The organism is Lactiplantibacillus sp. ME-2, assembly GCF_022549155.1.
GTDB classification, from domain to species: domain Bacteria; phylum Bacillota; class Bacilli; order Lactobacillales; family Lactobacillaceae; genus Lactiplantibacillus; species Lactiplantibacillus plantarum.
Window position 1 is genome coordinate 1 of sequence record NZ_JAKZEQ010000010.1, and the last position, 90,767, is coordinate 90,767.

Annotated in this window: 85 protein-coding genes and 12 tRNA genes; 16 read left to right on the top strand and 81 right to left on the bottom strand. The window is 45.9% G+C overall.

Annotated features, from left to right (window positions below):
• Window positions 1–826, top strand: an 826-nt coding sequence (locus MMY95_RS05205) for an IS30 family transposase (RefSeq protein ID WP_241277530.1), incomplete at its 5' end; no start/stop codon positions are given.
• A gap of 54 nt (window positions 827–880) precedes the next feature.
• On the opposite strand, the gene rpsO is transcribed toward MMY95_RS05205, so the two are convergent.
• The gene (rpsO, locus tag MMY95_RS05210; RefSeq protein WP_003639022.1) at window positions 881–1,150 is read right to left on the bottom strand and encodes a 30S ribosomal protein S15; all 270 of its coding nucleotides are present in this window, start codon (window positions 1,148–1,150) and stop codon (window positions 881–883) included.
• A gap of 227 nt (window positions 1,151–1,377) precedes the next feature.
• Between rpsO and rpsT the strand changes: the two genes are divergently transcribed.
• A complete protein-coding gene (gene rpsT, locus MMY95_RS05215; protein WP_003645660.1) occupies window positions 1,378–1,632 on the top strand; it encodes a 30S ribosomal protein S20 in 255 nt (84 codons plus the stop codon).
• A 176-nt stretch (window positions 1,633–1,808) separates the two neighbouring features.
• Here rpsT and holA read toward each other — a convergent pair whose 3' ends face one another.
• From holA to pdhA, 20 genes are all read right to left on the bottom strand, one after another.
• Window positions 1,809–2,870: a DNA polymerase III subunit delta gene (gene holA, locus MMY95_RS05220; RefSeq protein WP_011101660.1), complete on the bottom strand. Its 1,062-nt coding sequence runs from the start codon at window positions 2,868–2,870 to the stop codon at window positions 1,809–1,811.
• A complete protein-coding gene (locus MMY95_RS05225; RefSeq protein WP_104795796.1) occupies window positions 2,821–5,112 on the bottom strand; it encodes a DNA internalization-related competence protein ComEC/Rec2 in 2,292 nt (763 codons plus the stop codon). Before MMY95_RS05225 ends, holA begins: the two co-directional genes overlap by 50 nt.
• On the bottom strand, window positions 5,113–5,601 hold the full coding sequence (locus MMY95_RS05230; protein WP_003640806.1) for a ComE operon protein 2: 489 nt from the start codon (window positions 5,599–5,601) through the stop codon (window positions 5,113–5,115).
• A 51-nt stretch (window positions 5,602–5,652) separates the two neighbouring features.
• Window positions 5,653–6,378: a helix-hairpin-helix domain-containing protein gene (locus tag MMY95_RS05235; RefSeq protein ID WP_241277531.1), complete on the bottom strand. Its 726-nt coding sequence runs from the start codon at window positions 6,376–6,378 to the stop codon at window positions 5,653–5,655.
• A 102-nt stretch (window positions 6,379–6,480) separates the two neighbouring features.
• A complete protein-coding gene (locus MMY95_RS05240) occupies window positions 6,481–7,527 on the bottom strand; it encodes a SepM family pheromone-processing serine protease (RefSeq protein WP_003640808.1) in 1,047 nt (348 codons plus the stop codon).
• A complete protein-coding gene (gene coaD, locus MMY95_RS05245) occupies window positions 7,520–8,011 on the bottom strand; it encodes a pantetheine-phosphate adenylyltransferase (protein WP_003644584.1) in 492 nt (163 codons plus the stop codon). Before coaD ends, MMY95_RS05240 begins: the two co-directional genes overlap by 8 nt.
• A 3-nt stretch (window positions 8,012–8,014) precedes the next feature.
• Complete coding sequence (gene rsmD, locus MMY95_RS05250; RefSeq protein ID WP_003645666.1) at window positions 8,015–8,578, bottom strand: 16S rRNA (guanine(966)-N(2))-methyltransferase RsmD; 564 nt, start codon at window positions 8,576–8,578, stop codon at window positions 8,015–8,017.
• Window positions 8,579–8,593: 15 nt separating this feature from the next.
• The gene (locus MMY95_RS05255) at window positions 8,594–8,896 is read right to left on the bottom strand and encodes a YlbG family protein (RefSeq protein WP_003640811.1); all 303 of its coding nucleotides are present in this window, start codon (window positions 8,894–8,896) and stop codon (window positions 8,594–8,596) included.
• A 160-nt stretch (window positions 8,897–9,056) separates the two neighbouring features.
• Window positions 9,057–12,488 carry a pyruvate carboxylase gene (locus MMY95_RS05260; RefSeq protein ID WP_241277532.1) on the bottom strand — a complete coding sequence of 1,144 codons (3,432 nt, stop codon included), beginning with the start codon at window positions 12,486–12,488 and terminating at the stop codon, window positions 9,057–9,059.
• A 30-nt stretch (window positions 12,489–12,518) separates the two neighbouring features.
• Window positions 12,519–13,685, bottom strand: a complete 1,167-nt coding sequence (locus tag MMY95_RS05265; RefSeq protein WP_003645668.1) for an FtsW/RodA/SpoVE family cell cycle protein — start codon at window positions 13,683–13,685, stop codon at window positions 12,519–12,521.
• 461 nt (window positions 13,686–14,146) lie between these two features.
• Window positions 14,147–15,736, bottom strand: coding sequence for a TIGR03766 family XrtG-associated glycosyltransferase (locus tag MMY95_RS05270; RefSeq protein WP_202861050.1), 1,590 nt, complete (start codon window positions 15,734–15,736; stop codon window positions 14,147–14,149).
• A 101-nt stretch (window positions 15,737–15,837) separates the two neighbouring features.
• Window positions 15,838–15,999, bottom strand: coding sequence for a hypothetical protein (locus MMY95_RS05275; protein WP_222872292.1), 162 nt, complete (start codon window positions 15,997–15,999; stop codon window positions 15,838–15,840).
• Window positions 16,000–16,135: 136 nt separating this feature from the next.
• Entirely contained in the window at window positions 16,136–17,974 is a 1,839-nt protein-coding gene (gene typA, locus MMY95_RS05280) for a translational GTPase TypA (protein ID WP_003644590.1), read from the bottom strand.
• Between the two features lie 189 nt (window positions 17,975–18,163).
• On the bottom strand, window positions 18,164–18,937 hold the full coding sequence (locus MMY95_RS05285) for an inositol monophosphatase family protein (RefSeq protein ID WP_053267811.1): 774 nt from the start codon (window positions 18,935–18,937) through the stop codon (window positions 18,164–18,166).
• 10 nt (window positions 18,938–18,947) lie between these two features.
• On the bottom strand, window positions 18,948–19,241 hold the full coding sequence (locus tag MMY95_RS05290; RefSeq protein WP_011101669.1) for a UPF0223 family protein: 294 nt from the start codon (window positions 19,239–19,241) through the stop codon (window positions 18,948–18,950).
• Entirely contained in the window at window positions 19,228–20,160 is a 933-nt protein-coding gene (locus MMY95_RS05295) for a lactate dehydrogenase (protein WP_011101670.1), read from the bottom strand. The genes MMY95_RS05290 and MMY95_RS05295 overlap by 14 nt, the downstream gene beginning before the upstream one ends.
• 402 nt (window positions 20,161–20,562) lie before the next feature.
• A complete protein-coding gene (gene lpdA / locus MMY95_RS05300; protein WP_053267810.1) occupies window positions 20,563–21,975 on the bottom strand; it encodes a dihydrolipoyl dehydrogenase in 1,413 nt (470 codons plus the stop codon).
• 7 nt (window positions 21,976–21,982) lie between these two features.
• Entirely contained in the window at window positions 21,983–23,299 is a 1,317-nt protein-coding gene (locus MMY95_RS05305; RefSeq protein ID WP_003644592.1) for a 2-oxo acid dehydrogenase subunit E2, read from the bottom strand.
• A gap of 57 nt (window positions 23,300–23,356) precedes the next feature.
• Window positions 23,357–24,334, bottom strand: a complete 978-nt coding sequence (locus MMY95_RS05310; protein ID WP_003645921.1) for an alpha-ketoacid dehydrogenase subunit beta — start codon at window positions 24,332–24,334, stop codon at window positions 23,357–23,359.
• 1 nt (window position 24,335) lies between these two features.
• Window positions 24,336–25,448 (bottom strand): pyruvate dehydrogenase (acetyl-transferring) E1 component subunit alpha, encoded by a 1,113-nt coding sequence (gene pdhA, locus MMY95_RS05315; RefSeq protein WP_003644593.1) that lies wholly within the window; start codon window positions 25,446–25,448, stop codon window positions 24,336–24,338.
• A gap of 284 nt (window positions 25,449–25,732) precedes the next feature.
• Between pdhA and def the strand changes: the two genes are divergently transcribed.
• Window positions 25,733–26,293 (top strand): peptide deformylase, encoded by a 561-nt coding sequence (gene def / locus MMY95_RS05320; RefSeq protein WP_063723661.1) that lies wholly within the window; start codon window positions 25,733–25,735, stop codon window positions 26,291–26,293.
• Between the two features lie 29 nt (window positions 26,294–26,322).
• Here the strand turns inward: def and MMY95_RS05325 are convergent, their stop codons facing one another.
• Entirely contained in the window at window positions 26,323–26,829 is a 507-nt protein-coding gene (locus MMY95_RS05325) for a hypothetical protein (RefSeq protein ID WP_003640826.1), read from the bottom strand.
• A gap of 282 nt (window positions 26,830–27,111) precedes the next feature.
• Between MMY95_RS05325 and MMY95_RS05330 the strand changes: the two genes are divergently transcribed.
• The 3 genes from MMY95_RS05330 (at window position 27,112) to MMY95_RS05340 (ending at window position 30,025) form a co-directional block, all read left to right on the top strand.
• Entirely contained in the window at window positions 27,112–27,330 is a 219-nt protein-coding gene (locus MMY95_RS05330; protein ID WP_003640827.1) for a DNA-directed RNA polymerase subunit epsilon, read from the top strand.
• A complete protein-coding gene (locus MMY95_RS05335) occupies window positions 27,327–29,003 on the top strand; it encodes a ribonuclease J (RefSeq protein WP_003640828.1) in 1,677 nt (558 codons plus the stop codon). Before MMY95_RS05330 ends, MMY95_RS05335 begins: the two co-directional genes overlap by 4 nt.
• Window positions 29,004–29,065: 62 nt before the next feature.
• Complete coding sequence (locus MMY95_RS05340) at window positions 29,066–30,025, top strand: diacylglycerol kinase family protein (protein WP_013355677.1); 960 nt, start codon at window positions 29,066–29,068, stop codon at window positions 30,023–30,025.
• A 221-nt stretch (window positions 30,026–30,246) separates the two neighbouring features.
• Here MMY95_RS05340 and MMY95_RS05345 read toward each other — a convergent pair whose 3' ends face one another.
• From MMY95_RS05345 to MMY95_RS05510, 34 genes are all read right to left on the bottom strand, one after another.
• Window positions 30,247–30,450, bottom strand: coding sequence for a hypothetical protein (locus tag MMY95_RS05345; protein ID WP_003645925.1), 204 nt, complete (start codon window positions 30,448–30,450; stop codon window positions 30,247–30,249).
• Window positions 30,451–30,623: 173 nt separating this feature from the next.
• A complete protein-coding gene (locus MMY95_RS05350) occupies window positions 30,624–32,114 on the bottom strand; it encodes a C40 family peptidase (protein WP_241277533.1) in 1,491 nt (496 codons plus the stop codon).
• Between the two features lie 359 nt (window positions 32,115–32,473).
• A complete protein-coding gene (locus tag MMY95_RS05355) occupies window positions 32,474–33,439 on the bottom strand; it encodes a ribose-phosphate diphosphokinase (protein ID WP_003645927.1) in 966 nt (321 codons plus the stop codon).
• Between the two features lie 154 nt (window positions 33,440–33,593).
• The gene (locus tag MMY95_RS05360; protein ID WP_027821187.1) at window positions 33,594–36,143 is read right to left on the bottom strand and encodes an ATP-dependent RecD-like DNA helicase; all 2,550 of its coding nucleotides are present in this window, start codon (window positions 36,141–36,143) and stop codon (window positions 33,594–33,596) included.
• 15 nt (window positions 36,144–36,158) lie between these two features.
• Window positions 36,159–36,833 carry a tetratricopeptide repeat protein gene (locus MMY95_RS05365; protein WP_003640835.1) on the bottom strand — a complete coding sequence of 225 codons (675 nt, stop codon included), beginning with the start codon at window positions 36,831–36,833 and terminating at the stop codon, window positions 36,159–36,161.
• A 20-nt stretch (window positions 36,834–36,853) separates the two neighbouring features.
• Complete coding sequence (locus MMY95_RS05370) at window positions 36,854–37,519, bottom strand: histidine phosphatase family protein (RefSeq protein WP_003640836.1); 666 nt, start codon at window positions 37,517–37,519, stop codon at window positions 36,854–36,856.
• A gap of 523 nt (window positions 37,520–38,042) precedes the next feature.
• Window positions 38,043–39,491, bottom strand: a complete 1,449-nt coding sequence (locus MMY95_RS05375; protein ID WP_202861051.1) for a WxL domain-containing protein — start codon at window positions 39,489–39,491, stop codon at window positions 38,043–38,045.
• A 6-nt stretch (window positions 39,492–39,497) separates the two neighbouring features.
• Window positions 39,498–40,532: a DUF916 and DUF3324 domain-containing protein gene (locus MMY95_RS05380; RefSeq protein WP_003640838.1), complete on the bottom strand. Its 1,035-nt coding sequence runs from the start codon at window positions 40,530–40,532 to the stop codon at window positions 39,498–39,500.
• Window positions 40,533–40,590: 58 nt separating this feature from the next.
• On the bottom strand, window positions 40,591–41,322 hold the full coding sequence (locus MMY95_RS05385) for a WxL domain-containing protein (protein ID WP_003644599.1): 732 nt from the start codon (window positions 41,320–41,322) through the stop codon (window positions 40,591–40,593).
• Between the two features lie 281 nt (window positions 41,323–41,603).
• Window positions 41,604–42,266, bottom strand: coding sequence for a TrkA family potassium uptake protein (locus MMY95_RS05390; protein ID WP_003644600.1), 663 nt, complete (start codon window positions 42,264–42,266; stop codon window positions 41,604–41,606).
• A 9-nt stretch (window positions 42,267–42,275) separates the two neighbouring features.
• Window positions 42,276–43,634, bottom strand: a complete 1,359-nt coding sequence (locus tag MMY95_RS05395; protein ID WP_003644601.1) for a potassium transporter TrkG — start codon at window positions 43,632–43,634, stop codon at window positions 42,276–42,278.
• 189 nt (window positions 43,635–43,823) lie between these two features.
• On the bottom strand, window positions 43,824–44,969 hold the full coding sequence (gene mnmA, locus MMY95_RS05400; protein ID WP_015640584.1) for a tRNA 2-thiouridine(34) synthase MnmA: 1,146 nt from the start codon (window positions 44,967–44,969) through the stop codon (window positions 43,824–43,826).
• 95 nt (window positions 44,970–45,064) lie between these two features.
• Complete coding sequence (locus tag MMY95_RS05405) at window positions 45,065–45,406, bottom strand: DUF1831 domain-containing protein (protein ID WP_003640843.1); 342 nt, start codon at window positions 45,404–45,406, stop codon at window positions 45,065–45,067.
• A 2-nt stretch (window positions 45,407–45,408) separates the two neighbouring features.
• The gene (locus tag MMY95_RS05410; RefSeq protein WP_104795802.1) at window positions 45,409–46,569 is read right to left on the bottom strand and encodes a cysteine desulfurase family protein; all 1,161 of its coding nucleotides are present in this window, start codon (window positions 46,567–46,569) and stop codon (window positions 45,409–45,411) included.
• A gap of 58 nt (window positions 46,570–46,627) precedes the next feature.
• Window positions 46,628–47,320, bottom strand: coding sequence for a 5'-methylthioadenosine/adenosylhomocysteine nucleosidase (locus tag MMY95_RS05415; protein ID WP_003640845.1), 693 nt, complete (start codon window positions 47,318–47,320; stop codon window positions 46,628–46,630).
• A 20-nt stretch (window positions 47,321–47,340) separates the two neighbouring features.
• Window positions 47,341–47,592, bottom strand: coding sequence for a hypothetical protein (locus tag MMY95_RS05420; RefSeq protein WP_003640846.1), 252 nt, complete (start codon window positions 47,590–47,592; stop codon window positions 47,341–47,343).
• Window positions 47,592–48,146 (bottom strand): NUDIX hydrolase, encoded by a 555-nt coding sequence (locus MMY95_RS05425; RefSeq protein ID WP_015825703.1) that lies wholly within the window; start codon window positions 48,144–48,146, stop codon window positions 47,592–47,594. Before MMY95_RS05425 ends, MMY95_RS05420 begins: the two co-directional genes overlap by 1 nt.
• A gap of 194 nt (window positions 48,147–48,340) precedes the next feature.
• Window positions 48,341–49,339, bottom strand: coding sequence for a diaminopimelate epimerase (gene dapF, locus MMY95_RS05430; RefSeq protein WP_053267806.1), 999 nt, complete (start codon window positions 49,337–49,339; stop codon window positions 48,341–48,343).
• Window positions 49,340–49,673: 334 nt separating this feature from the next.
• A complete protein-coding gene (gene ileS / locus MMY95_RS05435) occupies window positions 49,674–52,472 on the bottom strand; it encodes an isoleucine--tRNA ligase (RefSeq protein WP_003644608.1) in 2,799 nt (932 codons plus the stop codon).
• Between the two features lie 313 nt (window positions 52,473–52,785).
• On the bottom strand, window positions 52,786–53,484 hold the full coding sequence (locus MMY95_RS05440) for a DivIVA domain-containing protein (protein ID WP_003640850.1): 699 nt from the start codon (window positions 53,482–53,484) through the stop codon (window positions 52,786–52,788).
• A 17-nt stretch (window positions 53,485–53,501) separates the two neighbouring features.
• Entirely contained in the window at window positions 53,502–54,287 is a 786-nt protein-coding gene (locus MMY95_RS05445; protein WP_003640851.1) for an RNA-binding protein, read from the bottom strand.
• A gap of 23 nt (window positions 54,288–54,310) precedes the next feature.
• Window positions 54,311–54,565: a YggT family protein gene (locus tag MMY95_RS05450; protein WP_003645935.1), complete on the bottom strand. Its 255-nt coding sequence runs from the start codon at window positions 54,563–54,565 to the stop codon at window positions 54,311–54,313.
• An 18-nt stretch (window positions 54,566–54,583) separates the two neighbouring features.
• A complete protein-coding gene (sepF, locus tag MMY95_RS05455; RefSeq protein WP_003640853.1) occupies window positions 54,584–55,006 on the bottom strand; it encodes a cell division protein SepF in 423 nt (140 codons plus the stop codon).
• A 23-nt stretch (window positions 55,007–55,029) separates the two neighbouring features.
• Window positions 55,030–56,313: a cell division protein FtsZ gene (ftsZ, locus tag MMY95_RS05460; protein WP_003640854.1), complete on the bottom strand. Its 1,284-nt coding sequence runs from the start codon at window positions 56,311–56,313 to the stop codon at window positions 55,030–55,032.
• Between the two features lie 29 nt (window positions 56,314–56,342).
• Window positions 56,343–57,689 carry a cell division protein FtsA gene (gene ftsA, locus MMY95_RS05465; protein ID WP_003640855.1) on the bottom strand — a complete coding sequence of 449 codons (1,347 nt, stop codon included), beginning with the start codon at window positions 57,687–57,689 and terminating at the stop codon, window positions 56,343–56,345.
• Between the two features lie 116 nt (window positions 57,690–57,805).
• Window positions 57,806–58,681 carry a cell division protein FtsQ/DivIB gene (locus MMY95_RS05470; RefSeq protein ID WP_003640856.1) on the bottom strand — a complete coding sequence of 292 codons (876 nt, stop codon included), beginning with the start codon at window positions 58,679–58,681 and terminating at the stop codon, window positions 57,806–57,808.
• Between the two features lie 30 nt (window positions 58,682–58,711).
• Window positions 58,712–59,803: an undecaprenyldiphospho-muramoylpentapeptide beta-N-acetylglucosaminyltransferase gene (murG, locus tag MMY95_RS05475; RefSeq protein WP_241277534.1), complete on the bottom strand. Its 1,092-nt coding sequence runs from the start codon at window positions 59,801–59,803 to the stop codon at window positions 58,712–58,714.
• Window positions 59,803–61,182: a UDP-N-acetylmuramoyl-L-alanine--D-glutamate ligase gene (gene murD / locus MMY95_RS05480; RefSeq protein WP_053267805.1), complete on the bottom strand. Its 1,380-nt coding sequence runs from the start codon at window positions 61,180–61,182 to the stop codon at window positions 59,803–59,805. The genes murG and murD overlap by 1 nt, the downstream gene beginning before the upstream one ends.
• A 280-nt stretch (window positions 61,183–61,462) precedes the next feature.
• Window positions 61,463–62,428, bottom strand: coding sequence for a phospho-N-acetylmuramoyl-pentapeptide-transferase (gene mraY / locus MMY95_RS05485; RefSeq protein ID WP_003640859.1), 966 nt, complete (start codon window positions 62,426–62,428; stop codon window positions 61,463–61,465).
• Window positions 62,429–62,456: 28 nt separating this feature from the next.
• Entirely contained in the window at window positions 62,457–64,598 is a 2,142-nt protein-coding gene (locus MMY95_RS05490) for a penicillin-binding transpeptidase domain-containing protein (RefSeq protein ID WP_003640860.1), read from the bottom strand.
• Window positions 64,595–64,981 carry a cell division protein FtsL gene (gene ftsL / locus MMY95_RS05495; RefSeq protein ID WP_053267803.1) on the bottom strand — a complete coding sequence of 129 codons (387 nt, stop codon included), beginning with the start codon at window positions 64,979–64,981 and terminating at the stop codon, window positions 64,595–64,597. The genes MMY95_RS05490 and ftsL overlap by 4 nt, the downstream gene beginning before the upstream one ends.
• Before the next feature lie 30 nt (window positions 64,982–65,011).
• Window positions 65,012–65,971 carry a 16S rRNA (cytosine(1402)-N(4))-methyltransferase RsmH gene (gene rsmH / locus MMY95_RS05500; RefSeq protein ID WP_104795805.1) on the bottom strand — a complete coding sequence of 320 codons (960 nt, stop codon included), beginning with the start codon at window positions 65,969–65,971 and terminating at the stop codon, window positions 65,012–65,014.
• A gap of 33 nt (window positions 65,972–66,004) precedes the next feature.
• The gene (gene mraZ, locus MMY95_RS05505) at window positions 66,005–66,430 is read right to left on the bottom strand and encodes a division/cell wall cluster transcriptional repressor MraZ (protein WP_003644614.1); all 426 of its coding nucleotides are present in this window, start codon (window positions 66,428–66,430) and stop codon (window positions 66,005–66,007) included.
• 169 nt (window positions 66,431–66,599) lie between these two features.
• Window positions 66,600–66,968 (bottom strand): DUF3397 domain-containing protein, encoded by a 369-nt coding sequence (locus tag MMY95_RS05510; RefSeq protein ID WP_003640864.1) that lies wholly within the window; start codon window positions 66,966–66,968, stop codon window positions 66,600–66,602.
• Window positions 66,969–67,083: 115 nt separating this feature from the next.
• Between MMY95_RS05510 and MMY95_RS05515 the strand changes: the two genes are divergently transcribed.
• Both MMY95_RS05515 and MMY95_RS05520 read left to right on the top strand, forming a co-directional pair.
• A complete protein-coding gene (locus MMY95_RS05515; protein ID WP_003640865.1) occupies window positions 67,084–68,043 on the top strand; it encodes a magnesium transporter CorA family protein in 960 nt (319 codons plus the stop codon).
• A 75-nt stretch (window positions 68,044–68,118) separates the two neighbouring features.
• Window positions 68,119–68,238, top strand: a complete 120-nt coding sequence (locus MMY95_RS05520; protein WP_003645940.1) for a DUF4044 domain-containing protein — start codon at window positions 68,119–68,121, stop codon at window positions 68,236–68,238.
• Between the two features lie 309 nt (window positions 68,239–68,547).
• Here MMY95_RS05520 and MMY95_RS05525 read toward each other — a convergent pair whose 3' ends face one another.
• Complete coding sequence (locus tag MMY95_RS05525; RefSeq protein ID WP_003645941.1) at window positions 68,548–70,935, bottom strand: DNA translocase FtsK; 2,388 nt, start codon at window positions 70,933–70,935, stop codon at window positions 68,548–68,550.
• A 112-nt stretch (window positions 70,936–71,047) separates the two neighbouring features.
• Window positions 71,048–71,560 (bottom strand): tRNA (cytidine(34)-2'-O)-methyltransferase, encoded by a 513-nt coding sequence (locus tag MMY95_RS05530; protein WP_003644616.1) that lies wholly within the window; start codon window positions 71,558–71,560, stop codon window positions 71,048–71,050.
• A gap of 291 nt (window positions 71,561–71,851) precedes the next feature.
• Between MMY95_RS05530 and MMY95_RS05535 the strand changes: the two genes are divergently transcribed.
• From MMY95_RS05535 to MMY95_RS05545, 3 genes are all read left to right on the top strand, one after another.
• Window positions 71,852–72,499, top strand: coding sequence for an NAD(P)H-binding protein (locus MMY95_RS05535; protein ID WP_202861052.1), 648 nt, complete (start codon window positions 71,852–71,854; stop codon window positions 72,497–72,499).
• Window positions 72,500–72,833: 334 nt separating this feature from the next.
• Window positions 72,834–74,183: a branched-chain amino acid transport system II carrier protein gene (brnQ, locus tag MMY95_RS05540; protein WP_011101684.1), complete on the top strand. Its 1,350-nt coding sequence runs from the start codon at window positions 72,834–72,836 to the stop codon at window positions 74,181–74,183.
• 122 nt (window positions 74,184–74,305) lie between these two features.
• Complete coding sequence (locus MMY95_RS05545; protein WP_015640592.1) at window positions 74,306–74,551, top strand: hypothetical protein; 246 nt, start codon at window positions 74,306–74,308, stop codon at window positions 74,549–74,551.
• On the opposite strand, the gene MMY95_RS05550 is transcribed toward MMY95_RS05545, so the two are convergent.
• The gene (locus tag MMY95_RS05550; RefSeq protein WP_053267802.1) at window positions 74,531–75,385 is read right to left on the bottom strand and encodes a methyltransferase domain-containing protein; all 855 of its coding nucleotides are present in this window, start codon (window positions 75,383–75,385) and stop codon (window positions 74,531–74,533) included. The two genes, MMY95_RS05545 and MMY95_RS05550, sit on opposite strands and share 21 nt — an antisense overlap.
• A gap of 266 nt (window positions 75,386–75,651) precedes the next feature.
• Between MMY95_RS05550 and rpsN the strand changes: the two genes are divergently transcribed.
• Entirely contained in the window at window positions 75,652–75,921 is a 270-nt protein-coding gene (gene rpsN, locus MMY95_RS05555) for a 30S ribosomal protein S14 (RefSeq protein ID WP_003640872.1), read from the top strand.
• Window positions 75,922–76,082: 161 nt separating this feature from the next.
• Here rpsN and MMY95_RS05560 read toward each other — a convergent pair whose 3' ends face one another.
• Both MMY95_RS05560 and MMY95_RS05565 read right to left on the bottom strand, forming a co-directional pair.
• Window positions 76,083–77,237 (bottom strand): AI-2E family transporter, encoded by a 1,155-nt coding sequence (locus MMY95_RS05560; protein ID WP_003640873.1) that lies wholly within the window; start codon window positions 77,235–77,237, stop codon window positions 76,083–76,085.
• Window positions 77,238–77,251: 14 nt separating this feature from the next.
• The gene (locus MMY95_RS05565) at window positions 77,252–77,611 is read right to left on the bottom strand and encodes a PTS glucitol/sorbitol transporter subunit IIA (RefSeq protein WP_003645946.1); all 360 of its coding nucleotides are present in this window, start codon (window positions 77,609–77,611) and stop codon (window positions 77,252–77,254) included.
• A 131-nt stretch (window positions 77,612–77,742) separates the two neighbouring features.
• Between MMY95_RS05565 and MMY95_RS05570 the strand changes: the two genes are divergently transcribed.
• Window positions 77,743–78,762 (top strand): lactonase family protein, encoded by a 1,020-nt coding sequence (locus MMY95_RS05570; RefSeq protein WP_011101686.1) that lies wholly within the window; start codon window positions 77,743–77,745, stop codon window positions 78,760–78,762.
• 15 nt (window positions 78,763–78,777) lie between these two features.
• Complete coding sequence (locus tag MMY95_RS05575) at window positions 78,778–79,416, top strand: copper homeostasis protein CutC (protein ID WP_003644620.1); 639 nt, start codon at window positions 78,778–78,780, stop codon at window positions 79,414–79,416.
• Between the two features lie 253 nt (window positions 79,417–79,669).
• On the opposite strand, the gene MMY95_RS05580 is transcribed toward MMY95_RS05575, so the two are convergent.
• The 3 genes from MMY95_RS05580 to MMY95_RS05590 are packed head-to-tail and all read right to left on the bottom strand — an operon-like array spanning window position 79,670 to window position 82,031.
• Complete coding sequence (locus MMY95_RS05580) at window positions 79,670–80,572, bottom strand: RluA family pseudouridine synthase (RefSeq protein WP_027821199.1); 903 nt, start codon at window positions 80,570–80,572, stop codon at window positions 79,670–79,672.
• Window positions 80,569–81,372 carry an NAD kinase gene (locus MMY95_RS05585; protein ID WP_053267801.1) on the bottom strand — a complete coding sequence of 268 codons (804 nt, stop codon included), beginning with the start codon at window positions 81,370–81,372 and terminating at the stop codon, window positions 80,569–80,571. Before MMY95_RS05585 ends, MMY95_RS05580 begins: the two co-directional genes overlap by 4 nt.
• Window positions 81,369–82,031 (bottom strand): GTP pyrophosphokinase family protein, encoded by a 663-nt coding sequence (locus tag MMY95_RS05590; RefSeq protein ID WP_003640879.1) that lies wholly within the window; start codon window positions 82,029–82,031, stop codon window positions 81,369–81,371. Before MMY95_RS05590 ends, MMY95_RS05585 begins: the two co-directional genes overlap by 4 nt.
• 292 nt (window positions 82,032–82,323) lie before the next feature.
• Here MMY95_RS05590 and MMY95_RS05595 point away from each other — a divergent pair, with 292 nt between their 5' ends.
• Entirely contained in the window at window positions 82,324–82,959 is a 636-nt protein-coding gene (locus MMY95_RS05595) for a DsbA family protein (protein WP_003640880.1), read from the top strand.
• Between the two features lie 223 nt (window positions 82,960–83,182).
• On the opposite strand, the gene pepF is transcribed toward MMY95_RS05595, so the two are convergent.
• From pepF to MMY95_RS05620, 5 genes are all read right to left on the bottom strand, one after another.
• A complete protein-coding gene (gene pepF, locus MMY95_RS05600) occupies window positions 83,183–84,994 on the bottom strand; it encodes an oligoendopeptidase F (RefSeq protein ID WP_104795809.1) in 1,812 nt (603 codons plus the stop codon).
• A 77-nt stretch (window positions 84,995–85,071) separates the two neighbouring features.
• Window positions 85,072–86,157 (bottom strand): competence protein CoiA family protein, encoded by a 1,086-nt coding sequence (locus tag MMY95_RS05605; protein ID WP_053266972.1) that lies wholly within the window; start codon window positions 86,155–86,157, stop codon window positions 85,072–85,074.
• A gap of 184 nt (window positions 86,158–86,341) precedes the next feature.
• Window positions 86,342–87,073 (bottom strand): adaptor protein MecA, encoded by a 732-nt coding sequence (locus tag MMY95_RS05610; protein ID WP_003640883.1) that lies wholly within the window; start codon window positions 87,071–87,073, stop codon window positions 86,342–86,344.
• Window positions 87,074–87,208: 135 nt separating this feature from the next.
• Window positions 87,209–87,607, bottom strand: a complete 399-nt coding sequence (gene spxA, locus MMY95_RS05615; RefSeq protein WP_011101690.1) for a transcriptional regulator SpxA — start codon at window positions 87,605–87,607, stop codon at window positions 87,209–87,211.
• A gap of 286 nt (window positions 87,608–87,893) precedes the next feature.
• A complete protein-coding gene (locus MMY95_RS05620) occupies window positions 87,894–88,637 on the bottom strand; it encodes an MBL fold metallo-hydrolase (RefSeq protein WP_003644623.1) in 744 nt (247 codons plus the stop codon).
• A gap of 140 nt (window positions 88,638–88,777) precedes the next feature.
• Here MMY95_RS05620 and MMY95_RS05625 point away from each other — a divergent pair, with 140 nt between their 5' ends.
• A complete protein-coding gene (locus MMY95_RS05625; protein WP_003640886.1) occupies window positions 88,778–89,278 on the top strand; it encodes a hypothetical protein in 501 nt (166 codons plus the stop codon).
• 344 nt (window positions 89,279–89,622) lie between these two features.
• Here the strand turns inward: MMY95_RS05625 and MMY95_RS05630 are convergent.
• The 12 genes from MMY95_RS05630 to MMY95_RS05685 form a co-directional block, all read right to left on the bottom strand.
• Window positions 89,623–89,697 (bottom strand) — tRNA-Asp (locus MMY95_RS05630).
• A 2-nt stretch (window positions 89,698–89,699) separates the two neighbouring features.
• Window positions 89,700–89,773: transfer RNA gene (locus MMY95_RS05635), tRNA-Met, on the bottom strand.
• A 9-nt stretch (window positions 89,774–89,782) separates the two neighbouring features.
• A tRNA-Glu gene (locus tag MMY95_RS05640) sits at window positions 89,783–89,855 on the bottom strand.
• A 19-nt stretch (window positions 89,856–89,874) separates the two neighbouring features.
• Window positions 89,875–89,962, bottom strand: a tRNA-Ser gene (locus MMY95_RS05645).
• A gap of 4 nt (window positions 89,963–89,966) precedes the next feature.
• Window positions 89,967–90,041: transfer RNA gene (locus MMY95_RS05650), tRNA-Ile, on the bottom strand.
• Between the two features lie 6 nt (window positions 90,042–90,047).
• Window positions 90,048–90,118, bottom strand: a tRNA-Gly gene (locus MMY95_RS05655).
• A 12-nt stretch (window positions 90,119–90,130) separates the two neighbouring features.
• Window positions 90,131–90,203 (bottom strand) — tRNA-Phe (locus tag MMY95_RS05660).
• Between the two features lie 29 nt (window positions 90,204–90,232).
• Window positions 90,233–90,307 (bottom strand) — tRNA-Asp (locus MMY95_RS05665).
• Between the two features lie 3 nt (window positions 90,308–90,310).
• Window positions 90,311–90,384: transfer RNA gene (locus MMY95_RS05670), tRNA-Met, on the bottom strand.
• A 6-nt stretch (window positions 90,385–90,390) separates the two neighbouring features.
• Window positions 90,391–90,480: transfer RNA gene (locus MMY95_RS05675), tRNA-Ser, on the bottom strand.
• Window positions 90,481–90,519: 39 nt separating this feature from the next.
• Window positions 90,520–90,593, bottom strand: a tRNA-Ile gene (locus MMY95_RS05680).
• Window positions 90,594–90,608: 15 nt separating this feature from the next.
• Window positions 90,609–90,682, bottom strand: a tRNA-Met gene (locus MMY95_RS05685).
• Window positions 90,683–90,767 lie beyond the last annotated feature (85 nt).

Consider the following 90,767-nt stretch of genomic DNA (forward strand, 5'->3'; position numbering starts at 1 on the left):
AGATAATGACTATCATCAAAAGTGGCAGAATTGTCACAAGAAGCGGCTATTAGACAGCCATCCACAATTACGCCGTCAAATTGTTCATTGCATCTTAGATCTGCACTGGTCACCAGAGCAGATTACCGCTCGCTTTAATAAGGAACATCAATGGTGTGTTAGCTACAACACAATTTACCGTCATATCTATCAACACAATTTAGGTGAGAAGTACTCCTCACGTGGTGATACCGGTATTCAGCGCCATCTCAGACATAAACATCGGACTCGGCATTCAAAGAATACTAGACGACATCGAGAAGTACAGACCGACTATATCTCGATCCATGAGCGCCCTGGTTTTATCAACCAGCGTCAACGTATAGGTGACTGGGAAATTGATACTGTGATTGGTCGAACGGGTCACTCCATCCTTTTAACGGTTGTCGATCGGCTTAGTCGGCTTACGCTTATCAAAAAGGTTGTGCAAAAGGACTCGCAGGAGATAAATAAAGGCTTAGTTGAACTGTTAGGGGCCATTCCTAAAGAATTTGTTCATTCTATTACACCAGATCATGGGACCGAATTTCTTCATCTTGATGAAATCAGCGAAAGGTTAGGTGTTACTGTCTATTGGCCCGATCCATATTCGCCTGAACAGCGTGGAACAAATGAGAATACAAATGGATTAATCCGGGAATATTTTCCCAAGCGAACAGATATTGATAATTATACAGAACAGGACGTTGAACACTGCCAAAAGCAGTTAAATCAACGTCCTCGCAAAGTGTTAAACTATGAAACCCCATATGAAGTATTTTTTGACAAACCGTTGCACTTAGTTTGACAATTCGCCACACAAAAAAAGAACCACCCGCAGGCAGTTCTCGTAATCTCAATATTAACGACGAAGACCAAGACTTTGGATTAAGTCACGGTAACGGTTAACGTCTTCTTTACGAAGGTAAGCTAACAAGTTACGACGGTGACCAATTTTCTTCATCAACCCACGTTGTGAATGAAAATCCTTCTTGTGAACTCGTAAATGTTCGTTTAATTCGTTGATGTCTTCCGTTAAAACTGCAACTTGGACTTCAACAGAACCAGTATCGCCTTCGTGACGAGCATACTTGTTAATAAGCTCCGTCTTCTTTTCGCGTGAAATTGCCATGTGTTTCAACCACCTTTCCAATAATTGCCCTAAACTGAGTAAATCGTTGGTGGTGCACGAAAAACTAAGTAAAGGGTTGCTGAACACTTGATATAGTCTAGCAAACTAAGGAGTAAAAAGCAAGTTTCAATACATATCAAGATAAATTACTTTACACATAACGGTTGCATTCAAGCCGGGGCTTATGTATAATAGCATTTGTTGAAAAAATGATGGAGGTGAATCTGATGCCAATTATCAAATCCGCTATTGAACGCGTGAAAACAAACAATAAAGCAAACGTCCGTAACACCGCCCAAATGAGTGCGATGCGGACTGCTGTTAAAAAATTTGAAGCTGCTAAAACTGCTGGTGCCGACAACGTCGACGATTTATACTTAGCAGCAACTAGCGCCGTTGACAAGGCTGCTTCTAAAGGTCTTATCAAGCGCAACAAAGCTGCCCGTGACAAGTCACGGATGGCTGCACGTTACGCTAAATAAGCTAATTTTACGCCCGAGCATTGCGACGGCGTTTTTTTATCGCCTTTAATGACTCAAAAGATGGTCGACCGAATTCTGAGAATTCCGGTCGACCATCTTTTTTTGGGCTCCATATCTAAGCACTATTACTTTTGCCTTCGTGAATAGTCGTTCTCGCTTGTCCAACAAGCCAATGCCTAACGGGACAGCCGCGTTCCGACCGCTGACTGTCGCTCATTAACAAATTGAACCATAAATAACTCAAAGAGCAACTCCGGGTCGCGTTGTGTCGTTTTCATTTGTACTTCTGTTTGGAGCAGTCCTAAGTACGCCGCCCGTAACGCAGCTTGATCAAAATGGCGGACCGTTTGCATGGCTAGTTTGACCCGATATGGGTGCACTTTAAGCGTGCTAGCTAGGCTGCCCTGACTATAGCCTGCACGCGCCATAATTTTGACCTGTAGCAACAATCGGAATTGTCCTAATAAGATTGCATTGATCTTTAGTGGGGCTTCCTGAGCTGCCACCAGTTCATGGTAAAGTTCGACCGCTGACTGCGTCTGATAACGAAGTACATCGTTGACTAAATCAAAAACATTTTGCGTCAGTGATTTAGTCACCAAAGCCTGAACTGCCGCTAAATCAATTCGTTGGGATTGGGCTGCGTAAATCATCAACTTCGGTAATTGTCCCATAATCAGTCCCAACTGCCCGTCAGTTCGATTAACCAGTTCCTGTAGTGCGTCCGCATCAATGCGAATCTGTTTCTCATCTAACGCCGCTTGCACATAGCGTTGCGTTTCAGCCTCCGAGACTTGGTTGACTTCAACCGTCGTCGCCTGTTTTTTTAACGTTTTAACGAGCTTTTTACGCGCATCTAATTTCTCATAGGGTGCCATAAACACCAGAATCGTACTTGGTTCCGGTTGTTCAAAATAGTGCTGTAGTGAGGCCAGATCATGGTCAACCTTGGTCTTCTTATTTTCACCCGTCAAAAAGTACGGGTGATTAATAAAGACTAATCGCCGTTCACCAAAAAACGGTGCCGACATTGCATCATCTAAAGCCACAGCTACTGGCGTCGTTTCCATATCATAACTGCCGACGTTCATCGTTTGTTCTTCACTGGGAATTTGCTGCGTAAAAGCCTGTTTGAGCTGATCGGCCAAATAGTCGACCGTTCCCAAGATAACATAGATCGATGCCAAGTCACCGTTGCGAATCGATTTTAACGCCTGTTGTGCGTTGATGGCGATCACCTTCCTTTAAAAATGTTTGCCAACGTCCCTGGCGATGATTAACGAAACGATAGGTTATCATCCCCTGCAAAGCCGTTGAATAAGTGACAATATGCTGTTCAGCTAGAGTTATTAGTGTTTCTTGATTCGGATGCCCATAGCGATTGTGCCGACCCACCGATAAAATACCGTGGTGCACACCTAATTGGCGCAAAGCTAACGGATCCGAGGCTGTTTTACTGCCATGATGCCCTAGCTTTAAAACGTCCACGCGTAATTGTGGATATCGGGCAACGATTGCACGCTCCCCCGCTCGGTCAAGATCACCCGTAAACATGAAACGTTGCTGACCAAAAACCCCCGTTAGCACCAACGAATCTTCATTTTCAGCCCGTCCCGGTTTAAACGGATGCACCGCAACCAATCCATCTGCAAACGTATGGCCGGCCAATGCTTCAACCACTTTAGGCCGCTTTCTGGCGGGCACTAGCAGCTTTTGAAACTTGGCTAGGCGCGCCATTCCGGCAGGTACCACCACTTGATTGACCGGCATCAAGCGTAATAGTTCACCCAAATCACCAATATGGTCAACATCCTTGTGTGATAAATAAACTGTATCCAAGTGAGTGATCCCTAGCCGGTGCAAATAATTGACCGTAATCGTTTCCGCACGCGATCGCGGTTGTACCTGCTCTGCCTGCCAACGTGGCCGGGAAAAGTGTAGTTGCCCCCCAGTATCGATCAAACTCACTTGGCGGTTAAATGGTTGGCGAATCAAGATCGAATCGCCCTGACCGACATCGATAAATTGAACGGCACCGTGAAGTGGAAAACGTAGACTAAGACTAAAACAAGCATATGCCAGTAACAGTCGCCAGTAATACCGACGCCGCGGTGTCCGTAACAACCACAAACTCAATAGACTGAGCGTCCATGCCCACAGTGTACTCGGTTGACCGATAATGAGTAGGCCTGGCCAATGGCTGACCCACTCAAGCCAATTCTGAAAATTAACCAACACCCATTCACACACGCTGGTGACATTGGTAGAACCAAAGCCAATGCTCGCCCCCACGACCGTCACCGGTAATAATACCCAACTAAAAATAGGCGCAACCACCAAATTGACTGCTAAGGACCACAGATGCCACTGCGCCGTAGCTACAAGCAAAACCGGTAAACTGATAACCTGAATCCAAATTGCTAATCGCCACGGCGGCAAACCAGGCATTAAGATCAGCAGCAAGGCTAGTCCATAACTGAGCTGACCACCTAATTGGCTCAATACCAAAGGATTATGGGCAATCCCCATTATCAGGGCAAGGCTCCAACCACCCAACGCCCCACTTGACTGATGTGTTAGCAACTGCCAAATAATTGGTAAAGCCGCGGTTACAACTGCCCGCCGCAAGCTATCGGCACCGCCGCCCAAGACAAGGTATGCTGGCAAGAGCCCTAATAACCAAATATCGATTGCTTGCTGACTTAGATGCAGTCGTAACAAGACCCATTGCAAGAATTTAACTAATAAAATAACATGCATACCCGACAAACTGAACAAATGCAATAGTCCCAGCTGTTGAACGGCCCCCATTGTCGTCTGAAAATTTGTGGGGCGTATCCCAACCAGTAGACTCGTCGCATAACGACTAAGCGTTGGTGGCAATCTTTGACAGGCTAGAAAGAATTGCTGACGCCATTGGTGTAATCGATCAAGTAGCCCCAGCCAACCACGCCGCGACGCAATTTCTATTCGTTGAACCGCTGTGACCGTTACTTGGCGGGCGATGCCTTGACTGCGATAATACCTAGGCGCATTAAACTGCCCCGGGTTGGTAGGAGGTGCGATGGCGGCGACTTCCCCCTGAACGTGCCAGATCGTCCGGTGAGTAAACTGGGTCAGATACTGTTTTTCAGTGGCACTTTTCAGCTGTCCTCTAACAAGTACTTTGCCCATTGGACTAGTGGCAATCAGCTGATACTGACCACCGCGCACCGTAATCGCATCGGGTTGGACAGCCAAATGGCTTGTGACCACCTGACTGGGCCGCTGAACAATGGAGGCGAAACGGTGGTTTTGCCAGTTCAGCCAGATTGCCAAAGATAAAACACAGCCAATCGTCACCATCAAACACTGTCGATCTCGTAATCGGATGACTCGCAATAACCAAATTAATAATAATCCGGCTGCCAGCCATTGTTGGTCAACTAACCAACTACTAAGTAAGCCGCACGCAATGGCAGCAAAAAATAGTGCACGCAATTAGTCACGATCTAACAAGATTTGATCAAGATTCAGCTTATCCAAATCTGATTGGTCGAACTGAACTTGTTGTAAAGCCACGTGTTTTCGTTCAATTAAGGACATGGCATACGCATCGTTATGATAATTACGTAAATAATGAATTTTTTGAATTCCAGCTTGTAATAACATTTTCGTGCATTGTAAACATGGAAAGTCAGTGACATAGATTTCAGCACCATCCGTAGCTGCACCGAATTTCGCACACTGCAAAATCGCATTCATTTCCGCGTGAATAGTGCGAACACAGTGCCCATCAACAAGGTAACACCCCTCATCGATACAATGAACATCGCCGGATACTGAACCATTGTAACCACCCGCAATAATGCGTTTGTCGCGAACAATCGTGGCACCAACCGAAAGCCGCTCACACGTGCTTCGACTCGCCAATAAGACCGCCTGCATCATAAAATACTGATCCCATGGAATTCGTTGATCTTTCATCATTTTATGCCTCACTTTCAATGACAGTAGTATACCAAAATGTGCGCTTTGAAACTAGACGGTGAGCTGGTCTTTGTATTTGGCCACAGTCTTTTCTCCAAAGCCACTGACGTTTTTCAAATCATCAATTGTTTTAAAATTACCATGTTGCTGGCGATAATCAATGATTTTTTCAGCTTTCTTCTGCCTGATTCCGCTCAACGTTTGCAACGCGGCCACATCAGCCGTGTTGAGATTGACCTTATCCGTTGCCGCATGATCACTAGTTGGTGTTCCGCCAGTAGGCCCCGTTGACTGGACGACTGGTGGCGCAACAGCCGGGGCCTGTTCGCCCTTAGCTGGCACGTAGATCACTTGCTGATCGGTTACTTTGGCAGCCAAGTTGATCTGCCGAGCATCTGCCTGTGGCTGCATGCCTTGTGCCAGTTGGATGACATCCGCGACCCGCATACTAGCAGTAACCTGATACAACCCTGGTTTATTAACCGCACCCTTAATATCGACATACCCGGGTGAACTAGCACCTGTTGGTCGGGCTGGGCTCGGTGTAGCGTTCGACGGTTGGGTACTCGTTGCGGGCTGGTCAGCATTGGCAGACGTTCGACTCGCGCCTCCCATTGATGTGGAATTGAACGAATGTGCCAACAAATTATCCGTACCGGCGGGTTCAGGCTGCTTAAGTTGACTCAGTGCCCATCCCGTTATCAAAATAATGATCACGGCAGTAACACCACCAACAATCCGCCAGTGCATTTTGAGCAGCTTAATACAATCTATCATTTGTTTTCACCCCTTCAGCGAATAGTTACGCAAAAGGAGCGGCTGCCCATGAAAAAAGTTTGGGTTTTACCCCAAACTTTGCTAACTTGCATTTCAATTTTACTATTGGTGTGTCTGCAAATAATGAACGGCCTGTTTAAATGAGGTCACTGGAACAACTTTCATATTAGGCGCGTACTTTTTCGCGGTCGCTTTAGCAAGTTGATAGTTAGTTTGACCCTTTTCTTCAACCGCCAAAAGCGCTTTGGTTGGTTTCACATACGGTGCAAAGAAAATTGTCGCCCCTGCCCGCTTAGCAGCAATCACTTTCTTGTCGATACCACCAATTTCACCAACTTGTCCATTTTGATCGATGGTGCCGGTCCCCGCAATCTTCCGTCCGTGTCGCAAATTCTGATTAGTCAATTGCTGATAGATTTGCAAGCTAAACATCAATCCGGCCGAGGGACCCCCGATTTGTCCGGGATCAACCTTAACCGGAATAGTCGTCGTCACTTTAATATTATCAGTTAGGCCGATACCAATCCCGGCGCGGTGCGTGCTCAACTTGATTAGGGGCGCACTTGCTTGCTTCAAGTGGCCCTTTCGCCGATACGTGATCGTCACTCGATGTCCGACGCCCTGCTTACCAATATAATGCTGATACGCACTGGCTGTATTAAAATGGTGGCCATCGACTTTCGTAATCGTATCGCCAACTTTTAACTGGTTTCTAAATTTCGAATTAGACTGAACCGTTAAAACGTAGATACCCTGATAAACCTTGCGGTATTGCTGATGCGCAGCCGAATACGCCGTCGCGATAGCTTCGTTGATTGCACTTCGCATATAAAACTTCTGAACCCGATTATAAGTCGCGTCATCCTGACCGCCAGTCATATCCTGAGCACTGACCACGTCATAGTGCGGATTCAATTGTGCGTAAAGCCACATCAGCGGCGTCGCCCGAGCTTCTGCGACCGAGGTCAACATAAACTTACCCCGGTGATGATCCGGATGCCGCTTGACGGTCACAAAAGTCTTCAAATTGTTTGCACTTCCGGGTCCTTCAATATAGTACGGTAAAGGAATTAGAAATAGTGCAAGTACCACCAGTATCACGACCAGCAAGCCCCAGTAACGTTTTAACAACTCCCGGCCCTTAGTCATGCTGATCAGTTCCTAACCGCTGATGGAGTTTTTGCGCCACCGCGGTCGGGACGTACTTGGAAACGTCCGCTCCCATCTTGGCAACTTCCTTAATTAAGCTGGAAGAAAAGTAAGCGTACGGGGGCCGTGCAATCAAGCAAATCGTTTCGATTGTCTCGTCTAATGACTTGTTCATCCAAGCGATATCACGTTCATATCCGAAGTCCTGTTCATTCCGCAAACCTCGTACCAAAACTGTCGCATGGACACTCGCCATAAAGTCAACGGTCAAACCAGTTGCGGCCTGAACTTCAACGTTGGGTAAATCCGTCAGCTCATCACTGATCATCGCGACTTTTTCCGTCATCGTAAATAACGGTTGCTTACTCGTATTGACCATGACGGCCACAATCAACCGGTCAACTAATCGACTGGCACGTTGAATCATATCCAAGTGGCCCCGTGTGATTGGGTCGAAACTCCCCGGAAAAACTGCTGTCACCATAACTTACCCGACCTCCGTTACTTTTTGGTAAATGGTAATGACCGTAATACCGTAATCTTGTTGTCTGATCAACTCAAATCCGGGTAAGACCGTTGGCAAGTTCGCATTCGTATCCGTCTCACAAATGATCCGGCAACCCGGATTCAGCAATCCTAGTGCATCACAATGCTGAATATCCTTCACAATCTGTTGCTTGGCATAGGGTGGGTCTAAAAACACCCAATCAAAGTGTTCATCTTGGGATGCTAATCGGTCCAAAATACGCTCAGCATCGCCTTTGATAACTTCAAATCGTTCGGGGGCTTTTGTAACGGCAATGTTATCCTTGATCGTCTTGATGGCTTGATACTGCCGATCAATCAAGACGGCCCGAGCCACTCCGCGTGATACAGCTTCGATACTCAAGCCACCGCTCCCAGCAAATAAGTCTAGGGACTGCCCACCATCGAAATAGGGGCCAATAATATTAAAAACAGCTTCTTTAACCTTGTCCGTCGTCGGCCGAGTTTGCATGCCTGGCACGGCTTTGAGCCGCCGACCACCAAAGTCTCCTGCTACAATTCGCATTTCATCTTCACCAACTTAATCCTCATCATCGTCATCAGGCGCACCAGTCGTGGTTGGCTTAAAAAAGCCTTGATCCACACGTTCGCCAAAGTTCATTGCAACGTCCGGGCGGTATGACGGTTCAACCCTGCGGACAAAATTTAATTTTTTGATTTTCGTGGTCGCGGCCGGAATTTGACTTTCATCCATGTACAAGACCACATAATGCTCTTTACGCGATTGGTATTGAATTAATCCAAAACGTTTCAATTGACGCACCTGCTTCATCGAATGCATATAAACGATGAGCGACCGGCGCGGTTTAACTGTAAAATCCATCGAACCTCACCTCTTCTACTAGCGTTGCTGTTTAAATGTTAGGCTAGATTCAGCATTTCGTCAACTAAGTTCTTAACTACGCAGTGGTTTTTATTGGCGAAGCGCTGAAGCTAAAAAACACTAGTAACCTAAGCCACTAGTGTTTTTGCTTGAAATATCCTTATTGTGGTGCAATCTCGAGCAGCAAGTCATCCGTCTGAATGACGTCACCCGCATTAACATAAATATGTTCGATGACCCCATCTTCCGGTGCCTGAATGGTTGTCTCCATCTTCATTGCTTCCGTCACAAGTAATGGCTCACCCTTCTTAACCGTTTGGCCCTTCTTAACTAACAGTTTCAGAACTGAACCACTCATCGTTGCGCCAACTTCATCTTCATTAGTTGGTTCCGCCTTGCGCGTGCTGGTTGCCGATTGGTGAATGGCATTGTCCTTGACCATAATCTCTTGATTTTGACCATTGATACTAAAGTAAAGTGTCCGGACACCATCGACATCGGGATCACTAATCTGATTAAGCTTGACGATCATCGTCTTACCTTTGGCTAACTCAATATTGACCGTCTCACCGAGCCGCATGCCTTGGAAAAAGGTCGGTGTGTCTAACAGTGATACGTGCCCGTAGCGCTTATGGCTAGCGTCGTAATCCATGAATACTTTCGGATACAGGATGTAGCTGAGCACTTCCTGATGGCTCGCTTCATGGCCAAGCTTAGCCGATAGCTCTGCTTTGACCGCAGCAAAGTCAGCTGGTTTGGCTAAACTACCGGGCCGCACAGTCAACGCTGGCTGGCCTTTCAAGACGATCTGCTGGAGCTTCTTTGGAAAGCCTCCGACTGGTTGACCAAGATTGCCAGCAAAGAAGTTGATGACCGATGCTGGGAAATCGAGCTTGGTACCCTGATTATAAACATCGCCCGGTGTCAAGTGATTTTCCATCATGAACAGGGCCATGTCACCAACAACTTTAGAGCTGGGCGTAACTTTGATAATATCACCAAACATATCATTGACCGTCGCATACATCGTCTTAACTTCTTCCCAACGATCCCCGAGACCAACAGCCTTAGCTTGTTGCTGCAAGTTAGAATATTGTCCACCCGGCATCTGCGTCTGATAAATATCTGTCTGTGGTCCGGTCATACCGTTCGAGAAGTCTTGGTAGTATGGCCGTACGCCTTGCCAATACCGATCGATGGCTTCAACGTTGTTAATATCAACATCAGGTTGACGATCATTGTGGGCTAATGCGTAATACAACGAACTCATTGATGGTTGGCTGGTCGTGCCTGATAGCGCACTCGCAGCAACATCGACCACGTCAACACCAGCTTCCACTGCTCGGGCATAGGTAAAGATTCCATTACCAGTCGTATCATGCGTATGCAGATGAACTGGCACGGACAGCGCGTCTTTCAACGTCGATACTAATTCATAGGCGGCCTCTGGCTTTAACACACCCGCCATATCCTTGATGGCAATAATATCGGCACCAGTTGATTGTAGATCCAAGGCCAGCTGACGGTAATAATCAAGATTGTATTTTTGCCGATCAGGGTCCATAATGTCGCCCGTATAACAAATCGTGGCTTCCGCAATCTTCCCGGTTTCCTTGACGGCCTGAATACTCTTTTCCATTTGAGGAATCCAATTCAAACTGTCAAAAATGCGGAAAACATCAATGCCACTCTTAGCTGCTTCTAAGATAAATTCGCGAATCACATTATCTGGATAGTTCTGGTAACCCACCGCATTGGAACCACGGAACAACATTTGGAAGAGTGTCCGGGGCATTGCCTGCCGAAGTTCTTTCAGCCGATTCCAGGGATTTTCATTTAGAAAACGATAGGCCACATCGAACGTCGCACCACCCCACATCTCATAGGAGAATAACTGTGGCAACGCTTTTTGTGAAGCCGCGGCAACGGCTAACATATCCTTCGTCCGCATCCGCGTTGCAAATAAACTCTGATGCGCATCCCGCATGGTCGTATCTGTTAATAACACTTGCTTCTGGGCTAACAACCACTGTTGTAATCCCTGGACACCTTGTTGATCCAACACGTCTTTTGCCGTGACGATGTCGGGTGCGATCGGTTGAAAATCATCCTTAAACTCAACGTCCAGATAGTACTTCTTCGAATGTTGGGCAACGTCAGCGAAACCATTGACCGTCACATTTCCAATATACTTCAACATCTTATCTTCACGTTGCGTATCGTCAGGGAATTTGAAGAGCGTTGGGGTCTGATCAATAAACCGGGTCCCCGCTTCACCTGCTTGGAACGTTGGGTTGTCAATCACATTCAGCATAAACGGAATGTTCGTCTTCACGCCGCGAATATCGAATTCAACTAGGACGCGTCGCATTTTATGAACGGCCGCTCTGAAGTTCCGCGCCGCAACACAAGCCTTTACAAGCAGTGAATCAAAATAAGGCGTTACGATTGCGCCGGAATAGGTATTACCAGCATCCAAACGAACCCCATTACCACCTGGTGACCGGTACGTCTCGATGCGACCAGTATCTGGCATAAAATCATTTGCGGGATCTTCCGTCGTAATTCGACACTGAATTGCCGCACCCTTATATGTCAATGCGTCTTGATGTGGTAACCGTAAATCCTCGAATAGGTCACCACCCATCGCAATTTTGAGCTGAGCATGGACAATATCGATTTCGGTAATCATTTCTGTCACCGTATGTTCAACTTGAACCCGCGGATTAACTTCCATGAAGTAGAATTGGTCCCCTTCAACCAAGAATTCAACCGTTGCGGCGTTTAAATAGTGTACACTCTTCATCAAGTCGACTGCGGCGTTACAGATCTTTTGACGCAACTCGATTGGCAGGGCCACGGCCGGTGCAAATTCAATCACCTTTTGATTACGGCGCTGAACAGAACAGTCACGTTCAAATAAATGCATGACATTGCCGTGAGCATCCGCTAAAATCTGGACTTCAATGTGTTTGGGATTCGCGATGAATTTTTCCAAGTAAATCTCGTCATCGCCAAAGGATTGCATGGCCTCTGAACGGGCACGGTCAAAAGCTTCTTGTAATTCAGAAGCTTCGTGAACGATGCGCATTCCCCGACCGCCACCACCCATGGCAGCTTTGATCATAATTGGATAACCGTATTGCTGAGTAAATTGTAACGCCTCGTTCAGGCTAGTAACCGGGTGCAAGGTACTCGGAATCGTCTGCACGCCGGCATCGCGAGCCACACGTTTGGCCGTAATCTTATCACCAAACATCTCGAGGTGCTCTGGCTTAGGACCAACGAAGGTCATGCCTTCTTCAGCAATCCGCCGAGCAAAAGTAGCATTTTCAGATAAAAAGCCGTAACCTGGGTGAATCGCATCCACATGATTTTCTTTAGCAATGCGAATAATATCTTCAATATCCAGGTAAGCCGCAATCGGCGCCTTACCCTCACCTACTAAGTACGCTTCATCAGCTTTAAAACGGTGAACTGAAAACTCATCTTCTTTGGCGTAAATCGCAACAGTCTGAAGGCCTAATTCGTGGCAAGCACGAATGACCCGGGTCGCAATTTCACCACGGTTAGCAATTAATACTTTCTTCACCAAAATCCCTCATTTCCAAATAAAATCGTCTTAGCCTGCCTGTCGAACTGTATTAAGGCGCGCCATTTTTTCAAGTGCACTAATGTTTAATACCAATCCTAGTGAAAGCGTCAATACCATCATGCTAGAACCACCATAACTCATGAATGGGAAGGTCACCCCAGTAATCGGAATCAGACCAACGATCCCACCCACATTAATAAATGCTTGAATGGTCATGTAGGCTGCGACACCGTAACAGACCAACGCGTTGAACGTATTAGTCGCACGAACCCCGATATAGATCGTGCGCATCACGATGACAAGTAGTAAGCCCATTACGATTAAAATGCCAATTAGTCCGAGTTCTTCGGCAGTGATTGACATAATAAAATCAGTGTTCGGTTCGGGTAAATAACCACGTTTTTGCAAACTATTCCCAATCCCAACGCCTGTCAAACCACCGTTTGAGATGGCATAGTAAGAGTTGACTAACTGCGTCCCCGCTCCTGAAGCCGTTTTAAACGGATTCAGGAAACCGAGAAACCGCCGTAACTGATAAGAATTTGCAAAAGCACTTTGGGGCATGCGACTCACTAAAGGCACTAAAATCCATTCAAAGGCAGCGACCGCCCCAGCAAAGACACCAACACCTACAAAGTATGAAATGCCACTCGCAAACAAAATAACCGCCGCGATGGCTAAATTAATCGTGGCCCCACCAAGGTCGGGTTGCACAAAAATCAGTAAAATCATCGCGAACAACATCACAAACTGAGCACCCAATTCACGGATTCGAGCCACTCCAAAATGTGCCTCCCGTTGAGAAATAATTGATGCCAAGTAAATGATCAGGTAAAACTTGCAAAATTCAGCTGGTTGGATCGAGACTGGTCCCAAAATGATCCAGCCAGCCGCCCCATTAATTGATTGACCAACCAATCGGAGGAGAACCAGAACAAATAACATCGCAAACCCTAACATACCAAGTAACTTGGTTTGCTTAAAATAGTCGATCTTCAAATTCATACAAACCAAGGTGATCACTAAGCCTAAGACGACCCAGATCAGTTGTTTAACTAAATAACCGGTGGGTGTCGAACCGTTTTGTGCGGCTACGTATGAACTCGATGAATAGACCATGACAACGCCGATCCCGCTGAGAATCAAATACGGGATAAACAGCACATAGTCCATATAGTGTAACTTTTTCCACATGAGCTTAAATCCCACCCTAATTAATATCTCAATTCGGATTATCCCCCACAATAACGCGAACTGTTTGCTTGCAACAATTATAGCATAAGTCGATTTTAACACAGCATTTTCACATATTAATTTGTTGTTTTTTAATCAAGTTTGGATTACTGATTTACAAACTAGTGCGTTTAGCCTCATTAGTAACCGACTGGTAACGCCTCCAAATCAGTGTATTTCCCTTAATAAACGTACCTAGACGATTTGAACAACCCGCGCCGTTCCGGCACTTGACGTCGGAATGAATTTATCGCGCATTGCCACCCATAACGCGATAAGCGCCCCCGCAAGAGCCAACAATCGACAACGTGAACGATAAAATAGCCGTGGTAAGCCCTATTTAGGACCCACCACAGCTATTTTGGATTGCTAACCGCTCGTTAACGATCGATTTCGTGTCACGCACTGGGACGATTGCACGCTCACTCGGCCTCATCTGCCGCAATCGCGGCTCGCAACTTACGCTGATACCAATCCCTAACACGCTGGATATTCGCAACTGCCCGTTCAAATGAGAATGCGCCCAGTAATAGCAGGCACGGTAAGTACTGAATTAAGTACCGACTCCGACCACCTTCGAACAAGAGGAGGAAGATAAACCCACCAATCATCGCCAACCGGAGCAATTGAATCAATTGCCAGCGCAGGCCAAAGCCCAACGCGATAATCACGAGTAGCACTAACCACCACAGTTGCGCCACAAACCGAAAATCTGCAATATGGCGACCGTATAAATAAATAAAGTTTTTTAACCAATTACTAAAGCCCTGGTTGCTTGGTTTTTGATTTTCGCGAAAGAAATTGCCTTCCTTCAACCAGCCAAAGGTCCCGTCAGCAGTATTATTGCGTTGCTTTTTTACCAAGAATTCAAGGTAACCCCACGGTCCCAGTTTCTTGAGCTGACGCTTCAGCATCTTGATTGAGTAAGCCGTTTTTTGTGCCTTGGTGGGCAAAACGGCCATCTGTATCGCCTGCTTTTCACTATACCCGCCGGAGCCGTAAACGCCCATGGCCATAAAATGAATCGCCGGAATCGACCTTGATTTATCGATTTTGATATACGTCTGGTTCTGGATGGCCTGATTCGTATAATGATAAGTGAGGCCGGCACTTTCGAGCATCAAGATTGCCATGGCGACCGTCACAAAAATCATCGTCGTTTGTGAACCCTGCCGCGACCGCAAACGTGCTAAAAAGCTGATGATGGCAATGGCGATTACCGGAATAATGGATGACGGTTTCATGAAGTACGTTAATGTCACACTCACGCCAAACCCGACGGCGGCGGCCACACGCAGTAACGGCGGTCGCTTCGTTTGACTCATCACAAAATAGCACAGCATGAAAAATGAAACCAGCGGCAGTCCCCAAGCATCCGTATACGGCATAATAATACTTGGAAAAACCGCTAACCAACCGGCGTGCAGATACATAGCGATTCCTAACGCCGAGCGTCGTACCACAAATACGCTCATTAAATTGAAAGCTGCTGAAAGATCGACAAAAAACAGCGTCACGTAATCAAAAAATTGCCATGAAGTTTGACCAGTCACTTCCGATAGCCAGTGCATAAAAAGCATGATTGGCATGTTGTTTTGATTAAGACTGTAATACGCCGTCACGCCCACCTCCTGGACGTGTTTCGCACTGGTAGCCGCATAGTGGAGCATCCCAGCGTCAAAACCACTGACGGGATGGACAAATGTCACGAATACGAGCTGACCAATAAAAACGAGTGCTAACAAGACACCAGCCGTCCGGAGCTGATTTGTGATTAGTAGTCGATATAGCACCCGATGAACGCGCGGATACGCATAGTTCATAATCAACACGGCGACAATCACAATAATCAACCCCGTCGTCAATAAGGTCGTACTCGTCCCAAACGTCGCGTTATCCCCTAAAATAATATTCGGCGACATTACTGCAAATAACAACATTGGTGCAAATAGTAACCACCAAACGCTCGTAATCATCTTCTGACTAAATTGATAAAAATAACGTCTCATCATTAATCTACTTCGTTTGAATTCTTGCACCTGAACTAAACAATCAAGATATTCCGCCAACTTCGCGTGATATCTTATAGTCAGCCAACACGTGCCGCTTCAACTCATTTTCCTTTCCGGCGTCGATAGTGATTGTGAATTGTACGCCTATCATCACGTAAGACGGCCAACAATCGTTGCCATTCTTCGGTGAACCCCCGCATTTTCCAAGTTGCCTGGGTCGTCATCGCATTGATAACACCAATCAATCGAATCCAAGCTGTCAAAAACATATAAAGTGGCAGCGTTAATATTAGCCACCATAAATGCTTGTAGAAATGGCGTTCTTCAGGATACGGCTTTAATAAAATACCAGTACCAAAAAAGCACGCCCTATTAAGGACGTGCTTCCAAGCAATCAACTTACTTGTTCATTTTACGCTTTTTAGCTTCTTTTTCACGGGAGTTCGTGTTCAAAATGCGTTTCCGCAAGCGAACATGATCTGGCGTAATTTCACAGAATTCATCACTATTCAAGAATTCAAGCGATTCTTCCAATGTCAAATGCGTTGGTGTCTTGATTGTCGCCGTCAAATCCTTGTTAGAAGAACGCACGTTGGTCATGTTCTTACCCTTAGTAATGTTAACTGAAATGTCATTTTCGCGGCTATTTTGGCCCACGATCATGCCTTCATATACTTCGGTACCTGGATCAACAAAAATCGTTCCCCGGTCTTCGATTCCCATTGTGGCGTATGTCGTGGTCTTACCCTGGTTGATTGAAACCAAAGCACCGTTACGACGGCCTGGGTTCCAGTTAGGAATAACTGGGAGGTATTCAGAGAAAGTATGGTTCATGATTCCGTAACCACGTGTCAATGAAAGGAATTCAGTTGAATAACCGATCAAGCCTCGTGAAGGTGCTAAGAAAGTCAACCGGGTTTGGTTATTACCAGTACTTTCCATGTTCTTCATTTCAGCCTTACGCTTTGATAAGGTATCAATAATTGAACCAGTATATTCGTCTGGCGTATCGATTTGAACAGATTCAAATGGTTCGCAACGCTTACCATCAATTTCGCGATAGATAACTTCTGGACGAGATGCTTGTAGTTCATAACCTTCACGCCGTAACGTTTCGATTAAGATTGACAAATGCAATTCCCCACGACCAGAAACGACCCATGAACCAGGTTCGTCAGTATCATCAACCCGAAGTGAAACATCGGTTTCAAGTTCAGCCTTCAACCGCATTTCAAGTTGACGGGCAGTTACGAACTTACCTTCCTTACCCGCAAATGGTGAGGAGTTCGTACCGAAAGTCATTTGTAAAGTTGGTTCGTCAATCCGTAAGATTGGCAAAGCTTCAGGATTAGCTGAATCAGCAACCGTTTCACCAACGTTGATATCTTCCATCCCAGAAACAGCAACTAAGTCACCGGCGTGGGCTTCATTGATTTCCAAACGTTGAAGACCAAAGAACCCAAACAACTTAGTTACGCGGAAATTTTTCTTACTACCATCGAGTTTCATGACAGAAACACTGTCACCAACCTTGATCGTACCACGGAAGACCCGACCGATACCAACCCGACCAACATAATCGTTGTAGTCTAATAAGGCCACTTGGAATTGTAAAGGTTCGTCAGAGTTGTCAATTGGTGATGGGATCGTCTTGATGATCGTATCGAAGATTGGTTGCATCGTATGTTCCTGCTTAGCAGGATCTGATTCATAACTAGAAGTCCCATTTAAAGCTGAAACATAGACCACTGGGAAGTCTAATTGTGATTCGTCAGCACCTAATTCGATGAAGAGGTCTAACACTTCGTCAACGACCTCTTCAGGACGTGCACCGGGGCGGTCGATTTTGTTAATAACAACGATTGGTGTTAGGTGTTGTTCCAAAGCTTTTTTCAAAACAAACCGAGTTTGAGGCATCGTTCCTTCAAACGCATCAACAACGAGTAATACCCCGTCAACCATGCGCATGATTCGTTCAACTTCACCACCGAAGTCAGCATGTCCTGGTGTATCTAGAATGTTAATTTGTTTGTCGCCGTAACGTACGGCCGTGTTTTTCGAAAGGATCGTGATACCGCGTTCCTTTTCAATGGCATTAGTGTCCATCGCCCGATCGTCAATCTGGACATGTTCGTCAAGGGTATCCGATTGTTTAAGCATTTCGTTAACCAACGTCGTTTTACCGTGGTCAACGTGGGCAATAATGGCAATGTTGCGGATATCATCTCTAAATTTCAAAATTGATCTTCCTTTCATCCTTCAAAATTCTGACTATCTTCGACAGCAGAAATCTTACATATATTAATACAATCCGCCGTTACTATCAAGTCATAGCTTCAACTTGAAGCCTTCATAACGACGTTTTCAGCGGCTTTCATCCATTGACATAAAAAAACTGTGACATATGGGTCACAGTCCCACTACTTACTAGACGATTGCCAAAATTGAGCGTTGTGCGCGCTTTGTCGCTATCAGTACAGCACCCGATGATAACATATTAACCGGGTTGCCGTCAACTCTAGACACAACCAAGCCAAGGCTTTCCGCGAGAACGCGACCAGCCGCAAAATCCCATGGTCGCAAGTATGACAGGTAGCCGACTAGTTCGCCCGCTAAGACCTGGCTAATTTGAATACCAGCACTACCCATAATCCGTGGTCCCAGTGATTTGGCAATAATCGTCTGCATATTGAAGCGGTCTTGAATTAGTAACGGCGCACTCGCACCAAACAGCCCCGCATTCAGATCAACATCCGCGGGTGCAGCCAGCAATTCACCGTTAAGCGTGACGCCGACTTCAGGACCACCAGCATATAATTTATTCGCCATGACATCAAAGATATATCCCAGTGTTGGTTTACCGTCAACATACAAGCCCACCATCATCGCAAAATGATTACGCTGATGCACAAAATTCATGGTACCGTCGATTGGGTCAACGATCCAGACGTGACCATTCATATCAGTAACTTGGTCGCCGGTTCCTTCCTCAGCTAAAATCTTCGCAACTGGATCCAAGGCTCGAATCTGACGCACCAAAAAATCTTCATTGCTATGATCCACGTTAGTGACCAAATCACGCCGACTCGTCTTCTCCGCAACCGTCAAGTGGGTGCCCATCTTCGCCAACACTTGCGCTCTCGCAGTTTGCATCACGACTTGCATTTTCTGATTTAACTGTTTCACCACATTCGTTTGCACGTTAAGTCACCTAGTCTCGGTATTGAAATCGCTGCTTGTTAGTTTCCTGAGCTGCGCGCATTGTTTGATAAATCCGATAACCTGAAGCAGCCTCATAATCACGAGCCAGTCGTTTTTCTTCCGACTTAGCCGGAACGACCGTCTTAAAATCACGATAGGCTGCCAACAAGTCTGCTGTAGCGATTGTTCCTTCATTAGCGGCCTCGATGGCTTGATAAAAGGTCGTAACTTTAATGATCTCGGCCGTGGTCCACGTCTCATCCAGTGGATATTGGTAATTATCATTGTGTTTAGGCATCTTCATCCAACTCCCCCGCCGTGACCCGGTCAAGTTCCTCTTGAACCTGGCTCGCAATCTCAGCGTATTCTTTCTGCTCTTCATCAGATAGCACCATATCCGCCATTCGTTTGATTCCGTTAGCACTAATCAGTACCGGTGATGATAATCCAACCAGCTGGTCGTCATCGACTGGTGTTTGGATATTTGTGACGGTACCGATAAACGGTGTCTGGGCGTAAAACGCATTGAGCACTTGTACTAATGCTAACACACTCAAGGTCTGATTAGTAACAATCGTGGGGTCGTCGATCTGCTCCGTCGCTGCACTCATTTCGTCCATCCCAAAACTAATATCCTGGTTAGCCAAATAAGTCATCACGGGCGCCGGCCCAATATATGAACGACTCCATGAGATCAGGTGTGTCGCCGCAGTTCCCACTACGAATGCGCGGACATCCGCCGGGCCGACACTTAATTGCTGACGTAGTAGTTGCTCCAATAAACGACTCTGCGGCAAAGTACCCAATCCGACCACTTTAGAATGATCAATGCCACTGAAACGCGCAGCTAAGACACTTAAAACCGCATCATTGCTACCAGCCAAAATAATTTTTCCGTTAAAACCAGCGCCCATCGCATCATTCACAAACGCGCGAAATAGCGGCAAAGTCGCCTTTAAATCACCACTGGCATCACGGTCGCTTGCCAATGGCACTAAATTTCCAATAATCAAGCTATCTGCTTGCGAATAATCCGGCTTAGCTTGCGCCACTAGTGTAAACTGACGACAAGTTAAACTCGCTGTTACCAGTGCTTGGTAGCGCGGCGCTTCTTCAGCACCCGTTGCGACCACTAATTTCACTGGCAAATCTTTGGCAATTGCGACTAATATTAATTGTTGTACGAACTCGAATAATCCCCGAATAATTACTGTATTAATCATTTCAATCCCTCCAACCTTCGATAATAATTGTACCTGAGCTGTCAATGAATTCAAGTAAATGTTAATAAAAAGCTTACTCTTTTGTAACATTTTTGCGTAACCAATTGGTCCACTTCCCCCCGAAGCAAACACATTTTGATATGTTATTAATATAGACCACTACATGCTAAAAAGTTAGCAATTTGAATAACAACATCCGCATCAGGTTCAAAGGCGTCACTTACGGATCAGCTGAGTAATGATTAACAAGACTGACCTTCATTGCGCCTGACAGCGCGTTAAGTTACGTTTTTACGTGACTATCTTGACTGGTACTTCGGTAATCCATACTGGCTGCAACATCCTATGTAAAATAAAAGTTTGAGACTCACGCCTCAAACTTTTATTAAGCCATCATCCGCTTTAGATGTGCGTTGGGTAACCCATCGCTTCATCCGCCGCTTCTTGAACTACTTCACCTAGGGTCGGGTGTGGATGAATCGTCAAAGCAAGGTCTTCGACATTCATCCCACCATTGACCGCAACGCTTAATTCAGAAATCAAATCACTGGCACCTGGTCCGGAAATTTGGGCGCCGACAATGGTGCCTTCGTCCTTCGTACTGACAAGACGGAAGAAGCCGTCCATGGCGTTCAACGAGATTGCACGACCATTACCAGCAAATGGGAACTTCGACGTCTTCACCTGCAAGCCGGCTTCTTCAGCTTCAGCCTTCGTCATGCCAACTGTTGCCAATTCTGGATCAGTAAAGCAAACTGCCGGAATTGAAACGTAGTCGTTCGCCGTCTTCTTGCCACTGATTGCACCAGCAGCAACTTTGGCTTCAGCAAAAGCTTTGTGTGCCAGCGCAGCACCGGCGACAATATCTCCGATTGCGAAAATATCCTCAGCGGCCGTCCGCCCCTGTTCATCAACTTCGATCAAGCCGCGCTTCGTTAACTTGACGTCAGTGTATTCCAAGCCCATGTCGTCAGTATTAGGCCGCCGACCAACCGTGACCATAACATAGTCAGCATGAATCTCAGTTTCTTTCCCGTCGACAGCGTAGGTAACCGTAACGCCACTATCATCTTGTTCGGAGTTTTTAGCCATCGCATTAGTAATGACATCAACCCCCTTCTTCTTAAAGCTGTTCAAGACAAGCTTGACCATATCTTTTTCGAAGTTAGGTAAGATTTGCGGTGTCCCTTCAAGAATCGTCACGTGAGCACCGAGGTTGGCATAGGCACCAGCCAACTCAGAACCAATGTACCCACCACCGATAACCACTAATTCTTTAGGCACTTCGGGCAAATTCAAGCCACCCGTCGAGTCAACGACCCGACCACTGAACTTGAAGCCCGGAATTTCAACTGGCCGTGAACCAGTTGCGATGATCAAATGTTTGAATTTATAAGTCTGACCAGTATGGTCACCATTCATCACCCGTAAGGTATGATTATCATGCATATAGGCTTCCCCACGGACCACTTCCACCTTATGCTTCTTGAGCAGCATTTCAACGCCACCAGTCAACCGATCAACAACTTGATGGTCTTTCCAGTCCTGGGTCACTTTAAAATCCAACACCGGATCCTGAATATTTTTAATACCAAAGATCTTACTGTCCTTGGCTTCTTGTAGCCGATGACCAGCACTGATCAAAGCTTTTGATGGAATACAACCAACGTTAAGGCAGACACCACCGATATATTCCTTTTCCACCACGGTGACTTTTTGGCCGAGTTCCGCGGCCCGAATCGCAGCGACGTAACCCCCAGGGCCCGCGCCGATGATCATTGTATCGCGTTCTTCAGCAAAATCTCCTACAACCATTCTGACCTCATCCTTCCATCAAAAGTAATTCTGGATCATGTAACAATTGCTTCAATAAGTTCATTGCCCGTTGTGCTGTTGCACCATCAATCAGACGGTGATCAAAACTCAAGGACAACTTCTGCATCTTACCAACAACGATTTCACCATCGTCATTGACGTAAGGTTCCTTACCGATACGCCCAACACCTAAAATGGCAACTTCCGGTTGGTTGATAACTGGGGTAAACCAGCCGCCACCAATTGAGCCAATATTACTAATAGTAATAGACCCACCACTCATTTCACTGGCCTTTAACTTGCCATCGTAAGCTTTTTGCGTATTGTCAGTAATTTCTTTGGCAATTGCAAACAAGCCCTTACCTTCAGCGTGCTTAATATTTGGCACTAACAATCCACGGTCAGTATCGGTAGCTACCCCAATATTGAAGTAGTGTTTGTAAACAATTTCCTTGTTTGCATCATCGATCGACGCGTTCAATTCTGGGAATTGTTGTAAAACCGCAACCAAAGCTTTCACGAAGTATGGTAAGAAGGTAAGATGGATGTCGCGATCCAAAGCAACTTGCTTGTACTTCTTCCGGTGTGCCATCAACGCACTCACTTCAACTTCATCAAATAAAGTAACATGTGGCGCGGTGTGTTTACTGTTCACCATAGCCTTAGAGATTGCCTTCCGAATTGGCGTCATCTTTTCACGCGTCTCTAATTCAGGTGTGTCAGAAACATATGGTTTAACTGGTGTTGGTGCTGGTGCTTCACTTGCAGCCGGAGCCGTTGTCGCTGGCGTAGCTGCCGGTTTAGCACCCGTTGCCGCTGGCGCACCCGTGTAATTGTCAATATCTTGCTTTGTGATCTGACCATGGGCACCAGTTGGCGTAACTAACGTGATGTCAATGTCCTTATCACGTGCGTACTGGCGCACTGATGGCATTGCCAAGACCCGTTTATTAGGATTGCCCGCAGCCGGGGTTCCAGTCGGTTGTGCTGATGTTGCAGCGGGAGTTTCAGCTGCTTCACTTGCCGGGGCTTCCGTCTTAGTAGCCGCTGGTGTTTCAGCCTTAGCCGCTGGCGCAGCGTCGCCAGAACCATCGTCAATCGTGACGATCACATCACCAATTTTAGCCGTTTCACCTTCTGGAACTAAAATATCAATAACTTTACCACTTACTGGCGATGGTAATTCTTCCACCGATTTATCATTTTGAATTTCAACTAGAGAATCGTCTTCTTTGACTTCATCACCAGGTTTTACGAGCCATGATGCAATTTCGCCTTCTTCAAGACCTTCACCAAGCTCTGGTAATTTAAACTCGTAAGCCATTGGATAACTTCCTTTCATGACAGTCTCAGGTGACTGTTTTTCGATGCCGCGTCTTGATTAATAGTTCAAGATTTCGCGGGTTTTTGCCTCAATTTCATCTTCAGCTGGTAACCAATCGTCTTCTGCTAATCCGAATGGGTAGACCGTATCTGGTGCGTACACCCGGCCAACTGGGGCACTGAGATAAAGCGCACCTTTTTCAGCAATCAGTGAAGCAACGTTCGCAGCAATCCCAGCCTGTCGTTGTGCTTCTTGAATCGCAACGGCCCGACCAGTCTTTTGAACAGACTTGAGAATTGTTTCTTCATCTAAAGGTGACAAGGTCCGTAAGTCAACAACTTCAACGGAGATTTCTTCTTTTTCGAGCTTTTCCGCAACCTTCAGTGACTGGTTAACTTGTGCACTGTAAGCAATCAAGGAAATATCAGTACCTTCACGAACCACGTTTGCTTTATCTAACGGAACGGTATAAGCTTCATCCGGAATATCCGCCTTCATTGACCGGTATAACTTCAAGTTTTCAAGGAAGAAAACTGGATCGTTATTCCGAATAGAAGAAATTAATAGCCCCTTGGCATCGTAAGGATTAGATGGCGTCACGACCCGCAAACCAGGAATTTGAGCTAAATAGCCTTCTAATGAGTCCGCGTGCATTTCTGGTGTATGCGTTCCACCACCATATGGTGATCGAATGGTAATCGGCATATGCCGAGTGCCACCTGTCCGGAAACGTTCCCGTGACATTTGACCAGCAATTGAATCCAAAGTTTCAAAAATGAATCCAAGGAATTGAATTTCAGGGATTGGCCGGAAACCTTCCAATGCCAGCCCAATTGATAAACCGCCAATACCGGATTCTGCTAAAGGAGTGTCAAAAACACGATCTTCACCAAATTCGGCTTGCAGGCCATCAGTTGCCCGGAAGACCCCACCGTTTTTACCAACATCTTCACCAAAAACTAAGGTCTTTTCGTCTGACCCGAGTTCTAATCGAAGTGCATCGGTGATCGCTTGAATATACGTTTTCTTTGACATGTTACTTCGACTCCTTTGCTTGGAATTCCGTAATTTGTTGTTGAATGTTTTGTGGTTGTTCCTCAAAAACATTCCCCAAGAATTCGGTCATTTTTTGCTTTGGTGCTTCATCTGCTTGTTTAACAGCAGCCTTGATATCTTCTTTAACTTGTTCAACGTATTCGTTTTCTTGATCTTCTGACCAAACACCTTGATCAGTCAAGTACTTACGGTAACGAATCAATGGATCATTATCGAACCAAGGTTGTTCTTCGTCCTTAGTCCGGTAACGCTTAGGATCATCCCCAGCATTCGTATGCGGGCCAAACCGGTATGTCAGCGTTTCAATCATGACAGGACCGTTGCCAGCAGCAGCGTATTCCCGGGCGGCCTTTGTTACTTCATAAACAGCTAGGAAGTCCATCCCATCGACCTGAACACTTGGAATACCGGCAGCAACTGCTTTTTGAGCCAACGTCTTCGCAGCTGTTTGCTTGCGCCGTGGTACTGAAATGGCATAACCATTGTTTTGAACAATGAAGACGGCCGGTGCTTCGAAGGCTCCGGCAAAGTTCATACCTTCATAGAAGTCACCTTGCGAAGTCCCACCATCACCAGTATAAGTGTAGGCAACTTTGTCTTCGGTACCGTTCTTTTTAATCCCTAAAGCCACACCGGCAGCTTGTACGTATTGAGCGCCGATAATAATCTGTGGTGGCATTGCATGGAAGTCTTCTGGATATTCGTTACCCAAGACATGACCACGAGACCACAGGAACGCTTTGTAAACAGGTAGTCCGTGTTGAATCAATTGTGGAATATCACGATAAGCAGGCATTAAAACGTCGGTTTTCTTCATCGCGGCGTTACTCCCCATCTCACTGGCTTCTTGGCCCTCAGTCGGCGCATAGAATCCTAAGCGTCCTTGCCGTGTCAAAGCGTTAGAACGTTGATGTAACGTCCGTTCCCATAACATTAATTTAAAGAATTCAACGAGTTGTTCGTTTGAATATTTAGAGACAATTTCTGGTTTAATTACTTTAGCTTGACCATCCAATACTTGCACGGGCTCAAAGTCTTTCCCAAGTGCATCGCGGATCGCACCAAAATCAACAATTGGTTTTTCGTTGTCCATAAATGACACATCCCTTTCATGAACGTACAAACGTTGTGCATCGCACCGCGTTCGTAATCGTTTTCATAATTACAAGTCTAATTTACCATTGCGTTTCATCTTTTGCAAGCCCTTCCAAAGAGCGAAAAGCCGGCTTTTTCTGTCCAAATGATTGTGAACTATTTAATTTGTACTTAATTCTGTTTTCATCTTTTTCATAACGGGCGCTACTTTTTGGCGTAGGCTTATGATAAACTAGATATTAAGTGTAAACTGCGCGATCTTAATTTTGGAGGTAATTGGAATTGATTAAAATGCGCGACATTATCCGCGAAGGTAATCACACGTTACGCGTGGAAGCAAAGCAAGTTAAATTTCCGTTGAGTGAAGCTGATCAGAAGTTGGCCAATGACATGATGGAATACTTAGAAAACAGCCAGGATCCCGAATTGGCTAAAAAATACGGACTGCGTGCCGGTGTTGGTTTAGCTGCACCGCAAGTCGACGTTTCGGAACAGATGGCTGCTGTCCTTGTTCCGAGTGAAAATGAAGATGATGAACCGGTCTTTAAAGACGTCATTATCAATCCCGTGATCATCAGTCACTCCGTCCAACCCGGCGCCTTAACTGAAGGTGAAGGTTGTTTATCCGTCGACCGTGATATTGCTGGCTACGTTATTCGACACGATCGGATTACGTTACGCTACTATAATATGGCTGGTGAAGAGAAAAAGATTCGTCTCAAGAATTATCCGGCCATTGTTTGTCAACATGAAATTGATCATCTTCATGGTATTTTATTCTACGACCATATCAATGGCGACAATCCATTTGCCGCTGATGATGATTTAGTTCTAATTTCTTAAAGTCATTTAAAAAAGCAGTCCTGAAATGTTCAGGACTGCTTTTTTGGTGCACTCGAATTCAACCGACGTAAATCTTCCAAATACTCTAAAGTGGCCTCATTCATCAAATAGGCAATATCTAAGTGGAGCTGTCCGCTGCGCAGCCACGCATCAGTCACTCGTAACGCTGGTCCAGCTTCCCGAAAAGCAACCACCTGATTGTGAATTGCGTACGCTTGCAATTCGTTATTGAATAATCGCCGAACTTCTGGCAAATCGGCCGTGACCATGCCTGGTGCATCTAGCACGTACTCAAAGGCCATCACACCACGCCCCCAGACGTCTGCGACGGGCACCGAATGAATCGCCCCCGCAACCTCTTGAATCGTCATCGCATTTGCGAGCACTTTGAATGCTGCTACCATCGCACTATCAACCGTTCGTTGGCCAGCCCGCCGAATCTTCAACGCCGCACGCTTCAGCACTTGCCGTCGCAGCAATTCATAAACGACGATTGCCATTAGTACCCCACCAATGATTGTTAACCAACTCTGCATGCTCAACCCTCAATTCTTTTTTTGTATAATGATTCACAATTTTAGGAATTTTTCATTTTATTACTTATGTTTAGCATAGCATGTTTCATCAAAAAAAATTCTTTTAACCGCTCTATTTTTGAAGAAAGTTAACATTGTATACACCCATCTCAAATTATGCTAAAATGTAAGATAATTGTTGTGTTTACACAACCTGGTGTACGGATCAAACTTTTATTTTTGCTATCTATTTAGATTACTTAGTATCTAAATAAATCTTGTTTATATTAAGGAGTTTTACGCATGATTTACAAAGTATATTACCAAGAAACCAAAGAACGGAACCCACAACGGGAAACGACCCAATCTTTGTATCTCGAAGCTGAGACCGAAGTAGCGGCACGGACCTTAGTGGAAGATAATACAGATCACAACATCGAATTTATCGAACCGTTAGAAGGTAACTTCTTGGATTACGAACAAAAAAATCCAGAGTATCACCTAACGGAGTTCAATAAATGAAACGGTTAAACGTCAAAAATAACGAAACCGCTGTTTTTGCAGTCGGCGGTTTGGGAGAAATTGGGAAAAATACCTATGGTATCCAATTTCAAGATGAGATTATTCTGATTGATGCCGGAATTAAATTCCCTGAAGATGAACTTCTCGGAATTGATTACGTTATTCCAGACTATTCTTATCTAGTTGCAAATCAGCAAAAAATAAAAGCTTTAGTGATTACGCACGGTCATGAAGATCATATCGGTGGGATTCCATTCCTATTAAAACAGATCAACGTGCCAATCTATGCCGGCCCCCTAGCCTTAGCCTTGATTAAGGGTAAGTTAGAGGAACACGGGTTATTAAAAACAACTGAATTACACGAGATCAATGAAGATACGGTGCTCAAGTTCCGTAAGACGCGTGTCTCGTTCTTCAGAACGACCCATTCAATTCCTGATACACTGGGAATCGCCGTTCAAACACCACCTGGCACGATTGTAGAAACCGGAGACTATAAGTTCGATCTGACACCAATTACTAACCAGCCGCCGAACCTTCAAAAGATGGCGCATCTCGGTGAACGTGGTGTCTTGGCGCTAATGTCAGACAGTACTAACGCCGAACGGCCAATCTGGACGAAATCTGAACGGTGGGTGGCGCAATCAATTCGCCACATTTTTGAACAAGTTGAAGGTCGAATCATCTTTGCTACCTTTGCTTCTAACATCTCGCGGATTCAAGAGGCAGCGCAAGTCGCCCTTGAACATCATCGTAAAATCGCGGTATTTGGGCGTAGTATGGAAGCAGCTATCGTCAACGGACGTGAATTAGGCTATTTAAACATCCCTGACGAAGCCATCGTTGATGCTAACGATTTACGCTCCCTCCCCGCCAATAAAGTCATGATTCTATGTACTGGTTCCCAGGGTGAACCAATGGCGGCGCTCTCGCGAATTGCCAACGGTACTCATCGCCAGATTTCTATTGAACCTGGCGACACCGTGATCTTTTCAAGTTCACCGATTCCTGGTAATACGTTAAGTGTTAACCACGTAATCAACGAACTCGAAGAAGCCGGTGCGAATGTCATTCATGGTAAAGTCAATAACATTCATACATCTGGTCATGGTGGTCAGGAAGAACAGAAACTGATGCTACGGCTGATGAAACCAAAGTTCTTTATGCCGATTCACGGTGAATATCGAATGTTGAAGATTCACACCGAACTGGCCGAACAATGTGGTGTGCCACTAGACCATAGTTTTATCCTTGAAAATGGTGATGTGCTTGCCTTTACGAAGGATTCTGCCCGGGTTGCCGGTCACTTTGGTGCTGGCGATGTCTATGTTGATGGTTCTGGAATCGGCGATATTGGTAACGTTGTGTTACGCGACCGCCAAGTGCTTTCGGAAGAAGGTTTGGTTGTTGTCGTTGCTACCATCAATTTGAACAAAAAAGAGATCCAAGCTGGTCCAGATATTCTGTCACGTGGTTTTGTCTACATGCGCGAGTCTGGCGATCTAATTAACGAAGCCCGGCGGCATGTCTTCCGTACGATCCGGCGCAAAATGAAGTCGGATAAAGCAACCGAAGCGACTATCCGCAATGCGATTATTGACGACCTGCAGAGTTTCTTATTTGATAAGACTGAACGGCACCCAATGATTCTGCCAATGTTGATTATGAACTAACTACTTGCCGGAACGATCTCGTTCCGGTTTTTTATGGTGTAAGACTGATATGAGGTGTAATTTTGATTGCTGAATACTACATTATTATTAATGAACTGGCAGGATCTGGTCACGGTAAGGTCGTTTGGGAAACCGTCAAGCCGATTCTAGAACAACGACAGATTCGATTTGAATATCGAATTTCTGAATATGCCGGCCACACAATTCGGCTCGCAAATGAGTACGTTAAAACCATTCAACGACGACCAAACGTGACCCCGGTCATTCTGGTCATTGGTGGTGATGGCACACTGAACGAGGCCTTGAATGGTATTATGCAGGTCCCACAAGCTGAACCGATCCCGCTCGCCTACATTCCTGGAGGTTCGGGCAACGACTTTGCTCGCGGTCTGGGTATGGCGACTGATCCAGCAATTGCACTTGCACAAGTACTCAACAATATGCGGCCCCGTTCGTTAAATGTTGGTTATTTCCATGAAACCTTGAAAAACGAACACCGGTATTTCGTCAACAACGTTGGTTTAGGATTTGACGCTCAAATCGTTGATGACACAAACCGTAGCAAAAAGAAGGGCCGTCTGGGTCGTTGGGCTTATCTCAGTAACATGCTGGCCGCATATTCCCAACAGGAAGGCTTCCCGCTAACCGTACACGTTAACCGGAAGCGAGACTATTATAAGCGGGCTTTCCTTTGTACAGTCTCGAACATTCCATACTTTGGTGGCGGAGTTAAAATTCTGCCTCAGGCTAATCTGCACGATGATCAGCTCGAATTGATCGTTGTCGAAGAGCCTCACTGGTGGATTATCCTCTGGTTGTTCGTCTTACTGCTACTGGGTGGCCGTCATCTTAAGTCGCGTTTCGTTCACCATTATCGCAACGCTAACTTGCACTTGTTGGTTAACTCTGTTGAAATTGGTCAGATGGATGGTCAAATTATTGGGAATCGTAATTACGACCTCTACTTGTCCACCCATCCCTACCCATTCTGGATCGACACTAGTATCCATGACCACCACTAACTCTACTGCTAAAACAATACAAATTAGCGATAAAAAGTCGTTGCGAAGATGCTCGCAACGACTTTTTTATAGGACCAAGATTGGCAATTCATACTACTTGAGCGCCATCCACTTACCGGCCAGCAATGCTAATGACCACTTAATTGACTCCCCACCCACTCGGCTAATAAAAAAGACTGCTGACCATCTCAATATGGTCACACAGTCAGTCTTGATTAATCTTAGTCCTCAGAAGCGTTGATTGCTTCCAGAAGCATGTCAAGTTGTTCACATTTACGAGATAAGTGACTCACCCGTTCTTTCAAATGCGGATAAATGGTCACAACCCGTGAGCGATCCTGTTGCCGAACGGCTAGCGTCCTTAAATGATCGAGTTCGGTATTAGCCTCTTGATATTCTTCCAGAATCTCAAAACGATTACTCACTGATAGCACTTCCTTATCACAATAGATGGTCCAATTTTTCGAATTGAAAAACGACAAACATAATATACCACAATTATTGGTAAGTTTAAATCATAAAATTCAAAAAAATTTAAATAAAAATACCCCTAACACTTAACAATATCGTGTTAGGGGTATTTGCAATTAAAATCGGCTTACTTAACCGTACCTGCAAAACTTGGCATGAAGTAAGAACTGATTGTCTGAACTTGAACGTTTTGGCCTTCAGTTGGAGCCGCAACGTATTGATTATTTCCAATATAGATGGCATCGTGATAAGTGCTACCACGACTACCCCAGAATAAAATATCTCCAGGTTGAGCATCCGCAACGGAATGCGTCGTCACATAAGATTCCTGTGCAACCGTACTATGTGGCAAGGTAATCCCAGCTGCATGTTGGTAAACATAGGAAACTAAACCAGAACAATCCATTCCCGAAAGACTCGCACCACCCCAAACATAAGGGATGTTGGCACTAGCCAACTTCAGCGCAAGGCCGGTTACAGAACCAGTAGCTAAATCACTCGTTGAACTAGTAGTGGTACTGCTACTATTAGTCGTTGCGGTACTACTTGCGGTATTGCTTGCACTGCTAGTGGCTGCTGAAGAACTACTCTGACTGGTCGTGCTTGAACTAGTCGCTGCCGAGCTACTCTGGCTCGCTGTACTCGTAGTTGATGCTGCACTAGCAGCTGTACTTGATGCTTGACTAGCCGTGCTAGTAGCAGTCGTACTGCTACTACTAGTTGCACTCGCAGTTGAAGCGGTACTTTGACTAGTCGTTGTTGAACTAGCAGCTGATGAGGACGCGCTACTCGTTACTGAGGCACTCGCTGCAACACTCTTCGACTGACTGGTAGCAGTCGAAGAACTAGCACTACTTGCTGATACGGCTGCACTCGTTGCGACTGCTTTGACCGGTGCATTTGAGGTCGTAGCCGTTGATGAAGCAACAGAGCCGGTCGATGATGATATCGTTGACGTGCTAGTACTGCTTGCTGAGTTCGCACTGACAGCATCCTGACTTGCTGCACTGGTGCTACTTACAACGCTTGCACTCACACTTGAAACCGAACTCGCACTTGTACTTGAGGTGGAACTCGCACTAACAGCCGTCGTGGCCTTGGCAGTCGTACTCGTAGTTGACGCTGCACTAGTAGCTGACATGGTTGTTTTTTGACTCGTCTTAGCGGTCGTCTTGGTCGTTGCTCCTGGCACTTGAATGTTCTGACCCACCACAATTAAATCGCCAGAAAGACCATTTAACGTCTGGAGAGCGTGAACAGAAGTGTTGTACTTATCAGCAAGCGCCCAAAGAGTGTCACCCGCTTTAACGGTATATGTACCCTTAGTAGCGGCTTTCTTAGTTGCTGACTTAGTCGTGGCGGTCTTAGTTGCGGATCCACCAATTTGTAAGTTTTGACCAACATAAATTAAATCGATATTACCATCAGATGCTTTAATCTGGTTAAGTTTTTCAATACTCTGCACGGAAACACCGTGTTGTTGAGCGAGGCCCCAAACTGTATCGTTTGCTTTTACAGTGATTGAGGCAGCATTGGCAGCTTGGCCTGTAGCAAGCAATAAACCAACGGCACCAACCGTACTGGCTAGGACCTTGCCCGTTGTATGTGCTTGTGACATTTAATTCACTCCTTAGTTTTTGAACTCAAATTAACAGTAACAAAATCGTCTTGTGACTGAAGATTAAGAAATTCTTAACCTGCTTTTACAAATCATAATTTTATTGTAGCACAATTTACCAAAATACAAACTAGAATCGCTCGTTTTTTTACAAAACAGTCCGGTTATTTTGAAAAACGTTTGCCAATACCAAAGCGGCGCATTTGGCTGTTATAGCAACGTTTATGCATATAAACGGAATGTTATCTTTTGATTACTTCAAGTAATTAGTTGCACTGTTTGGACGAGTTACGCTATTCAGTAAACCAACCAAAAAGCACATTAACCTTTTTGTAGGTTAATGTGCTTAAAGTTGCGAGCTAGATGCGAGGATCAAACAACCGATCAACTGGTTGCTGTTCATGTACTAATTTGATTGCATCACCCAATAATGGACCAACCGAAAGTTGCACCAACTTATCAAATTGTTTATCCGCTGGGATCTGAATCGTATCCGTCACGATGACTTTCTCGAACTTGGAAGCCTGTAATTTAGCCACTGCATCCTGTGAAAAGATTGCGTGAGTCGCACAGCCGTATACGGTCGCTGCTCCCGCTTGTGCTAAAGCATCTGCCGAGACATCGAACCGAGTTCCCGTATCAATCATATCATCGATCACAATGGCGACGCGCCCTTTCACATCACCAATAATACTACTTGGCACTAGGTCATCATCATCTGGGTGTCGATTATCAATAATCGCAATTGGGGCCCCCAATAGTTCTGCCATCTTACGTGCCCGCGAAACACCGGCATGATCTGGTGACACGACGACGAGATTATCGGTAATGCCGCGATCTTTAAAATAACTTGCCAAGAGTGGGGCCGCAAATAAATGATCAACCGGAATATCAAAGAATCCTTGAATCTGTGCGGCGTGCAAATCGACCGTCAAGACTCGACTGGCCCGGTCCTTTTCCAATAACGTTGCAATTAATTTCGCAGTAATGGGCTCACGTGAACGCGCTTTGCGATCTTGACGTGAGTACCCGTAATAAGGAATAACCACGTTAATCTGACTGGCACTAGCACGTCTTAAGGCATCGATCATGATCAATAATTCTAATATTGTATCATTGACCGGTTCCGAAATAGATTGAATGACGAAAACTTCCGCCCCACGAATACTTTCTTCGATGTTGATCTGAATTTCACCATCACTAAACCGCTTTACGGAACTTTTGCCGAGTGGAATTCCGACCCGCTGCGCAATTTTTTCGGCTAACGGTAGGTTCGAATTCAGGGCAAACAGTTTCAGTTTGGCATAAGATTGATCTGTTGACATAACGACCTCCATAAAAGTTGTTTGATGATTTTGCTACTTTGATTATAGCAGTAACCACGGCTAAAAACCGCACACAAGCAAATTTTCTTGCATAATGAGCGTCGCCGACAATGTGTCGTTCACCGTAATTTCAGTTGCAATAACCAATTAATTATCAATTAGCTACTTGCGGCATGAAATTAGCTGGCGTGATACCATTCATGCCAATCATCGGATCGATTCGGCCAGCGCTGACTAGCGCTGGGGTCAAAATTGTTGGTCCAGCAGACTGGGAACTCGGTTCCTGAGTTTTTTCAGTGGCCGACTCCTCGTCAGAAGCAACTTTCTTAACCGCCGTCGCTTTTTCGCTGGCTGGCATTGCCTCTGCTTGGTCAGTAGTCGCAATAGTGGCCGTTTCATCGGATACGGTATCCCCGCCAAAGACTTGTTGTAACCGTTTCGTCAGTGTGGTTTGGCGATTAACCGATTCATTGGTAACGCTCCGCTCAAATGATTGACTATCACCTAACAGGATCAGCATTTGTTCAGCACGTGTCACGGCAGTATACAGTAGATTGCGTTGTAGCATCCGTGCAAATTGTGGTACCAGTGGCAGAATCACCATTTTAAACTGGCTCCCTTGAGACTTGTGGATCGACATACTGTACGCTAATGTCAATCGATTCCATTCATTGCGTTGATAAGTCACTTCATTTTGATCAAAGGCAATCGTGATCTGGTCTTTCTTCGATTCATTGTGAGAATCATTTGCCAGATCGATACCGACGATTTTACCAATGTCGCCATTAAAAACATTATCCTCGGGTGAATTAACGAGGTGCAGGACCTTATCACCGACCCGAAAATCTTGACCGTTATACGTTAGATGCTTCTGATGGGCACTCTTCAACGGATTAAAGATTTTCTGAACCGTGGTATTCAGCTGATCGATCCCGGCAGTGCCGCGATACATCGGGGCCAGAATTTGGACCTCCTCAGCACTGAAGCCCTTCGCCTTGGCACGTGCCACAACTTGTTCAACAATGTGATTGACTTGATAAGCGTTGCAGGCAATAAATGAGCGATCCGGTTGGTTGACGGCAAAATCGGCCGGTAAATGACCATCTTTGATGGCGTGGGCCAACGGAATAATACTGGAATCATTGCCCTGCCGGTAGATTGTCGTTAACTCAATTTGGGGCAGTTCACTAAACTGCAATAAATCATGAAACACTTGCCCGGCTCCTACCGATGGCAGTTGATCCTTATCGCCAACAAGAATGACTTGCATGTGACTTGGAATCGCCGTCAGTAACTGCTGAAACAGTACCGTGTCAACCATCGACATTTCGTCAATAATCAGGAGGCCCCCATCTAATTCCTTACTAGGCTCCTCGGGACCATCTTCACGCCCCGTCAACCCAAGCAACCGATGAATAGTACTAGCTGGGAGCCCAGTCGTTTCAGCCATCCGCTTGGCTGCCCGTCCAGTCGGTGCCGCCAGCAGGATTGGAAAAGGCTTATCCTTATACTGATTGATATCTAGTGCAACGTCGTGTAATTCCGCATAGAGCGCGACTAAGCCACGGATAATGGTCGTTTTACCAGTCCCCGGTCCCCCAGTTAGTAGAAAAACAGGCGCCGTAATCGCCGCTTTTAGTGCTTCGGTTTGTGATTCATCATAAGTAATGTTGCTAGCTCGACCGACATGCTCGATAGCATGATCCACGGCACGTTCAGACAATTTTTCATCATTATCGGCGGCTAACAACCGTTGTAAATGTTCCGCAACGCGCCACTCGGCTTCATAGAGGCCGCGCAAGTAGATACGATTCTCGTCACCCACGATTTTATTTTCCTTCGCCAAGACGACCAACTGATCAGCCAGTTTCGAAGGATCAATTTGAACATTGCGAGCATTCTCAAGTAGTTGCAACGTTTGATTCAGCAACGGTTGAGCCGTGGTATACGTATCACCGTTTTCCACGCACAGCTCATTAATCTCAGTCAATAGGGCCGCCTTTAACCGGTCATCCGCTTGGGGATCAATTTTAAGTTGGGCCGCAATTTGATCCGCTTTTTTGAACCCGACGCCTTTGATATCCTCAACCAAACAGTACGGATTCTCTTGAATCTTAGCCAAAGTGTCACCTTGATAGCGTGCATAGATGGCCGCAGCTAACCGACTCCCAAAACCGTACGCATTAAGTCCGATGATAGTTTGCTCCAAACCGTTATTGACCGTGAGCGTGTCGATCAAAGTCGTCTGAACGCTGGCCCGAAGTCCGATTGGTTTTAAAACCTTCGGATCAGCTAAAATTTGATCAATGGCGTCTTCGCCCAAAGTATCGACGATTCGCTCAGCGGTCCGCTTACCCAACCCAGGAAAATCACTACCAGATAGATAGGCAATTAAGCCTGCGCGTGTCGTGGGCGTTTCATTTTGATAATTATCCGCTTGAAACTGAACCCCGTATTTGGGATGCGTGACCGTTTTACCGGTAAAACGATACGTTGTCTCCTCCTGAATATCCGCAAAATTTCCAGTAACAACGATCTCATCTTCCGACCAATCAATGTTCTGTTCAGTTACTTTGACTAATAAGACTTTATAAAAACTATCGGCACTGCTAAAAAAAACGGCAGCGACTTTACCGACGATAAAGTGTGTGACCGGTTCCCGACCAATATCGTCGGAAAATAAATGTGCTTGTTCGTCCGTCACGGAAATCCTCCTAAATTAGTGATTTTGATTATCTGCTTGTGCGGCTAACATTTTTTCAATATCCGTTAGCTGTTGCTGATGACTTTTAAAATATTGACTGTCCAATTTCTGCGCGCGTTCAAACCAGGTGGCATACGGTTTTCCCAGTACCATTGCGGTCAGTCCAAGGTTAAAAGCAGCTCGCCCAGATTGCGAATCAATCTTATATGCGCGTTGATAGTAATCCGATGCTTGCTGATTATTGCCTAATGCAAGTAATATGTCTGCTACTAACAAATTAGCGTCAAGTTGTTGTGGACGTGCCTCTTGAGCCGTAATGGCCCAGACCAGGGCATGTTGGTAATCGTGTTGGGCCATTAAAGCTTGTGCACTCATTAAATAAGCATCCTGTTTTAGTTGATCATCCGTAATTTGTTGATAATATGGTAACGCTTTGTCATAAGTTTGAGCTTGATAATAGACATTTCCCAACGCATAACGCAGGTAGTCGGCTGCGGGTTGTTGGTGGTCAAACTTTCCCAACGCCTTCATTGCTAACGCCTCTGCCTGTTCAAAATCTTGACCAGCCGTTAATAATACCACTAGTTCATAATAAGCATGGTAGTCCTCGGGCTGTGCATCAATCTTGCCAATGAGTTGATGGACTAGTGCTTGCTGTTTAGCTTTACTAGGACGTGATGTTTTTGCCATCCGAACCACTTCCTTCTATATTAAATCGTATCAGTTGCATCGGGCCGCCGTGATAGGTATGAGGTGTCATTCCAATCTAATAGCTTAAAATGTTGACCACGGTCACGCGTCTCTAAAATTGTTGTTGACGTATTCGACAAGCCACCCCGTTGCCGTAACGTCGCCAGTGTCGCTCCCAGTAATGAGTTGACCAAGGCATTCAAGGCCGCACCATGACTAACGATCAAAACATTGTCATCGCGACGTGGATTTGCTTGAACAATTTGCTTAATAGCGGGAGTCATCCGCTTCAGCAGTTGTTGAAAGCTCTCCCCCTGAATCGCTGTCGGGTCATACTGATCCGGATGATTTCGAAACGCGTCGAATTCGGCCGGATACGTAGCTTCAACATCCGTGAAGGCCATTCCTTCCATCTTACCGAGATTGAACTCCCGTAAACGACTCAGTACCGTTATGGGTAACTCTGATTGTGTCAAATCATTACGTAGTGTCATCGCTGTATCACGCGCCCGTTTTAACGGACTGACATAGATATGACTAAACCGAATATCCTGGAGCGCCGCTGCCAATTCATGAATTTCTTGATAACTAGTCGGTAATAATGGTGAATCTCCCTGAGAGCCTTGATAGCGTCCCTCAAGATTCCACTCTGTTTTCCCATGGCGAACAAATAATAGTTTTGTCAATTGCTTACTTCCTTACTCTAGTGTCTTGATTTGATCTTATTTTCGAGCAATGGCCCCTCCAAACTGAATAACGGTTGCGATGATTCAGCAGTATCATTGCAACTCATCGTCAATCGCCGTTAGGCCAACCCTGTTAATACTTCAAATGACGTGGCGGATGGTCGTGATACTTCGTCACGCTCGCAACACGTCTTACGTTCTATATTATGACAGTTTTCAGACTGATTTTCAAAATCTGTTCACGAATTTTAACGATCATCACGCTATTATTTGATAAACGCGATCAGTTGACCGGGCATGGTATCTTTTAGCCACTAAGTATGCAACTGCTACGCCATACTGCCAATGGCTGTTATTCACCGTACTACTCAGCCGTAAGAGTAAATCGTCGTTTTTCCAATCTACTTAATAAAAATATAATTATGTAAACTAAATCAGCCGAACCAAGTTCAACTCCAGCATTACCCTGCTTTAACAAAAAAGTGGTAAGTAGCTTTGAAACACTACTTACCACCACTAATTATTATGCAGCGGGCACAATCGCCAAGGTCCAAGTAATAATGCTTTGATACTCACCAGGCGTTGCCAATGGTGTTGCTGGTAACTGTAATGAACTAGGTGCCACATCAAAAGTTTGACTCTGATGACCAGTTTGCCGGTAAACGCTGGTTGTCGAACCATCCGTTGGTATCGTTTGATTGAGCACTCCCGTCGAGTCTTTGAGCATTAACCGAGCCGTCTTGATTGTTGTATTTCCAGCAGTAAAGGGACTCAGACTCGCCATTAACTGCCAGTCAGCCCCAACAGTCCGGTCATCAACCACGGCCAACCGATAGTCATTATTACCGTCATAACCGTCATTAGCTTTGACGGCCGTCGGGTCTGTCGCCAAGTCAGTACCTTGTGCGAGTCGCTGCAGGTTTAACGTTCCAAAATTAAAATTAGGAACGGCACTCAATGATAACCGCCCACCACTCTTAACTGTTAGCAAAGCGGCGTTGGTCGTCACCGTCTGTGGCTTGCCATTGACCGGATAGCTTAGACTCGCATAGTAGGCCGTTCCATCATCATCCGCATTGGTCGGTACCTTGACCGTATAACTCGTATCCGTGACATTGAGGGCTGTAGCCTTACCATTCTTGACACGATACCAATTGCTAACAGTCACCCCCTCGGGCAATGCTGGTAATGTAAATGTTGCCGGCGTCCCTTCTACGACCGTCACATCTTGTAACGCTCCAACCAAAATTTTGACGCTATCACTCAGACCATTAGAGGTTCCGGTAATCGTGACAGTTCCGTGATCATCCGCTTTTCCGGAATTATCCGTGGCGGCATCCGCTGCGGTCACATTCCCATATTCATCAACTGCCGCAAGTGACGGGTCACTACTCTTCCAAGTAATTGGATCCGTTGCTTCCTCCGGCGTCAGTGCTGCATGTACCATGGTCGTTTGTGCATTATTGAGCCACGCGTCATCACTCGTCACTTTGATGCCAGTCGTTACCACCCGGGCTGGCGTGACCGTCACTTTCGCGATTTTGGACCAATAATCAGGAAACGCCCCAACACCAGAGAAATCATACTGGACTTGAAAATAAAGATGCGTTGTTTTGGTCACTTGCGGCGCATTGAAAGTATAGGTTCGACTATTAGTGCCAATCTTCTGATAGGTTTGCCCCTCATCCGTCGATTCCCACCAAACGTACTTGCGACCACTCAACAGACTTGTCGCCGCCTCAAGCGCACTGCGCTGGGCCCGAACCGACAGCGTTACTGAGTTGCCACCAATCACATTTGAATCGATTGGCTGTTGTGAAAAACCGCCCGATAGATTCAAGCCTAAGACGGAACTCGGTGGACTGCTTGGCAATTGGGGCGCCGTTTTGGCTGCTAAGGCACTCGTGACGATACCTAAACCAACCAGCATACTTATCACCATTAGGCCACAAGCCTTGATCAACTTTCTCATCGTTCCTCACTCCTTACGCGAACGCCGCTGGCCAAACCAGTACGCCGCCATTAGAAGTGCTAAGAGAATGACTAGTGCCACTGCACCCCACAGCCACCAGTTGACCTGACGCGGTCCAACCAGATGATGATTATGTTGTTGCGCCCGTTCTGCAGTCAAGGTAAAGTCACGGGTGAAATCCCAGACACGCTGGCCGCTCGTTAGATGCAATTTTAGTCGGTACTTCCCTGCGGCTAAGTTTTGCGTGCCCAACGCGACTTGATAGTTAAACCAGCTATTCGGTGCCATTGATCCTGATTTAAGTTGCTGCGTGGCAACGGTTTTTCCCGTCGTGCGTTGAATAACGCGTGCTTGAATTTTGAGTTGTCCAAAAAGTGTCGGCGTCAGATTACGGAGTTTGGCAAAGAGTACTGGTTGCCCATTGGTGGGCGTCACTTTGACTTCATCGAGGACTAACTTAACTGGAATCGTCACTTGCGGCTGACACCAAAGCGCCACCGCTGTAACCTCTGCATAGCGATTCTTCAACATAAAACCTTGACTCGTCGTTGGCCGGGCCGCATTGGCGGTTGGATTGGTGACAAAGAGGCCACCTAACACCTCCCCTTGGAACCCAGACTTGGGAATCGTGGTCTTAAAAGCCACCGTTTTCGCTTGATGAGCCGCTAACTTAACTACGACGCCACTTGACGTCATGTCAGTAAACGTCGTCGTGGCAGATGGGTCATGCCGCTTAGACGGCACGTACGCGACGCTGCCTGCATCTGAGGTCGTTGCGTTGACCGGTGTTACCTGCAACGTAATTGCTGATTTACCAGGATTGCTGACGGAGACTCTGAACGTTGACGTCGTTCCCGGCGTGACCTTCATATTAAAGTAACCCGCCTGCTTATCTAGTTGATCCTTGGGCAGTAGGGGTGTCAGAATAAAACCCGATGCGGGTGTGTTAGATGCCGCTTGACCAGGTAATGACCCTAAAAGCCCGCCTAGTAGCAATGCCAACACTAATAACCACCACTGACCGATTTGTTTCCATCGCATTCTAAACACCCCCACTTCACTTAATCATTGAATAACGACGCGCGATGATCAGCTGAACCTATGAAGCTGCTTTTGGTGTTGCTGCAGCAGCTGCTGGTGCATTTTGAAGCGTCCAGTAAAGCGTTGCTGTGTAAGTTCCAGCAGAAATATTGGACTGCTTACCGACTTGCAATGAACTGCTCGTGGCAGTCGTCGCTGTATTTGAACCTTCACCACTATCTGCAGCAGCATTCCATAACGTTTGTGGGCTCGCGACCCATCCGTTTGTCACTTCGCTCTGATTCAAACTCAATGCGGTCGGCGCGGCAGTATTAGCATTGTCAGCGTTACCCTTGGTCATATTCAAATTCAATGTGGCCGAGTCAACTTTAGCCGCTCCCGAACTAAACGGTCCCATCCCAACTGTCAACGTCCAGCCAGCATGATTTCCCCGAAAGTCGCTAACGTTTAAATTGCCACTACCATTGCCATCATAGCCACTGCCTCCCGACGTATTGCTACTTGTTGCATTTAACGTTGTGGCAGCAGATGCAATATTCTTAACGTTGGTCGAACTTAACGCGATATTTGGCACAGCATCCAACGTTAATTCACCGGGCATAACCGTAAATTGTGCATTCGATAACGCTTCCGCATTACCCGTGCTATCCGCAACATAACCAGACGAAACTGTCGTCAAATTGTTGCTTGCTGTTCCGGGTCCGGCCGCTAACGCCGCTAGGGGCATTAGCGCAAGTGATAGTAAAGTTGCGCCACCACTCAACCCGGTCATTAATTTAAAAGTTCGCATGTTGCTTCCTCCTTCTCAATCGACTGCTTTTCCAGTCGCCTGCTACCATATTAGTTTACTAATCACTTTATGATTCCGCTTTCACCGTCCTCTTCCCCTGACGCCAACCATAGTTTATCATGTATACCAATCGAAACTGTGGGTTATGTTTTGATTCATTAACTTTCCATATTAATTAAACGCCTGGTGATAACCGGCCACAACGTGGATACCCAGTCACCCTTGTAACCAAAAAAACATCAAGGCCCGTTGTCCTTGATGTTTTTACATCATTAATTCATTTATTTTTTTAACGCTTCATCTAACGCAATAACGCCCTTAACTGGACCAACCACAGTAATCACATCATGGAGGGCCATCATATCCGTCGGCTTGGGCGAGACATCAATGTGTTTCTCGTGTTTGATTGCAATTACCGTCAGACCAAAACGTTGCCGGATCTTTAAATCGATCAGATTCTGATTAACAAAGTTCGGATCCGTAATCTCGATTGCGGCCAACGTATACTCATCACTTAAGTCAATAAAGTTTAAAATATGGTTGGAAAGGATGCGGTGGGCAATGCCCTGACCCATATCACGTTCCGGAAATACGACTTGGTCAGCGCCGACCCGTTCAAGGACCCGCCCCTGGTCGCTAGTTTCGGCCTTGGCGATGACCTTTTTCGCCCCCTGCTCCTTGCTCAACATCGTCGTCAGAATACTGGCTTCCATATTATTGCCAATCCCAATAATCACATAATCAAACGTATCGACGTTCAAATCACGCAACACCTGCTCGTCACGGGTATCAGCAATCATTGTCTGTGTCGCCACGTCCATTAGCTCGTTAACTGGTTCTTCGTTAATATCAACGGCCAAAACATCCTGATGAGCTGCGGCAAGCGCCCGAACAACACTCTCACCAAACCGTCCTAGACCAAATACAGCAAAACTTTTTCGCATGTTGCCCACCTAACCAATCAAAATATTTTCTGCCGGATAACGGATCAAGTTCACCCTAGCTTGACGTCTGGAAAGCGCGTAGAGTGACGTGAAGATCCCCACCCGGCCAATAAACATTAGCATCATGATTACAATCTTCCCAATCAAAGTCAGATTGGGCGTCAATCCCAAACTGAGTCCGACGGTTCCAAATGCTGATAACACTTCAAACAAAACGTATTCCAACCCGAAGCCCTTCGGAATTTTTTCAGTCTGCGTTAAGATCAGTGTTGCCACTGTCAGCACAATACTAGCCAAGAAAATCAGCATTAGCGCCCGATTGATATTCTCCTGACTAAAACGACGATGACTAAACTCAACATCACGGCGACCACGTAGCTGGGCAATACTTTGGAACATCAAAACGCCAAACGTTGTCGTCTTGATCCCACCCGCAGTCGATCCAGGCGTCCCACCAACGAACATCAGAATCATAATGACCAATAAACTCCCCGCTTGCAATCCTTGAGTAGGCATTGTGATTAAACCCGCTGTCCGGGGGGTAACACTTAAAAACAGCGTATTGATCGTTCGGTTGACCCACGACATTCCGGTTGGCAACAGTTCCAAGTCACGTTCAGTGATCAACAACAAGACAAAACCGATGACAAATAAACTGAAAGTTGTGAGTAAGGTCAGTTTGGAATTTAAAGTCAGTCGCTTACGCGTATGGTACAGCAGCACGTCACGCCAAACTAAAAATCCAAGGCCACCCGCAATAATTAGGATCATCGTGACCGTCAAGACGTATGGATCATTACGAAAGCCTTGCAGACTATCGCCAAACACATCAAAACCGGCATTACAAAATGACATAACCGCATGGTATAGTGACACATACAATCCGTGACGCCAACCAAATCGAGGTACAAAATCAATTGCGAGCAACCCAAGACCGCCTAGCTGAAAGAGCAGTGACAAACCCACGACATACTTCATAACGCTTTTAGTATCACTCAATCGTTCCAAATTCAGGGAGGCCTTGACCATCAACTGCGTAGAGAGACCGATCTGACGACGCATAATATTAAAGAGGAGTACCGCAAAGGTCATGTAGCCCAGCGCACCGACCTCCGAAAGTACCAGAATCACCAATTGACCAAACGTTGTCCAGTGCGCAGCAGTATTGACGACGGTCAGCCCAGTAATACATGTCGCTGATGCCGACGTAAACAACACATCGATCAACGACGTGTGCACGTTTGCTGGCGTCGCCCATGGGAGGCTCAGTAAGACTGTCCCAATCAGAATTAAGATAATAAAACCGGCTACCATTTTCTTAGATAGCGTATCAAAAAATTTAAAATGTGCTAATTGTCTCATAATCATTCCATCCCACAACAGCTTATCGATTATAACCAATCAGTCCGATTGATCATACTCCATTTAGCTTAATCAACCTAGTCAAGAAAAGCAAGTCCGACCTAAGCTTTGACGTACGCCCGCCACGGCCGACCCAATACATACAAAAAAACCGCTAATCAAGCTCAGCTTGATCAGCGGTAAACCAATTACGAACTAAACATACTGTAAGACGCGCTCATCATTATAAGCAGCGTCAATCATACCGGAACCTAAGCATTCCTCACCGTTGTAGAAGACAACGGCCTGTCCAGGAGTAATCGCCCGAACTGGATCATCAAAAGTCACGGTAACTTCCGTGTGGTCATCATTAAAATGCACCGTCACACCAGAATCTTTTTGCCGGTAACGGAACTTTGCCGTCACGTGGAAGTCATTACCTAAGTCTTCATCAGTCACAAAGTGTAAATCGGACGCCTTTAAGTGGGTCGCGTACAGGTGCGGATTATGGTAGCCCTTGCCAACATACAGAATATTCTTCTTCAAATCTTTGCCGACCACGAACCATGGCTCGTTATCCTCGCCATCACCACCGATACCAAGTCCGCGGCGCTGGCCGATCGTGTAATACATCAGCCCGGCGTGCTCACCCTTCACCTGACCATCGAAAGTCATCATCTTACCGGGCGTTGCTGGTAAGTAATGGCCTAGGAATTCCTTGAAGTTCTTTTCGCCAATGAAGCAGATCCCAACGGAGTCCTTCTTCTTAGCTGTTGCCAAGCCCGCGTTTAAAGCAAGCTTCCGAACGTCAGGCTTCACCATTTCGCCAAGTGGGAACATCACCTTTTGTAAGGTCTTCGAATCCAGCTGACTTAAGAAATAAGTTTGGTCCTTGTTGCTGTCAACACCACGCAAAAGGTGCATCGTGCCATCTTCATCATGTTGTAACCGCGCGTAATGACCAGTGGCAATGTAATCCGCCCCTAAATCCATCGCGTAATCTAAAAACGCCTTAAACTTAATTTCTTTGTTGCAGATAACATCGGGGTTCGGTGTGCGGCCCTTCTTGTATTCGTCTAAGAAGTACGTGAAGACCCGGTCCCAATATTCCTTCTCGAAGTTAATCGAGTAATAAGGAATCCCAATTTTATCTGCCACTTTGGCAACATCTTTATAATCTTCGGTCGCGGTACAGACACCATTTTCGTCCGTATCGTCCCAATTCTTCATAAACACGCCCACCACGTCATAACCTTGCTGCTTCAAGAGCAACGCCACTACGGATGAATCAACACCACCACTCATGCCGACAACGACACGCGTGTTACTGTGATCAGTCATACTTTTCACCATCATTTCCAAAAGATTCTGGAGAATCCACGATTTGAAGGTCGTACAAGTCCAGTAAGTTCCATTATAACAAAGAAAACGCCGGCTGCAAGCCAGGCGTTCCCTGATTAGTCCGTCGTGAGGACATCCCGTTCAATAAAGTTAGCTAAAATATACCGTAATTGTTCAACAGCTTCCGGATGGGCGTCATTTTTGAAAATATTTGCCCGTTGGACACCATTGCCCGTTACCGTCGTCATCTTAAACCCAGTCAAATCCGCATTGACTGTCATCTTCAGCTTGAAAGCCGCTTGATAGGGTGAAGTGGGATCCAAGGAACGTTCAAAACTAAACGCGCCCGAGCGACCTTTCACAAAACCCAAATCCATCAACGTGTATTTCTTGACCGTTGGACTCAGCGTATACGTCTTAGTATCCCCATCTAGTTTAACCGTTGTTGTGTATGCCATCGTCACGCCCCCTGCTTTTTTAATAAGCGCTGCGTCGTCTTCGTCAGCACCGTTACAAACTGATCCAGATCAGCCTTAGTAGTATAGCGACCAAAGCTCAACCGAATCGACTCGCTGATCCGGGGAGAGTCTTCACCATACATTGCAATTAAAACGTGTGATGGTTCTAGGCTCCCCGCCGTACATGCGGAGCCCCCAGAAACTGCGACACCACCTAAGTCCAGGTTAGTTTGCATTGTATAGGTCGATACCCCTTTGATCCATAAGTTCAAAACGTGTTGCAAGTTATGCTCACCGAGGGACCCGTTGACTTCAAAATCAACTCCGTTAGCCGTTAACTGGTCAACGATGTATTGCTTGAACTCACGATACTTAGCCTGCCGGTGGGCTTTCTCAGCGGTCGTCAGTTCTTGCACGGCCGTGGCAAAGCCCGCGATTGCCGGGATATTTTCAGTACCGGCACGGCGCTTATCTTCCTGTTCGCCACCCTTGACAAAGCTAGGAAAGTTAATGCCATTGCGTCTGTACAAGAAGCCCAAGAATTTAGGCCCATTGATTTTATGTGCTGAGGTGGACAACATGTCAATATGATCCCGTTGCACATCAATATCCAACAACCCGTAGGCCTGCACTGCATCCGTATGGAACCATGCCTGGTGATCCTTTAACAATTCACCAGTTTCATGGATTGGCATCTGTGAACCAACTTCATTATTCCCGGTCATGATTGAGACGAGAATCGTATCAGGACGTAGTGCCGCCTTCAAATCATCCAGACTAATTTGTCCCTGTTCATTCACGGGTAAATAAGTAATCTCAAACCCATGTTCTGCCAAAAAAGCAGTCGATTTAAGAATCGCTTGATGTTCGATTGCCGTCGTAATAATATGCTTGCCTAAATGTTGGCGCGTCCACGCGGTCTGCATCACCGCCGTATTATCACTTTCTGTACCACCACTGGTAAAGATAATGTCATCGTCAGCTGAGTTAATGCTTTGGGCAATCACGTGCCGACTATCGTCTAAAACTTCACGGGCGGCCCGACCGAATGCGTGGGTGCTTGAGGCATTGCCAAACGTATTCGTCATTTGATCCGTCATCGTCTGAATAACGGACGCTGCCATTGGGGTCGTTGCCGCATTGTCTAGGTACACTTGCTTCATTACATCATACTTCCTTCTAAATAATTCTTAGTTATTAGCATCGCTGCGATACATCTGACTAATTTTGCGCCGCAAATAATGCAAGTAACATCGCTGCGGACTGCTTACCCGCTTCCAGGATAAATTCGTCAAAACTAACACCGGCATTTTCATCACCGACATCGGACATCGCGCGAATCACCACATATGGCGTCTGGAACTGGTGACAAGCTTGACCAATTGCGGCGCCCTCCATTTCACTAGATAGTGCTTCTGGAAAGTGTGCTAAAATCTTATCGGTAGCCGCCTTACCTGCGATAAATTGGTCACCGGAAACAATCAGTCCAGTCTTGGCATTCAAACCGGTTGCCTTGGCCGCCGCCATGATTTGCTTTACCCAATTGGCATCCGTTTCGTAGTATAGTGGCTGTTGTGGTAATTGGCCATATTCGTAGTCAAAGGCCGTCGCATCAACATCGTGATAAGCAGTTGCCTTAGCTACGACAACGTCACCGACATGCAAACCAGCGCCAATCCCACCTGCAGAACCAGAGTTGATGACAACGTCCACATCAAAGTTAGTAATCATTAAAGCCGTAGTCATACCAGCTTGCACTTTACCAATGCCTGATTGCACTAAGACAACTTCCTGCTGATCAATTGTCCCATCATAGAACGTAATATCCTTAATATTAACGATCTTTTCGTCTTGCAAAGCGTCCCGTAACGTTTTAAGTTCTTCTTCCATCGCACAAATAATTCCAAATTTCATGTGAGCCTAGCGCCTACTTTCTATGGTGTTAAAAATAAAATTAAAAAGACAATAATAATCCCAACGACTAGTCCAGCAATCGCCCAATTCAATTTGCGGGCTAGCCGTTTCGTCTTGGCTTCTTCAACAGCCCGGTTGTTCTCAGCAGCATACGCTTGTCTGGATGCACTGGGTTCAGCCGTTGGTGATTCTTGCTCCTGAGTATCGTGACCAGTTGGCTGGCTACGTTGTTGTCGATATTGCTGTCTGGTGAGTCGATCATCATCTGCCACTATGCTTCAACTCCTAACTCAGGGTGACTTTGCCAGTACCAAATCGCCATTACGGTTTTGGCATCCTGAATCTGACCAGTCTGAACTTGACTGACAGCCGTCGCGAGGTCCAGCTTGATGAGCCTAATTTGTTCGTCAGGGTCTTGTGGGAATGCCGTTGCAACCGCACTCAGACCGGTAGCAACGTACAACTTCATTAGTTCGTCCGTAAACCCGGGTGACGTGTAGAATTGGGCGACTGCTTCTAAGTGCTGAGCTGTCAATCGTGTTTCCTCATTTAATTCGCGGACGGCCGCCTGGTCCATGGTCTCACCGGGTTCGACCTTACCAGCTGGAATCTCGACGGTCAGCCCACCGGTTGCAGCGCGCCACTGTTGTTCAACAATCATTTTATGTTGCGCGGTAATCATCAGCATCGCGACGGCCGGCTGGTGTCGCACAATTTCACGTGTTGCCGTCGTTTGATCTGGTAAAGTGACTTCTTGTCGTTCGACCTGTACCAACCCGCCTTGATAAACCAACTGACGACTCTGAACCCGTTCCTCAAATGTCATTGATCAAGAACCCCTTTCAGTGTCTGCTCTCTCAATAAGGATACCGATTTTTTAGCTCGATTGCAATTTTCAACTGGGCGATTTCGGTAATTTTAACGAACCCGCAAAAAATGGGCTAACGAGCGACCAATTTGGCTCCTTAACCCATTTTTCCAATTCTTAAAATCAAGCGGACCAATTGACACTAATCGCCATTAGGCCTTTGCAAGGTTAGCGACGAAATCTTCATAAGCAACCTGCTCACCAGTTTCCGTTGCGGTAGCTGGGCTGTAGTCGCCCTGAAGCGCTTCTTCTAATGGCAAAGTCACGATCCGGACGAACGTCGCGTTACCGATCAATTCCATCCAGTATTCTTCATCGGCACCTTGGTGAACAACGGTTTTGACCATCCCACCAGGATTGGTGACGTGGATTTCTTGATTAAAATCGGTACTTTCTTGGTGTAATAACACGTACATCAATGAGGAAGCCGACATCGCAGTCCCACAAGCATTGGTAAAACCAACCCCGCGTTCAAACGTGCGTACAAAAATTGAATTTGGTCCTAAGACTTCCACAAAACTAACGTTGACGCCATCAGGGAAAATTTGGTTTTTACCATCATTCATCCATTCACCGATACGTCCTAATTCGGGGCCAACCAACGTATCATGGTCAACGAACGCAATCAAATGCGGATTAGGCACCGCCACAGCTGAGAATTTCAAGTCAGCAGACAGCGCTGGAATCTTTTCATTAATAATTGTCGTCGCATCGTTATTCGCATGCATGCCAAGTGTCTGCGCGTCGAAAGTTACGGGTGAAATTTCAACACTGTAAGCTGGGACGTGGGCCGCAAAATCAGCAACGGCCTGCACCTTTAAGTCCGCATACATCGTCTGAACCCGGAAGTCTTCCTGACTATTTTGCGTGCCCAAATAACGAGCAACGGTCCGTAGCCCATTACCGCACATGCTAGCTTCCGTCCCGTCCGCATTAATGACCCGCATCCGACCAAGTACTTGTGGATGTTCTGATTTATCAACAACCAACACGCCATCAGCGCCATCGTACAAACCTGCGCCGTCACGTTTACAAATGTTAATTGCCAATTGCTTCAAATCCGCATCCGATAACGGTGCTTGAAATTGTGTTTGATCCAATAAATAAAAATCGTTACCAGAACCGTGTACCTTGATCATTTTCACAGCCATCAACATCCTATCTATATAAAATCGACCTTAATTTAAACTACTTCATTATCATACTGACTTTTTCATGAAAATTCAATTGCAAAGGACCATTTCTCATAATAACCATTCAAAGTCCTGCGCAGCAACTGTAAATTCTTAATAGCTCTTAAATCTTGCATCTGAAAAACGCAATCAGTTTTTTACAGCTGTATCTCAATCATCCCGGTGTTCGGATTTACTGACTACTTGATAATCCCCACACGCCAGCACAAAAAAGTGCCACTAATCAGTCCCGTTCGACTGATTAGTGGCACTTTTCATAAGTTATCAAGACTCACGCTAAATCTAATTCAGATTAAGCTTCCAAACCAGTTGTTACTGATTCAGGGTAGTTTTCACGAACGATTGCGGCGCACCGTGCACATAACATCGGATAAGCCTCGTCACTGCCAACATCGGTCTTAACCATTCGGCAACGATCACAAACGTCACCGTCAGCATGGCCAACCTTGATGGCTAACGTGTCACCAAATGTTTCTGCGTCTGCAGGCGCGTCACTTAACGCGTGTAGATCTAATGCTGAAACCATCAACATCTGCCGAACATTGGTATTCAGATGATCTAAGAAGGCTTGCGTATCATCATCAACATACAAATCCAAGTGTGCTTCCAAGGATTTACCAATCAACTTAGCATCCCGGGCTTCTTCCAACGCCTTTAAGACGTTACTCCGAAGATCCATGAACCGCGTCCATTGAGCCATCAACTCGTCGCTGTTCGCATAATTTTGAACAGCTGGCATCTCAGCTAATTGCGCAAATTCTTCTGGTTCCTTCAAGAATGGCCAAATTTCTTCAGTCGTGTGTGGCAGCATTGGCGTGAAGAGCTTCGTCAAGGCAACCAAAACATCGTAGAAGACCGTTTGCATCGACCGCCGTGAATGGCTATCCTCGGCATCAATGTACATAATATCCTTGGCAATATCGAGATAGAAGTTTGATAAATCAACCGTCAAGAAGTTGATCAACTTCTTGTAGATATCCAAGAAATCATAATGATCGTAATGGTCCTTCGTCTCAGCTACGAATTCGTTCAACCGTGTTTCCATGTACTGGTCCACACTTGCTAAATCTTCATAAGCCACGCGGTTGGTCTTCGGATCAAAGTCTGCGGTGTTGCCTAACATGAAGCGTACCGTATTCCGGAACTTCTTGTAGGAATCGGCTACTTGCTTAAAGCTTTCCATTGAGACCCGAACGTCGGAACTGGTATCCACTGAAGCGACCCACATCCGAACGATTTCAGCACCCATCTGCTTAATAACATCAGCTGGCGCAATCGTGTTGCCCAGTGACTTACTCATCTTACGACCTTGATTATCCAACGTGAAACCTTGTGACAAGACTTGCTTGTATGGGGCATGTCCAGAAACAGCCACACTCGTAATCAAGCTTGAGTTGAACCAACCACGATATTGGTCAGAACCTTCAAGGTATAAGTCGGCTGGATAGTCGAGGTATGAGCGCTCTGCCAGGACACCTTGGTGTGATGAACCAGAGTCGAACCAAACATCCATAATATCGGTTTCCTTAGTAAAGGTACCGTTTGGTGAATGTTCATTGGTATAACCATCTGGCAATAGGTCCTTTGCGTCGCGTTCGAACCAAACATTCGAACCATACTTGCCAAATAAATCAGCTACGTGGTTAATCGTCACTTCGTCCATGATGGCAGTGCCATCTTCAGCATAGAAGATTGGAAGAGGTACACCCCAAACTCGTTGCCGTGAAATGACCCAGTCACCACGATCACGAATCATGTTGTAAAGACGCTTTTTACCCCACTCTGGGAAGAATTCAACGTCATCCATCGACTTAAGGATTTCATCACGCATATCACCAACGGAAGCAAACCACTGTGGCGTTGCCCGGAAGATAATCGGCTTCTTAGTCCGCCAGTCAAATGGATAGCTGTGTTCGTATGGCATATATTTCAGTAATAACCCAGCGGCCTTCAACTTGTCCAGTGCGATCTTGTTAGCGTCATCGTAGAAGACCCCCGCAAAATCATCACCAGCTTCAGCCGTTAAGAACCCTTTGTCATCTACGGGAGCAAAGATTGGCAGGTCGTATTGCTTACCGATCCGATAGTCATCTTCCCCATAACCAGGCGCAGTATGCACTAGCCCAGTCCCAGAATCAAGTGTGACAAAATCACCTAACATCGTTACTAAATGCCGACTATTGTCAAAAGGATGTTCGCACAAAATGTTTTCGAGTTCCGCACCCTTGACCGTTTTAAGCACTTGAACATCTTCCCAACCAAATCGTTCGGCATTTTCGTCCAACAATTCAGCCGCGAGCACAAACTTACGATTTTCACCAGCCGGTTGCACAACGACGTAATCAAAACTTGCATCGATTGTGATTCCTTCTGAAGCTGGAATCGTCCAAGGAGTTGTTGTCCAAACAACCATATAGGTATCATCATCTAAGACACCCTTACCATCAATGACATGTTCACCGTAGAAGGCGGATGGCGATGTCACATCATGATATTCCACTTCAGCTTCTGCCAAAGCCGATTCAGAAGACCATGACCAGAAGACAGGCTTTTGGCCCCGGTAGATCAAGTGACGTTTAGCAAACGCACCAAAGACCCGCACTTGAGCCGCTTCAAATTCTGGCTTTAACGTTAAGTATGGGTTGTCCCATTCACCAGCAACGCCTAAGCGCTTAAACTCATCACGTTGACGATCAACTTGTTCCAACGCGTATTTCCGACAAAGTTCTCGGAATTCATTGTCCGTCATCTTCTTGCGGTCATAACCGGCTTGCTTTAACTTCTGTTCGATTGGTAGCCCATGGGTATCCCAACCAGGAACGTAAGGTGCCCGAAACCCATTCATCGACTTATAGCGAACGATGAAATCCTTCGTGATCTTATTTAAGGCGTGCCCCATATGGATATCACCATTCGCGTATGGTGGGCCATCGTGTAAGATAAAGCTTGGCTTACCTTCATTCAATTTTTGCCGTTGTTCGTAGACTTTATTTTCAGCCCACACATTTTGCCGTTCAACTTCTTTGACCGGTAAGTTTCCACGCATTTTAAACTTGGTCTTACCGAGGTTTAACGTTTCTTTAACGCGCATATTCTCACTCCTTAAAATTTTTATCAAACAATCGCCATTGGATTTTTAGACACAAAAAAACTTCGTCCACCCAGGGACGAAGTTATCGTGGTACCACCCAATTTTAGAATTGTTTAAATTCTCTCTTAGCATGGTTAACGTCCATGGACCGGCCACCCTTACTCAATTCAGGATAGCATTCAGAGATGATCTGCAACTAACTAAGGGACGACTGCCTTTCCATTGCCGGCAGCTCTCTGGGCGTATTAGTTAATTGTTTGCTGTTCTCCTCAATACATTCAATTCGCTTCAATTGTGCCTGACGATCGCCTAATTAATTATTAGTGCTGTCATCATCAGGGAAAATAACCACCGTCTGTTGTTGGACTTGATCGCCACCGTCCGCAACGGGGGTCTCACCACTCGTTGCTTCCGTAATTTCAACGGTTGCTTCTGAGTTTACGCTCGCATCCCCCGAGTTGTCAAGGTTATCTTCCTTTAAAACGTGTTGAATTTCAGCATAATCAGCCGTATTCGTTTCGCTAAGTAGTTGATCCCAATCCTTGCTCTTAACCACTTCTAACTGCGATTCTAACATCACTTGCAAGCGTTGCCGGAAGACCCGCGTTTGTTTCTTCAAATCATCAGTTTCAACGGATAATCGTTTGGCCTTTTGAGAAGCTTCGTCAATCATTTGGTTTGACTTGTCAGTTGCTTCACTCACAATGTCAGACGCTTGTTTCTGAGCTTCGCGGGTGATAATGTCGGCTTCCTTCTTAGAGTTCGTCTTCACTTTATCAGCAGCTTCTTGAGCCACCAAGATAGATTGATTCAAGGAATCTTTCAATTCATTGAAATACTTCAACTTACCTTCACTCGAGTCCAACCGTTCTTGGAGGTCTTTATTTTGCTTCAAGGTAATTTGATAATCTTTGATAATTTGTTCTAGAAAATCATTAACCTCATCAATATTGTAACCACGCAGTTTCGTTGAAAACTCTTTGTTATGAATGTCATCAGGACTTAACACCATTAGAATTCCTCCAATATCTATTTACTATGAATAATATTTAATGTTATCCGCAGCCGCGCTTTTTTGGTCTCACCGCTAATTTCGGCAAGTCGGACACGACCGTAATGGTTCACACTCAGCATATCTAACAATGCTAACTCGTAATCAGCTTTCGGTAAGTCAGCCCAATTCAGCCGAACCTTAGCACCTTCGATCAATTCCTTGGCGTGATGCCGCGACAAGTTGAACGCCGCCTTAATGATACTATCCGCACGTAATGAACTAACCGTCGTAGTAACTGCCTCCCAGTCGTCTTCCGGTGTGATCACCGCCGACAATGGTACCGCTGTTAAGTGGACTTTCGTCTTACCAAAACGGTCGATTTGCTCCTCGAAATAGCTGGCCATCTCGGTTTCGCACACAAACTGCCATGTCGTTCCGTCAGTCACGATGTCACCAAAGACATCACGCTCGACGCCGGCATTGGCAAGCGTACCCAGAATTTGACCATGCTTTAAGGTGGCAAACTTCACGGGATAAACAATGTTAAACAGTGTGATTTGAAAATCGGCCACTTCAGGTTCGTAATACACCGGGTAAAATAAGATCCGTTGTAACTCAGCACCTTCAAAGCCACCGGATGCCCGCATCCGCACGTCGTCTAACTGGTTGACCAGCGTTTGCGCAATGTAGATTTGTCGCGGGTTCAAAAACGCAGTTAAGATTGGTCGGTACTGATCAGCTACTTGCCGTAGCCAACCAGTGACCTGTTCAATAAATGGGGCTTCACTATCGCGAAAATGTTGTTTTAAGTTATCATTCACGATACTATCCTCGTTATTTTAATTTAGTATATCAATAAAGTTATCAGATAAAATAGGCCACTTTCAGCTAATTGGAGCACTAACAGCGCAATGATCGGCGAAAAATCCAGTCCGGCAATTGCGGGAATAAAGCGCCGAAAAATACTGAGAAATGGTTCACAGATTTGACCTAAGAATTGGCCCACGCGAGTATTATAAGCTCCCGGGAACCATGACATCAAAATGTAAACCACAATGGCTAATTGGTACAGTTGAAACAACCGACTAATAATCGTCACTAACAGGCCACTCACTCCTTATAATTTGCTCGTATCAAACTGACTTGTCGTACTTCCGGAAACCTCGTAATTTTCAGGAATACAGAGGAAAATTTCATCACCGATCCGTTCGATCTCACCATTGATGGCAAAAACCGTCCCGGTCAAAAAATCCACAATCCGGCGTGCCATTTCATCATCGACGTGATCAAAATTAATGATTACAGCTTGATTTTTCAATAACTGCGTCGCAATTTCTTTCACGTCCGAATAAATTTTCGGTTCGAATAGGGCAATTTTGCTATTCACCGACTTGCCCCCTTGCATTGGAACTACCTTTGGCGTGCTCCGAGTATTGGTTGCAGATTCAGTGGGAGCCGCCGCTTGGGAAGCTTCGGTGGGTTCCTCATACTGACTGTCAGAATCACCAACACCAAAAAAGTTACTAATGAATCCGGCCATGTGCTTGCGCTCCCTTCACCGTTTTACTTACGCCGGCGCTTGAAGAATGGTGGTGTATCTAGCGAATCACCACTGTTATCATCCTTACTATCGTCAGCTTGTGAGTTGTCATTAAAGACATCAAAATCAGTTTTTTCAACATTGTTAAACTCTTGACCATTGTTGACTGGCCGTGAATTGTTCGGTTCGCGCCGAATATCCCAATTACCGAATGGGTCGTTAGCTTGGGACTCACTTGATTGGGCCGCTTCACTCGTCGCTGGCTGGTCAGTTGGCGTTGCGAACATGCCGCCTCGTTGCTGACTAGCTTCACTACGACTAGGCTGGCTGTCCATCTTGAGTTCGCGTTGCTTCTGATCGATACCAGTGGCAATCACGGTCACCCGGACTTCATCGCCAAGACTTTCATCGATCGAAGTCCCAAAGATAATGTTAACATCAGTCGTTGCCGCTTGGGAAACAATGTCAGAAGCAGCTTGGGCTTCATACAAGGACATGTCGGGGCCACCCGTGATGTTCAGCAAGACTTGTTCGGCACCATCGATTGAAACTTCCAATAATGGTGAAGAAATGGCTTGTTTAGTCGCGTCCGCCGTCCGGTTTTCACCACTAGCAGAGCCAATACCCATCAGAGCGGAACCTTGGTTTTGCATGACCGTCTTAACGTCGGCAAAGTCCAAGTTAACGTACCCTGGTGACGTGATTAAGTCAGAGATACCTTGAACCCCTTGACGTAACACATTATCAGCTTCTTGGAAGGCTTCCATCATTGGAGTCTTCTTATCAACGATTTCAAGCAAACGGTTGTTAGCAATAATGATCAACGTATCAACGTTGTCTTTCATCTGAGCAATTCCTTCAGCAGCGTTACGAGCACGCTTAGGACCTTCAAATGTAAATGGACGGGTGACAACACCCACTGTCAGCGCGCCGGAGTCCTTAGCAATTTTAGCCACAACTGGTGCCGCACCATTACCAGTACCGCCACCCATACCGGCCGTTACAAAGACCATATCTGAGCCTTGTAACGCTTCTGTCAAGGCCTCTTCACTTTCCTGCGCAGCCTTGGAACCAACATCAGGATTAGAACCTGCGCCTAATCCCCGCGTAAGCTTTGGTCCAAGTTGAATTTTAGTTTCGGCATTTGAAGTTTGTAATGCCTGCACATCAGTGTTGGCAACGATGAATTCGACGCCTTTAACATCTTCAGCAATCATCCGGTTAACGGCGTTACCACCACCGCCACCGACACCGATGACTTTAATATTAGCCCCTGAGTTCTGGGTTGAATCTAAAGAAAATTCCATGTTTTTTCCTCCGTCATTTCTATCCGATATTAATCAAAGAAGTGGTTGAAGAAGCCTTTGACCCGTTCAACAGTTCCCTTATGATCTGGATCAGCCTGTTCCTGTGGTGCTTGTGGCGCAGACTGTTTCTTAGTTGCTTTTTTAGGTTGTGCTGCGGGTTGGCTAGGTGCTGGTGTTGTATCAGCAAATTCCAACGCCACACTGGCACGAGTATCACCGGTAAGTGCACTCTTAACGAGTAACGTAACTTCACTCAAGGCCGCTTGATATTTGATGACCGCTAACGCCTCATCAAACGACGGATGCCTCAAGCCCATTTGATTAGGCGTAAAGACGCGAACTCGCGTTCCAAAACGTTGCGCCGCCAAATCAGTGATACCGGGTAATGCTGCCACCCCACCAGTTAAAACAATGCCCCCGGGGAGCTCGAGCGCCCGAATCTCATCCAAGTGCTGCTTGACCTTATCAAAGATCTGGTCTAGACGAGCCTCAATGATTTCTGCTAAGTATTGCTCACTTATTTGCTCCGGTGTACTTTGCCCAACAACATCAACTGGGAAAAGTTCATCATCCGAGGCCTGCTGAGCATCGGCATAGCCATAATCACGCTTTAACTTCTCGGCATTCTCGATCGATGTATTCAAAACGACCGAGATATCTTTGGTAATATACTGGCCGCCTTCTTGGTCAACGTAAGTATACTTCAATTGGTGATCATGTATAACTGCCGCAGTCGTTTGACCACCGCCCATGTCAATAATGATCGAACCAAAATCTTGTTCACCGTCATTCAGCACTAAGGAACTTAATGCCAAGGGCGCGATCACAATCTGTTCAATTTGCAGTCCAGCCTTTTCCAAAGCCTTCCGCGTATTGTGAATGATTGTTTTCGGACCAGTGAACAGGGTGCCGTGCATTTCAAGCCGGACCCCAACCATGCCACGTGGGTCCTTGATGCCATCAAAACCATCGACGACAAATTCATCGGGGATGACATCCAGTACTTCCCGCTCTGGCGGTAAACTCTGAACTAACGCAGCCGCCGCAACGTTTTGAACATCTTCATTATTAATTTCTTTGGACTCATCTGCCACGGCAATCATACCACGACAGCGTTCAATTTTAACCAGGTTAGCGGGAACTCCCGCAATCACCTTTTTTATTTCGATACTTGCTTTTTCTTCAGCTTGGCGTACTGCTGATCGAATCGTTTCGGCCGCCTTATCAATATCGACGATCACGCCACGACTTAAACCATTAGAACGTGCGCTTCCCACACCAATAACGTTCATTTGCCCTTTAACACGTTCAGCAACAATGACTTTTATTGAGGTGGTCCCTATATCAAGTCCGACATAAATTCCTGAATTATCCATAATAGAGGAACCTCCTAGTATTTTACATAAATATTCAAGGATTCGCTGACATATCCAGTTATTCCTTAGTTTACCATATCCTAAGCGCTTTTAAAAAGGTCACACTTAGCATTCTATCAATTATTCTGATTCTTGAACGGATAGGAGTATGCGCCCACCTCAAGATTGATGACACCCTTGGTTTTCATCTTCGCCACAATTCCCGGATAATAAGCCATCTTGCTAGCAAAAGTGCTAATTGTTGCGTACACTTCATTACCGTCATTCATGTAAAGATGAACCCGTTCGGGATTAGCCTTGTTCGGCGCAAACTTGATCTCAGAAATATTGTGTTTGACCGCCGATGGTAACTTAGCGTACTGTGCAATCATCGTTGCTAAGCGGTGACCGCTTTTAAAGTTGGCATAGATCGGTGAACCGCCACCGGGTTGAGAATAGGTCGCTTTCAAAATCAACCCATTTTCCAAAATTCGTCGATAGTGTTGACCAGTCGATAAGTAACCCGCGATGCGAATTTCTTTAACTGTCACCCGAACACTGTTCAATCCAACTAACTTAGTCGTGACCTTGCCGATTTGCGGCTGGGCACGTTCTGCGCGCTTAGTAGTCCGTTGATCATGACCAATCACGGACCATAAGGCAACTCCAGGGTTGATCTTAGTCGCCGTCTTGACCTGCGTAACAGACAATTGATCGTTACCATGTACGGTCACCGTCTGAACATGGCTCAGTGGTGAAATGAAGTAACCAGCCACACCAGCACCGATCAGAAAACAGCCCATCAAGATCACGACCCGTTTGAAAAGTAATCGGCGGCGCTGAGATTTGAGTTTCGGTAATTTATCGCCAATTCGCAGGCGTTTACCTGACCAACTATGGTGACTCTTTTGCGCTGCGCGATGATTCTCAGCCGCGTCTCGTTGAAACCGTTCCCAGGGTGTCAGCTGCTCGGGGTGCTCACGCTCCTTGGGCTTTTTATGAAAAATGGCCATCACACCCACCCTTTCACTCTAGTCTCTGTGCTACTTAATCACCGTTTCTAAAACGTGTAGTAACTGGTCGGCCGCATCAGGCATCCCCAGTTTTTTCGCATTAGCCGCCATCGTTTCACGATGCGTGGTACTTTGGAGAAGGCCATCTAATGCAGCTACCAAACTGTTTCCCGTCAAATCAGCTTCCTTAATCAGTTCAGCCGCCCCCGCATTCACGAGGCTTTGTGCATTCTTGGTCTGATGATCATTCGTAACGTATGGACTAGGGACTAGAATTGAAGGAATCCCTAAAGCCGTAATTTCCGCAATACTAGTTGCACCTGCTCGACCAAGAATAACCGCGACTTCTGGTAGAATTGCTGGCATATTTTTGATGTATGGTTCGATTTTAACATTCGGAGCTAGCGCTGTCGCTGACAAGCCATTCCGAATCTTTTCGTAGTGTACCTGGCCGGTGACGAACAAGGTCTGATAGTCACGTTTGTTCAGTTCAGGAATTGCCGCGACCGCTGCTGCGTTAATGCGCGCAGCACCCCGGCTCCCCCCAAAAATCAACGCCGTTGGAATGTCAGGATCCAGATCAAACTGCGCCAAAGCGCCACTTTTTTTAATATTAGCCACTTGTTGGGCTCGAGGATTCCCAGTCATCACAACTTTTTGAGCGGGAAATTGTGATCGCGCACTCTCAAATGAAATGGCGATTTTATCCACAAACCGACTTAGGAATTTGTTAGTGACACCAACAACTGAATTCTGTTCATGAATGACCGTTGGAATGTGCATCTGGCTCGCCGCGAAAACGACCGCACCACTCACGTAGCCCCCGGTTCCGACCACAACATCAGGTTTAAACGCCTTAATGTACTTACGCGCCGTAACCACGCTCTTTAAAAATAAATAGACTGTTTTAACATTTTGTAATGACAATGAACGCTTAAAGCCCTGGATCTTGATTGTTTTAAAATCGATCCCCCGTTCCGGCACAATGCGGCTCTCTAGTCCACGATGGGTTCCCACAAACTGAACTTGCGCTTCGGGATCATGTGCTTTTAAGGCATCGATCAGTGCCAGTGCGGGATAGATATGACCACCTGTCCCGCCGCCAGAAATCATTAATCGCATTAGTTTTCTTCCGCCTTTCCAGTTAACTGTTCGATTGCTTTAATAAATCGGTCGCCCCGCACTTCGAAGTTCGGGTACTGATCCCAACTGGCACAAGCCGGTGATAACATGATGATGTCACCAGCCTGACTATGTTGCCAAGCAATTGGCACCGCAGTCTCACAGTTGTCCGTAAACTCAATATCTTGAATACCAGCCAAACGCCCAGCGTCCGCCATTTTTTCAGCAGTCTCACCGAAGACGATTAACGTCTTGACATGCGCCTTTAATGCGGGAGCAAGCTTTTCAAACGTATTACCACGGTCCAAACCACCAGCAAGTAAAATGACCGGCTGATCAAAGCCCTTCAAGGCCATCTCGGTCGACACCAAGTTGGTTGCTTTGGAATCGTTGTAAAATTGCCGGTCCTGATACGTCTCGACATATTGAGTCCGGTGTCGAACACCCGTAAACGTCTTCAAGACTTGAACGATTCCTGCTGTTGGAACGGCTTGAAGTTTAGCAACGGCAATCGCTGCTAACGCATTTTCAACATTATGATCACCAGGAATCCGGATATCAGCAGCGTCCATGATGTACTCATCTTTAAAGTACAGCTTGCCGGCCTCTTCATAGGCGCCATCTTTCGTATTGGCTTGCCGTGAAAATGGCACGACGGTTGCTTGTGATTGCTTACTGAGTTGCCGCCATTCTTCACTATCCCAATTAATGACTAGATAATCATTAGCCGTTTGGTTCATGGTGATCCGCATCTTTGCCTTGACATAGTTCTCACGTGAGCCATGGTAATCCAAATGCGTCGAATAAATATTCGTAATCACCGCAATATGTGGGTGCAAAGTCCGAATACCACACAACATAAAACTCGAAAGCTCAGTCACCATTGTGTCGGCCGCCGTAGCCTTTTGTGCAATTGCTGAGGCCGGCACGCCAATATTGCCTGCTACGTAAGCTTTACCGGCATTTGTGCGTTGATTAAGCATCATCGTGATCATCGTCGTTGTCGTGGTTTTACCGTTCGTCCCCGTCACCCCAATCAACTCTCCCGCTAGGATTTGCGATGCAAGTTCAACTTCGGTAATAACTGGAATACCCTTTTCCTGAGCCCCACTCACAATTGGATTTGAGTATGGAATACCCGGGTTCTTGACAATAACTTTAAAATCTTCATCTAGTAGTGACAGCGGGTGACCACCCGTGATAACTTTGATTCCATCACTCAATAATTCCTGTGCATCCGGGTTCTCATCAAATTTCTTTTTATCATTAACGGTCACAAACGCACCTAATTTGTGGAGCAACCGTGCGGCATTGACCCCGCTCTTTGCTAATCCAAGAACCAAAACCTTTTGGTTACGATACTGCTCAACCGACTTCATAAACCAAGATCTCCCTATAATGTTTGTAGATGATACCTAAATTAACTTGTTATGTGGCTGATGCACCAACTCGTGGTCATCAGCAAATTATTCATGGTGAGCCAGTGACCAATTCCACGACATAATCTGCGGCAGACAACGCAACCATTTAAAGAACAATCGTTGCGTTGATAGGAATCAGTACTATTTACTTGGCGACCACCAATGAATAAAGTCATACCGCAAAGACCAATTATGTACAGCTAACTCGGACAAGAATGCCCGAGTTAGCAAACTGTGACTAAATAATCGTGGCAACACTGATTACGGCTGCCACTAAACCAATCGACCAAAAAACGATATCAATCTTCCACTCGCTCCAACCCTTCATCTCAAAGTGATGGTGAATTGGACTCATCAGAAAGATCCGTTTTCCCGTTAACTTGAACGAGGCGACTTGGAGGATAACTGAAGCCGTTTCAATGACAAAAATGATGCCAATCAAGAGGAGGGATAGTTCATGATGCAATAAGATCGATACTGCAGCTAAAGCACCACCGAGCGCTAATGATCCCATGTCACCCATAAAGATCTTGGCCGGTTTGTGATTATACACGAAGAAACCTAATAGTGACCCCACGACGGCCAAACAGAATAACATCACATTATACTGATTTTGAGCGTAAGCAATCACGGCATACGCACCAAAAGCAATCGTGGCCTGACCAGCGACTAATCCGTCCAACCCATCCGTTAAGTTGACGGCATTTGAGAAGCCCACTAACCAGATGATGGCGAAGAGCATGTACCAAATTCCCAGCGACCAGACCCCCAAGCCTGGAATTCTAAGTGCCATTGGCAAATGTTCATGTTGATAGACCAACGTTAAAATTACTGCCCCAATGACTTGACCAAGTAATTTTTGCCAAGCCTTTAAACCTTCGTTTTGTTTACGCCAAAGCTTGATACTATCATCCCAAAAACCAAGTGCACCGTATAAGACCAGGATAAACATCAAAATCCAGGTGGTTGGTTGTAGCTGATGTTGCCACCCACCGACCCATAACGTGGTGACTAAGATTGCGATAATGAACAGTAGGCCCCCCATAGTTGGCGTCCCAGATTTTTTCTCATGCCACTTAGGACCTTCCTCACGAATCATCTGTCCTTCTTTGCGGGCGCGGAAATACCGAATAAGTGACGGCATTAACGCAAACACAATAATAAAACCACTAATTAGGGTTGCACCCCACACTAATAAACTCACAACAATTCTCCATTCTAAGACTTGATAACTACTTCAGTGTCACACTAATTGCCTGCTTAGCTTCGATCGGATTACCCGCAGTCACACTTTGCGTCTTGACGTAACCCGTCCCGCTAGTCGTGAGCTTAACGCCCGTCAACGTCGCAAAATCAGCCACTTCACTTGCCGACCATCCAGATAAGTTCGGCATATACATCTGCCCGTTGGTAACCAGAATGACGCGTTGACCACTTGAAACGACAGTGCCAGAAGAAATGGATTGCTTGACGACCCGACTACCCTTACCAACAACGACCACGTCAAGTCCCTGCTTCTTAGCAGCTTTCTTGGCCGCGCTAGTCGACTTACTCGTCAAATCTTTCATTTTGATCGTCGTCGCTTTAGTCTCACTCGCTTTTTGTTCTTCCAATGCCCGTTTCATCACGGTATCAAAAATCTCTGCCATGTCATCTGACGCGGAACTTCCGTTAAGTGTCGGTTGTTTCATCGTAATGTACATAATGTACTTCGGATTTTTAGCTGGCGCCATCCCGACGACCGAGTACAGATAGGTGTTGTCACCTTGCTCATACGTACTCCCGTTGCTGACCTGGGCAGTCCCAGTCTTAGCAGCAATGCGATACCCGCTGATCTTATATGATGAGCCAGTACCGTATGACTTATATACCACATCTTGCATATGATCCAACACCTTGCTGGCAGTCTTCGAACTGATTGGCTGGCTTACAACCTTCTTCTTACCCGTATAAACCGTTTTGTTGGTGTTAGGGTTAGTGATCTTGGAGATAAAGTACGGCTGTAACATCTTACCATGATTAGCAATCGCTGTGAATCCACGAAGCATCTGCATAGCGGTCACCTGAATCCCCTGACCAAAGGCCGTATCCGCTTGTTCGATTGGATACGTAAATTGAATTGAACCACTCTGCTCGTTGTCAAGACCACTATTAGTACTCTCACGCAACCCAAAGCGTTTAATGTACTTCAGCCAAGTCTTGGCCCCCATTGCTTGTTCTAGGTGGGCCATCGCCGTGTTACTTGAAAGGGCAAACCCCTTAGCATAGGTAATATTGCCCCACCCGCTCGTATTCCAATCAGGAACGGTATTATTACCGATCTTATATTCACCGGTTGGGACGGTTACATTAGCATTGTACTTACCGCTGTCGATCGCCGCTGCCATTGTAAAGACCTTCATCGTCGATCCTGGTTCATACGTGTCTTCAACCAACAAATTACGCCACATTTTAGATAGTCCGGTCTTTGTTTGCGCATTAAATGTCGGTCGCTGCGTCGTCGCCAGAATGGCACCAGTCTTCGCGTTCATCAACGTTGCTGTCATTGACTTAGGTGAGACCTTAGCGTTTACTTGTGAAACTTTAGTTTCCAGTAATGTCTGTAACTTACTATCGATGGTGGTATAAATATTATCCCCATCCTTAACCTTCTTACCAGTCTCAGTGCTACCTTGATATCCGCTCTTCGTAATCGTCTTGCGACCATCGGTTCCCGATAACTGCTTGTTAAAAGCCAACTCGATGCCCATCGACCCCGTTAACCGCGTCTGATCGGTATCCTTCTGACTCTTGGAGGTGGTCAGCCCAACCAAGTGGGAAGCAAACGTGCCGTTTGGGTAGAGCCGCGCTTCAGATTCAATAAAGTGCAGCCCAGCCACATTTTGGGCATCGATCTTTTCCTTAGTCGTCAGTGAAATATTCTTACCAGCCGTCCCAAATTCAATTTGGAACTTACCTGCGCCTTTTTGCAAGGTCGCGAGGGCTTTCTTATAGCTGATTGGCAAATACTTCGATAAGACACGCGCCGCCTTCGCATTATTTTTAACATACAGTGCCTTGCCACTAGCACTTTGCTGATTTTTCGCCATAATGGCGTAGACCGTGTACGTGCTAGTATCTTCAGCGATTGGGTCACCGTTGGCCGTATAAATAGTCCCACGTTTGGCCGTGATGGTCTGGTCTTCCGTATAAAGTTTCTTGGTGGCCTCGACCAGATTGACCCCGTTGACGTGGCGCACAATCGCGATATATGAAAAACGAATGATCAAAACACCAAAGACGGCAATCGCGCCAAAAAATAGCCATTGGCCAAAAATTCTACGATTTTGTTTTGGTGACCGTTTCGAAGTCATTCGTTGTTTGTTCTTATTCATTTGTAAACATTCCTTATGCTACCGTTGTTCAGCGATAACCCGTACTGCTTAGCAATTTTATTTAAACGGCTCCGACTTGAAAGTTCACTGATTTCTTGTTCGGCCGACGTATTTTTTGCCTGCACTTTTGTGACTTTCGTTTGCACCGTCTGTAACTGACTTTGTGCGTTACTCGTTGCAATGTTCGTTGAAACTAACATAATGGCTAATCCAAACACCACCAAACTCAAACCAACACACAATACTTTTTCAAATAATGAAAAAGCAACTCGCTGCGTCTTGATGGACGGATTCGGGGTCACAACGGTTTTTGTTTTATGTACCGGGGTGGTTGCGCCAGGAGTTTGCTGTGGCAACTCCCGCGCTAATCCATTTTGGGCCATTTTAATCACTCCTTTAATTATTCCTGAATATTATTTATTCGTTATCTTTAAACGTTCGATGGCTCGTAACTTGGCGCTGCGAGCACGACGATTAGCTTCGATTTCCGCATCGCTAGGCACGACCGGTTTACGACTGACTAAGCGGTAATCTGGTTGCATTCCAGCTGGGATAACTGGTAAACCAGGTGGCAGCTCCGGCAAATCGCTGTGCTCCTTAAAGATCGTCTTGACGAGACGATCTTCTAACGATTGGAATGTGATGACACTGACACGACCATGAACATTGATTAAATCAATCGCTTGTTCGAGCGAAGTCTCCAGTACGCCCAATTCGTTATTCACCGCAATTCGAATAGCCTGGAAAACCCGTTTAGCGGGATGACCACCCGTTCGCCGCGCTCTTGCTGGAATGGCATTCTTAATAATTTCGACCAATTGCCCCGTCGTCACGATCGGCTGAACCGCCCGTTCACGCTCAATCAACCGTGCGACTTGTTTAGAAAACTTCTCCTCACCATAGCGATAGAAAATACGAACCAAGTCCGCATAGGGCCAAGTATTGACAACTGTTTGAGCAGTTAATTTCTGACTCTGATCCATCCGCATATCTAACGGCGCATCATGTTGATACGAGAAGCCGCGGGCAGCATCATCAAATTGTGGCGACGAAACGCCGAGATCATAAACTACCCCGTCAACGTGGTCAAGGCCCCGAGCATCTAGTTCAGTCTTCAAGTTGGCAAAGTTACTTTTGATGAACGTGACCTGACCACGTTCAAGATAAGTCGCTAAGTTACTTTGGTTATAATCGATTGCGGTTTGATCCTGGTCAAAGCTATACAAGTGGCCTTCCGGACCTAACTGTTGCAAAATTTCACGAGAATGACCACCGCCACCTAACGTACAGTCCACGTAGATGCCATCCGGCCGGACGTTTAACGCGGCGATTGCTTCATGCAAAAGTACCGTTGTGTGTTCAAATGTTGCCACGCGTGCGCCCCCTTCCTAAATTATTATTGTTATTTAAAAATCAATCAAGTTTTCTGCAAGATCATCGAAGTTCGCTGCGGTCTCCGTCTCAAACTGTTGCCAGTGTTCGGCACCCCAGATTTCAAATCGGTCAGAAACTCCGACGATCACACATTGCTTTTCCAACTTTGCATATTGTCTCAAGGTTGCAGGTATCATGACCCGTCCCTGTTTGTCTAATTCACATTCAGCAGCAGCAGCATAGAAAAAACGGACAAACGCTCGCGCATCCTTGCGAGTTAGTGGTAAATCATCTAACTGTGCTTGAAGCGTTGCCCACCGTTCAGCGGGATAGCCAAAAATACAACCATCCATCCCACGAGTAATGACAAACGAAGTGCCCAATAGCTCACGAAACTTGGCAGGAATGATTAGTCGCCCTTTCGCATCTAAGGCATGTTCAAACTCTCCGAAAAACATCTTAGACGCCACGGCCAATCAACCCCTTTCATTAAACATAATTCAAGTCTACCACACCCCCCCACTTCCTACCACATCGTTTTGTTACTTTTCCAAATTGTTAACAAAATATCAAAAAAAGTCCCACCTAACGTTAGTTTCGTTAGGTGGGACTTAGTGGGGGACATTTTTACGATGTTAAAAAGAAGTGGCTGCCAAGTGCTAGGATATAGACGACGAGTGTCAATAATTCCGCTCCCCGCCAATAGAGCTTAAAAAAGCGCCAGTAAAGGATTTCTCCGCGTTCAACAGCTTCAATCAGTGTTAAACCGATCCCCAAAATCATTAGGGACAACACTTCGTACGGTGCCAGCGAACTATCCGTTGCTTGCAGTGTCAGAAAGTGGGTGAAAACAATTAAAAATGGCGGCCAAAAATCCAACAATCTTAATCCATGTGGCCAAACGCGGTGTGCAACCCGTTTAGCACCTAAAATGATCATCGAGATGGCGGCTAAAAATACCAGCTGCCCATACCAAGTGGTCCATAAATCTCGCATATGCGTACTTGCCTCCCCATTAGTGTCGGGTTAAATTATAGAGATTATCGTTAAACTTTTCAATCATCTGTGACAGCCCTATAATAAACATAAACTATTACTGGAGGGATGACCGTTGTTACAATACTTTACCACTGGTAAAAATGGCCTTTTGACTACGCCGGACGACCATCACGATCAGCCATACTGGATCAACGTTGAACGCCCGACCTCAACTGAAATCGACCAACTGGTCACACAATTTGATCTTCCCAAAGATTACTTAACTGCCATCCTCGACGATGCGGAGGTTTCACGAGCCGAGCAATTATCAACCACGCAATCCAGTCAACCAATCTTAATCGTGATGCAGTATCCCAAACTCACGACGAGTAAGCTGGGTTACCTTGAATTTCAAGTCTATCCCTTCGCCTTGATTTTAGTGGATCAAGTGGTCATTACCGTCAGTAATTACCCGGCTAGTTTTATTCAAGACTTTGTGATGGACCCGGCCTCTTCTAAGCTAAGTCTGGATAATCACGAAGATTTTGTGCTGACTATCATGTGGTACATCGAGCACAGTTTTGTGACCGCACTCGAATTGATCAACCAACGGACAAGCGCCCTGGAAAGCCGTTTGAATCAAGCTACTCACAACGTGGAACTCTTTACCATTATGGCTTACCAAAAATCCTTGATTCGTTTTAAGGCCGCCCTTAATCAGAACACACCCACGCTTGACGCGGTTGAAACTTCGATCACCCATTTCAACGCACCTAATCACCAATCACTCACCGATGATATTAAGATTGAGACCCAGCAAGCGAGTGACATGGCTGAAACGACCAATCAGATTTTGCAGCAATATAGTCAATTAGTGGGTTCAGTAATTTCCAATAATTTGAATGATGTCATGAAATTTCTGACCTCACTCACGATGGTGTTGACGATTCCAACGATTATCGGTGGAATCTATGGCATGAACGTCAAATTACCTGGTGCCGGTCTCGTCCACGCTTTCACTTGGCTGATGCTAGGAACGATTATTCTTTGCATTATTAGTATCGAATATTTACGAAACCATGACTATTTTTAATTTCAATTGAAAAAAAACTGATTCCACGTTAAACTATGAAAGAATTACTCGTAAAGTGTGGTGCATACAACCATAATGAAGAAAAAATCAACTTTTCAAAAAATTACGATGGTCGTTATCTGGTTAATGATCATTTCTACCATTGGGTCATTGGTGCTTACCGCCTTATCTGGGTTAGGTTTACTAACCTTCTAGGTTAAACACCTTGCGAACCACGAATGGTTGCAATACTTACCAAGAAAAAAGTTACGCTTGCTCACAACAAGCGTAACTTTTTTTATTACTGGTGGATCACTCAGCCATGGTCGGCAAGCCTAGCCACCAACTTCTGAGACAATGTGAATTAAAAAAATCACGCATTTGTCTCTGAAAAAGGTTCCAACCGTTAGTCAAATCTGGCTAACGATTGAAACCTTTACTTTAACGTCGATTATTCAATCGTATCGGCAGCGCCACCATGTGAAGTCATGCCATTCAAATGATGCCCACCAATCTTACTGGACGCTAAGCGTCATTACCCGACGCGGGCGCTTCGTCGGCCGATTTTTGGCGGTAAACCTTACGTGGCTTACTCCCCTCCGAAGGGCCCACCACGCCGCGTTCCTCCATTTCGTCGACGATCCGTGCTGCCCGGTTATACCCGATACGGAAGCGTCGTTGGAGCATCGAGACACTGGCGGACTGTTGATCAGTCACCAATTCAACGGCTTCGGCATAATACTCATCCTCACCGTCACGAGGGTCCCCACTACCAGCGGCATCCGTCTCGTCATCCTTGACCAGCATACTATCGTCATAATCAGCCGTCTGTTGGGCTTTGATAAAGTTGACAACTTCTTCAACATCATGGTCAGAAATATAAGCACCCTGCACGCGCAGTGGCTTATTCATGCCCATTGGCTGATACAGCATGTCCCCACGACCAAGTAGCTTTTCAGCACCGTTACTATCAATAATTGTCCGCGAATCCGTCCCACTTGAAACGGCAAATGCCATCCGTGACGGTACATTGGCTTTAATTAATCCGGTAATAACATCTACCGACGGCCGTTGTGTTGCCAAAATCATATGAATACCGGCTGCCCGGGCCATTTGACCCAAGCGAATAATGGCATCCTCCACTTCGCTCGAAGTGACCATCATTAAATCGGCTAATTCATCGACGACCACCACAATGTATGGTAAGACGGGCCGTGACTGCCCATCAGCCGCATTTTGTTGACGGATATATTGGTTGTACCCCTGCATGTTACGCTGCTTGGAATCCGCGAACAATTCATAGCGTCGCTCCATCTCGGCAACGACCTTATGCAACGCCCGGGCCGCCTTCTTCGGTTCCGTGACTACGGGCGTCAACAGATGTGGAATCCCATTGTAAACCCCTAATTCAACCTTTTTAGGGTCAATCAGCATAAACTTAACTTGACTTGGTTTCGTGTTCATCAGTAGCCCCGTGATCATCACGTTAATGGCAACCGACTTCCCACTCCCAGTTGAACCAGCAATCAGTAGGTGCGGCATTTTAGACAAGTCGGCAACGACTAAATTACCAGAAACATCACGGCCGAGCGGTACGGCCAACGGTTTGGTCGGGTGCGCTGGTTGGGCCTCAACGATATCCCGAAATGACACTGTTGAAATCTGTTTATTTGGCACTTCGATTCCAATCAATGATTTACCGGGAATGGGCGCTTCGATTCGAAGATCCTTCGCTGCCAGCGCTAACGCTAAGTCGTCCGCTAAATTGACGACCTTGCTGACCTTGACCCCAACAGCTGGATGTAACTCATACTTCGTTACGGATGGCCCTAAGCTGACATTCTTCACTTCAACTTGAACACCGAAACTTGCCAACGTGGTTGTTAGCTTCTGCGAGTTACTCTCAATCGTTGCGTACTCAGCACTCTGATCCGTTTTTGGAATCTTCGTCAATAGTGTTGACTCTGGCAACTGGTAGTCCGCATCATCCATCACTTCAGTCCCTTGGAGTTCTTGTTCATGATCAACCGTAGCAGCTGAAGTTGGGGATTTTATGGGTGAGGCTTCACGATCACTAGCCACCGTGATATTCAAGTCGGCAGGCGAGCTCGTAACTGCACTGGCTGCTGAGTCCGGCGCCGAAGTCCCGCTCGTTGTCTCAGCAGGGGCTGCTGACTGTGGTACGGTTGACGTTGGCTGCTTCTCAGTACTTGCCGCTTGATTGGCGCGCACTTGTTGGTGAACCCGCCAACGGGCAATTTGAACCCGGAGCACGTGCGTCAGCCATTCATAACCGGATCGCAGTTGCTGGCCCAATTGCATCAAGGCCTGACGCAACGCTTGCATCGTCTTATGGAACGGCAAATCAAAGGTAATGTAGATACTGGCAACCATCAGGATCAGTGCGATCAAAATTGTCCCGACATTAGCCAATAGTGGATAAGTGACACTATAGCCAGCAGCGCCGACTAATCCGCCACCAAGATTACTGGCCATGCCCCCCTTGGCAAAATCATTTTTGATCAGATTCCACGTCAACGACCAAAAATCGGTATGGTGATTCAATTGATTAAACATCGGGATCTCTAATAGCAATAAGTAACTGAAGAAAAACAAGTTACCACCGACCCACCACCGCCAAGTCAGTCGTGGCCACCGACCAAAAATCATCAAATATCCCATGACGAGGAGTGTTAGCCCGGCAAAAATCTGGTAGGCATTCCCAGCAATGGCTCGGAAAAACTCTGCGAATACCATGCCCACTAACCCCACCTTCAACAAGGCGAGGATCGTGACCAATAGTCCAATCAGGCCAATGACATTCCCCGTCATCTGCCGCTTAGCCGCAACCGTCGGCTTCTTTTTGCGCGTCGAGGTCCGGCGCTTTTTTGTTGTTGCTTGTCTACGCGCCACGCTTCGTTCATCCTTTCTCAATTAATACTGTCTTCATTATAACAAACTCAAGTTCCCCCGTCCCCATCAAAAAACGCACCCTAACGTTTAGCGCTAGTGCACGTTCTGTTGGTTACTTCAACTTATCATTTTCATAGTGGTGCGACCGTTCAAGGTTCGGGAATTGTTGTTGCCGCAGGGCTTCATAAATCACAATCGCAGCCGAATTCGATAAATTCAAGGCTCGAATATGTGAATCATCTTGAGGAATCCGAATGGCCTTTTCGGGATATTTGCGCATAAATGGTTCTGGTAACCCTGTCGTTTCCTTACCAAATAAGAAATAGTGATCCTTACCCGTATCACTATAATCAACATCCGTATAGTCATGTTCAGCAAATTTAGACACTAAGTACAACTGATTTAAATCAGGAATACTAGCTAAAAAATCTTGCAAGTCAGCATGATAAGTAATATCGACACTATCCCAGTAGTCCAAGCCAGCCCGTTTTAAGTGCTTATCATCAATTTTGAAGCCCAACGGTTCAATCAGATGCAAGGCCGTATCCGTTCCGGCACACGTCCGGGCAATATTACCAGTATTCGCTGGCATTAACGGTTCAAATAACGCAATGTGATTTGTCAAAATAATCGTCCTCATTCATATTAGTCTCTACGCCATGTTCATTCATAGCAATCCTATTAATCATACCATGTCTATGGTTCAACAGCGAACTTTGAAACTAAAAAATGCTTTGTTCGCATTCTTAACCAATCTTTCCTATACTAATCACCGTACGTGCCGGAGGGCGGAACAGGACGCACACTGGCTGACGAACACCAATCTAAACCTGACACGTTGTCATCATGATTCATGCCGGATTAACACGTACAAGGCAGCATTCGAATCATTTTATAACTCGAGGAGGAATTATCTATGAAAATTATGATTATTGGCGCAACCGGAATGGCTGGCTCAGCCATCACCAAACTAGCACTTGAACGGAACCACACCGTCGTGGCCATCGGACGTTCTGAAGAAAAGCTAGCCGCTCTACCGGCTAACCCAAATTTGCAGACCAAAGCTAAAGACGCTTTCGATCTCACACTATCTGAGCTACAGGCGGTTGACGTGGTCGTTGACGCAATGGCGACTAGTCCTGATAAGGCTTACCGACACGTGGGTCTGGCAACTAAGCTGATCGCTCAGCTCCGCGAACAACAGCGGCCACGTCTCCTCTTCATCTTAGGGGCCGGTAGTTTAACAACTGGTGATGATCAACACCTCTTCGTGCACGACATTGAAAGTAATCCCGCCAATGCTGCCTTCGTCGCTATTCCGCAAAACCAACTGGCCGAGCTGACCTTCTTACGAACCGTCACCAACGTCGATTGGGTTGGAATTTCCCCGGCCGCCAATTTCACAGCAGGTCCTGCTACCCCGGCCCAGTACGGCCATGACACATTACTGACGAACACTACTGGTGAATCAGTGACCAATAGTGGCACGATGGCGGTAGCCGTTTTAAACGAACTGGAAACGCCCAAACATCATCAAGAACGCTTTACAGTCGCTAACCAGTAAACGTCTTGCCTAGCAGCGCTAAAATATCGAGTGGCAGCCAAACCACAAGCCGAGCGCTACTTGAGCAATTTAGTTAACTGTGACGCGCTTTAAATAAGACCAATTAATCCCGCCAGAATCTGACGGGATTTTTGTGGCGTCGCAATTGCTGGCAGTATTTAACAGCTAAGTGCTGCCACCGCCCCATCTCTCCTCATTGCGACAGTCGTAGCCAACATTGTCACTAACCAGTTGGTTGCATTACACCGCCAGTTAACGCCCTCACCGACCTTTAATTAATTCTTCACCAAAGCATGCTAAACTATTGCCATGTTTATTTGAAAGTGGGGATACCATGAATAACCGTTTATCAGGACGGAATTTACTCTTCATCGGCACCATGTTATTTGGACTATTTTTCGGTGCTGGTAACTTGATTTTTCCAATTTTTCTGGGCCAGCAAGCCGGCCAACACGTTGGTGCGGCCATTATCGGACTATTGATCACCGGGATTGGACTTCCATTACTAGGCGTGATCGGCATGGGGCTGACGCGCAGTCAGGGCGTATTTGACCTGGCAACAAACGTTAGCCGATCATACGCGTATGTCTTCACCGTACTGCTTTACTTTACCCTCGGGCCACTTTTTGCAATGCCACGATTAGCAACTACGGCCTTTCAGATTGGACTGGCCCCCTTCTTAACCACCAAATTACAACCCGTGGTGCTATTGGGCTTCTCCGTTGCTTTTTTCGTCGTCACTTGGTTACTGGCTCGTAATCCCGGTAAGATTATGACCTATGTTGGTAAGTGGCTGACACCCATCTTTTTGCTATTATTAGGTGCCTTAATGCTTGTCGCTATCATTAAGCCACTGGGATCACTTAACGTCGCGGCGAGTGGCGCCTATGTCAGCCATCCAGTTCTAACTGGTTTTACTGAAGGCTACAACACGATGGATGCGTTAGCCTCGCTAGCTTTTGGCATCGTCGTGATTGATGCGATTCGCGACCTCGGTGTCCGTGATCCGGGGCAAATCGCAACTGATACCATTAAAGCAGGCCTAATCAGCATGAGTTTAATGGCAGTCATCTATGGTCTGCTGGCGATTATGGGTACCATGAGCTTAGGTCGCTTTGCTCCAGCTGCCAATGGGGGGATTACCTTAGCTCAAATTGCCGATGCCTACTTCGGCCGATTCGGTAATGTTTTACTAGCTCTAATTGTCATCATCGCTTGCTTAAAAACTGCCATTGGCCTCACTTCTGCTTTCGGTGATACGTTGCATGGCATGTTTCCTAAGATTTCCTACCATTGGCTGATCACCATCGCTTGTCTCATTCCAGCCATTCTTGCTAACGTTGGGCTAACTGAAATGATTACTTATTCAACCCCAGTGCTGATGTTTCTCTACCCGCTCGCAATCGTGTTAATCATACTGGCAGTACTGGCACCATGGCTTGGGATGTCCCGCTGGTTATATGGAATGACAACTGTCTGGACCATGATTCCGGCCATTCTTGCCGGCATTAACGCTATGCCATCCGCCTGGGTACAAGCATCCTGGTTGCAAGCTTTGCTTCATCTCAACGCGTGGCTACCGCTTGCCAATCTAGGGTTAGGCTGGAGTGTACCCGCACTGCTAGGTTTCGGTTTAGGGTGGTTGATCAGCCGTAAACAACCATCTGCTTCTAAATTGCATTAATATAGCGTCACATATAAAATAGCGGACCTTCTGATAGCCATCCACGACTTTTCAGAAGGTCCGCTTTAAATTACGAGAGCCATGCCAATTGACTGGTTGCCATTGAACCTCACCGGTGAATCATGGCATTATTCAGGACTGGTATGAATGCAATAGCAACACATGGTCACACCTCACCGTCAGCTTTTGAAGACACAAAAAAACGTAGTATTTCGGTGTGGGCACGGCGAAACGCTACGTTAATGAAGTACAACTCGGTAGTCACCAACGACATGTCGATGTTAACTACCAAACGATTTCTCAAAGGTTATCTTAACACCGGCGTTTCAATCATGCAAGCACCCGCGCTAACCTTTTTGCATCGTTAATAAACTCACATCAACGGTAATCTTAGTTAACCCCTGCCGTTTAGCGGTTGCGAGCTGCTCAGCATCCGCACCCCAGTGCAGCGGTGTCATGACTAATAAGTCGTTAAAGTCAATGTTATCAAGCGCAACTTGGTATTGAATTCGTTGCCGCTTAGCAGTGGGATAGTGCTGGGCAAACAGATCTAACACCCGTTGATTATCATACTGATACTGTCGATCAGTCGGTTTAAATAGTAAATGACGCAGTTCAACTAAGTACTCAGGATTTGGCACGATCTTCAATAACTGTCCACCGGGCGCAAGGACCCGTTCAAACTCTTGGTAAGCGGATGGTGAGAAGACATCCATAATGGCCGTGAATGCCCCATCGGTAAAGGGTAATTGGGCCAAATCGGCCACACAATAATAAGCAGTCGTCGTCAATTGGGTCGCTAAGTTAACCCCATCCTTACTAATGTCAAAACCAATCCCCACGTCTTCAGAATTGGCATGCATTGTCAACAAATCAGCTAGGGGGGTGCCTTCACCGCTACCAATATCTAAGATTCGTTGCGCCGTTTTTGGCAATGCCGCATTAATGGCTTGGACAATGGGGCCGAAAAAACCAGCTTGCAAAACTCGGCGCCGCGATGCCAGCATGTTAGCATCGTACTCGCTAGCGACTTGATGCGTTAGAAAATACAACGTCCCTTTTTTTGAAAAATCTACTTGATGCCCATTAGGACAACATAAGCTGTGGCCGTCAATTGTCACGTATGCTTGATTACAAACTAAGCATCGAAAGCGATCGATATTTGCCTGAACAAACTGGATGCCGCGGTCAATTTTTTTCACAGGTGTCACCTTACCTTGGTTAATTTTATCATTAGGCGTCCCATATCCAAGCGATGCTTTCCAGCTTACCTGAAACTATGGATTCACGATGACAACATCGTGTAAAGGACGTATGTTCAATCATACCATATCGGGGCGGACAAAATAGTAGCTGTTACGATTTAGGTGTGGTATCTTATTAACTGTTCTAAAGGCTGACTTAAATTGTCAAAATGAATTTGCTACCGAATGGCATGAATTTAATGACATAAAGGAGACTCATTCAGATGGCAAAGAAATCAAAAATTGCGAAAGAAAAACGCATCGAAGCAACCGTGGCTAAGTATGCCGAACGACGCCAAGCACTTAAAGCTGCTGGCAACTATACCGAATTGGCAAAATTACCACGTAATGCTTCACCCGTGCGTATTCATCGGCGCGACTCACTTGACGGTCGACCACATGCTTACCTACGTAAGTTCGGCATGTCGCGCCTTAACTTTCGTCGCTTAGCGCACGCTGGTCAAATTCCAGGTGTTAAAAAAGCAAGCTGGTAAAGTGACAACTGGCGTGATATTCACTAATGATTAGTAACATCACCATTCAGTTAAATTAAAAAGGTTCCACAGAATTGTCATCAGACTTCTGTGGAACCTTTTTAATTTGGCGTTATTGGTTTAATCGCGTTTCAGCGCCATCTGAGTAGCCAACAATTACCTTACTTGTTAGTTTGATCAGTTGATGGGGTTGCTTCAGCCTCATACAATCCCGAAGACCGTCGATACCAGTCAAACAGATGTGTCCACAAAACTTTCAAGATCGCATAGCCTGGAATCCCGAAAATAACCCCCATCAACCCGAAGATTTTACCAGCCGCTAATAGGACGACTAAAATCGTAATCGGATGAATAGCTAAGCTACTCCCTAAGACTAACGGTGAGATAAAGCGGCCTTCAATCGTTTGTTCAATGACGAAGACAATCAGAACTTGGACCAACATCCATGGTGAGGTGACTAACGCAATGACCACTGAAGGCACCATTGCGAGAAAAGACCCTAAATATGGAATCAAATTTAAGATTCCAGCCGCAATTCCCAACGTCAGCGCAAATTTCAAGCCAATAATACTGTAACCAACCGCAAACATCACGGCAACAAAGAACGCCACGGTCAATTGACCACGAATATAATTACTGACCTGTGAATTGATTTCTGTCAAAACTTCTAAGAATCCTGAGCGCGCTTTGGTAGGTACAAACTTAGCCATATACTTCGGTAGTTGATGACCATCGCGCAATAGGTAAAAAAGAATAAACGGCATTGTTATCAACCCAATGATGACGGTCGTTACGGTACTAAATACGCCTGTAAGTGAAGTCACCGTCCCGGTCAAATACTTCGAAAAGCGGCCACTCACTAGCTTACTGAGATCCGTGTTCCAACTTTCAAGTTGGTCACGGATACTACTGAGTTGCGGATCATTGAGCCAGCGATTAACTTCAGTACTGGCATTTTTCCAATAATTGGGCCAATCATTGATAATTGATAAAGTTTGATCGCGAATCGTTGGGATAATCGCAATAATGCCTAACGCCAACAGCGCGACAACCACAATAAACAAACCAATGATCGTCCAGGTTCGTCGTACGCGAAAACGCTTTTCTAGCCAGTCAACAAGTGGATTAAGCAAGTAGTACAGCACACCGGCCAAAATAATCGGCAAACCCACGATGCTAAAAAATTGCCGGACCGGATCTAATAGCCAATCGACTTGCTTGCCCATAAAGAAGATCGTCAATACTAATAAAATAACGACCAAAATCCGAATGAGCCGTTGCGCTGACCACCGTTGTTTCTGTGAATCAGGTTTCAAACAATCCCTCCTTCCTAAGCCTGATACGTAATAACGCTACCGACCTTGATTGTTGGTAACTGGTTTGGTGTCAAATAAATGCCGTTTTCCATTGGTTTGGCAGGTACTGGTTTGAAGTACAACGTCGCGTGCCCAATTGACGTTAAATTAGCTTCCACTAGTCCCCCTGCAAAGGCCACCGTATAAGTTTGTCGATCGATCGTAATGGTGCTACCAGCAACTAACGACAGACTCGCGATGGGCTGCTCAAATTTCTGAATCACCGCGATTTGCTGTAATGGTGCCGTGGCCGTTTCATCGAATAAAACTAAAATTGGTTCCTTGGAATCGATAGCATTCGCACCAATCGATTGTACTGTTGCAGTTATTGTCATATTGAGACCCCCATCGGTTAATTAATTGCTTTAATTGTAGCATAGTCCTAATCACAGACGCCAATTTGTCATCGCTTACACGGGCCATATCTATGCTATACTTGAATTATCTATCAAGGAGGTTTGTTATCATGCAAGAACGCATTTTATTCGGAACATATACGAAAAAAACAAGCCAAGGGATTTACCAAGGAACCCTTGACACCACTGCCAAAACCTTAACCAACGATGGCTTACTGGCAGCCACTCAAAATCCCACCTATTTGGCCCTCTCAGCTAAGGATTGCCTATACAGTGTCGATAAGGAAGATGACGAGGGCGGTATCGCTGCTTGGCAAATCGACGGGCAAACTGCTCACAAACTAAACACCGTTGTCGCACCTGGCACCCCACCAGCTTACGTTGCTGTCGATGAGGCCCGGCAACTCGTCTACAGTGCCAACTATCATAAGGGAACGGCCGAAGTCATGAAAATTGCTGCTGATGGCGCGCTGACTTTGACCGATACTGTTCAACATAGTGGCCATGGCCCTCGTCCTGAACAAGACGGCTCCCATATTCATTACACCGACCTCACGCCAGATAATCGCTTAGCCGTAATCGATTTAGGTAGCGATAAGGTCTATGTCTATAACGTCAGCGACGCCGGTCAGTTAAGTGAACAATCCGTGCTCACTATGGAAGCTGGCTTTGGACCACGTCACCTCGTATTCAGTCCAGACGGCCAATACGCCTTCTTAGCTGGTGAATTATCGAGTCAGATTGCGAGCTTAAAATATGACGCCCAAACTGGTGCCTTTACGCAGCTTGGCATTGTGAAGACCATTCCTGCCGACTACACGGCGCACAACGGTGCCGCAGCCATCCGCTTAAGTCACGACGGTCATTTTCTCTACGTCTCCAATCGTGGCTACAATACGTTAGCTGTCTTTGCAGTAACCGCCGACGGTCATTTGACCCTGATTCAGCAAATCAGTACGGAAGGTGACTTCCCCCGTGATTTTGATTTAGATCCAACTGAAGCCTTTGTCGTGGTCGTTAATCAAAACACTGATAATGCCACTTTGTATGCACGCGACTTAACGAGTGGTAAACTAAGTCTATTACAAAAGGACGTTACTGTGCCTGAAGGCGTTTGCGTCCGTTTCTAGTAAAGGATGAAACTCATGTTATTAAAAGAAGTCTGTGTTGAAAATTACACTAACATTCCCGCAGCCATTGCGGCCGGTGCCAATCGGATCGAACTCAACGATAACCTATCCGTTGGCGGTACAACGGTCAGTCGTGGTGTAATGGCTGAGGCAGCCAAGTATACCAGTGAACATCACGTGCCCCTAGTGACCATGATTCGCCCCCGTGGTGGCAATTTCGTTTATAATGATACGGAATTAAAAATCATGGAAGCGGACCTGCTACAGGCTCAATCATTAGGTGTTGATGGTGTCGCATTTGGTGCTTTGACTGCGGATAATCAGCTTGACGAAGAAGCCTTAGCGTTACTAATTGGTGCAGCCGGTGGCATGTCGATCACCTTCCACATGGCTTTTGACGCCATCCCTGAAAATCAACAAGCCGCGGCAATTGACTGGTTAGTAGACCATGACGTCGATCGCATTTTGACACATGGCGGCCCACTTGATCAGCCGATTGCTGACTGTGTCCCCCACTTGCAAACGACGATCAAACAGGCCGCTGGCCGAATTCAGATCCTACCTGGTGGTGGCATTACCACCGCCAATGTCGCCGACATCACCACAACGCTCGGCGTCAAACAGGCCCATGGGACCAAGATTATTAATTACTAAGAACTGCCAAAAAGGCGCATCTCATTTTTTGAGATGCGCCTTTTGATTGGCGAAGTAAACTAAAAAATTAGACCATTAATCACGGTTATTCAATGGTCTAATATTGGCACAAGCGCCCGCACTAAGCCAACTTGCCCTGAGCCCTCTTCCGCGAACAAATTGGTCATTGTCAACGCTGATCAATTGGCTCGTGTTCATCATCAATCATGCTAATTAGGATAAACATAAAACGGACCAAATCTTAATGGTCACTTTATGAATTGGCACGTTGATTATGAATAATTAAACGGTTAAGATCAGCCGGTAATGGTGCAAAGGTCGTGAGGGTCTGGCTAATGAATGGATCATCAAATTCCAGTTGCATGCAGTGCAGTGCTTGGCGCTGAATCCACGGGTCACGAGGACCGCCATAAAGGGCATCACCGATCAATGGATGACCGCTAGCTGCAAAGTGCACCCGAATCTGATGCGTTCGGCCGGTATGCAGCCGTACCCGGACGACTGTCATGTTACACAGCCGCTTGACCACCCAGTACTCGGTTAAAGACGGCTTACCGTCGGGACGGGTCGTTCGTTTGATAAATGAATCAGCGGCACGACCAATGGGCGCATCTAGCCACCCGTGGTCAGTCGTCAATTCACCACTGACCACGGCTAAGTACATTTTGCGCATCGCATGGGCCTTCAATTGATGATCAATAATCGAATGGGCAAAATGGTGCTTAGCGAAGAGAACGATACCGCTCGTATCCCGATCCAAACGCGTGGTGATATGCACAACCTCATTATCATAATGGGCCGCTTGATAATAACCTTTTACCCGATTCGCTAAGGTATTGTCAGGTAAGGCATGCGCCGGTACTGAGGCCACTCCTGCTGGTTTATTCACAATCAGGTAGTCACGATCCTCATATAAGATATCGATCGGCAACGTCGAGACGCCTAAGTGGTCATTACCAATTTCAGCAGGTGTGACCATCGTCACAGTCTCACCGCCTGTCAGCATATGAATCGCTAATACCGGTCGTTCATCAACGAGAATTGCCCCACCATGAAACTTAACTTTTTTCAACAAACTACGTGTCACACCATGTTGTGCCAAGAGTGTCTTAACTTTCATCGGGGTCGTCTCATGGTTGATCCAAGTAAACCTCATTGCTCGTCCAACCCGATGAAGGATGTCCCGACCCGTTGCCAGAAGCGATTATGACGATGCTGAGCAAATGCAATTCGACGATTAGCAATTGAATAACGAATTTGTTCAATTGGCCGCGGCTGCGTATCCATTTGATCAGCTGTAAAGACAAAGTGTGACTGCTGTTGTGGCCGAATCGTTATTGTTTCATACGGCGCTACGATGACTGGCGAGCCTAATGTTCGGAAGACTCGGTTGTTGATCGACGCAATCTCGGCCATTTGTAAAGCGTCCAAGCGCGGATGAATGACCGCACCACCAACTGACTTATTATAAGCCGTCGAACCAGTTGGAGTGGAGACGCATAACCCATCGCCACGAAAACGTTCAAATAGTTCATCTTGAATATAAACATCGGCAACCATGGTACTCCCAAGCTTCTTAAGCGTTGACTCGTTCAACGCCAAATAATGATCAGTCGCATCCGTATCCGCATAAGTAATATCTACAGCTAGCAAGGGATAGGTCACACTCTGGCCGTTGTCTTCCAGTAAACCGTTGATCAGTTGGTCGATTTCATAATCTCGCCAGTCCGTATAGAAGCCTAAATGGCCAGTATGCACGCCAACAAAGCGAACTTGGTCAACCATGTGACTATAGTGGTGAAACGCCGCTAAAAGCGTCCCATCGCCTCCTACCGACAAAACAATGTCTGGGTGCTCATCATCAATTTCAAACCCGGCAGCCAGCAGTTTAGTATGTAACTCACCCGCTACTTTCTTGGTATTGGCACTCGCATTTGCAAAAATCGTTACTTTCATGAATTTTGATCTTCCTTTGTCGTGTCAGGCTCATCGTTGCCCGGCCCCTTCCCATACGAGAACAAGCTCTGAGCTTCTTGAATTTCCTCACGAATTTCTGACATTTCTTTATCCAAACTAAAGGCGGCTTCCGCAGCCCGTTGTAATCGTTGACTCAAGTTTTCAGGGAAATCCCCTTGATATTTATAGTTAAGCGAATGTTCAATGGTCGCCCAGAAATTCATGGCAAGTGTCCGGACTTGGATTTCGGCCAAAATTTTCTTTTCACCACCGACCATTTGGACCGGATATTCAATCACGATATGATACGAACGGTAACCAGATGGCTTTTCATTACTAATGTAATCGCGTTCTTCCAGAATTGTCATATCCGTCCGTTTTCGCAATAAATCAACGACCTGATAGATATCCTCAACGAATTGACACATAATCCGCAAACCAGCAATATCCTGCATATCTTGTTCTAGGCGATCTTCTTGTACTTTACGTCGGGTCATCTTTTCCTTAATGCTATCAACGGGTTTGACCCGCCCCGTTACAAATTCAATCGGTTCATGCTGATTCAAATCACGAAATTGTTTGCGCATTCCCCGCAATTTAACTTTAAGCTCATCAACGGCTTGCTGATAAGGCAGTAAAAAATGATTCCAATCTTCCATCGGGGCACCTCCGTTTCAATCCATACCCTAAAATTTTACCATAAATCGTCGGAATAAAAAGTTAACGTTCTCGAGATTGAACCCTAAGTTCACTTTTTTTCCAAACTGTAATCCTAGAAACAAAATACTTTACGAATTTAGCAAATCGGTGCATGATTACGGGTGAAGGTTTAAGCTAAGTAACGAGTGATTTTCTGCATTAAAAAATTTATGAAATGAAAAACTTGCAAATACCTCGTTTGATTGGTATTCTGCACTATGACGCGAATAGAGAAAGTGGAGGAATTATAACGTGTTAGAAGTGTATTTATTTGTAAATCCGTTGGCAAACCAATGCGTACGTGATGAGCAAAACGTGTTACGGTTGGCAAACGACTCAGACAAGCAAATCCAATTTCAATTCGTACCATTACTCAATATTAATGTGATTCAACGGGCTCTAAAGTGCCAAGGAATCAAGGCATCCGACTGGCATGCTCAAAATCAACAGTCTCAAACATTGTACCGAGTTATTTTGGATTATAAAGCCGCCCTTTTTCAAGGCAAAAAACGGGGGCGTAACTTTTTAATTGCCTTGCAATCTGCAATGCTCAAGGCTGGTCAACACTATTCGGAAGAGCTCGTCAAAACGGTTGCAACTAACTGTCAGATTGACTTAGACATGTTCATGGAAGATCGGGACAGTGACTTGGCGAAACAGGCCTTTCATGCTGATCAGCGGCTTGCATCTGAAATGAACATTACCGAAGCATCGTCGGCCGTCGTTTTTGATTGCGACCAATATGATTATGGTGTCTTGCTAGAACATTTTAATTACACGACTCTTTTTGACTTAGTCAATGGCAATCTGGATCCTTTTCAAGATGCAACTCGGGCAACCAATGCCAGCTGTGCTAGCCTTGCCAACGCACAATTACACGTTTTATAATTCCAGTAATTGCAATTATTCAACTGGTCCTACCAGTCAAAAGCACCCGACGATCATTTTCGCCGGGTGCTTTTGACTGTATTTACCTTTTATAGCTGCTATAGCTGCCAGAATAAGCCTTCTGGACTCGGCAGCTAACACCCTAACTGATAAGCGGGTCAGGTCTAAAATAAGCGTCGGGACCGAACATCCTGACGCTCATTGTGCTTGCTTTTATAACTGGTTAATCTTGGGTGACCAACTGTTCAAATTCATTTAATCGTTCTTCAAATACCTCGAAAGCTGCATCAAGATAATCAGGCTTGGTCATATCAACTCCAGCTCGGTGCATGACATCGATTGGGAAAGCAGATGAACCAGCTTTCAAGTAACCGAGATAATCCGCAACAGCATCTGTCTGTTGCGTACTAATACGGTCAGCCAACGTTGAGGCCGCTGCAAAACCCGTGGCATACTGATAAACATAATAATTGTAATAAAAATGCGGGATACGGGACCATTCGTCGGCAATTTGCGGATCACTGACGACGGCGTCACCATAGTAGCGTTGGTTCAACTGCAAATAATGTTTTGACAAGCGATCGGCAGTCAAAGCCTGACCTTCTTGATCTTGCTCATGAAGCCACTGTTCAAACTCAGCAAATTGCGTCTGCCGGAAAACGGTGCCTTTAAATCCATCTAAGTAGTAATTCAAAACGTACGCCCGCATTTTTGGATCTTGTTCAGTCGCTAAGAAATAGTTCGTCAACAAGTTTTCATTAGTCGTTGAAGCAATTTCCGCCACGAAAATTGAATAGTCACCATACTGATAAGGCTGATGATGTGTCGTGAAGTAAGAGTGCATACTGTGTCCCATTTCGTGCACCAACGTATATAAATTATCAATATTATCCTGCCAGTTCAACAGCATGTATGGCGCGGTATCATACATTCCTGACGAATACGCCCCGCTACGTTTGCCTTGATTTTCCACCACATCAATCCACCGTGAAGCAAACGCTGTTTTGACGTGTTTGAGATAATCAGGACCCAAAATTTTGAGCGCTTGTAAAGCAGTTGCTTGAGCCTGCTGGTAGGAATAGTTGGTCGTCGGCTTGGGTGCCAATGGCGTGTACATATCATACATATGCAACTGATCAACTCCGAGCAGTTGTTTCCGTAACGCAACATACCGGTGCAATAAGTCCAAATGCTTGTCAACGGATGTGACTAAAGAATCGTAAACCGCCGTCGGAATCTGATTGGCAGCAAGTGCTGCCGTCCGCGCATCTGGATAATGATGAGCCTGGGCAACAAAATTGTGTACCTTGACTTGGCTAGCTAAAGTCGAAGCAAGTGTTCGCCGGAACTGGCCGTATACTTTATACAGTGCTTCAAACGCCTCTCGCCGAAAAGCCGGATGAACGGACTCAAGTAACACCCCATAAATTCCTTGTGACAATTTGACAGGGTTGCCGTCGTCATCCTTTACCGTTGGAAATTGAAAGTCAGCGTTATTCAGTACACCAAAAGTTTTCGCAGAAGCACCAAAAATATCACTAGCGCCTGCGAGTAAAGCTTCTTCGCTTTCAGACAGAACGTGTCCCTTTTGCAACCGGATCGTATCCAACAAATGCCGATAATCACGTAAATCGACGTTTTCATCAAGGTACGTATCCAATTCGCCCGGCGTTAATTCCAAGATTGCTGGTTCGAACCAGGCAGTCGCTGCGGATACCTTGGCAGTCAAACTACTAGCTTGATCGTCTAAAGCCGTATTGGTACTATTGCCAGTATCCTGGTCACTTTTCAGACTTGCGTATACCGCCACTTTCTCTAACCGACGATACAGCGCTAAAACAGCCTGGATGCCAGCCAGCACCGTGTCGGCCGAGCTTGTAAACGTTTCTTTAAGCGCAGTGACGGTGGGGATTGCAGCTTTGACTTGTGCAATATCCGCCTCATACGCGGCCTGATCTGCATAAATGGGCGTCAAATCCCACGTCAATTCTTCAGGAACGGCCGAACGGGTCGGCAATTGTTTGGTTGCTACCATGCAAATTCCTCCAATTATTTCAATATAGCACTAGATTACCACAGATTACGCCTATCGCGGTAGCATCTGTTCCGGAATCAATGTTTGCGCCATCGAAGCTGGTCGGAATTCACCTGCCACTCAGTTTTCTGCCAGTTTATCACTTGCTGCTCGCTAAGCATCGTAATCATGGTCGTTATCAGTTGTTGTATTAACGTGCCTCGTGCTTGCAGGCAGGCACGCCGGGCAAGTAATGGCCGTAATTGGGCCCAGATCAATGCCTCTAATTGTGACCCAGTAAGCCGTCCGGACTGTTGCCGCAGTGCAAAAAAGACGTGGGCGTGCCAGACCAGATATGGTACCGATAACAGCGGTAGTTGCGGCACAGTGGGCATCGTCCACGTCGGTAACTGGACAATCGTTCCTCCGCGTTGATAGCAAGCCACTTGTAACGCATCAAAACCACGTTGATGTCGAAGCCGTGCCAACATTAACTGTTGATAATAATGCCGTAAATGCGTGTCCGGCAAAGTTGGGGTGTTAATTTTAGGAGCCAATTGGCGAAAACGTAACACCGACTGGCTGCGCGTATCCAGTCGAATCGTTTGATAGGTCAGCGGTTCCGTATCCAATGTCAAGACGTGATGCAATAAACGAACACTAGTACTTTGAGTGTCCAAAAAAAGTAGAAACAGGCCCCACCGTTGCTGGTACTGCAAAAACTTCAAAGCCTTGCTATTGAGGTGCAATTGTCGCTGATAGGGGCGTCCCAACAACCATAACACTTGATAGCCATGCTGACGATAGCCCTGCGTCCGAGCTGCGAGTCGCTCCACTGACAAGGGTGAATACTGAAATTCTAACGCGAGTGGTTGCGCTGTACCTCGTCGAACCAAGATATCCGGGCGCTGATGTATCTCTGGCAAACCAGCCTCTAAGCGCACCGTATAACCACTGGCAGCGAACCAGGTCGCTAATTGTTGTTTACCACGAAGATGTTCCGTTGTTTCCCCTTCAGAGAAAGCATCACAATCCGTGGCATGGACGTGGGCAAAATGTGGCACGATCACTGCCCCCCGTTTCAATCGCACCGGCTGCACACATCCTGGACAGTAATATTCTATTTGGCGATCAGCCGTCGCCGCATTAACGAGTTGATGCTGGGCATCCATCGCGATCAACATGATGGTCCCTCCCTTCAACAACTAATTACGTCATTAAAGCCAATTCTCACGCAAACCCATCATCATTTATTGACCCCGAGCAGCACCCGTCTTTTGGCAAAGCGTCCGGCAGGCAGATTGTTTATCCGTGGATACAAAAAAGCCTTAACATTACGAATAAACGTTATGTTGAGGCAATTAACTGCTATTTAAAATAGTGCCGGATGGTTTCCAAAGCAGCATTAGACATGATCTTTTCACCATGTTCAAGTAGTACGTCAGCTGAAATATTAGCTAAATGGGCATATTCCAAGGCTACTGCGACATCATCTTTGATAGTGGCCGTTGATGATTGATCGACAAAGAAAACCAGTTCTAGATAATATTGGTCGCGATACTTGAATAAGTTAGACGCGAGTCCCTCTGGCCGGAATAATTGTGCCAATGAAACAAGATCCTCAAATTGATCGAATTTCAACACGTATTCCTTAGTTGGTGTATCAGGATCATCCAAATACGGATCGAGATCATTAGTGTCCTTAGTTGGATTATGTGCAATACCTTGTCCATCTTCAACCTGATTCGTATCCGTCTGCATCAGTTTACGCTTCAAATAATCTGAAACATCATCTTGTGAGTCGCTATCATCCGATTGGTCGGGTGACTGAGTTGCTTTAGCAATCGTATCTTGTAAATTATCACTGTTTTTGCTAATAAATAATTCTAAACCATTTCGGTTTGGTAATACTTGGAAAGTTACGGCATCATTGTCCTGAAATTGATGATCAACATCAACTTCCTCCAAGATGCTATAGAAGAAACTTTCAATTTGCTTATGATTCCCTAGTAAATCTAGTACGCGAATACCGCGTTCATTGAGATCATCATTTCCAATAACGACGCGAATCGTATCTTCGTTGATGCGTTCCATCTCCATTACAGATTCACCCCTTTCTAAGTGTCAAGGGCCATAATCACTATCACAATTCTAACTTATTTCAGTTTATTGTAAAGTAATCTATCTGAAAATACAAAAATTGGCCAATTAGTTAAGCTAACTAGCCAATGATAATCACATATTTGCTAATTGTTGTGCCCGTAATAATTCTAATGTCCGAATTTTGCGTGGCAAGAAGCGGCGAATCTCGTCCTCATTGTAACCAACTTGCAGCCGCTTCTCATCAAGCATAATTGGTCGACGTAACAGACTAGGATCATGAGTAATCATGTCAAACAATTCATTGAGTGACAAATCATTAATATCAACGTTCAGTTGTTGAAAGGCCTTTGAGCGAGTGGAAATAATTTCTTCCGTCCCTGATTCAGTCAGTTGTAGGATCTGCTTGATTTTTTCAATTGAAAGCGGTTCGGTAAACAGATTGTGTTCTTGAAAATCAATGTCGTGTGTCTGTAACCAAGCCTTGGCTTTGCGACATGAGGTACAACTTGGTGCGGTATATAAAATAACCATCCTGGGTCCTCCTTGGCATCGTTAATCAATTTTATAACATAATTCATTATACGCTACTCACTTTTAATTGTGAATAGGTTTAACAAAATTAATTTATTTAAAACTAATAATCTAAAATACAATTATTCGATATATGTATTTTTTCTATTGAATAAACCGCTTTTATAGTCATTCTTGTTATTAATTAATTCGTATACAATTTAATTATGACTTATGATATCAATAATCTATTAACGGTAAACTGACAGAAAAAGCTTAGCAAAATGATTTGCTAAGCCCTATCATACTAGCCAAGATTCAATTGTAAAAACTTTTGAGCAACTGTCACTTGAATGTCATTACCGGCGGCTGCTTGTGCTTCTTGTTGGAGTTGTGTAAATGAGACATCTTGTGGCAAGTGTGTGAGCAATAATTTTTTGACGCGGGCATCTTTGGCAATTTTACCAGACTGTGCCGACGTCATATGCCACATTTTACCAGTTTTATCTGCGGCAAAATTCGTATCAGTCATCAATAACTGTGCCCCGGCTGCGAAAGTCGCTAATTCTGGCAAATAAGCCGTATCGGCGGAAAAGACAAGTTCTTGCCCCGTCGCTCGCTCGACCAACTTAACGGCATAGGCTGGAACTGGATGTTTAGTCGGTAAAAAGCTCACATCAAACGGCCCAATCTGATTGACAGCAGCCGGATCATAGGCCCGACCTTCTGTGGCATTCGCCCAGGTCAAGGCACCAAAGTTAAGTGGATCAGCGGTGTGCCCGTAAATCGGCAGCACGGGCGTCTTCCGTTCACCAGCACGCAACTGCCAGTAATATTGTAAGACCCCAACGTCCGCTGTATGATCGTGATGATAATGAGTCAGGAGCACACTATCGAGCTGTAAGGGGTCTAAAATCTCTTCTAAGGCGTTTAGCGCCCCCGACCCACAATCGAGCAATAAATGGTAATCACCGGCTGTAATCAGGTAAGAACTCGTACCCACGCCATCGTATGGATAACCACCATAGTAACCAAGAACTGTTAGTTTCATTATTGACCATCCCTTCATTTCTCTGTCCACTTCTATTTTAATATAGCACCAAGAAAAAATGAAACCAACAACTTAACATATTTTCAATTATTTTGAAAAACACGTATAATAATAGATGTAATAAATAAGGAGTGATATTGATGAGTGGAAAGATTGCAGCAACATTTGGGACACGTAAAATTCTAACCATGATCCAACAACAAAATGCTGATCGTGACTTGTTATTAATGCAGGCCAACGCCACTGAAGATCGCTATATGCTACTCGATTTAACCGGCGAAAAAACCGTTTTTTCAAGCCCCGTAACGTATGACGTTTTACTTTCAAAAGGATCAGCTGACTGGCATGGAATGACAAGTTTCATCTTCATTGATTTACCGGAAGAAGAACAAAAAGTCTTTAAATCTAAGTTTAGTAGTTTCCGACACGATTATAATAAGCCAGATGGGCTGAAACATTTTTGGATCTTACGTGAGTCCAAAAATAATTCAGCCTTCGTGATTGTCACAAATTGGCATAGCGACTCCGAATATGCTGTTTGGCTGCGAAGCGCTTCATTCAAGCCATTTGCCAAGTACATCACCTCAGATTACGGCTACCACGAAAGTCGCTATTCATTTGTACGTTCATTAAAATCATAATCATCCGGTATTGGATATTTCAAGTCGCTGCAGTGATTGAACTGCAACGACTTTTTTCATGAATATTACTTTTACTCAACACTGCTAAATCTCATCAGTTGATATATAAGCCTCGTTCACAACATCACATTGCAGTCAGAACCAACATATGTCCCGATCAGTGTGATCCTAAAGAATCTGCCGTCAGCTTTAGTTGAGCAATCGTGAGCCCCAATCAGCCATCTGTTGAATGACACCCACCCTATTTACTGATTACAGTGCGCACCTCTTTAGGTGATCTCGTCAAACAGTTAATATTCTGAAGACACAAAAAAACGTCATTCGTTGATGAATGACGTTTGTGACGGTCCGTACGAGACTCGAACTCGTGATCTCCTGCGTGACAGGCAGGCGTCCTAAACCAACTAGACCAACGGACCAATTGCGGGAGCAGGGTTTGAACCTGCGACCTTCGGGTTATGAGCCCGACGAGCTACCAGACTGCTCCATCCCGCGATAATATAATGACCCCTACGGGATTCGAACCCATGTTACTGCCGTGAAAGGGCAGTGTCTTAAACCACTTGACCAAGGGGTCATATTTTTAAATGGTACAACGGAGAAGGAGGGATTCGAACCCTCGCACCGCTTGCGCGATCTATACCCTTAGCAGGGGCACCTCTTCAGCCACTTGAGTACTTCTCCAAAATGGGCCTAAATGGACTTGAACCATCGACCTCACGCTTATCAGGCGTGCGCTCTAAACCAGCTGAGCTATAGGCCCAAAAAAAGCGGGTAACGAGAATCGGACTCGCGACAACAGCTTGGAAGGCTGTGGTTTTACCACTAAACTATACCCGCAGAATACAGATATGGCGCGGGACGGAATCGAACCGCCGACACATGGAGCTTCAATCCATTGCTCTACCGACTGAGCTACCGAGCCATTGTAGCCATTTAGAACTATTAACTTAACGGTCCGTACGAGACTCGAACTCGTGATCTCCTGCGTGACAGGCAGGCGTCCTAAACCAACTAGACCAACGGACCAAATTGCGGGAGCAGGGTTTGAACCTGCGACCTTCGGGTTATGAGCCCGACGAGCTACCAGACTGCTCCATCCCGCGATAATAAGGAGGATGAGAGATTCGAACTCTCGCGTGGTTTGACCCACCTGACGGTTTTCAAGACCGTTCCCTTCAGCCAGACTTGGGTAATCCTCCATATGATGTAACTAGGAAATGTCCACTATTAATAGTAGATGGACCTTGTAGGGCTCGAACCTACGACCGGACGGTTATGAGCCGTCTGCTCTAACCAACTGAGCTAAAGGTCCAAGCTCTAATTCCTATCGCGGCAGGGGGAATCGAACCCTCGACCTCCCGGGTATGAACCGGACGCTCTAGCCAGCTGAGCTACACCGCGATGTGTTAAATAATCGTATATGACTACTTAATCGGGAAAACAGGATTCGAACCTGCGACCCCCTGGTCCCAAACCAGGTGCTCTA

Coding starts and splice junctions, on each gene's coding strand:
- rpsO (WP_003639022.1), bottom strand. CDS start 1,150: ATGGCAATTTCACGCGAAAAGAAGACGGAGCTTATTAACAAGTATGCT.
- rpsT (WP_003645660.1), top strand. CDS start 1,378: ATGCCAATTATCAAATCCGCTATTGAACGCGTGAAAACAAACAATAAA.
- MMY95_RS05230 (WP_003640806.1), bottom strand. CDS start 5,601: ATGATGAAAGATCAACGAATTCCATGGGATCAGTATTTTATGATGCAG.
- MMY95_RS05235 (WP_241277531.1), bottom strand. CDS start 6,378: ATGATAGATTGTATTAAGCTGCTCAAAATGCACTGGCGGATTGTTGGT.
- MMY95_RS05240 (WP_003640808.1), bottom strand. CDS start 7,527: ATGACTAAGGGCCGGGAGTTGTTAAAACGTTACTGGGGCTTGCTGGTC.
- coaD (WP_003644584.1), bottom strand. CDS start 8,011: ATGGTGACAGCAGTTTTTCCGGGGAGTTTCGACCCAATCACACGGGGC.
- rsmD (WP_003645666.1), bottom strand. CDS start 8,578: ATGCGAATTGTAGCAGGAGACTTTGGTGGTCGGCGGCTCAAAGCCGTG.
- MMY95_RS05255 (WP_003640811.1), bottom strand. CDS start 8,896: ATGGATTTTACAGTTAAACCGCGCCGGTCGCTCATCGTTTATATGCAT.
- MMY95_RS05265 (WP_003645668.1), bottom strand. CDS start 13,685: ATGTGGAAAAAGTTACACTATATGGACTATGTGCTGTTTATCCCGTAT.
- MMY95_RS05270 (WP_202861050.1), bottom strand. CDS start 15,736: ATGATGAGACGTTATTTTTATCAATTTAGTCAGAAGATGATTACGAGC.
- MMY95_RS05290 (WP_011101669.1), bottom strand. CDS start 19,241: ATGAAGATGCCTAAACACAATGATAATTACCAATATCCACTGGATGAG.
- MMY95_RS05295 (WP_011101670.1), bottom strand. CDS start 20,160: ATGATTAATACAGTAATTATTCGGGGATTATTCGAGTTCGTACAACAA.
- lpdA (WP_053267810.1), bottom strand. CDS start 21,975: ATGGTTGTAGGAGATTTTGCTGAAGAACGCGATACAATGATCATCGGC.
- MMY95_RS05305 (WP_003644592.1), bottom strand. CDS start 23,299: ATGGCTTACGAGTTTAAATTACCAGAGCTTGGTGAAGGTCTTGAAGAA.
- MMY95_RS05310 (WP_003645921.1), bottom strand. CDS start 24,334: ATGTCAAAGAAAACGTATATTCAAGCGATCACCGATGCACTTCGATTA.
- pdhA (WP_003644593.1), bottom strand. CDS start 25,448: ATGGACAACGAAAAACCAATTGTTGATTTTGGTGCGATCCGCGATGCA.
- MMY95_RS05325 (WP_003640826.1), bottom strand. CDS start 26,829: ATGCAGAGTTGGTTAACAATCATTGGTGGGGTACTAATGGCAATCGTC.
- MMY95_RS05330 (WP_003640827.1), top strand. CDS start 27,112: ATGATTTACAAAGTATATTACCAAGAAACCAAAGAACGGAACCCACAA.
- MMY95_RS05335 (WP_003640828.1), top strand. CDS start 27,327: ATGAAACGGTTAAACGTCAAAAATAACGAAACCGCTGTTTTTGCAGTC.
- MMY95_RS05350 (WP_241277533.1), bottom strand. CDS start 32,114: ATGTCACAAGCACATACAACGGGCAAGGTCCTAGCCAGTACGGTTGGT.
- MMY95_RS05355 (WP_003645927.1), bottom strand. CDS start 33,439: ATGTCAACAGATCAATCTTATGCCAAACTGAAACTGTTTGCCCTGAAT.
- MMY95_RS05365 (WP_003640835.1), bottom strand. CDS start 36,833: ATGGCAAAAACATCACGTCCTAGTAAAGCTAAACAGCAAGCACTAGTC.
- MMY95_RS05375 (WP_202861051.1), bottom strand. CDS start 39,491: ATGAGAAAGTTGATCAAGGCTTGTGGCCTAATGGTGATAAGTATGCTG.
- MMY95_RS05380 (WP_003640838.1), bottom strand. CDS start 40,532: ATGCGATGGAAACAAATCGGTCAGTGGTGGTTATTAGTGTTGGCATTG.
- MMY95_RS05385 (WP_003644599.1), bottom strand. CDS start 41,322: ATGCGAACTTTTAAATTAATGACCGGGTTGAGTGGTGGCGCAACTTTA.
- MMY95_RS05390 (WP_003644600.1), bottom strand. CDS start 42,266: ATGCGAAAAAGTTTTGCTGTATTTGGTCTAGGACGGTTTGGTGAGAGT.
- MMY95_RS05395 (WP_003644601.1), bottom strand. CDS start 43,634: ATGATTATGAGACAATTAGCACATTTTAAATTTTTTGATACGCTATCT.
- MMY95_RS05405 (WP_003640843.1), bottom strand. CDS start 45,406: ATGGCATACACAACAACGGTTAAACTAGATGGGGATACTAAGACGTAT.
- MMY95_RS05410 (WP_104795802.1), bottom strand. CDS start 46,569: ATGAAGCAAGTGTACCTAGACAATGCGGCAACGACCCCAATGGCAGCG.
- MMY95_RS05415 (WP_003640845.1), bottom strand. CDS start 47,320: ATGAAATTTGGAATTATTTGTGCGATGGAAGAAGAACTTAAAACGTTA.
- MMY95_RS05425 (WP_015825703.1), bottom strand. CDS start 48,146: ATGACATTTGAGGAACGGGTTCAGAGTCGTCAGTTGGTTTATCAAGGC.
- dapF (WP_053267806.1), bottom strand. CDS start 49,339: ATGGCTGTGAAAATGATCAAGGTACACGGTTCTGGTAACGATTTTTAT.
- ileS (WP_003644608.1), bottom strand. CDS start 52,472: ATGCGCGTTAAAGAAACGTTAAACCTCGGTAAGACCAAGTTTAAAATG.
- MMY95_RS05440 (WP_003640850.1), bottom strand. CDS start 53,484: ATGGTGTTAAGTCCTGATGACATTCATAACAAAGAGTTTTCAACGAAA.
- sepF (WP_003640853.1), bottom strand. CDS start 55,006: ATGGCCGGATTCATTAGTAACTTTTTTGGTGTTGGTGATTCTGACAGT.
- ftsZ (WP_003640854.1), bottom strand. CDS start 56,313: ATGGAATTTTCTTTAGATTCAACCCAGAACTCAGGGGCTAATATTAAA.
- ftsA (WP_003640855.1), bottom strand. CDS start 57,689: ATGGATAATTCAGGAATTTATGTCGGACTTGATATAGGGACCACCTCA.
- MMY95_RS05470 (WP_003640856.1), bottom strand. CDS start 58,681: ATGGCCATTTTTCATAAAAAGCCCAAGGAGCGTGAGCACCCCGAGCAG.
- murG (WP_241277534.1), bottom strand. CDS start 59,803: ATGCGATTAATGATTTCTGGCGGCGGGACAGGTGGTCATATCTATCCC.
- murD (WP_053267805.1), bottom strand. CDS start 61,182: ATGAAGTCGGTTGAGCAGTATCGTAACCAAAAGGTTTTGGTTCTTGGA.
- MMY95_RS05490 (WP_003640860.1), bottom strand. CDS start 64,598: ATGAATAAGAACAAACAACGAATGACTTCGAAACGGTCACCAAAACAA.
- ftsL (WP_053267803.1), bottom strand. CDS start 64,981: ATGGCCCAAAATGGATTAGCGCGGGAGTTGCCACAGCAAACTCCTGGC.
- mraZ (WP_003644614.1), bottom strand. CDS start 66,430: ATGTTTTTCGGAGAGTTTGAACATGCCTTAGATGCGAAAGGGCGACTA.
- MMY95_RS05510 (WP_003640864.1), bottom strand. CDS start 66,968: ATGCGAGATTTATGGACCACTTGGTATGGGCAGCTGGTATTTTTAGCC.
- MMY95_RS05520 (WP_003645940.1), top strand. CDS start 68,119: ATGAAGAAAAAATCAACTTTTCAAAAAATTACGATGGTCGTTATCTGG.
- MMY95_RS05535 (WP_202861052.1), top strand. CDS start 71,852: ATGAAAATTATGATTATTGGCGCAACCGGAATGGCTGGCTCAGCCATC.
- brnQ (WP_011101684.1), top strand. CDS start 72,834: ATGAATAACCGTTTATCAGGACGGAATTTACTCTTCATCGGCACCATG.
- MMY95_RS05545 (WP_015640592.1), top strand. CDS start 74,306: ATGGCATTATTCAGGACTGGTATGAATGCAATAGCAACACATGGTCAC.
- rpsN (WP_003640872.1), top strand. CDS start 75,652: ATGGCAAAGAAATCAAAAATTGCGAAAGAAAAACGCATCGAAGCAACC.
- MMY95_RS05565 (WP_003645946.1), bottom strand. CDS start 77,611: ATGACAATAACTGCAACAGTACAATCGATTGGTGCGAATGCTATCGAT.
- MMY95_RS05570 (WP_011101686.1), top strand. CDS start 77,743: ATGCAAGAACGCATTTTATTCGGAACATATACGAAAAAAACAAGCCAA.
- MMY95_RS05575 (WP_003644620.1), top strand. CDS start 78,778: ATGTTATTAAAAGAAGTCTGTGTTGAAAATTACACTAACATTCCCGCA.
- MMY95_RS05580 (WP_027821199.1), bottom strand. CDS start 80,572: ATGAGGTTTACTTGGATCAACCATGAGACGACCCCGATGAAAGTTAAG.
- MMY95_RS05585 (WP_053267801.1), bottom strand. CDS start 81,372: ATGAAAGTAACGATTTTTGCAAATGCGAGTGCCAATACCAAGAAAGTA.
- MMY95_RS05590 (WP_003640879.1), bottom strand. CDS start 82,031: ATGGAAGATTGGAATCATTTTTTACTGCCTTATCAGCAAGCCGTTGAT.
- pepF (WP_104795809.1), bottom strand. CDS start 84,994: ATGGTAGCAACCAAACAATTGCCGACCCGTTCGGCCGTTCCTGAAGAA.
- MMY95_RS05605 (WP_053266972.1), bottom strand. CDS start 86,157: ATGTTGATCGCGATGGATGCCCAGCATCAACTCGTTAATGCGGCGACG.
- MMY95_RS05610 (WP_003640883.1), bottom strand. CDS start 87,073: ATGGAGATGGAACGCATCAACGAAGATACGATTCGCGTCGTTATTGGA.
- spxA (WP_011101690.1), bottom strand. CDS start 87,607: ATGGTTATTTTATATACCGCACCAAGTTGTACCTCATGTCGCAAAGCC.
- MMY95_RS05620 (WP_003644623.1), bottom strand. CDS start 88,637: ATGAAACTAACAGTTCTTGGTTACTATGGTGGTTATCCATACGATGGC.
- MMY95_RS05625 (WP_003640886.1), top strand. CDS start 88,778: ATGAGTGGAAAGATTGCAGCAACATTTGGGACACGTAAAATTCTAACC.